We start from the raw sequence: 115,343 nt of genomic DNA on the forward strand, positions 1-115,343 counted from the left end.
CATCAGCAGTTGCTGAGTTCGCTCTCTGCCATCACCGTCAAGCTTGTCGTGATGGAGGCGACAGGCCGATATCACTCATTACTGGCCGCCACGCTTGAGTTGGCTGGGTTACCCGTGGCCGTGGTCAATCCACGCCAGGTAAAAAACTTCGCTCGTGCGCTAGGGACCCTGTACAAAACCGACCCGAATGATGCGCGTATCATCTGCGAGTTTGGCCGGAGAATGGAGCCCGAAGCCCGCCCCACACCGGATGAACAGACGCAGCGTCTGGCCGGGATGGTGACCCGCCGTCGCCAACTGGTCGATAACAGGACCATGGAGATAAACCGCTATAAAAGCTGCGATGACGTGGTGGTCTCAGCGGGCATCAAGCGGCATATCGACTGGCTGACCGCTGAAATCCGGGATGCAGATGACGATATCGACAGGCAAATAAAAGTGATGCCTCTGTGGCGGGAAAAGGCGACGTTGTTGGAGGAAGTCAAAGGTATCGGGCCGACAACGATGGCGGTGCTTCTTGCGATGTTGCCGGAGCTGGGGAGGCTGAATCGGCACAAAATAAGCGCGTTGGTTGGCGTGTGTCCCTATGCCCATGACAGTGGAAAAATGAAAGGGAAGCGAAGTATCTGGGGAGGGCGAAGCGCGGTGCGTTCAGCGCTATACATGGCGACCTTGTCAGCGGTGCGGTACAACCCGACAATCCGGGAGTTTTACGAGCGCCTGACAGGGCGTGGAAAACCGTTCAAGGTGGCGGTGACCGCCTGCGTGAGAAAGCTGCTAACCATCCTGAATGCGATGCTGCGGGATAATAAAAAATGGGTGACAAATTAATCATCACCCGTTGACTTTAAACACAGCTGCTCTCCCTGTGGGAGAGGGTTAGGGTGAGGGGCCGGTTTTCTCTGCGAATTCTTTATCTGGCACAATCGGGATTAGATACTCATATTCCAGGTACAGCTCTTCATCGCTATCGAGCGAGTAGCTATGCTGCGCGATATCGTATCCTTCACGGCGTACCAGATTAAACTGCGGCAGAAGTTTGGTATAAACGCTGGCGATATACTCATGAAGGGCTACCGGCTTGCCAACATAGCGAAAGCGGCAATAACCGCCGCTGATTTCCGGGAGTTCCAGCAACGATTTACCCTGGGCGATAGCTTTATCAACCGCAACAAAATAGTCGACCTTCACCCGCTCACCATCCGGCGTAAAATTGGTCAGCGCATAAAGTTTGTCTGGATTTAATCTAAACTCATCACAAAAACGATCCTTTATTTCATCACGAATTGCAGCGTGGGATTTGCCCAACTGTTCAATCTCGATGTGATAAGAATAATACTGGCCGACCAGCGAGTAGCTGTCTGGTTTAACCTCAACATAGTCAATAGAGATATCGCTAGGTTGATTTAGCGACAGCGATTGCACCAGATGGCTGAAGTCACAATTTTGGGCCTTACGGTAGGCGCTAGGTGTGACAGAGAAATGTTTTTTGAAACAGCGTGAGAATGTCTGTTGGGAATCGAACTGATACTCCAACGAAATATCCAGAATGCTTTTCTGCGTAAAGCGTAATGAGAAGGCCGCCAGATAGAGGCGACGGGCGCGGATATAAGCAGCAAGTGGCAGGTTGGTCTGTTTGCGAAACATGCGCTGCAGATACCATTTCGAGTAGCCGGATTTTTCGCAAACAATATCCAGTGATAGTGGATTGCGTAGGTTGTTTTCTATCCAGACCAGTAACTCTTTGATATGCGTTTCCTGCGTCACCATTACTTTTCCTAGCCAAAATTGTCCACGGCAATGGTATACAGATTTATTTAGAGCGTCCAAAGCGACGACACTATTTTACAAAGGCTGACGAATTCATAACAAACATCGCAGCTTGTTACTCACAGAAAAGCCGCCCACCAGGGGCGGCTATCAATCAGATTACTTCACACAGCGCGTACATTGAGATTCCTGGATCTTCTGGAAGAAATCATTCCCTTTGTCATCCACCAGAATAAAGGCCGGGAAATCTTCCACTTCAATTTTCCAGATCGCTTCCATACCCAGTTCAGGATATTCCACGCACTCCAGGCTCTTGATACTCTGCTGTGCCAGCACCGCAGCCGGGCCACCAATGCTGCCAAGATAGAATCCGCCGTGCTTATGGCAGGCATCCGTCACCTGCTGGCTGCGGTTACCTTTGGCCAGCATGATCATGCTGCCGCCGTGTGACTGCAGCAGATCGACATAGGAGTCCATGCGCCCTGCCGTGGTTGGCCCCAGAGAACCCGAAGCATAACCTTCTGGCGTTTTGGCCGGGCCCGCGTAATAGATCGGGTGATCTTTCACGTACTGCGGCAAACCTTCTCCACGATCCAGGCGCTCTTTCAGCTTGGCATGGGCAATATCACGCCCAACGATGATGGTGCCGCTCAGGGAAAGGCGGGTAGAGACCGGATACTGTGACAGCTGCTTGAGGATTTCGGCCATCGGGCGGTTCAGGTCCACCTTGATCGCTTCCCCTTCACCCGCGCGGCGCAGTTCCTGTGGGATAAATTTACCTGGGTTATGTTCCAGTTTCTCCAGCCAGATCCCCTCACGGTTGATCTTACCTTTGATATTACGGTCGGCGGAGCAGGAAACCCCCATCCCCACCGGGCAAGAAGCGCCATGGCGTGGCAAACGCACTACGCGCACATCGTGGGCAAAGTATTTGCCGCCAAACTGTGCACCCAGCCCCAAATTCTGGGCTTCTTTCAGCAGTTCCTCTTCCAGCGCCACATCGCGGAACGCCTGGCCGTGTTCGTTGCCTTCGGTTGGCAGCTCATCATAATATTTGGTTGAAGCCAGCTTCACGGTCTTCAGCGTAGCTTCCGCCGAAGTGCCGCCAATCACAAAGGCCACGTGGTATGGTGGACAGGCCGCGGTGCCCAGAGTACGCATCTTGTCGACCAGATAGTCTTTCAACTTACCTGGGGACAGCAGCGCTTTGGTTTCCTGATACAGATAGGTTTTGTTAGCCGAACCACCGCCCTTGGCGATGCACAGGAATTTATACTCGTCACCATCCACGCTGTAGAGATCGATCTGCGCAGGTAAGTTGCTGCCGGTATTGACCTCCCGATACATATCCAGCGCGGCGTTTTGCGAATAGCGCAGGTTGTCTTCGATAAAGGTGTTGTATACCCCACGCGACAAGGCTTCTTCGTCCCCGCCTCCGGTCCAGACGCGCTGGCCTTTTTTACCCATGATGATCGCCGTGCCGGTATCCTGGCAGGTTGGCAAAATACCCTTGGCGGCGATTTCTGAGTTACGCAAAAATTGCAGCGCAACGTACTTGTCGTTCTCACTGGCATCGGGGTCATTGAGGATATCCGCCACCTGCTGCTGATGCGCAGGGCGCAACATGAACGAGGCGTCGTGGAAGGCGTGCTGGGCGAGCAGAGTCAGGGCTTGCGGGTCAACTTTGAGGACTTCCTGGCCGGCAAATTCGCCGACGGAAACGTGGTCACGGCTTAGCAGATAGTATTCGGTATCGTCTTTCTTCAGCGGGAACGGATCTTGATAATGGAACGGTTTATTCGACATTGATCTCTCACTTGCAACATCAGCTGCGTTAAATTCACACTTACCCAGCGTGCTCGGGGCGCGCTGCGTCAAAAAAACTCCCCACACCTTACGTATTTTTAGGTAGTCAGTTATTGCGCCAAATCGCAAAATAACCTCTATTAACGTAGGGACTTAACGCTGGCGTTGTTTTTCTGACCTCATCCGGTGAGAACTGCGGGTACAGACTCATCATGCACGGATTATTATCCCGCAGTTAACACAATGATTACAATCAATGTGAGTCGATCGGCTTATCATTGTAGGAAAATAACATTGCAACGATTTCCTTACGGCCCCGTTTCCACACCAAGCCGTTTTCATTCATCACCTAGGCTATTTTTTCTTCCCTGGTAACGTCGCCATTAGCTCCTCTACCGAGATCCCCCCTGCCACACTCCCCGGCACCGGCATCCGCAAAATATGATTTTTGATCTTCCCAATCACATGCATCTCACACGGCTTGCAGTCAAACTTCAACGTCAACGCCTCACCCTGATGCACCAACTGCATCGGCGATGCCCGCCCCTTCACACCCTGTACACCCTTGGCCTGTTTAGGGCAGAGGTTGAAGGCGAAGCGCAGGCAGTGCTTAGTGATCATCACCGGCACATCCCCTTTTTCTTGGTGTGCCTCGTAGGCGGCATCAATCAACGTGACACCATAACGCTGGTAAAACTCACGCGCCTTGTGGTTATAAACATTGGCAAGAAACGTCAGGTGCATTTCCGGATAAACCGGCGGCGGCACGGAAACCGGTTTGCGGCCACCGCGTTCGTTTTGCGCCAGGCGTGCTGCGTCCAGTGCGTCCACCGCATCGCGGCGCAGTTGGTTGACCTGGCTGTTGGGTATGAAGCAAACCACCGGCAGATCAAGATGAACGTCACGCGGGTAATAAAGGGTTTGCCCCAGTTTGCTCAATCCGTCACGCAGTGTGACAAGCGCTTTTTCCGGCTGGTTGGCGGCGCCGAATTCGCCCTGCAGCGTATGGCTGACGCTGATGCCCTCTTCGCTGATCAGGGTCAGCGTCACTCCGTCGCTGCTTTGTGTCAGCAGAATATCGACGGCGATGCGGCGTTCCGCCGAGGTTTTTAGCAACGCCTGTTGCCAGTTGTGATCGAGGTTGCGATTAAGCGGATGCTGTGGACGCAGCTTATGCAGATCTGCCGGCATTTCGTTAGGCCAAACCCGGTAGCGCCCTTCGGCAATTTTCTCTGTCTTATTGGCACGGAAGCCGACGATATCGCGCTTGATCAGCACGTTAAGTCCATCGCCATTGGTCAGCGATTCTTTTACTTCCACGTCCAGATGATCTTTACCCACCTTTAGCACTTCTCCTATAGGCAGGCCAATGAACTTGGGTGAGTCAAAGGCACCAATATCCATCTGGCGTTGGTTAACGAAGTAATCGGTACTGCCACGGTGGAAGGTTTTATCCGGCGACGGAATAAAGAAGTGTTCCGTGCGGCCTGACGATGCCGGCGTCAGATCGGAACGCTCGTTGAGAATGGCATCCAGATGCTGACGATAGTACGCGGTGATGTTTTTCACATAGCTCATGTCCTTATAACGCCCTTCAATCTTGAATGAGCGAACACCGGCGTCGATCAGCGCCGTCAGGTTGCGGCTTTGATCGTTATCTTTCATCGACAGCAGATGCTTTTCATACGCTACTACTCGCCCCTGATCATCTTTCAGGGTGTAGGGAAGCCGGCACGCCTGCGAACAATCGCCACGGTTGGCACTGCGTCCGGTCTGAGCATGGGAAATGTAACACTGGCCGGAGAAGGCCACGCACAACGCACCATGGATGAAAAATTCGACGGCAGCGTCGACGTTGTCACTGATAGCTTTTATCTGACTGAGATTCAGCTCACGCGCCAATACCAACTGGGAGAAACCGGCATCGGAGAGGAAACGAGCCTTCTCTACGCTACGAATGTCGGTCTGGGTGCTGGCATGCAGCTCAATTGGCGGAATATCCAGTTCCAGGATCCCCATATCTTGCACGATAAGCGCATCAACTCCGGCGTCATACAGTTGATGGATCAGGCGGCGTGCCGGCTCCAGCTCGTCGTCATGCAAAATGGTGTTGAGGGCGATGAACACTTTGGCCCGGTAACGGCGGGCAAATTCAACCAGCCCGGCGATATCGCTCAAGCTGTTGCCAGCATTGTGACGGGCGCCGAAGCCTGGGCCACCGATATAGACCGCATCAGCCCCGTGCAAAATAGCCTCACGGGCAATACCTGCATCGCGGGCGGGACTGAGTAATTCAATCTGGTTAGATAAAAGCATGAGTATCGCCGTTAGGGTAAGTGTGAAATCGCCGCTATTTTAGACACAAACATCGTACATACAAGCTTTGCATAACGGTAGACCATATACTTTTCCCTACTGCCCCCGTTGCCAGCCGACACGCCATTGCTTAAGCTAGCGCCACTATGAACAGAGTAAGAATCCCCATTGCGCTGCAACAGGCGGTAATGCGCTGCCTGCGAGACAAATTGCAGCTGGCGCGGCAGCATTTTGCCGTCGAGTTCCCAGAGCCCAAGATCCTTTATCAGCAACGCGGCACCAGCGCGGGCACCGCCTGGCTGCAAGCCTGGGAAATCCGCCTCAACCCGGTGCTGCTGATGGAAAACCAACAGCCGTTCATCGACGAAGTGGTCCCCCATGAGTTGGCTCATCTGCTGGTCTTCCGCCAGTTTGGCCGCGTGCCGCCGCATGGCCGGGAATGGCGCTGGATGATGGAAAACGTATTGCAGGTTCCTGCCAGCCGTACCCACCAGTTTGAGACCCGCTCGGTACAGAGCAAAACCTTTCCCTACCGCTGCGATTGCCAGCAGCATCAGCTGACCCTGCGCCGCCATAATCGGGTGATGCGCGGTGAGAGCGAATACCGCTGCCGCCAGTGTGGTGAAAAGCTGACATTTTCCGGTTAATCAATGCGGTTATTAATTATATTTATAAGTTAAAACAATCCATTATCTCTATTTGCACCTGTCGGTGACTTCCGCTACCCTGCCTGCCTTTCCAATTTTGAGCTGTTTTGGAATATGCATCGCAAAATTTTATTTTTAGTCGTATTAACGGTCTCTAGCGGCACGCTAGCCAAGGGGATTAATAACTTTACCCAAGCCAAGGCTGCCGCCGCCAAAATCAACCAGGATGCCCCAGGCAGCTTTTATTGTGGCTGCAAGATCGACTGGCAAGGTAAGAAAGGTGTTCCCGATCTTGATAGCTGCGGCTATCAGGTGCGTAAAAATGCCCAACGCGCCGAGCGTATCGAGTGGGAACATGTGGTTCCGGCCTGGCAGTTCGGCCATCAGTTGCAGTGCTGGCAACAGGGTGGGCGTAAAAACTGCAACAAGGATCCGGTTTATCGCCAGATAGAGATCGACTTGCACAACCTGCAACCCGCCATCGGTGAAGTAAATGGTGACCGCAATAACTTTATGTACAGCCAGTGGCGGGGTGGCGAAGGGCAATACGGACAGTGTCAAATGAAGGTAGACTTCAAGAACAAGCAGGCCGAGCCACCTGCCCGTGCGCGAGGTGCCATTGCCCGCACCTACTTCTACATGCGCGATCGCTACCAGTTGCCGCTTTCACGCCAGCAAACCCAGCTGTTTGAAGCCTGGAACCGCCTGTATCCGGTCAGCGCCTGGGAATGTCGACGTGAAGCACGCATCGCCATGGTACAAGGGAATCACAACCCTTATATTCAACAGGCTTGTCAGCAGCAAAAAGGCTGACCTACTATAGTGCTTTCGCGCTGCCCTCCGGCAGCGCCGTATCATTGAGCCAGGATCTGACAATCATTATGCGTAAACCCCGCATTTACCATCCAGAGCCCTTGAGCGCCAGTGCAGAAATTGCATTGAGCGAGGATGCCGCCAATCATGTCGGCCGCGTGCTGCGGATGAGCGCCGGGCAGGCACTGCAACTGTTCGATGGCAGCAACCAGGTGTTTGAGGCAGAAATCACCCGGGTGGATAAAAAGAACGTGCTGGTTCAGATCAACGCCGGGCAACGGGAAGATCGCGAATCACCGCTCAACTTACATCTTGGCCAGGTGATCTCCCGAGGCGAAAAGATGGAATTCACCATCCAGAAATCCATTGAGTTGGGGGTGAACGTGATCACTCCGCTATTTTCCGAGCGCTGCGGCGTTAAACTCGACGGTGAGCGCCTGGAGAAAAAACTCCAGCAGTGGCAAAAAATCGCCATCGCGGCCTGCGAACAATGCGGCCGCAACCGCATTCCGGAAATCCGCCCAGCGATGTCTCTGGAACACTGGTGCGCCGAGCAGGACGATAGCCTCAAGCTGAACCTGCATCCACGCGCCAGCCAAAGTATCAATACCCTGCCGTTGCCGGTAGTGAGCGTACGTCTGCTCATTGGGCCGGAGGGCGGATTATCCGCCGAAGAAATTGCCATGACCACAGACTATGGATTTACTGATATCCTGCTGGGGCCACGCGTTTTGCGTACAGAAACCACCGCGCTCACCGCAATTACCGCTTTGCAGGTCCGTTTCGGCGACCTGGGTTAAGAACCTGTCTCACAGGTTCGTAAGGAGAAGAGATGATCAAGCTCGGCATCGTGATGGACCCTATCGCATCCATCAATATCAAAAAAGACACCAGCTTTGCCATGCTGCTCGAAGCGCAGCGCCGCGGCTGGGAACTGCATTATATGGAGATGAACGATCTCTATCTGCATGCCGGTGATGGCCGTGCCCGCACGCGCCTGCTGAACGTGAAAGAAGACAAAGAGAGCTGGTTCAGCTTTGGCAGCGAGCAGGATCTGGCGTTGCAGGATCTGGACGTGATCCTGATGCGTAAAGATCCGCCGTTCGACACTGAATACATCTATGCGACCTACATCCTGGAACGTGCCGAAGTGAAAGGCACGCTGGTGGTCAACAAGCCACAGAGCCTGCGTGACTGTAACGAAAAGCTGTTCACCGCCTGGTTCCCGGAGCTGACGCCAGACACCTTGGTCAGCCGCAGCGCTGCCCATATCCGCAAATTCCACCAGCAGCATGGCGATATCATCCTCAAGCCGCTGGACGGCATGGGCGGGGCCTCGATCTTCCGCGTGAAGCAGGACGACCCCAACCTGTCGGTGATTATCGAAACCCTGACCGAGCACGGCAGCCGCTTCTGCATGGCGCAAAACTTCCTGCCAGCCATCAAGGATGGGGACAAACGCATCCTGGTGGTGGATGGCGAACCGGTGCCTTACTGCTTGGCGCGTATCCCTGCCCAAGGCGAAACCCGTGGTAACCTGGCCGCAGGTGGCCGTGGTGAAGCGCGCCCTCTGAGCGAAAGCGACTGGAAAATTGCCCGCGCGGTTGCCCCAACGCTAAAAGAGAAAGGGCTGATCTTTGTTGGCCTGGACGTGATTGGCGATCGCCTCACCGAGATCAACGTCACCAGCCCAACCTGCGCCCGTGAGATCGAAGCCGCATTCCCGGTTTCCGTCACCGGCATGCTGATGGACGCCATTGAAAAACGTCTGGCCGCGAAGTAGGCCGACGACGCGCCCTCTCTCATTGGGAGAGGGCATGCATTTTACTTCCGAATTGAATTAACGCCATGAATTTACAGCACCATTTCCTGATTGCCATGCCCGCAATGCAAGATCCGCGCTTCAAACGTTCGGTGATATACGTTTGCGAACATAATGACGACGGAGCCATGGGATTAGTGATCAACAAGCCCGTGGAACATTTCACCGTGGAGACGGTGCTGGAAAAACTCGATATCAAGCCTTCACCACGCGATCTGGCGATCAGCCTGGACAAACCAGTGTTCGCTGGCGGCCCGCTGGCTGACGATCGCGGCTTTATTCTGCATACCCCACGCAAAGGCTTTGGCTCCAGCATTCAGATCTCACCGGCCACCATGATCACCACCTCGAAAGACGTGCTGGAAACGCTTGGCACGCCAGATCAGCCCACCGATGTGCTGGTGGCGCTTGGCTATGCGGGCTGGGAAAAGGGCCAGTTGGAACAGGAACTGCTGGAAAATGCCTGGCTGACCGCCGAGGCCGATACCGACATTCTGTTCCACACGCCGATCGCCAACCGCTGGCGCGAAGCCGCCAACCGCCTTGGCATCGATATTCGCAGCATTGCCAGCCACGCAGGACACGCCTGATGACTAACCGCACCATTATCGCCTTCGACTTCGGGACCAAAAGCATCGGCGCAGCGATCGGCCAGGAAATTACTGGCACCGCTCGAGCGCTGGCGGCCTTTAAAGCCCAGGACGGCGTACCTGACTGGCAGAAGATCGAGCGCCTGCTGAAAGAGTGGCAGCCAGACCTGGTGGTGGTTGGCTTACCGTTGAATATGGATGGCACCGAACAGCCGCTGACCGAACGAGCGCGTAAATTTGCCAACCGGCTGCATGGCCGCTTTGGTGTGCAGATTGCCCTGCATGATGAGCGCCTGAGCACCGTGGAGGCACGGGCCAATCTGTTTGACCATGGGGGATTCCGCGCATTGGATAAAGGCAGCGTCGATTCTGCCTCCGCCGTGGTTATTCTGGAGAGCTGGTTTGAGCAGCATCCGGGCTGATTTTCCGTGCTGGAGCAAAGCGGCTGAACATGATCGCACCAGCGGTAGGCACCACTTCCTGATCAGATTCAGGCAATTCAAGCGTATCCGGTAGTTCAAGGCTGTCCAGCGTCAGACTGTTGATACGGTACGGCGTCAGATTGCCTATCAGCGCATAGCCCCGCCAGTCGGTGGTGACGCCATACTGATTATCGATGCCAATCCCCGGCGTCCCAGGCACACTGACGATGGCCACGGTTTCGCCTAACGTCTGCCCAAGCGTGAGTCCTTCCTGATGCGCCATCAGGCTGCCAGCAAGCTCCAGATTCTGCTGGCGATAGCCTGCCCCTTGCGAATGACCTACCCGCAGGTCACCTGCGTTATATTGATAATTGGCGCTCAGATCCTGGCTACTGCCATTGCGTTGACTTTGGCTAGTGCTGGCGTTGTAGCTCAGGCTATAGTCGTCAAGCAGTGTACCACTGACGCCTATCCGCCGGCTGTCGGTCCGATCGTTAGCCAACGTATGATCATAATTCAGCTTCATACGTGGTGCGCCGATCGCGTTCAACGGCAGCGAGACAGAGAGCCCCAACTGTGCCTGCTCTTTGCCATACGAAGGGCGGTTATATTCCGCATACAGCGCAACGTCTACCTTACCCAGGCTGGCGCTGAAGCCCATCTCGACGCTGGTTTCACCTCTTTGATTACCCCGCGTGGCCTCTCGAGCCAACGTCAGGTAAAGGCTGTCTGAATCGGACAGATACTGGTTATAGCGCGCTTCCAGGCGATACTTTTTTTCCTCGTCAAAGTCACCGACAAAAATGCCGTCTTCCCAGTCCCACCAATAGGTGCTCTGCTGCTCTATCGCCGTGCCAAACGTACGATAGCGCTGCCGCGGATAATATTGCGCCATCAGGCTGAGGGAAGACTCCCAGGCCGGGAAAGCCTTGGCGTAACGCATACGCGCCATGCCGCCGGTGTCCGGCGCTGAACGTCTTGGCTGACGGGCAGATGAAAACGTGTAATCCGCCGAAATCGCTCCCCAGTGGTTAAGACTCTTGCCAATCCCGACCGCCACGCTGCGATAAATATCTGCCCCCTGGAAACCACCATACAGCGTAACCTTCCTCGGGAGCCCATAACTGAGCGAGGCCTGAGCAAAGCCTGGCTGCTCCTCTTCCATACCGTAATAGGGTTGGTATTTACCCACCGAGGCGTCATAGCGCCACTGGCCGGCGTAAACCAGGTTGGGCATGGAGGAGTAGGGGATCTTTCGTTCGGTTTCGGTACTGTCGCTTTCGCGTATCGTGACGGTAAGATCCCCCTCAAGCGCGGGCGGATAGACATCTTTCAACACGAATGCTCCCGGGGAAACAAATGTCTGATAGATAACTTCACCGTTCTGGCGCACCCTCACTTCCGCATTACTCCGTGCGAAGCCACGTATCCAGGGGGAAAACTGCCGCAGGCCATCCGGTAGCATTCGGCTATCCGATACCAGGCTGATGCCACGGAATCGGACGTTATCGAATAAAACTGATGGCGTCACGCTGTCGCCCAAAGTCAGCGTGGCGCGCCAGGCTTTGAGATCCCGATAGGCTAGCGCCCTTTCGGTGTGCCAGGTCGGGTTGCCCCAGATCTCTTTCTGATAGACGGGCTGATAACGCAGCCGCCAAGGGCCCACGTTTACCCCGGTGGTAATATCGGCATACAGGCTTTCGTGCCGCTGCGTATCGTGATAGTTTTCGCCCGCATAATGGCCGTAATTGAACTGATAGTTAACAAATGCCGCATTAATACCGTCATTCCAGCGGCCTGCCAGCTTGCTGTCACCCAGCATGCCTGCCGGGATATCTACCGTCAGTAATTGTGCTATCGGCTCATAGAACACCCCAATTTTTCGGGCACTCAATGCGTCGGGCAGAATACAGCCCTCAGGGGTCGTTTCCATCACTATCGCGGCATCACGTATCCCCCACTCACGTAGCAAGGGGGCATTAATACACGGCTGCTCATCCAGCCCCAGGTTAACGGCCACCTCGCCCTTAAAGTTATCGTTAATAATGAGATAGACGTTATTTATTTCAGCCCTGGCACCGTTAACCAACAGGCCTAACGACATAATGGCAATATGAAAAGTGGGTTTCATTCGTTCCCTGAGTGCAAACCACAATATTTATCCGACACAAAAAGAGGCGCATCTGCGCCCCTTAATTACCAAATCATGACTGTTTATTTCTGTGCAGCGGCCAGTTCAGCACGAGCCTGCTTCAGCTCTTGCTTGATTTCTTTTACGTCAGCCTGCTTTTCTTGCAGTTTTTTCTGGTACTTGGCCACTTTCTTGGCGTCACCTTTAGCCTGAGCTTCGCGCAGGTCGGCTTTGATTTCCTGGACGTCTTGCTGCTTGTCGGCCAGTTTCTGTTCCAGCTTGGTAACTTTCTTCTGCGCATCCTGCAGCACGCTACCGTTGGTGCAATGGGCATTAACTTCGCTCAGAGCACGCTTCAGACCCGCTACGCGGTTGTAGTTACCGTACTTCTCTGCCTGCTGGATCTGATATTCGATCGCAGCACGCTTGGCGTTACAGTCGTAAGCCGCATTAGCCATGGTAGAGAAGCTGGCGCCCAGAACCAGAACCAGTGGCAGAATCGCTAATTTAGTGGTGTTTTTCATCATTTTATCCTTAAACGTTATTACACATGAGGAGCCCAAAAGCCCCCCTTCCTGTGCAACAAAGAATAAAATGATCGCCCTTACCTTAATATCTGCAGAAGGCTTAATCACTCTGTAGGAAGGGACTATTCTCCTGTAGTCCGTTGTACCTTCTTTAAGCTACTGAGCAGCCGTTGCGCTTCCCCCAGCACCGCCGTTGCGGTGGCCTGAACGGGGTTGTCATGCAATGACTGACAAGCTTGATTCAGTTTTTCAGCATTCACCAACCGCGCCGCACCAGCCAATTTATGGGCCAACGCCCGTATGCTTATCAGGTCCATCGGTTGTTGCTTCATGTCCATGGCAAGTTGCGTACAGTCCTCATGCAAGCAATCCAGCAGGGTTTGGATGAACTCTTGCAATACCTTTGGCTGGCGCAATTCCGCTGGTAAATCTTCCACGACAAACGCAGGCTCCTCTTCACTGTTCCCCACATCAGCCAGTGGCAACGTAGACAATTTCGCTTTTAATATGCTCAGGTTAACCGGCTTAAACAGGCAGTCATCCATTCCCGCCTGCAGACAGGCCTCCCGTGCACTTTCTTGCGCATTGGCCGTCAGCCCCCAGATCACCGTAGGAACGGACTGCTGTTCACGCTCGAGGTGCCTGATTTGGCGGCTCAGGCTGTAACCATCGCGTTCAGGCATCTGGCAGTCGGTGATAATCAGGTTGAAGCTGTCCTGCTCCAACAGCTGCAGCGCCTGCTCCCCATCCCCCACCGCACTGGGCTGATGGCCAAGAAACTGCAACTGTTGGGTCAACAACATTCTGCCCGCCGGATGATCTTCAACGATCAGTACCCGCAGCTGGGATGATGCCATCGGGGCGGGTTCCTCCAGAGGTGTTTGAGGGGGGAATTTCAGCAATCTCGGCACCGAAAGCAGCACGGTGACCTCGCTGCCAATACCCACCTCACTGTTCAATGCGATGGTCCCTCCCATCATCTCTACCAGCTTGCGGCAAATATACAGCCCTAGCCCCGTCCCGCCAGCCTCCCCATTGCCCTGAGTAAAGGGTTGGAAAAGACGCGCTTGAGTAACAGCATCAATTCCCTTGCCAGTATCAGAGACACGTAGCCGCAGATCCGCTCGTTCTTCGCTAATCTGATCGACCACGACGCTGAGTGTGACCTGCCCTTGCTCGGTAAACTTGATGGCGTTACTCACCAGATTGGATAGCACCTGCTTGAAACGCATAGGATCTACTAACACATCGCCAGTGATCCCCGCGTCAATATCCAACCTGAACGCTAACCCTTTTTGGCGTGCCACACCGTCAAATAACATCGCCACGGCTTCAATCAGGCGACGGATATCGGCACGCTGTGGATGCAGGATCAAACGGTCCGCCTCAATGCGTGAGATATCAAGAATGTCACCAATCAAGGCCAGCAGAGAATGGGCGGACTCATGTGCAACACTCAGCAGTTCTCGATCTAAAGCTTCCTCCCGTTGCGGGCGGTTCAGCAACAGTTCCAACATGCCGATAATGGCATTGAGCGGGGTACGGATCTCATGGCTCATGGTGGCCAGGAAGGTGGTTTTAGCCCGGTTGGCACTGTCTGCGCGCTCTTTCGCCTGCTGTAACTGCGCAATCAGGCGATCGCGTTCGGTCACGTCAAACCACCCGCCGATTTTTCCTTCAGCACGCTGATCCTCAGTAATTAACAATTGGCCCCACTGCTGCAAAGTACGCGACTGGCCCCCCAACTGCATAACTGATAAAACCTGTTCCTGCTCACCACCCCGGCCAATATCCAGCGTAACAGGCAGTTGCAGTGGGTAATTTTCCAGTGAGCTACCGACGACTTTCTCTGCGGGAGCATTGATGGCATTAAAAAACGGCGTGTTCGCCATCACTATCTGGTCTTTCAGATTGGTGATGTAAATCGGCAAGGGCACGCTATCGATGATCGCCTGGCAACGCTGCACCAGGCGGCGCTTACTGCGCAACCGGCTGATAACCAAGACTATCACCAGCATTGCCAGCAACAGAACGATCAGTAACCACGCTGTGGAATAACAGTGGGCAAGCAATTCTCCATCACCCGGGGTACCTTCAAGCAGATAGGTGTTGTTATACCAATTGCTGGTCATCGCATGGATATCCTCTGGGGGGATATTCAGCAATGCCTTGTCGAGGATCGTTGCCAGGGGATATTCATTACCAGAGACACCAATCACAAAACGCGCCGGTTCAATATCCAGAGCACTCAGAATACTAAGCCCCGATGTGGGCTCCCGAGCCAGGAAATAATCGGCGCTAATCATCGGCAACACGAGTGCTTCAGCCTTTCCTGCTTTTAACGCCTCAATACCGGCTTGGGGTGAAGGCACGGTAATGATCCGGCTCTCGGGGTACTGTTCCCGCAAGATAACCTGCAGAGGGTGCCCTGCGACCAGGGCAATCAACTGCGGAGGATCTTGGCTAATCTGCTCCTGGATCCCCAGCAATACCCAAGAGTTGAATAAATAAGAACGAGTGGTCAGCAACCCGTTAGGCCAGATTGCATCTAGCGTCACGCCAGCGACAATGTCAGCCCTGCCGGTTTTCACTGCATCCAGGGAGTCTTGCAGTGATTGCGCGCGGATAATGTCAAACTTGAGCCCTATACGGCTAGAGATAGCCTCCATCACATCGGCTGTCAGACCACGGAACTCCCCCTGAACGTCGAAGAAGCCCAGAGGGGCAAAATCGCCATTAACGGCCAAGCGCACCCTGGGATGTTCTTCCACCCACTTTCTTTCCAGTGAGGTCAGCAGCAGGTGTTCATCGCTTTGTGACATGGGGATCCCGCCATTCCAGCGGCTTTGGATCTCTGCATGGGTGCTTTCCGGAATGCTCGCTAAAACAGCGTTCAATATTCGCTGTAAACGCACATTCCCCTTGGCCATGCCAAAGGAGAAGCCTTTGATGTCCTGTTGTGGCAGCAATTGCAAACGCAGATTGTTCAGGTTGCCCTGATTGATTAAATAGCGAGCCACCGTGGCATCACCAATAAAAGCGTCCAGCTTCTTGAACGACAACGCCTCCAGCGCACGGCGCGGTATGTCAAAGACCTGATAATCTGCCGGAAAGCGTGCTATCAAGCTCTGATTACCGCTGTATAGGCGTTCGATAGCAATGCGCTTGGGGGGATTCTGTTGCAGCAGGCTATCGGTGCGCACCACCAATGCCGGTGAGGCAGAGACATAAGGTGTAGAAAGCAGCATGTCGGGATCGGCTACGCTTTTTGCAGCGACATTGCCGATCAGATCGACTTCTCCCTTATCCAGACTCCTCCGTAAGGCTGAGGCATCTTCGTAGTAACGCACCTTTATCTGTACGTTAAGGTTATAGCCGACGATCCCCAGGTAATCAGCATTGATACCACCATAATCCCGGGTGCCACTGATGATATCAAAAGGAGAATAATTGGGGGCCGCAATGCCGAAAACCAGCACACGTTTACGGCGCAACCATTGCCAATCATCACTGGTCAGCTCGGGCTCGGATAATTGAACCTGGCTACGGCTAAGCAAATTAGTTTCACGAAACGCGGGAACTTCCCCAGCGGAAACACCACAGCAAAAAAACAAAAGTATCAAGAGCAATTTATTCATCGTCAGGTCGTTCGCTCTGATGATGAAAAAAAGCCACCAAATCTTCTGTACTGCTAACTTTTAGTTTTTCCATCAGACGTGTCTTATAAGTGCTGATGGTTTTATTGCTCAAAATCAGACGATCGGCTATTTCCTTATTGCTAAGACCCTCTGACAAATACCGCAACACGGTCAATTCACGATCGGAAAGGCGAGTAAGATCATTCTCACTTTTTTGCGGTGAATTTAGCAAAGGCATCAGAGTAATCTGTGGAAAACAGGCATAGCCTTGCAGCACCAGTTGGCACAATGGTGCCAATTGACTGATATCCTGATCCTTGTTGAAAAACCCGCTAGCCCCGGCACGCAACGCTCTTTCTGCATAGCTCCCCGTGGGCAGGCTAGTATAGACCACCACTTTAATAGCGCTGTCCACCTGGCGAATATGCTGTAGGATCTGCAGCCCATCCATTTTGTTCAGCATGATATCAAGTATCACCAGCTGCGGCGTATTTTCCCTTATTCGCGCCATGGCATCCAGACCGTTAGTTGCGGTCTGGATCGAGTTATTACCTAATGAAGATAAAATTGCTTTCACAGCGAAACAAATTGCGGGATGATCGTCAACAATCAACCAGGAACCCATAAGAATATCCTTATCCTAATACTAGTCCTAAAAATAAAAACCCATAGAGAGTTGCTTATACTGCAACACAATTCGCTCTTGAGTTACCAATATACTTCGCTCTTGCACGCAACCTCTGTGCTATTGATTGCAATTAAATATAAGGTATAAGGGGGAAATAGCTAATCGATTGTGGCATTATAATATTCCCTGCGCAACACGCTGTTGCAAACCCTGTTCAAAAGTTTGCATGCCTGACTGCGCACCGGTTTGCAATACGCTGACCAACTGATGGGTTTTACCTTCGCGGATCATGCTGCTCACCGCTGCCGTGGCCGTGAGGATCTCGTAAATGGCAACACGCCCTCCCCCGGGCTTGCTCAGCAGCTTTTGCGCGATCACCGCCTGCAGGCTACTGGCCAACTGGGCCCGAACATAGGTTTTCTCTTCCGCCGGGAAGACATCCACCAGCCTTTCCACCGCCTGTGGTGCGCTGCGGGTATGCAAAGTAGCTAGAACTAGATGGCCAGTTTCTGCCGCGGTCAACGCCAGCCGAACGGTGGTGGTATCACGCAGCTCCCCCAGCAGGATCACGTCTGGATCTTCACGCAGTGCGGCCCGCAGAGCATCGTCAAAACTGTGGGTATCCCGCCCTAACTCGCGCTGCTGGATTAGGGAACGCTGGCTACGATGGATAAACTCGATCGGATCTTCCAGCGTGAGGATATGGCGGCGCTGATGCCGATTAATAAAGTCGATCATCGCCGCCAAGGTGGTCGACTTGCCGCTGCCGGTAGCACCGGTGACAAGTATCAAGCCATCTTCGCGTTGCAGCAGCGCCGGAATAATTTCCGGAGTAGTCAGTTCGGCCAACGTTGGGCACTGGCTGGCGATCCGGCGTAACGCCACGGAGACCCCGGCATTTTGCAAAAAGAAATTGGCACGTAGCCGGGTACCATCAGCCAGAGCTAGCGCCAGATCGAGCTGCCCCACCTGCTGGAGTTGCTGCCACATCGTTTGCGATAACTGCGTTTGGCACCATGCCGACATCTGCTGTTGGGTGAGGATTTCCCCACGTTCCACGGCCTGGAGCTCGCCATCGATACGTAACATTGGCAGATGGCCGGTACAAAGGTGCAGATCGGAGGCATTATGCTTTACACTAAGAGCCACAAATTCATCGATATCCATATCAATCTCCCGGGTTAATCATGAGCACTATCCAACAGAATCTGCAGGATGTCAGGAGCCGTATTGCAGCGGCCGCTCAAGACTGCGCACGCATTCCAGAAGAAGTGACATTGCTTGCAGTCAGCAAAACCAAACCTGCGGAGGCGATCGCACAAGCCATCGCCGCAGGCCAGCACGCGTTTGGCGAGAATTACGTGCAGGAAGGGGTAGACAAGATCCAGTATTTTGCCCAGTTGCCGGAAGGGGCAGGATTGGAATGGCACTTTATCGGCCCGCTGCAATCCAATAAAAGCAGGCTGGTGGCAGAGCACTTTGCCTGGTGCCACACCGTTGACCGCTTGCGTATTGCCCTGCGCCTGAGCGATCAGCGCCCCGCAGAAATGCCGCCGTTAAACGTGTTGATCCAGATAAATATCAGTGACGAGCAGAGTAAATCTGGCATTGTATTGAGTGAGCTGCCAGCGCTGGCCGAGGCGGTCGCCGCATTGCCTAACCTGTGCTTGCGTGGGCTGATGGCCATCCCGGCCCCGGAACACGACTATCAGCGCCAGTTGGCGACATTCGGCCAGATGAACGACGCTTTCCAGGAGCTCAAGCAGCGCTATCCGCAGGTGGATACGTTGTCGATGGGCATGACAGATGATATGCAGGCAGCGATCGCCGCTGGCAGCACGATGGTTCGTATCGGCACCGCCATTTTTGGTGCCCGCGACTACTCGCACACCACCGTATAACGAGGATTGGATGCAACATCGCAAAATTACCTTTATTGGTGCCGGTAATATGGCTCGCGCTATCATTGCTGGCCTGGTCGCCGGTGGCTATCCGGCAGCCGCCATCAGCGTTTGTGCGCCGTCAGCAAAAAACCGTGACGCCCTGGCCGCCGAATATGGCATCCACAGCAGCGCAGACAACATCACCTGTGCACAACAGGCCGACGTCGTGGTCCTGGCGGTGAAACCGCAAATGATGGCGCAGGTTTGCTTACCTTTACAGGAACAGGTCGATTTCTCCGGTAAACTGGTGCTGTCGATCGCCGCCGGTATTCTGGTGAGCCGTTTCTATCAAATGCTCGGCGAAGGCTTGAATATCGTGCGCATCATGCCCAATACCCCTTCACTGGTCGGTAAAGGAATGAGCGGGCTGTATGCTCCCGAGCAGGTTAGCCAACAGGATCGTGATTACACCAGCGATCTGATGAGCTCGGTGGGTAAAGTCTGCTGGGTCGATGACGAAAACGGCATCAATGGCGTGATCGCCGCCGCAGGCAGCGCACCAGCCTATTTCTTCCTGTTTATGGATGCCATGCAGCAGGAAGCCGAACGTATGGGATTCAGCAGCCAGGCCGCTCGCGATCTGGTGCAGCAGGCCGCTATCGGTGCTGCGGCATTGGCCGCCGCCAACCCGGAAATTTCACTGGCTACGCTGCGTGAGCAGGTGACCTCCAAAGGGGGCACCACCGCCGAGGCAATACGGGTGTTCAACGAACATCAGTTGCCAGAGACCGTTGCCAAAGCCATGCAGGCCGCCGTTTCCCGTGCGCAGGAAATGGAAAAATCATTTTAACTATGCCCGATGAGTTTCAGGCCGCCACGGTGGTCTGAAAACCAAGGGGATAACCCAGAAGTTAAGGAGAAGGGTAACTTACATGCTAACGCTGACTTTTCTGGTCAAAACCGTCGTTGATATTTACGTGATGGTGCTGCTGTTGCGCATCTGGATGCAACTGACGCGCACTGACTTTTATAACCCGTTTTCGCAGTTTGTGGTGAAAATCACCCAGCCGATCGTCGGCCCACTGCGCCGCATCGTTCCTTCGATGGGGCCGGTAGATAGCGCGTCATTGCTGTTGGCGTTCCTGCTGATGACCATTAAATATCCGCTACTGCTGCTGATCCAGAGCGGTACCCTGTCACTCAGCCTGTACAATTTGCTGTTTGGTCTGATTTCTCTGATCAAATCCGTCGGCTACCTGATCTTCTGGGTGATGATCATTCGCGCCTTGATGAGTTGGATCAGCCAGGGCCGCAGCCCGATTGATTATGTAATGTTCCAGCTTACCGAGCCATTGATGGCCCCTATCCGCCGCGTGATCCCGGCAATGGGCGGCATTGATTTCTCCGCGATGGTGGTGATCCTGATCCTGTATCTGATCAACTACCTGGGGATGGATCTGTTCGGCGAGCTCTGGTTCCTGCTGTGAGTGCAGTTACCCCGCTGCTGGACGGGCTGGTAGTCAGGCTATATATTCAGCCCAAAGCCAGCCGCGATCAGATTATTGGCCTGCATGGCGACGAGATAAAAGTCGCCATCACCGCACCGCCGGTTGATGGCCAGGCCAATGCCCATCTCATCAAGTTTATCGCCAAGCAGTTCAAGGTGGCGAAAAGCAACGTGATCATCGAGAAAGGCGAGCTGGGGCGGCACAAGCAATTGCGCATCCTCAACCCGCAACAGATCCCTGAGGCCATCGCGGCGCTCATCGAATAATTTCAAGGTATCTATTATGCAAAAAATCGTTCTTGCCACCGGCAACCCCGGCAAAGTGCGTGAACTCGCCGAACTGCTGGCCGATTTCGGCTTTGACGTGGTAGCGCAAACCGAGCTTGGCGTAGATTCCGCCGAAGAAACCGGCCTGACGTTTATTGAAAACGCCATTCTCAAGGCCCGCCATGCCGCGCAGATCACCGGTCTGCCAGCGATTGCCGACGACTCAGGCCTGGCAGTCGATGCCTTGGGCGGCGCTCCGGGTATTTATTCTGCCCGCTACGCCGGTTTAGAGGCCAGCGACCAGCAGAATCTGGACAAGCTGCTGGTGACGCTGAAAGACGTGCCTGCGGGCAAGCGCGGTGCTCAATTCCATTGCGTGCTGGTGTATATGCGCCATGCAGAAGATCCAACTCCGCTGGTATTCCACGGTTGCTGGAACGGTGAAATCACTTTTGAAGCGGCCGGCGTTGGCGGCTTCGGTTACGATCCGATCTTCTATGTGCCAGAGTTGGGCTGCACCGCAGCAGAGCTGACGCGGGAAGAGAAAATTGCCATTTCCCACCGTGGCAAGGCGTTGAAGTTGATGTTGGAAGCGATGCGTAATGCCAGCTAACAGCGTACAACTGCCACCGCTCAGCCTGTACATCCATATTCCCTGGTGCGTACAAAAGTGCCCATACTGTGATTTCAACTCGCATGCCTTGAAAGGCGAAGTGCCGCACCAGGAATATGTCGATCATCTACTGGCGGATCTGGATGCTGATTTGCCGCTCGCCAGCGGTCGTGCAATCAGCACTATCTTTATCGGTGGCGGTACGCCGAGCCTATTGAGTGCCGAAGCCATGCAGGCACTGCTGGATGGCGTGCGGGCGCGCATTCATGTCGCGGATGACGCCGAGATCACCATGGAAGCCAACCCAGGCACCGTGGAGGCCGATCGCTTCAGTGGCTACCAGCGCGCCGGGGTGAACCGCATCTCGATTGGCGTACAAAGCTTCAGCGCCGAGAAGCTAACCCGTCTGGGGCGCATTCATGGCCCGGATGAGGCCAAACGCGCGGCGCATCTGGCAACCGGCCTGGGCCTGCGCAGTTTCAATCTGGATTTGATGCATGGCCTGCCGGATCAGTCACTGGAAGAAGCGCTGGACGATCTACGCCAGGCTATCGCCCTCAATCCGCCGCATCTGTCGTGGTATCAACTCACCATCGAGCCAAATACCCTCTTCAGCTCACGCCCGCCGGTATTGCCGGACGATGACGCACTGTGGAATATCTTTGAACAAGGTCATGAGCTGTTGAGCGCCGCCGGATATCAGCAGTACGAAACCTCGGCCTACGCCAAACCGGGTTATCAGTGTCAGCACAACCTCAACTACTGGCGCTTTGGCGACTATCTGGGGATTGGTTGTGGCGCACACGGCAAGCTGACCTTTGCCGATGGCCGCATTCTGCGCACCGCCAAAACCAAGCATCCACGCGGCTTTATGCGGGGTGACTATCGGGACAAGCTGCATGAAGTCGAGGCGCACGATCGGCCATTCGAGTTCTTTATGAACCGTTTCCGCCTGCTGGAAGCTGCGCCACGCGCCGAGTTCGCCCAATATACCGGGCTGGATGAGAGTGTGATCCGCGCGCCATTGGACGAAGCACTGGCTAAAGGCTATCTGCTAGAGACGCCAGAGTATTGGCAGATCACCGAGCATGGCAAACTGTTCCTTAATTCGCTGTTGGAACTGTTCTTGCCGGAAGAATAACTTAGGTAGAATTGCAGGCTCACCTGTATGGGCGCAGCATGTGAGCTGCGCCCATTGAGATCATCAATGCGGTTCAAGCCCTAAAAACTCAGCAACACTGCCCTGGCAACAAAAAAGGTTCCGTCGAGTTAAGAGTGCAATTCTTAAAACAACGGAACCTGTTAACGTAAAACCTTAGTTCAACGCCTTAACCAGATCCTTACGCTGGGTTTCCAGTGCCGTTACGCGCTTACACACGTCGCGACCGAAGTTCTGGAAGTCCTGCTCCTGATTGTTCCATTCGTTCTTGATGGCCTGCTGTAGCCCACCCAGATTGCCCATGATCGCCTGCAACGGGTTGCCATTGCTGTTGGCAACCTGCTTGACACCCATTTCGTTCAGGCTGTCCTGCAATACGCCGCCCATGCTCTGCTGCACGATATTGCGGCCATCCTGCTCCACCTGAGCGATCGCCTTGTGGTGGAACGTGAGGCCGTCGCTGCGGTGTTCAATGATGCGGTTCATCTGCTGCTTCAACTGATCGTTGAGCGTGGTCAGGCGGTTGCGTACGTTACTGTCTGTGCCCAACTGCTGAACTATGACTTTATCCAGCGCTACCCGCGCCTTCTCCAGATGCTGCTGCGCACCCTGATCGATCCAGGGTAAATCTTTACGCAATGCGCTCTGGTAGCTGAACGCCTTCTGGCGCTGGTTATCGTTCAGGTTCAATGCTTTGCCATCACGAGTGACATCGCCGTCGGCGGTAATTTGCAGGTTACCGCTGGCACCTACCACCTGCACGGTCTGCGGGCTGATAATCACGTCGTCCTGTGGCCTGACGCTGCACTGATACTCGGCATGCGCCTGTGAAGCCGTTAATAACAGCAAGGCCAATCCGGTTCTCTTTAACATAGTTTCTCCTGACTCCCTTCCAACCGCATGTGCGATGGAGTTAAAAAATCGAACGGCTAATGCGTTGAGACAACAGTTCTAGTGCCGCAGTTCCCGCCAATGAGTTACCGGATGCATCCAGCTCCGGCGACCAGACGACAATCGACAGTTCATCAGGGACGATGGCGATGATACCGCCGCCCACGCCAGACTTGCCCGGCATGCCAACCCGATAGGCGAATTCACCTGCGCCGTCATACATACCGCTGGTCATCATCAAGGCGTTAATCTGCCGGGCCTGCAACGGGCTGATCACTTCTTCGCCATCAAGCGTCCGGCCCTGGTTAGCCAGGTAGACAAAGCTGCGTGCCAACTCAACGCAGCTCATCCGTAACGCGCAGTAGTGAAAATAGGTTTGCAGCACGGTCAGTACGTCATTGTCGAAGTTACCGAACGACTTCATCAGATAGGCGATGGCGGCATTGCGGTCGGAATGCTCAAATTCGGAGCGCGCCACGCGGATGTCATAGGATAGGTCATCAACACCTGCCAGTTGGCGCACCACTTCCAACATCCGCTGCTTGGGAGCACTAAGCCGGGTTTGCAGCATATCGCATACCACCAGCGCTCCTGGGTTGATAAACGGGTTGCGCGGTTTGCCCTGTTCCATCTCCAACTGCAGCAACGAATTAAACGGCAGGCCAGAGGGCTCTTTCCCCACCCGCTGCCAGATTTCACCTTCCTGATAACGCGTTAGCGCCAGCGTCAGGCTCAATACCTTGGAGATCGACTGGATCGAAAAGCGCTCCGCCGCGTCGCCGGCCTGAAACAGCTCACCGTCAACAGTACAGACGGCGATCGCCAGCCGATCGGCGGCGACTTCTGCCAACGCAGGAATATAGTCTGCAACCTTGCCTTGCCCAATCAACGGGCGAACCTGTTGCAGGATCTCTTCCAGCAACGCGTTATCTAATGTTGTTACCACCGCGCTCACTACTCCAGAAAGGACACCAGATAAAACAAAGGTGCCATTAAGGCACCTTCGGCAATGCTAATCGGACGGGATCAATCCCACCAGATGTCGAACAGATCGCTGGTTTTCACATCGTTCAGCTTGCGTGCTTCCAGCCAGTTTTTGATCAGCTCACGGTGTTCGTCGGTGCAATGACCAATCGTCTGCAGGCAGATCAAACCTTCCCACTGCAGATAGCCACTGCCGTCAAACGCCAGGCCGTTCGGCTCGATCACTTCCTCGATAAACGCGTCCAGGGTGCTGTCGATATCTTCAACGGCGGTCCCTTCAGCAAAACGCCAGGCTACAGAGAAGCCTAGTTCCTGAAACTCTTCGATATGCAACTTTTTACGTAAACGACGACTACGGTTCTTAGCCATTATTCCATCCTCTCAAACATCAAATCCCAAACGCCATGTCCCAGACGCTGGCCACGTAATTCAAATTTTGTCAGCGGACGCGAGTCCGGGCGCGGTACGTAATCATTACTCTCGGAGAGATTACGGTAGCCTGCGCTGCTGCTCATGACTTCCAGCATGTGTTCCGCATAGGGTTGCCAGTCGGTGGCCATATGGAATACGCCACCGACTTTTAATTTGCGCTGCACCAGCTCAACAAACGGCGTCTGTACGATGCGGCGTTTGTTGTGGCGCGCCTTGTGCCATGGATCCGGGAAGAACAGCTGCACCATATCCAGTGAAGCGTCCGGGATCATATTCTGCAAGACTTCTACCGCATCGTGGCACATCACCCGCAGGTTGGCCAACTCCGCCTCATGGGCATCGGCCAGGCAGGCACCCACGCCCGGCGAGTGAACCTCGATCCCCAGGAAGTTCTGCTGCGGGTTGTTGCCCGCCATGGTGACCAGGGATGCCCCCATGCCAAAACCAATCTCCAGCACGGTTGGCGCTTCACGGCCAAACAGCGCGGCGATATCGACAGGTTCAGCCTGATATTCCACGCCCATCACCGGCCAATAGTTGTCCAGCGCCTGCTGCTGGCCTTTGGTCAACCGCCCCTGGCGGCGAACAAAACTGCGGATACGGCGCATCGCGCGGCCGTTCTCATCAAATTCTGGGGAGATGACGTCATTAATCATAGTGCTTTCTGTCTATTTGGCTGCCAATTAGGGGAACGCGCATTATGCAAAGATACCTTGCTTTAGCAAGCGTTCATCATCATACCGGATGTGCTACTGCGGAAAGTTCCGGTTTACAGCACCATCACTCTATGCTGCAATCGCGCATCATTATTTATCTGCCGGATAGCGAACTCGCTCATGATGCAAGCACAACAGTTCTCGCACGTAGTGCTTGACTGGTACCAACGCTATGGCCGCAAAACGCTGCCGTGGCAACTCGATAAAACGCCTTATCAAGTATGGCTCTCTGAGGTGATGCTGCAACAAACTCAGGTTGCCACCGTTATTCCTTATTTTCAGCGCTTTATGGCACGCTTTCCGAACGTGCGTGCCCTGGCCGAAGCGCCGCAGGATGAAGTCCTGCATCTGTGGACCGGGCTTGGTTATTATGCCCGCGCCAGAAACCTGCATAAAGCGGCGCAGACCATTGTCGCACAGCACGGCGGTGAGTTCCCGACAACCTTTGAAGAAATTGTCGCGCTGCCTGGTGTAGGCCGTTCAACCGCCGGTGCCATTCTCTCTCTGTCCCAGGGGCAGCACTACCCGATCCTCGACGGCAACGTCAAGCGTGTACTGGCCCGTTGCTATGCCATAGCTGGCTGGCCGGGTAAGAAAGAGGTGGAAAATCGCCTGTGGGAAATCAGCGAAGAGGTCACACCGGCAAAAGGGGTTGGCCAGTTCAATCAGGCGATGATGGATCTGGGAGCGATGGTCTGCACCCGTAGCAAACCAAAATGTGAGCTATGCCCACTCAATGTCGGCTGCATCGCCAACGGCAACAGCAGCTGGGCCAACTACCCAGGCAAAAAGCCCAAGCAAACCCTGCCGGAAAAAACCGCCTACTTCCTGATGCTGCAACAGGGCGATGGCGTCTGGCTGGAACAGCGCCCAGGAACTGGCCTGTGGGGCGGGCTATTCTGCTTCCCACAGTTTAGCGCGCGGATCGATCTTGAACTCTGGCTGCAACAACACGGCCTGCAAGGTAGCCGTTTAGAGCAAATGACCGCCTTCCGCCACACCTTCAGCCATTTCCATCTGGATATTGTGCCTATGTGGCTGAACATCGACAAAGCGGGTAGCGCCATGGATGAGGGTGCCGGTCTCTGGTATAACTTAACGCAGCCCCCTTCGGTCGGGCTGGCCGCGCCGGTTGAGCGCCTGCTACAGCAGTTGGCCAAACAGTCCCCGACCCAACCCGGTTTATTTGGCAACAGCGCCATTGACGAGGAATTAGCATGAGCAGAACCATTTTTTGTACCTTCCTGCAGCGTGACGCCGATGGGCAAGACTTCCAGCTCTATCCAGGGGAAGTCGGCAAGCGCATCTACAACGAAATCTCCAAGGAAGCCTGGGGAGAATGGATGAAGAAGCAGACCATGCTGATCAACGAGAAAAAGCTCAACATGATGAACGTGGATGACCGCAAACTGCTGGAACAAGAGATGATCCGCTTCCTGTTCGAAGGGCATGAGGTCCACATCGAAGGCTATACGCCACCGAGCGAATAAGATTTTCCGGGCCAGCTCTGGCCCTTTCCCCCTGTTTAATTCTTCGCGTATACGGCTTTAACAAGATGAAGAAAATGTTAGCTTTGCTAGTGATAGCGCCTTTGCTGATCTCCTGTTCCGGCAAAAAAAACGACGTGGTCAGTGAAGCCTATGTCAAAGACACCAACGCCTTTGATATTTTGATGGGCCAATTTGCCCACAATATCGAGAACATCTGGGGGCTGAGCGAAGTTCTGATCGCCGGGCCAAAAGACTACGTCAAATATACCGACCAATATCAGACCCGTAGCCACATCAACTTTGATTCGGGCACCATCACTATCGAAACCATCGCCACCACCGATCCGGCGGCTCATCTGCGCCAGGCGGTGATCAGCACCCTATTGATGGGTGATGATCCGGGCTCGATCGACCTCTATTCCGACGCCAATGATATCCAGATCAGCAAAGAGCCGTTCCTGTACGGCCAGGTGCTGGATAACAAGGGCCAACCCATCCGCTGGGAATGGCGGGCGGCGCACTTCGCCGACTACCTGCTGCAAAACAAGCTAAAGAGGCGTACCTCAGGCCTGCACGTGATCTACTCGGTGACTATGCAACTGGTGCCTAACCACCTGGATAAACGTGCACACAAATATCTGCCGATGGTTCGTCAAGCGTCTGAGAAATACGGCGTCGAAGAGTCGCTGATCCTGGCGATTATGCAGACCGAATCCAGCTTTAACCCGTATGCGGTAAGCGGTTCCGACGCGCTGGGCCTGATGCAGGTGGTGCAGCATACCGCCGGTAAAGACGTGTTCCAGAGCAAAGGTAAATGGGGCACGCCAAGCCGCAGCTACCTGTTTGATCCGGAGAACAACATCGATACCGGTACCGCCTATCTGGCCATCTTGCAGAATAACTACCTGGGCGGCATTCAGAACCCGACCTCACGCCGTTATGCGGTGATCACCGCATACAACGGAGGAGCTGGCAGCGTGCTGCGGGTGTTCAATAGTGACAAGGCCAAAGCGGTAACCATCATCAACAGCATGCAGCCTGGTGATATTTATCAGACTCTGACCACCAAGCATCCTGCGGGTGAATCACGCCGTTATCTGGTGAAAGTGAATAACGCACAGAAAAACTATCGGCGGAAGTAATCGCTGATAAGAAAGGCAGGACAGGGGGAAAGCCATTCCCCCTGCCTCCTACTCAGCCAACGTATAGCCGTTGCGCCCATTAGCCTTGGTTTGATACAGAGCCTTATCGGCTATCTCGACCAATTGCTCACGCCCCACTCCGGCGCGCCATAATGCAATCCCCTGACTCACCGTGACCCATTGCCCAACATCGGAACCTTCGTGAGGGATCGCGATCGCCGCAACCAAGGTCTTGATCCTTTCGGCCACCGCTATCGCCTCGGCACGATCGGATTTTGGCAGTAGAATAATGAATTCCTCACCACCGTAACGTGCCACCAGATCCTGTGAACGACGCACGCTATTTTCAAAGCACTCGGCCAGACGGATCAGACACTCATCCCCCATTTGATGGCCATAATGGTCGTTATATTTTTTAAACAAATCCACGTCCAGCAGGATGATGGCGAAAGGCTCCCGACTCTCCACCTCCCGAGAAAACACCTCGTCAAAGTAGTTGCTGAAATAACGCCGATTGGCCAGCCCAGTCAGCGGATCGCGGTTGGCCTGTTTACCCAGACGCTCGATCAGCTGCTTGTTCTCCCTTTCCCGCTCGATAGCCAACATAAACCATTTCTCCAACATACGTTTGGCCGAGTAGATCAAAAACAGCATCAGTAAATAAGAGAACACGTTCGCCAGTGAGGCTGCACCGCGCAGGAAAATATTCTCGCTGATGGACATCGCCAGTATCGGTACCGTAAACAGGCACAGCAGCAAGGGAGAGAGGTAAAAGGGGATCAGTGAGGCAAACACCAAGCCAATCAGCAAGGGGTAGACTATGGTCACATTGCCCATGACGATCAGGTGATGAAAGGTAGCACACCAGCATAGCGACAAAACCGTCACACTGACTATCAGCCCCCACCAGCGAGCTTTCTCACCGTATGGCCGTAACACCCTCAACACCATATAGGTGACGAAGGCGACCAGCATCACGCCGGTGATCGCCGGAGCTGAACGTAGCAAATGGCTTAACGACTCGTAAAGCCCTGACCCCAGACGCTGTAGGAACAAGTAGAAAGAGAACAAGGCGTTAACCAGCAAAAACCAGTCAAAACTGTGAAACGTGGACTTTCTTTTTTCTTTAGCGACCCAGGCGGCGTATTTTCGATCTTTCATTATTGGACTCATTGTCATACCACTCTACTCAATGTAGTGGTGACATCCGCCTTTGTCATGCAAGATAGACGGGCGCAGCATGCCGCACCCATACAATGCGGCTAGTACGATGAGGTTTTACGGCTTGATCATATAGCCAAAAATCCGTTTCCAGCCGTGATCTTTCTTCTCGATATACACGCCCTGCAGCTCCGGTGAGAAGCCTGGCAAGCGGTTGATGCCCTCCTCCAGCGCCAGGAAGTAACGCTGTACCGCGCCGCCCCACACTTCGCCTGGCACCACGCACAGCACGCCCGGTGGATAAGGTAAGGCCCCCTCTGCCGCGATGCGCCCGGCAGCCTGAGCGATCGGCACCAGCTCAACGTTGTCGCGGATAAACTCGACGTTGGCATCCTGCGGATTCATCATCACCGGCGGGAAATGATCCTGACGGAACATCTCTTTTTGTAACTGCTTCACGTCGAAGCTGACGTACAGATCGTGCATCTCCTGGCACAGCTGACGAATGGTGTAGCCTGCATAACGCTGCTGATTCTTGCGATAGACCGTCGGCAAGACCTCACTCAGTGGCGCATCTGCCTCGACGTAACGCTCGAACTGCACCAGCATATCCACCAGATGCTCCATTTTCGCCGGGTTCTCCGCCGGGGTGAGCAGGAACAGGATCGAGTTGAGATCGCACTTCTCTGGCACGATGCCGTTCTCACGCAGGAAGTTGGCCAGAATGGTCGCCGGGATACCGAACTCGGTGTATTGACCGGTGGCCGCATCAATCCCCGGCGTGGTCAGCAGCAACTTGCAGGGATCGACCAGATACTGCCCCTGAGCATAGCCTGCAAAACCGTGCCATTGCTCGCCCGGTACAAAGTTGAAGAAGCGTGCATCGTTGGCGATCAGGTCGGTATCGTAGTCCTGCCAGTCCTTGCCTGCCACCTGCGGCGGAATAAAGGGCCGCAGCTGCGAACAGCGTGCCAGCAGTTGTTTACGCGTGTCGATCCCCAGCTTGACGCACTCCATCCACATGCGGCGGCCAGCGGCACCGGCATGCATCTTGGCGTTGACGTCCAGCGCGGCAAACAGCGGATAAAACGGGCTGGTTGAAGCATGCAGCATAAACGCATTGTTGAGATGCTTATGGTTGCAGTGGCGTTTCTGGCCTTTGATGTGATCGTCTTTCTTATGGATCTGCGAAGTCTGCGAGAACCCGGCCTGCTGCTTATGCACCGATTGCGTGACGAAAATACCCGGATCGTGCTCATCCAGTTCCAACAGCAGCGGCGAGCACTCTTTCAGCATCGGGATAAAACCTTCATACCCCACCCAGGCCGAATCAAACAGGATGTAATCGCACAGATGGCCGATGGTATCGATCACCTGACGGGCGTTGTAAATGGTGCCGTCATAGGTGCCGAGCTGAATGATCGCCAGGCGGAAAGGCCGTGCCGCAGCGGCTTTTTCCGGGGCAACATGGCGGATCTGCTCGCGCAGGTAAGCCTCATCAAAGCATTTAGAATCGATGCCTCCGATAAAACCAAACGGGTTACGCGCGGTTTCCAGATACACCGGAGTCGCTCCGGCCTGGATCAACGCGCCGTGGTGATTGGATTTATGGTTATTGCGATCGAACAGCACCAGATCGCCACGCGTCAGCAGCGCGTTGGTCACCACTTTATTGGAGGCCGAAGTGCCGTTCAGCACGAAGTAGGTTTTATCGGCGTTGAACACTTTCGCCGCGTGTTTTTGCGCATCCTTGGCCGAGCCTTCGTGGATCAGCAAATCGCCCAGCTTCACATCGGCGTTGCACATGTCCGAACGGAAAATGGTTTCACCGTAAAACTCGAAAAACTTGCGCCCTGCCGGGTGCTTGCGGAAAAACTCGCCGCCCTGATGGCCCGGGCAGGCAAAGGTTGAGTTATCCATCTCCACGTAGGTTTTCAGCGTTTTGAAGAACGGCGGTAACAGCGCCTGCTCGTAGGCATCGGCGGCGGCCTCCAACTGCGCCATGTAAAACGCTTTGGTCGCGGCAGCCAAGGCAAATACCCCAGTAATCAACGGCAGGTGATCCGGGGAAAGCTGTTCATCCCCCTCAACGGCAACAAACGTCGGGATCTCAAAGCCGGTCGCTTTAAGCGTTGCCAGAATACCGGCATCCACATCGCTAACAGAGACCACGGCCGCCGCCACATCGGTATAGTCAGTCTGCCCCACACGCACAATTTCGCGCAGGGTTTCAATGCTGGCTACCAGGCTGGCGCTGGTTGCTATCTTCAATTCTTTCATCATGCTGAGTCTCAAACGGTTAAGGATGAGGGTGTGCCACTGGGCACATAATGAGATAACCCTGGTTATCCCGGCAAAGTGATGAGCCAAGGCGCAACCATGACCGGCCGATGCGGGTAGGCATCAGACAACTATCGGGGACTGGGATCGGCAGCGTCCGATAGACATCAGTAAAATCAGAGCCGCAGCTCTATTTTTAATCATGCCTAACAGCGAGCATTGGCTAGCTTTACCGCATAAGGGGCAGCGGTGTTCGCATAAATGGCGTTAAGGAAACACGGAGTGAGGGCGTCATCAGACTTCTGGAGCGCAGCTGCGCCGAGGTGGTTAAAGCCGTCATGCCTGTACTCCTCTGTGATGAAGTGGGAAATTCGCGCAATGATTACACGTTTTTTTCGAGGGTTCAAGCCGGTTAATAGTTACTATTAATGCATAATTATTTATTGATGCCGTGTGGAAAACCACACGGCCAGGCAGGCTTAAACTAGAACAGGTTGAACTTGTAATCCACCTGCAGTTCGATAGAGTGGTTCTGAGCGCGCATCGGCTTGCCATCCGAGGTCAGCTTCGGCTGGTTGCTCTGGCTCTGGTAGTTCCAGGATGGGCCACCGGACAGCTGCACTGCCAGATTTTTCAATGCCGGCTGTGACGGCGTCCAGCGGGAGTAAACCAGGGTTTCACCACGCTCGATGCTATGGCCACGGTACTTCATCCCCCAGCCATAGTTGGTGACCATCCCCAGCTCAACCTCTGGCGTAACGGCATAGCCGAAGGTCCAGGCCAGCATCTTTTCCTTATCGCCCACATAGTCATTACCCCAACTGTCGGCCATTGAGTTAAAGGTACCGCGGCTGTGTTTGGCCAGATGCCACTCAAAGCGCCCTAGCCCGTTGCCATTGTCGAGTGAGGCCCGGGTGTATGAAGCCCCAACCTTATGCTTCCAACGTTCGGCGCGCCATTCGGCGTACATCGCATAATGGTAGGCATCATCATCGAACGTCTTGTGACGGGTGGACATGCGAGTCCAGTCTTGCAAACCATGGTTGTAATACACCTGGCTGGCAAACTTGAGGCGATTTTCCGCCCAGGACGCCGGTTGCCAACCCAGTTCTACCCCGTGGCGTTGCATATAGTTATGGCTTTCCCCCAGGAAATAGAGCGCACTATAGCCGTGATCGCTATAGCTCAATTCACCGGTCGCAATGCTGCTGATCTCCTTTTTATCCGCAGTGAGGAAATGGATCTTATCCGGAGAGTCCCTGTCGCTATAGCGAGTTACGTAGGCACCGCGTACCCGCACTGGCCCGGTTGCCGCTTCGCCACGCAAGCCCAGATAGGTACTTGGAATGGCACGTGTGGAGTTATTGAGTGCGCCCCATTTTTTAATCTGCTGCCAACCGGAATAAAGGTGAAGATAGGTATCATCATCACCCAAACGCCCTTTCAGATAGAGCTGCCCAATCTTGTTGAAACCTTTGGCCTGACCATTGTCGTTATACAACACGCTACGGCCCCAGAAATCATCGCTGGCGGCCAGTTTAATCACGCCATAATAAGAAGCGTCTACTCCCAACATATCCGCAAAATAACCGGACTGATAATCAAGAGTGATCCCCTGCCCCCAGGCCGTTTGAATGGAGCGCTCCCCATAATCCTCGGAGCTTAAGTTTTTAAACACGTTACGGAAAGAAAGGTCTGCGTGGCTATCATTAATAAAACGTGAGAAGAGACGATCGCTAACCTTGATTTCCTCTGCGCAGAGGGGTAAAGAGAACATCAGTGCAAACAGTGCCAGTGGTTTTTTTATTTTAAATTTATTACTTTGATACATAGAAAAATTCCGTTTTCTATTTGCTCACCCAGAATTATTTTAATTCGATCAAATTATTTCTAGATAATGAAAAAAAATGTGTCACCCTGCAACCAGGATGACACACGGCTAATAGTATTATTCTGTAATAATGGTATGGATCAGTTTTGGCGCTTGCGCCTTATCGGCAAGGGTGATGCTGTCATAGATTTTCGCCATGACGTTCTCCACATCCGGGCGGTTGGCATGGATCGTCACCAGTGAGTCACCGATGGCGACCCGATCGCCGACTTTTTTATGCATCATCAGGCCCACGGCCAGATCGATGTCATCTTCCTTGGTGGCACGACCGGCACCGAGCAACATGGCTGCCACACCGATTTCGTCGGCCACAATGTTGGCGACCACACCCGCCTGCTTGGCCGGTACCTCAATCAGGTATTTAGCCTGCGGCAGCTTCTCTGGATGATCCACCATTGAAGCATCGCCGCCCTGGTTGGCCAGGAAGTCACGGAACTTGGCCAGCGCCTTGCCGTTATCGATCACCTCTTGCAGCATGGCGCGCGCAGCCGGTAACGTGTCGGCCTTTTTCGCCAGCACTACCATTTGGCTACCCAACTGCATGACCAACTCGGTCAGATCTTCCGGTCCTTCACCACGCAGCGTATCGATGGCTTCCTTCACTTCCAACGCATTACCGATGGCGTAGCCCAAGGGCTGCGACATATCGGAGATCACCGCCATGGTATTACGGCCCACGTGATTACCAATGCGCACCATCGCCGTGGCCAGCTCAACGGCATCTTCGGTGGTTTTCATAAATGCACCGGCACCGGTTTTCACGTCCAGTACGATGGCGTCTGCACCCGCAGCGATCTTTTTGCTCATGATCGAACCGGCAATCAGCGGAATAGAGTTCACCGTACCGGTCACATCACGCAGCGCATACAGCTTCTTATCCGCAGGGGTCAGGTTACCGGTCTGGCCAATCACCGCCACCTTGTCGCGGTTCACCAGCTCGATAAACTGTTGGCTGGAGATTTCCACGTGGAAACCGGCCACCGCTTCCAGCTTATCGATAGTGCCACCGGTGTGCCCCAGGCCACGGCCCGACATCTTCGCCACCGGGATATCCAGCGCCGCTACCAACGGTGCCAGCACCAACGTAGTGGTATCACCCACGCCGCCGGTGGAGTGTTTGTCTACCTTGACGCCTTCGATCGCCGAAAGATCGATCACGTCACCGGAGTTCACCATCGACATGGTCAGATCGGCACGCTCACGGTCGTTCATATCCTGGAAGAAGATCGCCATAGCCAGCGCACTGGCCTGGTAATCAGGAATATCTCCCCGGGTGTAGCCGTTAACAAAAAACTCAATCTCTTGCGTAGTCAGCTCTTTTCCATCGCGCTTTTTGGCGATGATATCAACCATTCTCATTGTCATTCCCCGGATCTTTATTTCTGTAAATCGATCTTGTAAACGGCAAAGCCGATATCGTCTTTTCCTACCAGCGTCATTGGATGCTGTGCGGACTGTTTAATGTAATCAGCCGCATTCTGGCTTGGTGAAGTCTCGATGCGGATATCCAACGGCTTATCCGCAGTAATTTGCGCGATCCGCCAGTTGTTTTTTACCTCTGGCTTATATGCGCCATGCTGTTTGGTCTGCTCGGAGATGTAATTAGCCACGATAGTGCGCACTTCATCTGGCGAGGAGATAACGATATTTTTTTCACCCGTACCGGCGAACTTGCCGGTAAATGCCCGGTAATTGTTCACGGCAACCAGGAATGGCGCATCTGCCACCACCGGCTTACCTTTATAGGTCAGCGACTTGATACGCTGGGCCTGAGGATTGATCACGTTGCAATCCACGTCATAACGCGCAGGCTGGGTCACGTCGATCTGATAGCTCAGATCGTCAAACATATCGAAGTTGTAGGCCCGGAAGCCGTTCCAGTTAAGCAGTGACTGTGGCTTATCGCTTTTCACGTCGATCTGGTTGTACATGCCCGCAGAGCACTCCAGCCACTCTTTCAGATCGCTGCCTTTCACTTTCACTGCCGCCAGCGTGTTGGAATACTGGTAAAGATCGGCCGCGTTACGGAAACTCAGAGGCCCTTTACGCATATCAACGAAGGCCGCCGGGTCGTTCTTCCTGCCACCCGCCTTGAACGGTGCCGCAGCAGACAGTACCGGGATATCAGCCAGATCTGGATCGCCCTGAATAAAGTGCTCAACGTAGGCTTTCTGCGCCGCACGGATGATCTGGATGGCCGAGGAGTCCTGCACTAACGACAGATAGGTATTGGTATCTTCGGCAATGGTGCCAATCGGCTTGTTAACGAACTCACGGGTGTCGTTATGTGCCTGCTCAAGCGTTTTCACCAACGAGGCCTTGGCATCCACCAGCGATTTGTCATTCTTCTTATCAAAGATTGGGCGAGCCTCTGCACGGCTGGAGACCACCTTCCACTTATTGGTTTCCCCTTCCAGCACCAGATCGATCACCCCCAGGTTATCCGCCCAGTGGCCCGGCATCACGGCAGGTACGCCGTTGACCGTCCCCTTTTCAAGATCTACCCCAGGAATAGCGGCGAAATCCTTGCTTGGGAAAATACCGTGAGAGTGGCCAAAGGTAATGGCATCGATGCCTGGAACCTGCGTGAGGTAGTAGACCGAATTTTCTGCCAGCGCCTTGTAAGGATCGGCAGAGATGCCAGAGTGGGCGATAGCAATCACGATATCCGCCCCTTCCTTACGCATCTGTGGCACCAGCTCCTTGGCGGTTTCGGTAATATCTTTGGCAATCACCTTACCCGACAGCTTGTCCTTGTCCCACAGCACTACCTGTGGTGGTACAAAGCCGATATAACCGATGCGCAGCTTATGCTCTTTACCCTCGGTATCTTTTACCGGCGTTTCTACGATCAGGTACTGTTTGAAATAAGGCTTGTTGGTCTTGGCGTCATAGACGTTGGCGTTGATGTACGGGAATTTGGCCCCGCTAATCGCCATTTTCAGGTAATCCAGCCCGTAGTTGAACTCGTGGTTGCCCAAGCTGCCGACCGCATAATCCAGAGTGTTCATCGCCTGATAAACCGGATGTACATCGCCCTTTTTCAGGTTGGCTGCAGCATAGTCCGCCATCGGGCTGCCCTGGATGATATCGCCGTTATCGACCAGCACGCTGTTGGTCGCTTCCGCACGGGCAGCATCAATCAACGTGGCCGCTCTCACCAAGCCGTACTGAGCGGTGGCTTTATCTTTGTAATAGTCATAATCCATCATGTTGCCGTGAACGTCGGTGGTTTCCATGATACGGAGATCCACCGTTGCGGCATGCGCAGCGCCTGCAACCAACAGGGCCAATAACGATAGCTTGAGGGGAGAAGTCATTTTCATCACATATTCCTTATTGTTATAGCGGTAGCAGACCACAACCTCTCGATGTGGCCTTGAGCTAATTAAAAGAAGAAACCTACGACGGCGGCGTTCAGGAAGCTGACCAGCGTGGAGCCGTAAAGCAGCTTCAGGCCAAAGCGGGCTGCGGCGTTACCTTGCTTGGAATCCAACGCCTTGATGGCACCGACGATAATGCCGATAGAGGAGAAGTTGGCGAACGACACCAGGAACACCGAGATAATCGCCATGGTACGTTCAGAGAAGTTATAGTCACCCTGCGACAGGTTGAGCATGGCAACAAATTCGTTGCTGACGATCTTGGTTGCCATCAGGCCACCGGCCTGCACCGCTTCGTGCCACGGTACGCCCACCAGGAAAGCCAGTGGAGAGAACACGTAACCCAATACGCCTTGGAAGGAAATGCCAAATGCAGCGGTGAATAACGCGTTAGCCATGGTGATCAGCGCAATAAAGCCGATCAGCATCGCGCCAACGATAATCGCCACCTTGAAACCATCGAGGATGTATTCACTCAAGACTTCGAAGAAACTCTGCTTCTCCCCTTCAATGACATCCAGAATGTCTTCCTCAGGCTTGACCTGATAAGGGTTGATCAGCGACGCCATGATAAAGCCACCAAACAGGTTCAGCACCAAGGCAGTCACCACGTAGCGCGGATCAAGCATCACCATGTAAGCGCCCACAATCGCCATTGATACCGTCGACATGGCCGAGGTACACAGCGTATACAGGCGGTGCTCCGGCAGCAGGCCGAGCTGTTTTTTTACCGAGATGAACACTTCAGACTGGCCGAGGATCGCCGAAGCCACCGCGTTATAGGACTCCAAGCGTCCCATGCCGTTGACCTTGCTCAGCGCCAGGCCGATGTACTTGATGATAAAGCCCAGAATGCGCCAGTGTTGCAGGATGCCGATCAGCGCGGAGATAAACACGATAGGCAGCAAAACGGACAGAAAGAAAGAGATCTCGCCATGGTTCACCAAACCACCAAAGACGAAGTTCACCCCTTCGTTGGCGTAGGAGAGTAAATTGCCAAATACCTCGGCAATCACGCCAATCACTTTATTACCTACGTCGGTCTTCAGCAGCAGTGCGGTCATCAAAAACTGGCAGGCCAGCATGACGAAAATCGGACGATAGCGGATGTTTTTGCGATCGTTGCTCACTAAAAGTGCCAAAATACAGATAGTAACGACACACACTATCCCTATGATATATTTCATCTTTTCCCCAAAATTATCTGCGAACCTTTACGTTCTGTTGACCAGCCTTGTACCCTGGCACATGCCGGGAACTGATGATGTTATTATCGAAACATAACACAGACAATATGTTATTAAAGTTACACAGATCACATTTGAAAATCACAATAGCCTTAAAATACATATATGTAACATGTTGTACTTATCACTAACATTGAATCGGTTATGGAATAGACAGAGATGAACATTGCTGGGGGGAGTTTTTTGATCGCTGGCTTCGGCGCTTGGGGGGAGAAGGGAGAATGCTGGCGCAGGAAGGTAACCCTGCCCTTGCTTGAAATTAGAGCAATCGCTCGGCTTTGTGACAGAAACCCATTGACGACACAGGGCCAAATACGGTTTAATGCGCCCCGTTGCCCGGATAGCTCAGTCGGTAGAGCAGGGGATTGAAAATCCCCGTGTCCTTGGTTCGATTCCGAGTCCGGGCACCAAATTCATATCAACGGACCTCCACGGAGGTCCGTTTTTGTTTATATACCCCGCCAGAATCAGTACTTCCTTCATACTTTCATTCAACCAGACTCCACCTAACTTACCCGGTATCAAGTCCCTTGTGCGGGTACAATCGAGGGTATAGTCTGATTCGATAATGTTTATACCCTTCCCCCTCCATCAGGAGACCTGTCTATGGCACTCACTGACGCAAAAATCCGCGCAGCTAAACCGCAAGATAAGCCCTATAAGCTTGCTGACAGCGGTAATATGTTTTTGCTCGTTCACCCCAACGGCTCCAGATACTGGCGGCTACGTTATCGATTTCTGGCTAAAGAAAAAACGCTGGCACTTGGCGTCTACCCTAACGTGTCATTATCTGAGGCACGAGATAGACGTGATGTGGCCAAAAAATTGATAGCGGATGGCATTGATCCCTGCGAACAAAAGCGGGTTAAGAAATCAGTACCTGATACTGCATCAACCTTCGAAGCGGTGACGCTACAATGGCACAAGAGCAACAAAAAATGGTCTGAGTCGCACAGCGCTAAAATTCTGAAGAGTTTCGAGTCCCATGTGTTCCCCTATATTGGATCACGGGATATTACCACGCTTAAAACGCCAGACCTGCTGATCCCGGTCAAAGCCGCTGAAGCGAAAGAGATCTACGAAATCGCCGCCCGATTGCAACAACGTATTTCTGCCGTTATGCGATATGCAGCACAATCCGGGATAATTGATTACAACCCTGCAGTAGATATGGCTGGCGCACTGACCACGGTTAAACGTCAGCACCGCCCTGCCCTGGCACTTAACCGTACACCTGAGTTATTGGCTCGTCTGGATGCGTACAAAGGACAGCCTCTGACACGGCTGGCAACAACGCTCACTCTTCTGATCTTTATACGCTCCAGCGAATTGCGTTTTGCTCGCTGGTCAGAGATCGACTTTGAAAAATCTATGTGGACAATCCCACCAGAGCGCAAACCGATTGCAGGTGTCAAATTTTCGCACCGTGGCTCAAAAATGGGTACCGAGCACCTTGTGCCATTGTCAAAACAGGCGCTGGAGCTTCTGCGTCAGATACACGATATCAGCAGGGGATACGAGTTGATCTTTACTGGCGATCACAATCCCTGGAAGCCCATGAGTGAAAATACCGTGAATAATGCACTACGACTTATGGGGTACGATACGAAAGTGGATGTTTGCGGTCACGGCTTCAGAACCATGGCGTGTAGTTCACTGATTGAGTCTGGCTTATGGTCGAGGGATGCAGTAGAGCGCCAAATGAGTCACCAGGAACGTAACGGCGTTCGTGCAGCCTACATCCACAAAGCTGAACATCTGGATGAACGCAAACTGATGTTGCAATGGTGGGCAGATTATCTGGATGCTAACAGAGAGAAGGGAGTGAGTCCGTTTGATTTTGCTAAGCTTGGGCAGTGATTGGTCATGATTTCGTCTGCGTGAGGAGTACTATCAGACTCTAACTCGGCCTGGATTGAGACACAGCTAGGGAAGATGCAAACAAGTGGGCCATGCCTTCCCATAAGTAACATGTGTGATTCATAGACATAGTTTCACTATAATGCCTCACTATGAACAGGGAAATTCAACAGCGACTGCAGTGGGTAAAACTCTATGAAACGTCCGGTGATGCGGGGTTCGTATGCCGTCGCTGTGGCATTTCTCGGCCCACATTGCGTAAATGGTGGCGCAGATATCTTGCTCAGGGCATCGCAGGTCTGGAAAGCCATAGCTGTCGCCCTAAGCGCTCACCATCAACGAAAACTGGCGCAAGCGAAGTTGCTCTGATCCTGGAGTTACGTTCTCTGCGAAATCTGGGGGCAAGGCGGATTCAGAGCGAGTTAAAACGACTTCATTCAATCTCACTGGCAATGGCAACGATTCACAAAGTTCTTTGCCAGAATCAGGTTACACCTGTTGTTAAATTTCGGCGTAAAGCTGATTTTATTCGCTACGAACGCCCTGTTCCCGGTGACAGGGTCCAGATGGATACCTGTAAAATTGGCCCCGGCTTATATCAGTACACATCCGTTGATGATTGCACTCGCTACAGAGTCCTTAGGCTCTACTCTCATCGCACAGCTGCAAACACACTGGATTTTATTGAATGTGTTATTGAAGAAATGCCTTTCCCGATACAGTGCTTTCAGACCGACCGGGGAAGAGAGTTTTTTGCCGTTAAGGTGCAAGAAAAATTGAAAGAATACGGCATCAAATTTCGTCCAAATAAACCAGCTTCGCCTCATCTTAATGGCAAAGTTGAACGTTCCCAAAAGACAGACAAAGCTGAGTTTTACGCCGTAGATCTCTCCGTAGATGACCAGAAGGAGCAACTGGCAGAATGGCAGCATTACTATAACTGGGAACGTCCTCATAGCGCTCACAACGGTAAAACTCCGATGGAGCATTACTTCGAACTTGCTGAGCAAACGCCATTTTGCACGTGAAACGTTGGCCGCATGAATTAACTGAGGCGACAACTACCTTGACACGCGCCGGCCTCTACAACGCTTTTACGCCAAACACCCGAGGTAAGAGCCGGATGCGTTAGCAGCGCACGTCCGGATCTGTGCGGGGGGCGAGGGGTAACCTTCGTCCTACCGCGACCGTTACAGAGGCATACGGGTGAGGACAAGGTGTTGTTGTCCCAACGAGATAAGGTCTATCAAGCAGCAATAGCAACGAACCCGACACGTTGGTCAGGGTCGACGCGGAACTGGGAATGGCAAGGGAGTATCACCCTCAATCCAGAGCGGGAAAAACAGGCTGCATAAATCAACCTGGGGTGACAACTTCATTGACACTTACCGGGGTCGCGCCACCCATGAACCCACCAACACCCCATGTGACTTCCTGAAAGTTTTAATTGTGGCTCAGTCAATTTTTTATTGATTGACGTTATTAAGCGAAAAACTATAATCAAGATGTTTCTCTGGATAGGAAGATGCATACGTTCAACTATATTCCTAAGAAATACATCCAGTTTTGAAAGTATAGGTAAAATCATGTCAGTTTATGAAAATTTAAAACCTAAAGTTTCTTTGATAACTCTTTTTTAGGGGGGCTAGAACTCCAGAGTTCTTTATCTTCTCAGATGTAGCCATGAGGGCACCTTTAAAGCTCACATTGGAGTTCTCAAAAGTTTTGTCACTTCAGATTTTTGGGCTCTCTTGTAACCGTTTTTCGAGCTCTGTGGACTCCTCATTGATAGTATTAATTAACAATTTATTGCTGCTCTGTTTGGCCTAGGCCTAGAATAAGCAGAGATCTAATCCCCCATCGTTAACACTGCTGATGATGGGAGCACTGTAATGACAAAGGAAAATCATCTTGAATATTAAATATTTATTTACGGCTGTAACTTTTCTCTTGATTGCTTGCGAAAGTATGGCTTCTGAAAAAAACTTAACGCTTACCCATTTCAAAGGTCCGCTCTATATTGTAGAAGATAAGGAGTATGTACAGGAAAACTCAATGGTTTACATCGGCACCGATGGTATAACCATCATTGGTGCGACATGGACTCCTGAGACTGCTGAAACTCTTTATAAAGAAATACGGAAGGTCAGCCCCCTCCCCATAAACGAAGTCATTAATACCAATTACCATACTGATCGAGCTGGTGGAAATGCTTATTGGAAAACGCTTGGGGCAAAGATCGTGGCCACACAGATGACCTACGACCTGCAGAAAAGCCAGTGGGGAAGTATTGTAAACTTCACTCGACAAGGTAATAATAAATACCCAAATCTGGAGAAAAGTCTGCCGGATACTGTTTTTCCTGGAGACTTTAACTTGCAAAATGGCAGCATCCGCGCCATGTATTTAGGCGAAGCACATACTAAGGATGGTATCTTTGTGTACTTCCCAGCAGAGCGCGTTTTGTATGGGAACTGCATTCTCAAAGAAAATCTGGGTAATATGAGTTTTGCCAACAGAACTGAGTACCCAAAAACCTTGGAAAAACTTAAAGGACTTATCGAGCAGGGGGAGCTTAAAGTCGACTCGATCATTGCAGGGCATGATACTCCGATACATGACGTAGGCCTGATCGATCACTACCTTACACTGCTTGAGAAGGCGCCTAAGTAAACGAAGAGGTTCATGGTCAGGAGTTTGGATCGTTTCTTTTGAGAGCGACTGACCATGAACGGTAGCGCGCCGTATCCCCTGATGGTGCAGCATCGCGAAGGGTTATACGTAAAAATTCCGGTTTTGCTGTGTTTTTAATCTAAAATGTGTGATTCATAGACATCATTTCACTATAATGACTCACTATGAACAGGGAAATTCAGCAGCGGCTACAATGGGTAAAACTCGGTAGTGCATCCAATTAGTAGAACATGTATTTTTCGATAAACGCTCCGATCACTTTTTCGTGGATCTCAACTGAGCGTGAGAAGCAGATTGTTTTACGGGCCAATCGCTTAATGCGGGTGCGGAGCGTCAGGTTATTACGCTCAATGCGTTGGGTGAATATTTTGCCGGTCAGATGCTTATCCTTCGGCACCTCCAGGCCATAGCTGCCCCAGTCGTCGCTGGTGATCATGCCGATGTTGAATGGTGTAAGCAGTGCCAGTAGCTCCCGGCAGGTTTCATCGGTTCGAGGACCGAAAGTGTAGGCCAGTACACCGCCTGTTTTGGTGTTGTACGCGTACCAGAGCCAGTGCGGCCGGGCTTTACTGCCAACGAAGCTCCATTGCTCATCAAGTTCGCAGATAAGCGCCACATCGGCATGGGCAACAGGCGAAGACGTTATTCGCTTTGGCGCGAGTTTTTTAAAGTCCGGATGACGGTGTTAATGCCAATTTTCAACGTCCTAGTGGTATCGTGAACGCCGGTACCGTTGAAGGCCATGTCAGTGATCTACTCTTTAACGCTCGGCTTACTGGCTTCATAAATGTAAGTGAGCTGAAACGCGCGGTGGCAGTCACGACAGCGAAATCTGTCATAGCCTTTAGGGTTCTGACCATGGCGGTAAACCTGAGTGAACTGACAATGGGGACAATGAACCTTAACGCTGGCCATGAGAGAATCTCAAAAGCCCGCATTATACATCAGATTCAACTAATTAGAGGCATTACCAACTAAATTAATAGCAAGGCTCTGTCGCTTTAATGCGACAGAGCCCGATGGAATACCGGCGCCTGCGGGCATCGTTAACTTAAGATACAAAAGCTGTCTGGAGATGGCGGGTGAACGTAGCGCACCTTCGGTGCGAGCACGGCAGCGTTGCTGCCTCAACCGTTTTTAAGACCTAGCCTCACATCAACGTCAGTGTCGGCAGATCGCCCCCCGCGCTGATACCCGCATAAAATGAGCACGTCTGCCCTCTATACTCTGCACAATGTATATTCCGCGACCCGCAAAGCTGCTGTTCAGCATGACCACGGCTGGAGCAAGTACCTGGATAAACATGGCGACACCCTCAGCGACTGGACCAAACTCGCCGTCGAGCGCATGCTCGCCTGCGGTACCTGCCTCATGGGCGTTCGTCGTTACTGTTGCGCCTCATCCGACTGTACCCATGCCCGCTTCTTCTGCAAGAGCTGCAAGAGCTGCAAGTCCAAGGCCTGCAGCAGTTGCGCCCTCAAAGGCACCGAGCAGTGGATTGCTGAGCAGCAACATGTTCTCCCCGACTGCGACTGGCAACATATCACCTTCACCATGCCGCACTTGCTGTGGCCGTTCTTCAATAACAACTGGCCGCTGCTCAACGACCTTTTTCGCTGCGCCACCCGCGCCATGCTCAGACACGCGCGCAAGCTGGGCGTCGAAGTCGGCATCTTCTGTGCGCTACACACCTACGGACGCCAGCTCAATCAGCATCCGCATATCCACGTCTCAATTACCCGTGGCGGCCTCGATGTCAACCACGGGGTCTGGCGTGACCTGTTCTTCAAAAAACAGCAGGTCGAAGAAATCTGGCGCGGCGCCGTCATCCGTTTGCTGCGCGCCAGCCATGACCGCGTTAGCCCCGCCGCGCTGCCAGGTCTCGGCCATATCCGCGATGAGAAACAGTGGCAGCGCTACCTGCAGGCGCAATATCAGCGCCACTGGAAGGTTCACTTCGCCAAAAAGACCCGCGGTGCCTGGCGCAGCGTGAAATACCTGGGCCGCTATCTGAAACGCCCGCCGGTGGCGGCGTCGCAGCTCCGTCATTACCGTGGCGGCTCGGTCGTTCACCAGTACTACGACCACAACACGCAGCAGCACAAACGCCAGAAACTGAGCCAGGAGGAGATGCTGTGGCGTTATGTCAGCCACATCCCGTCCCGACACTTTAAAATGGTGCGTTACTACGGCTTTCTGGCCAACCGTAAACGCGGCACGCTGTTGCCAAAGGTTTACGACGCGTTGGAGATGACGCCGCGCGAGAAACCACAGAAGCCAGGGTTCGCGGTGCTGATGAAAGCCTTTCTGGGTACCGACCCGTACCAGTGCATCCTGTGCAAGGGCCGACTGCGTTTTGCCGGCGCCGTGGCGGGCGATCACGCCACCAAAATACTCTCTGACAGGCTGCAGAAGATGGCAAAAAAACGCTGGCTTCAGACCACGGTGTTGGATAAGTGCGCCTGAAAAATGGTTTTTAGATTAAAACACATCAAAACCGGTATTTTTATCAATAACATCTTGTTATGCCACGCTAAACGGGCATGTATCACGCTGCAATTTATGGTCAGGAAGTTTTTAAAACGCCTTTCCAAATTCCTAACCATGAACCAATGCCATTATTATTTATTTTTACACATTTTTTTATGTTTAATGTTACAACAATGAGTGATATCTTATACTAAAATTTAGTCTTACCCCTCAGGTTACGCATTAATTAAATTAATGTTTTTAGGGCTAAAAAAATTGGACAAAGTTCTGTTCGGGGCCTACTACCAAAGCGAGGTTGGTTGACAATCCATTATGAATAACTAAACTCAGAGAGAAGGTATTAACATGCGGTTTATACAGCCCAGTTTGTTATCTACTATTTTATTGTCACTTTTTTTCGTGTCCAACGGAGTAAGTGCTGCAAGCCAGACTTATCCTGTCACCCTAAATAGCTCCCGAGTGATATATAAAGAAACCCAGAGTAGTGGAACAACAATTACTGTAAAGAATGAGCATGATTTTCCAGTCCTGATACAACCATCGGTAGTCACAGAAGACAAGCAGATGTCGGCACCATTTATCATCACTCCGCCATTGTTCCGACTTGATGGCAAACAGGATAATACTCTGCGGATTGTCTATACAGGAAAGGCACATGCAGCAGATCGAGAACATTTATATTGGTTATGTGTCAAAGCAATCCCACCTGTTGCGGAGGACGATAGTGGCACAGGCAATAATAATGCCGTAGGCTCCAATATTCAGATCTCTGTCAATAATTGTATTAAATTGTTGTATCGACCCAAAGCCTTAGGAACTCAAGACCAAGGGAACTTAGCTAAAGGGCTTAATTGGGAATGGCGACAGGGAAAATTGCAGCTTAAAAATACCTCACCCTACTATATTAACTTATCGTCAATTATTATTGACGGGTTTGCTGTGCCTGATGTGAGCTACGTCTCTCCTTTTGCCTCTGCGCAATTTTCCGTACCAAAGGGCGTAAAAGTTGGCGGGAAAGTCACATGGCAATCGATAAATGATTTCGGCGGCCAAAGCGCCCCTGTACAAGCGTTAATACCTAGCGATAACAGATAGAATATGCTACGGAACTCTCTGGAGAGTCCTGGGTACTATCGATAATGATAAATCAACCTCCTTTAACTAAAAATATGCACAGATAATTTATCATGAGGAAAGAGAAATGTTCAAAATGAGCCGAATAATGGAAGTGCACAGAAAACAAAAAACTTTCAGAGTCATTAAACCAAACATAAATACCTGCAAATACGGCATGCCATTTATTAAACATACGCATCTTTTTGGTTGGGCACCTACTGGACCACCTTAATCTTTTCTAAGGTACGTCCACGAATGTTATTTCTACTGCTTTTAAAACCCACTCACCCATTATAGTGGTAAGACAGGTGGTAAATGCTAGCTAGAACTTCACCATGGTAAAGTTAAATATATCTATAGATTTATATTTACCATCAATTTTTTATTTCAGAATATCAAAGGAAAGCTAATGTTTAAATCAAAAGTTGCATTATTTATTGCTGGTCTTTCATTTTCTATTGCTTCAATGGCTAACCAGATTGGCACGAGCAACTCGTTGACTATCGAAGTTCCTGTGGCCTCTCCATCGACACTGACCTCTACATTTGAACCAGTCAGTGGTTTGGTTTCTGGTGATGTTGCTTTTGGTACTATTATAGGTAACATCCAGTTGTTGACCACCGGTGCAGGTAATATCAACTCGGTGACCATCAGTCCGAACACCCCGGATTCTACCTTCACCTTGACTGGCGCAGTAACCAAAACTCCTTTACCTATCAATATCGGTTCAATGGCAGATGAAGTTACGGCGGCTATTGGTAATGGTAACACGACAACAACGTTACTCAAGCCATCACAAGAGCAGTTTTTAACGGTTTATGCAACTGGAACTCCAGTGGCAGATGTGTTTAGTGGAAACTTTACCGTTTCAGTATACAGCTTGTAATTTTTTATTAAACTAAATAAAGGGTGGATTGCTATTGCAATCCACCTGACCCGCTCCCCGTATGTGATCCATTCATAATCAGGAATAACCGGCTTCATTCTGGCTGCATATTCTGGCAACCGGCAGATTTCTCGGCAAATTCAGAAGGTGTCATCCAGCCCAGGGCAGAATGGGGACGGCTCTGGTTATAGTGTATGCGCCAGCCCTCGATTTTGCACCGTGCATCCTCCACAGACATGAACCAGTTCTCGTTCAAACATTCCTGCCGCAATCTGCCATTAAAGGACACCACCGTAGCGTTGTCCGTCGGTGTTCCCGGGCGTGAGAAGTCGATCCTGATCCCTCTTTCATACACCCACTTGTCCAGCATTTTCCCTGCAAATTCAGAACCATTATCGGTTTTCAGCAACTGCGGTAAAGGACGCCTGAGCGCTATGCTGTTCAGCATCTCTGCCACTTCTGTCGAACGCAGATTCTGTCCCACACAGATCCCCAGGCATTCGCGGGTGTAAAGGTCGATAACCGTCAACAGGCGCAGTCGTCGCCCGTCAAACAACGCATCAGAAACAAAATCCATGCCCCAGAAGTGGTTTGGATATAAGCCCTGAAGCTGCGGCTGCCGCAGCTGGGCAGATTTATTGCGACGTGGTCGTTTGAGGCGTAGCGACAGCCCTTGCTCACAGTAGAGGCGGTAGATTGCAAAATGGCGTCTGAATCGATCACGGTTTGGCATCCTGCCGGTCACTCCGGGAATTAACTCTTTCTTACACGGTCTCCATGGCTGATTTTTACGCCAATGGAGGCATCGATGTCCAAAAATCTATGGTCACCCCCCGTTTTTGCAACACAGATTTTGATTTATGACGGGCTTGCTGTAAATCTATTCGGCGTCTAGTGAGTATTCATGCTCGCGCCACGATGAGTTTCGCGCCTGCCGAACCTTAAAAGAGAGTCGGCTTCATAGAGCCACTTTTTGGATCAGGTTCATCAGCAGGCCGATATGCCGTTCATGTCATCAATTATCTGTCGTCGCAAAACCAGAAAGTAACGTGTTAACTCACTGAGTTGACGAGTTTTTCGTTGGCTCTTTTATTTTATTTGCTGAACGCCGCCTGATGTGCCGTAACCGACCAGGCTATACGTGCCAGTTTGTTTGCCAGCGCGCACGCCACCACGTTAGAGTGATGGCTGGCAAGCTGCTTTTTAACCCACTCTGCAAGACGCCCTGGGTTGTTCTCCAGCCGCAGCATAAACACGCGTGCACACTGCACCAGCAGCCGTCGCAGATTCTTATCACCTCGCTTGCTGATGCCCATCAGTGTCGTTTTTCCACCTGTACTGTACTGGCGTGGAACCAGCCCGGTTGACGCCGCAAAGTCACGGCTGCTGGCATAGTTTTTCCCGTCACCCAGTCGTGCGGCTAACAGGCTTGCTGTTACCGGCCCGACGCCGGGAATGGTCAGCAGCCGCTGTGCGGTTTCATCCTCCGCAAGGTGGGTTTTCAGTTCCATATCGATTTCATCAATTTCCCCGCAAAGGTAAATATACTGGCTGTGGAGCCTGTTCAGAACCCTTACCAGGTAAGGCGGGAAGTCATTTTCTTCCAGCACGGCGGCCAGACGCCGAATTACGGCAATACCGCGCGGCATGCTGATGCCGAACTCCAGCAAAAATGCGTGCATCTGATTGGTGGTTTTAACGCGTTGGCGTATCAGTGAATCTCTGACCCGATGCAGTGCAGACATTGCCTGCTGGTCTTCAGTTCTGGGTGAAACAAAGCGCATTGAGGGGCGGGAAGCCGCCTCGCAGATAGCCTCAGCATCGACAAAATCGTTTTTGTTGCTCTTAACGAAAGGGCGGACGAATTGTGGAGAAATCAGCTTTGCCTCATGACCTAAATCAGCAATCCGACGCGCCATAAAATGGGCTCCCGCACAGGCTTCCATCACAACAGTCGCTGATTGGCAACTGGCTAAAAACTCCATCAGTCTGGTTCGGGTAAACTTTTTGCGCAGAAGGGCATTACCCATTTCGTCCTGACAGTGTACGTGGAAGGAGTGTTTACCGAGATCGATACCAATAAGCGTAACGTTTTTCATGTTGGTTTCCTCTGAAATAAAACACCCAGCCAGCGTACCGCACACAAGGAGGGGGTGACCATCTCATTAGAGAAAAGCCAGGAGTTCCATGGAAACCTGTTTCAAGATCCTTCAGCTCAAGTTCGACCAGAAGCTGACCAACCGTTGTATCGGGCTGACGATGAAAATCAGTGCCTCGACGGTTTTTGAGGTTCTCGCCCGCTTTAAAGCCACGTCTCTGCCATGGCCTCTTCCTGAAGCGATATCCCACGATGGCCTTGAAAAACTCATCTTCCCGGCCAAAGGCATACCTGCATCAGAGCGGGTCATGCCGGATCTGCTTCACTTCGATACCGAGATGAGAAAATCCGGCGTGACGCGGCAACTGCTATGGATGGAGTACAAGGCTCAGGCCGGGGAACTGGCGATGGGGTACTCCCACTTCTGCCGCTGCTATCGGGAGTGGAAAAAAACACGCCGCCTCTCAATGCGCCAGGAGCACCGTGCCGGTGAAAAACTCTTTATCGACTTCTGCGGCCCGACGGTTCCCGTCATCAACCCGGATACCGGCGAGGTTCGCCGTGTGGCCATCTTCGTGGCCGTCTTGGGGACGTCTAACTACACCTACGTGGAGGCCTGTGAAGGTCAAGATATGATGTCCTGGCTGAACGCCAACAGCCGCTGTCTGACCTTCCTGGGCGGTGTACCGAAGCTGCTGGTCCCCGATAACCTCAAAAGCGCGGTGAAAAAGGCCGATCGCTATGAACCCGTCATCAATGACAGTTACCAGGCGTTGGCGGAGCACTACGGCACCGTTATCATCCCGGCTCGCCCCTATAAGCCGAAAGATAAATCGAAAGCAGAAAACGGCGTTCTCATCGTCGAAAGATGGCTGCTTGCCCGCATCCGCAATGAAACCTTCTACACGCTCAGGGCGCTGAATACCCGCCTTCGGGAGCTGCTGACGTACATGAATAACCGGCCAATGAAAGGGTACGGCAACCAGAGCCGCGCAGAGCGCTTCCGCGAACTGGATACGCCAGTGCTCTCGTCGCGGCCTCTGGCAGCGTACGAGTACACCGAATACAAAGCGGTGAAGGTCGCCCCAGACTACCACGTTGAGTATGCGCATCACTGGTACTCGGTCCCGCATGAGCTGGTTGGTCAGCGCCTGTCGCTCAAGGCGGGTCAGTCGGTGGTCCAGGTCAGTCGGTGGTCCAGGTCAGGCACAAGGGACAGTGCGTGGCGCAGCATCCGCGCAGCCTCCATGAATATAAGCACTCTACCAATCCGCTGCACATGCCGGCTCGGCACCTGGGGCACGGGACATGGACGCCAGAACGTCTGGTCGAGATGGGATGTCGCATCGGCCCGTTCACCGGCAGAGTGGTTGACGCCATGCTGAAAGCCAAAGCCTATCCGGAACTGGCCTACCGTGCGGTACTCGGTCTGACCGCACTGCAGAAAAAATACGGAAAAGAGCGGCTGGAAAAAGCCAGTTGCGTCGCCTGGCATTACAAAACACCGGACAGGCGCTTCATCGACAACCTGCTGCGTCACAATCGCGAGAACCAAGATCTCCCGTTATCGAGTCAGAGCGAACAACACTCTCCGGCCTCGCTGGAGCATGAAAACCTGCGCGGTCCAGGCTACTACCACTAACTGACAAACAGAGGAACAAACGGCATGAGCGATAACCTGTTAAACAAACTGACCCAACTGAAGCTCCCGGCCATGGCAGGGAGCCTGATCCGCCAGCGAGAAACACCGCAGACCTACGGCGAGTTGTCGTTCGAGGAACGGCTGATCCTGCTGGCAGATAACGAACTGCTGAACAGGGAAAACGGTCGGGTGGCCCGTCTGAGGAAGAGTGCGAACCTGAAATACCAGGCAGCGCCGGAGGGGCTGCACTACCCCGTCTCAAGTGGGTTGAGAGCCGAACAGATGCGGGAGCTGCTGAACGGTCATTACATCACGCATCGGAAAAACATCATGATCACCGGCCCGACGGGGTGTGGGAAAAGCTGGATCGCCAATGCCCTGGGTGAGCAGGCCTGTCGCCAGAAACACAGCGTTCAGTACTGGCGTACCGGTCGGTTACTGGAAATGCTGGCGCAGGGGCGGGTAGACGGTAGCTGGCTGAAGCACCTGAAACAACTGCAAAAAACGCAGGTGCTCATCCTGGACGATCTGGGTCTGGAACCCCTGAGCAACGCGCAATGTAACGACCTGCTGGAAATAGTGGAAGACCGGTACGGACAAAGCAGTACCCTGGTGGTGAGCCAGTTCCCAGTAGATAAGTGGCACGGGCTGATGGAGAGCCCGACAACGGCAGATGCGATCCTGGACAGACTGGTGCATAACGGCCACAGACTGGTACTACAAGGAGAATCGATGAGGAAAAGCAAAACGGCAGTGGAAAGCGAGGAAAAAACAGGTTAAAAAGCAGTAGAAAAAGTTAACTCATCCCGGTTGACCGAACGGAGACGAAATCCTGCTCGAACTGCGGTGCCAATATGTGATCGAACTTCGGTGCCAATATGTGATCGAACTTCGATGCCAATCCGTGATCGAACAGAGCGGAATACGCAGTAGTCTCGCCCCTGTTGGCTAATCTGTTTCTGCACTATGCGTTTGACCAATGGATGGGGAGAGAATATCGAGGTGTACCGTTTGAAAGGTATGCTGATGATATTGTGGTCCATTTTTCAAGGATGAGCGAAGCTATGAGTCTGAAAGACAGACTAGCGAAACGGTTTGCCGAAGTGGGGCTGACGATCAATGAAGAGAAATCGAATATCGCCTATATTGATACGTTTGAAAGGCAAAATGTCGCGAAGAGTTTTACCTTTCTGGGGTATGACTTCAAAGTGCGGACACTGAAGAACTATAAAGGTGAGCTGTACCGGAAGTGCATGCCGGGCGCGTCAATGAAAGCGATGCAAAAGATCACGAAGACAATCAAAGAGTGGCGAATACACCGCTCGACAGCAGAAAGTCTGACGGATTTTGCGAAACGATACAATGTGGTGATCAGAGGCTGGATTGAGTACTACGGTAAGTTCTGGTACAGCAATTTTAGCTACCGTCTGTGGAGTGCCTTACAATCACGGCTACTTAAGTTGTGTGATTCATAGACATCGTTTCAATTTTCTCAGCTCAAGTTCAAGCCTGTAATTCTGCTCTTGTATGTGTTCGTCGCTGTGCTGATAGTTTGCTTGAACGGCATCAGAGTATGGTGTTTGCTCAGCAAGTTCGAAGTAATGCTCCATCGGAGTTTTACCGTTGTGAGCGCTATGAGGACGTTCCCAGTTATAGTAATGCTGCCATTCTGCCAGTTGCTCCTTCTGGTCATCTACGGAGAGATCTACGGTAGCGTAAAACTCAGCTTTGTCTGTCTTTTGGGAACGTTCAACTTTGCCATTAAGATGAGGCGAAGCTGGTTTATTTGGACGAAATTTGATGCCGTATTCTTTCAATTTTTCTTGCACCTTAACGGCAAAAAACTCTCTTCCCCGGTCGGTCTGAAAGCGCTGTATCGGGAAAGGCATTTCTTCAATAACACATTCAATAAAATCCAGTGTGTTTGCAGCTGTGCGATGAGAGTAGAGCCTAAGGACTCTGTAGCGAGTGCAATCATCAACGGATGTGTACTGATATAAGCCGGGGCCAATTTTACAGGTATCCATCTGGACCCTGTCACCGGGAACAGGGCGTTCGTAGCGAATAAAATCAGCTTTACGCCGAAATTTAACAACAGGTGTAACCTGATTCTGGCAAAGAACTTTGTGAATCGTTGCCATTGCCAGTGAGATTGAATGAAGTCGTTTTAACTCGCTCTGAATCCGCCTTGCCCCCAGATTTCGCAGAGAACGTAACTCCAGGATCAGAGCAACTTCGCTTGCGCCAGTTTTCGTTGATGGTGAGCGCTTAGGGCGACAGCTATGGCTTTCCAGACCTGCGATGCCCTGAGCAAGATATCTGCGCCACCATTTACGCAATGTGGGCCGAGAAATGCCACAGCGACGGCATACGAACCCCGCATCACCGGACGTTTCATAGAGTTTTACCCACTGCAGTCGCTGTTGAATTTCCCTGTTCATAGTGAGGCATTATAGTGAAACTATGTCTATGAATCACACACTTAAGTGGATGTAGTCGAAGTTCAGGCTCTCGAACCGTAGAGCACAGCACAAGTTGGCTTTGGTAAGAAAGCAGCATCCCAAGCTGTTTGCCCACTGGTATTTACTTCGTGCAACGAATGAGTGATCAGGAGCCGTATGACGGGAGACTGTCACGTCCGGTTCTGTGAGCAACTGAGGGGGGAAATTCCCCTCGGTTGACTCGACTCGCAGGCTCAGACGAAGGTGGAGAGCGTGCAGCGATACTGTACTCGCTGATCTGCACCTGCCGGCTGAAAGGTGTGGATCCAGAGGTATGGCTGCGTTACGTCCCCGGCCATATCCAGGACTGGCCAGCTAATCGGGTTCGTGATCTGCTGCCATGGAAAGTCGAGCTTACTGCTGAATAAACGTCAATACGGCTCAGGTGAGCCGCTTACTTTTTTCTAACCATAAATAGCTTGCGGCGATCGATAATGCAAAATCAATTGCCACCACCTATGGGGTAAATCAATCAAGACTGATTGATATGTTAAACCGATCAATGTATAATGCATTTCAAGATAAGTGCGGGCCAATGGCAGTCCAATGCCGTCATCGAGCATCACAGGCTATTTGGTCGTCAAATCATAATGGGCGGCTTCCATGGTGTGGCCATGACAATTGTAAGGTCTTGCCACCAGAGCAGAAAAACAGACAGCGTGGTGTTATTAGCTTTGGCGCGAGTTTTTTAAAGTCCGGATGACGGTGTTAATGCCAATTTTCAACGTCCTAGTGGTATCGTGAACGCCGGTACTGTTGAAGGCCATGTCAGTGATCTACTCTTTAACGCTCGGCTTACTGGCTTCATAAATGTAAGTGAGCTGAAACGCGCGGTGGCAGTCACGACAGCGAAATCTGTCATAGCCTTTAGGGTTCTGACCATGGCGGTAAACCTGAGTGAACTGACAATGGGGACAATGAACCTTAACGCTGGCCATGAGAGAATCTCAAAAGCCCGCATTATACATCAGACTCAACCAATTGGAGGCGTCACCCATCTTTCCTGCGGCATTATTGTCTGGAACAAAATTCTATTGGGATATGCTCTAAGAATGCACATATTTTCAGGAGGTGTTCTTTGAAATGGTATGAATAACACATGACAATAAAAATTAATTATTTTTATTGCTAGGTATTTATTTTTTAATTTAAAAGTCACAAAACAACGCACTCGGACTCTATTGTAAAATATCATATTGGTTATCCTAAAGTGGTATGAGTATTAAGAGTGTTGAAGTGTGTAATAGACATATAAACTATGGTATTTTAATATGAAAGCTTATTTGTTACTCGCTATTGCAATAGGTGCAGAAGTCGTTGCAACAACGTCAATGAAAGCAATGTCAGGCCTCAGTAAACCCATACCATTAATGTTGGTTATTGTTGGCTATTCGATAGCTTTTTGGATGTTGAGCATTGTAGTGCAAACTATCCCTGTTGGTATTGCTTATGCGACGTGGGCAGGTTTGGGTATTGTCTTTGTCAGTATTGCATCATTCTATATTTATGGCCAGCGCCTTGATTTTTCGGCTCTAATAGGAATGGGTTTAATAATTCTTGGTGTCATCGTTGTGCAGGTTTTTTCTAAAACTGCAGGCCATTAATGTCATTGAGTGCATAATTATATTTAAAAGAGAAATATCTCCATGGTTAGGGATATCAATCGACTGATCTTGATGGTTAGGAATCTGGATCACGTTTTTTGAGGATCCCTGACCATGAACCGTAGCGCGCAGCTCCCGTGATGGTGCGGTATCACAAAGGGTTATGCGTAAAAATGCCTGTTTTGCTGTATCTTTAATCCCAAACCTGTTTTTTAGGCGCACTTATCCAGGGCCGGTGCCTGAAGCCATCGTTTTTTCTCCATCCGCTGCAGCCTGGCCGACAGTAATTCTGTCGCATGCCTGCCAGCCTCGGCGCCGGCAAATCGCATCCGATCGCCGCACAGGATGCATTGGTACGGATCTGTGCCCAGGAAGCCTTTCATCAGCACTGCGAACCCGGGCCGTTTGGGCTTATCCCGCACCGTCATCGACAGCGCTTCGTAAACCTTCGGCAGCAGTTGGCCCCGTTTGCGGTTGGCCAAAAAGCCGTAGTACCGCACCATCTTAAAATGCCGTGCCGGAATATGGCTGATATAGCGCTGCAGCATTTCTTCCTGGCTGATTTTTTGGCGTTTATATTGCTGCGTACGGTGATCGTAATACTGATAGACCACGCTGCCGCCGCGGTAATGTCGGAGCTGGGAAGCCGCCACCTGCGTATTCCGGTGAAAGTGAACGCTGATTCCCCCCCTGTGTCAGCATAGTTGTCGCTTACTTTCTGAAGGAGAATGACTATGCCTGCGCATGCAGTACCGATTGATGTGAAAGAAAAGGGAGTGATGTGGCTCCAGCCTCCTTATAGCTGGTCAGTCAGACACATTGCACAAAAACTGGCTCTGAGTTCTTCCGTTGTTGCAAAATGGCGACTTGAACTGGTGGCACAAGGCTTATTGCCAAAAAATGAAAGGATTTCCTCTGTGGATGGTGATGAATGGACTCCTGAGCGTCGCTTTTCGGTTGTTCTTGAAACAGCTTCATTGTCTGAAATGGAACTTGCCGATTATTGTCGCCGTCAGGGGCTTTTTGTTGAGCAGGTAAAAGAGTGGCGGGTTATTTCGATCAAAGCTCATGAAATGAAACTGACGGAAAATCGCCGCGCAGATAAAGAGTTACGCGATATCAGAAGCCGGTTGCGTGAACTTGAGAAGGAGCTGACCCGCAAAGATAAAGCGCTGGCAGAAGCGGCTGCGCTCCTGATGCTGCGGGAAAAGTTCAATGCCCTCTGGGACAACAGCGAGGAAGGCTGACACCTCTTCCGGAGCGGCAGAAAATTATTTCTCTTGTCCGTGAAGCTGTCGATCACGGCGCCCGTAAGATCCAGGCCTGTCAGTGTATCGGGATTTCGATCCGAACGCTGCAGCGCTGGATTGATGGTGATGGTGGAGTGATCAGTGCAGACAGAAGGCCCGGTGTAACAGACCGTGTCCCCCGAAATAAATTATCGGAAACAGAAAGGTTGCAAATTCTGGAGTTATGCAACTCTCCGGAATTTGCCTCTTTGCCTCCAAATGTGATCGTACCGATGCTGGCGGATAAAGGTGTTTATATTGCTTCTGAATCAACCTTTTATCGCGTATTAAAATCAGCCAGTCAACTGACGAGGAGGTCCCGGGAATGCCAGTATAAACGGCCTGATGTGCTTAAGGCGGTTGCACCGAACCAGGTCTGGAGTTGGGATATCAGTCATTTACCGTCCTGGGTCAGAGGTCAGCACTTTTATCTCTATATGATCATGGATATTTATAGCCGTAAAATTATTGCCGCAGAGGTATTCAGCAGTGAAACCGGGGAACATGCAGCAGAACTGCTACAACGAGCGGTGTGGAATGAAAAATGTTCATCCCGTAACCTGGTGCTGCATTCCGACAACGGAAGCCCAATGCGCAGCTTTACGTTGCTGGCAAAAATGTATGCCCTTGGCGTACTGAGTTCTTACTCTCGCCCCCGGGTCAGCAATGATAATCCGTATTCAGAATCATTGTTCCGCACACTCAAATATTGCCCCTGGTGGCCAGAGAACGGCTTTCACACAATAGATGACGCACGGGCCTGGGTAAGTCGTTTCGTAAACTGGTACAACCTTGAGCATAAGCACAGCGGGATCAAATACGTTACGCCGGATGAACGCCATCGGGGTCTCGATATGAAAATACTGGCAGCCAGAAAGTCTGTTTACCGGCTAGCCCACCAACAACATCCAGAACGCTGGAGTAAGCAGCTACGCAACTGGGACTATATTCCGGAAGTTTACCTTAACCCGGAAAAAGAGACGGCATAACGTAATTTTATTACATTAAGCGACAACTACCTTGAAAAACGCCGCTATCGATAAAAGTGGGGCCAACACAGCGGCTTTGGCCACGCTCAACGCCGACAAACCCGATGAGGAAACGATTACAGTGAGGCAAAGTAAGTACCTAAACAATCTGGTTGAGCAAGATCACCGCAATATCAAACGCCGGATAAGACCGATGCTGGGATTCAAATCGTTTCGACGGGCACAGGGGCTTTTGGCGGGCATCGAATTGATCCACATGATACGCAAAGGACAATATCAGCATCCGGAAAGTGAGGTATTGTCACCTGCGGAACAATTTTATCTGTTGGCTGCCTAAATAATCGGCAACACCCACTTTGGCTGGCCTGTGCCCGTTAATGCGACAGAACCCTTGTTACAGCTATAAGTAACAGAGCCGATGGGCTCATTATAAACAGGTTTCTTTTCATGACATTTCCTTAATTAACTTAAGTGCACTAGAGTTATTTATTCAATCCATAACCGGGTGCAAAAAATAATATCCAACAACAAAATTGATAGGTATATTCATAAAAAACATCTTTTTACCTTGTGAAAAATATTGTATTAAAGCTATTTTTAAACTACTTTTCAGACTCAAAAAAAATATGATTGCAAAAACTAAAATTATATCCAGCACGCATCAAAACTCAGTTACCAGCAATAATAAAAACGAAAATTAATTATATGTTATGCTAAATTTCGCATTACCAACAACTGTTCCAGTTGTTGGGTTACCCAGTGAGTAATAACTCGCATAATAGTTAGCATTATAAACTGAAGCTGAGGTCAACGTTGCAATAACACTTTTTCCACCGTTAGTAATGGGGGTTTGTGTGGAATCTAAAATTTGCACACCAACATTATTTGCGGCTCCCGTATTGGCTATCACGTTTGGGTATCCTGTAACCGTATTAAACACCCAGCTTGCGTTTGCCACCGCACCACTTGTTGTCGCAGAACAACCTGTTAAGGTTATCGCAAAAGGTGTTAGCGTTGATGACAGACCCGGTGTAGTCTAAGATGAAAGTGATGTACTAGGCAGTGCAACAGCAATATTTGATGTGGTCAATGTGCAAGTGTATGGCGTTACATTATATGTAGCAGAGGGTGATATACCTATTTTGTTTGTGTCTGTATTGTAATAGACCCAGCCAGTGGGTTGTCCACTAACCAAGGTACTCGAAAGAGTGCCACTGTTTCCGCTAGTGGATGTCATAGTAAAAGCAACTGAGAATGTGACTGAAACGTTACATGCAGCGCCCCGAGTAATTAATATATTGACAACCATTTTATTTGCACTGCCTTCGTCAGCTTGTCGTGAACAGATATTTCCTGTACTTGTTGCCGTCACTGTTGGAGGGCCCGTTACACTAACAGAGACTCCACTTAACCCATTTAAAGAGCAGGTATTCAGAGTTGCTTGATGATATGTGTTCCCCCCCTGTAGTCGCGGTACATAATTCCGCGAACGTGATAAAGCCTGACCAAATAATACATTTAATACCGGTTGATAGACGAGCTTGGCGGGTAGAGAGGTTGTCAATTGAGTATTAGTACAATTGTAGCTATAAAAAGTATTAGCAAAAGCTTGGTTAGAAACCATAGCACATAACAATGCAATAAAAAGGTAAGCGAAGTTAATAATTCTCACGCCATAACCCTTAGATCCTATCCCAATAGGATTTTATTCCATACAATAATGCTGCATGCAAAATGCAGCATCGCTTCGTAGTTCTCGACCTTCTTCTCCCAGCGTGTCAAGACGCGACGGAAGCGATTCATCCAGCTATGTGTTCTTTCAACTACCCAGCGATGAGCCTTGAAGTCCGTGTTTTTAAGCGCCTCTGATTCCTCTTTCCTCGACTGGATGTGAGGTTCATAACGACTCGCTTTCATACAATTTACCAGCCATTCGGCTTCATAGCCTTTGTCCATGCACAGAGGGAGCCTGTGCCCCGGTCTGCCCGTCTGTAACGCGTCAAGCGTATCTTCAACCAGCTTTATGTCGTGGGTATTTGCCCCTGAGACAACCAGTGAGAGAGGTAACCCGTTCGCATCGGTCATCAGACTCCGTTTTACGCCCTGTGTTCCCCTGTCTGTGGGGTTGCGACCTGTTTTTTTGAGCCTGCAAGTGGCGATTTTGTCATGCAGCCATCCATCGACAACCAAGACCAGTCAATGGCATCTAGTTTCTCGCAGGCAAGTAATCCGTTCTGCCAGAACCGCTCGAAAACTCCGGCATCGCGCCACTCCTGGAAGCGACTATGGGCTGAGCTTGACGAGCAAATCCCTGTCGCATTCAGCGCATTTCACTGACAACCTGTTCTGAGCACAAAGAAAATGGCGTTCATTGCGGCACGATTATCGACGCGCTTGCGATGCGTCCCCTGCGGATGGCTGGTTTTGTCCTCCGGGAGCAGTGGAGCCATCTTTTCCCAGAGTTCATCGCTAATCTGCCACTTGTTACCTGCCATACTTCGCCCTCAGAAATTATCGTAACGCATTATACGATAATTCCTTTTGGGATAGGCTCAAAAGGCATTCATTTTGACTTGAAAACATCAAAATATCTATTTTGAAAAATACACATTCTCAATACACTGCGATATTTACCATTGGCGAAATACTCATCAATTAATTTACCTTCGACCTCAAAACCTAGCTTAGTATAAATATGAATAGCTTTCTGGTTTTCACTGTCCACGATCAGATGTAATTTATTCAAATTAAGCACAGAAAAGCCATAGTCCATTGCCAAAATAGCTGCATTCTTAGCATAGCCATTACCTTGATGAACAGGATCTATGATAATCTGAAATTCTGCTCTGCGATGAATATGATTAATCTCAACCAGTTCAACAAGCCCCACTTTTACGCTGTCGTTTTCAATAATAAAACGGCGCTCAGTTTGGTCATGAATATGCTTATCATACAAATCTGAAAGCTCAACAAACGCCTCGTAAGGCTCCTCAAACCAATAGCGCATCACACTTGCGTTGTTGTCCATCTGGTGCACAAAAATCAAGTCCTCACGTTCGAGCGGTCGCAACTTTATTGTGGTTATATTAGTCATCAAATAATCCTTAGTACTGATGAAACATTTTTTGGTTCAAAACATCATTTAGTAGAAAACGACTAAATTATAATTCATTGTAATAATATCGTGCTAATCACTTAGTGCCCGACTATAAAAGTTCATTGTTAAATTAGTCCTGTACATAGTTATTAGTTCTTATAAGCCTTATTAACTCTGCCATATAAGAGCATCAATGCTATTTAGTAATGATAGTATATTTGCCCTTCTAATGCTTCCATGATCAACTTGACGAGTTGGCCACCTTCTTGGGTGCTCCAACTGCCAGCGAGCTCTGCGATTAACTGATTAGTTGTTGTCAAGGTAACGCCATTTTTCTCCATCCTACGTAGAGCGATATCATCTGCTGATTTTGTTGGTGAAGCACCAGCATCAGCAACTACCTGTACGTCGAAGCCATTTCTAACTAGGCTAATGGCCGGGTAGACAGTACAAACATCGTTGGTAACCCCAGCAATAATGATCTTCTTACGTCCAGTGGCCTTAACTGCCGCAGCGAAGCTAGCTTCTTCCATAGCGTTAACGACACCTAATCTTTTGATCCTGTTTTCAAATTCGATAGGCAAAATGCTTTCCAATTCTTTAAGCAATCGGCCTTGTGCATGTTCCTCCATACTTGAAGTGAGCACTACCGGCAGCTTCAATATATGAGCAGTTTTAGCCAGCATCAACGCGTTACGCTTCAGAATTTCAAAAGGCATCGATTTGGCCCAACCCATAGTGCCAATCTGGTGATCGATGAGCAGAAGAGCAGAGTTTTCAGCATCAAACCTTTCAATATTCATCATATATCTCAATCCATTATAATTTTTTAGGCGCGTTTACCATACAATATTTAGGTATAAACACTCCCCCAAGAATGAATACTACAATCTTTAAAGCATTTACATTTAAAAAGCGTAACGTGAATCCCCACAGCCATAACAGGCTTGTATGTAACTCATGCTCACCCACTCTAAAGCAACAGTCATAATTAGTCAATCACGACTGATTAAAAAATAAAATCGAGATGCATGCCTCACTATCACGAAATGAGTCCAACAACTTGATGCTCTTAGCAGCCTTGCGAAAACTGCCAGATGAAGCTTCGTACCATAGCAGGCATGATATGGCGTAAAAGATAATCATAGTCAGACCACACATCCGCAAGAAGTTACACACTCGATGGACCCTTTTCCCTTGACATGGTAAGAAAAGCTCTACTTGCCAACTGCTACAGCAGTTCAAAATTCCGTGCTTCATGTAGCCAGAGTCGTTTACTGACAAATATTCATATTTTTGTTAAAATGAAACATGTTGTTAACAACATAGAGATGGCCTTGAGTATCTACAGCTAAATCATTATCATATTGGTGATTAGCTGCACCTAACAGCATAATATTAAACTCTATACGAGGAAATGATATTGGCCAGAAAAACCCCAGAAGAATCCCAAAAAACCAGAGATGCAATTTTAAACTCTGCAGAACGTGTTTTTATTACGTTTGGTGTAGGTGAGAGTACGATAAATCATATTTCCTTAGATTCCGGATTTTCACGAGGAGCTATTTATGGGCACTATACAAACAAAGTTGAAATATGTCTATCTGTTATAAAAAGAGCAATTAAAGATGAACAACCATTAAAACATGACATAAAATCAGATGTACTGGAATACTTATTATCCTCAGCAGTGATTTACCTAAAAAAAATAACACAACCTGGTTCCATTAAAAATATCATTGAAATAATATATTTTAAAACTGAAAATACAGATGAAAACGCACCGATATTACGCTGGAAAAAGTTTATCGACAGATTTATTTTAAACAAAATAAAAATAAGTTTAAAGAGAGCAGTAGCATCGGGAGAACTACCAGAAGATCTTGACTTGGTTCTATGTAGTTTTTATCTCAGTGCTCTTTTTGAAGGAATTTATGATACTTGTAAGTGGTCGTATGAAGATGTAAGTGATGAAATTATTAATAGTCTAGAAAGAATTTTACGATTTGCAATTTTTAATTTAAAGGAATCAAATTGTAATGGTATTCTTAAGAAATAAAGCCAGTTAACCTTAACAATATAATATTGAATGTCAATCGAGGATGAAATATAAGCACAATCGAGAAAATGGCTTTCTGAAAACGCATCACGACGATCGGTGCTGCAAACGCAATCCTGTTGATATATGACAAAGGCGTTTATTGTGCTACAGTGAAGGATGAGGTGTTGGCATTATAGATTGCTTCACCTCATTCTAAAGTCTTTATCCAATCATTAGGAGCCTATTGAATTAACAAAAATACAAGCCCATGATAGAAATCATGGTTTTCCATTTTTTCAAATGCATCTCAGAGTATTACTCCCAAAAAACTCTATTACCAGGATAGTTTTGAGATAAAGTCTTTGAATTTTTTACTTCTATCAATACCAAGCTTTTTACATATCGAATACTTCATAGAACTGATCGTTTTAGCATTTCTCCGTGTAACCATAGAAATATCATTCGTGCTGAAACCATTGCAGTAAAGTTGCATTATTGAAACCTCTCGCCACGTTAATTTATTACTATAAAAAATTGCGTTATGCTTATCTTCAGGATCATTTACCCCCGAATAATATCTATCACTAATAATAATGAAGCTCCCTAGAACTGGAATTAAATTAATAATATTCTTAAATTTATCATTATATAAAACGGTAGTTATGCCACAACGCATGCTCTTTAAATAAGTTAATTGTTCTACAGAGGTGACGTGTAAAATCAAGTTAGATAAATCTTTAGTATTAGACTCATTAAGTTTGTAATTTTGGAAGCTTACATGTTTCAAATTCTTCATGTTACGTTTCTTTTTAAAGCCATATGCGTAATAATAATCGTCACTAACCAATAAAGTATACACCTTCCACTCCTTAATATAGTAAGGTTGATAAATTTACATTTGAAATAAAAATCAGAAATAACAACCAAATTGAAAAAGAATATAGCAACGCATGACTTAATGTGTATTTAGTGAATAATAGTATTATAAAACCTCGCATGATAGATAATTACATTTCCGAAAAAACAGATTATATTTCAATTTATATAAAATAAGGAAGTGTTATATGCTGTAAAAACAAGGTCACTTCCCTTATTAAAATTAAAGAATGGGGTTTACCATAGCTTAATTGTTGTGTAATTAACTTATGCTTCAATACCCTGCTGTTGCATTGCCATAATGATCTTTCTGTCCGAGCACATCATATTATAGTGTCTCTCGATACTAGAGTATGTTTTAAATTTTTCTGGCATTCCATGCTTAGCCCATCGAAGCATTGGCGTTGCATAAGCATCTATGATACTCAGGTGCCCACCTACGATAAACTCATGATTTTCCAGATGTGTATTCAGGATCTGAAATGTACGTTCGACTAAAAGCACTGAGGCTGATATAACTTTTTCATATGCATCATCATCACTATCCATGATATAACGCTGGGGTGAAAAAAATGGATAGAAACTGGGGTGCACATCTCCTGTAAAAAAACACTCCCAACGATCGAACTCATAGATATCTGCAGGATCATTAGGATTGGCGGCAAAAACCTGGCCCTCTGGAAAGCTTGCCAAGTAGCGTAAAATAGCTCCGCATTGATTTAAAGTCCCGATGGAAGTTTCTGCCAAAGTAGGTACCGCAAGCATCGGGTTAGCAGCTTTAAAGGCAGGATCATTTTTATTAGCCAAAATAAGCTCGTAAGGCTTATTCATCCACTCGAGCATAATATGAACAGCAAGTGAACAAGCTCCAGGAGAGTAATATAACTTCATTATTTCATCCTTCTATAATCAGTGATGACTAAATACTAAAGAGTCAGACTATGATGACTTACTTTCTACCGTTCCTTTCCAACCAGTTCGTTGTGCGCTGACGAGGCCAGCGTGATCCTGTTCTAGCGCTGCAGAAAGTAAGTCCTTTGTTCTTTTAAACGTTGTTATTCGCAGTTCATTATCTTCATAGTTATCAAGTGTTTCTTCTAACATTTTAAGATTATAACGACGGAATATATCTGCCCTCTCTCGGGCTTCATAAGGATCTAGGCCCATGAGCTCTAGCGCTTTTCTACCAAGAAGCATCGAACTTTCAAAAGTTTCACGCTCTGGATTTTCTACCCCCAACTTGCGTAACTGATACCAATGGTCAGCATCACGTGCCCGAGCGATAACTTTCATATGTGGGTAATTATCTTTAACCAACTCTGTCAATTGTAAGTTCGCACCGACATCATCAATCGCATTGATCAATATTTTGGCTTGTACAGCACCTGCTGCTTCTAACAGTTCAAGACGTGTTGTGTCACCATAAAAGACTTTAATATCAAACTTACGCAAGGTTTCAATGTGGTCAGGATCGTGATCCAGTATGATTGCACGTACACCATTAGCTAACAAAAAACGCCCCGCGATCTGACCAAAGCGGCCAAATCCTGCAATAATCACACTGGCATTTTCTTCATCGATCACATCATCAGGTCGATCGTCTTTTTTGACGCGACTCTCTAGCCGTGTATATAGAATTAATAATAGTGGAGTGATAACCATAGATAGAGCAATCACGAGAGTCAATGATTTTCCCCATTCTAGAGATAATACCCCCGCCAATTGCGCTGTACCAAATATCACAAACGCAAATTCACTCCCCTGTCCCAGTAAAATGGTAAAGAGTCCGCGCTGACGCTTAGCCACCTTAAGCACAGGCGATATCAGCAAAAGCATCATCGCTTTCAACAGCATAAAGCCAATAAGCAACAAAGCGATCAATGAAGGATCTTGAAACAAAATCCCAAAATCGATCGACATCCCGACACCGATAAAGAAAAGCCCCAACAAAAGACCTTTGAACGGCTGGATATCACTTTCAAGTGCATGGCGATATTCTGAGCTAGCCAACAGCACACCAGCCAGGAATGCTCCCATTGCCATCGACAAGCCGGACATTTCCAGAAGAATGCCAAAACCGAAAACCAAAAACAGTGCGACGGCGCTGAAAACCTCACGCATACCTGAACGTGCGACAAATCGCAGCAACGGACGAGTGACATAACGCCCAAGTAACAATGCAAGAGTCAGAGCCCCGAACACCTTTGCCGCAGACAAAATAAAAGCACTCAGCGTTGTTTCCCCAGGACTACTCACCAAAAGAGGGATCATGGCAACCAGTGGAATAGCTGCGATATCCTGGAATAAAAGTACCGAAAAAGCACTACGACCAACCGGCAAAGGTGTCAAATTACGTTCCCCCATTGCTTGCATCGCAATAGCTGTAGAAGACAGGCCTAAGGTAAGACCGATCAGAAGCGCAACATTCCAGTCAAGACCAAGCAAATAACAGAAAACACTAAGTGAAGCACCACAGCAAAGCATCTGCAGGCTACCACCACCAAAAACGGATGCTCGTAATTTCCATAAACGCTGTGGGTCTAATTCCAGACCGATAATAAACAGCATAAGCACAACGCCAATTTCGGCGAAGGTAAGGATGGACTCAGCATGCGAAACAAACCCGAACCCCCATGGGCCAATAATACATCCTGCTATCAGATAGCCCAAAACAGAACCTAATCCGAAACGAACCGCAATAGGCACAAAAAGTACCGCAGCCCCCAAGTAGATCAAGCCCTCGGTCATCATCGTGTGATTATCCATAATTTTCTTCCCGATGAGCATCCCCAGTATAAGATGACTGGTAATTCAACAATAAATTCCTGTAGGCTTCGCTATTCTTAGCAAGGGCATTATCATCAGAACAATATGTATTATGTACTGAAAAAGGTGGAAGCCATTTCATGCCGCAATAAATAGCCGTAGCCTGAAGCGGTTGTGCCAACGCATCAAAATGTGGATATTCGCCGATGGCGAAATGCTCTCGAGCACCACCACTAGTGACAGCCCAAAGCAACCACTTATTTAACAGTGCGTTGCCACCATGGCCATAAGCCCAACCGTACTCTAATACTTTATCGATCCAAAGCTTAAGCAGCGGTGGTAAACTATACCACTGCATAGGATGTTGTAATACGATAATATCGGCTGACGCCAAAGCATGCTGCTCAGCTTTGATATCAATATTGAAGTCTGGATAAATGTCATATAAACTACGAATTTCCACATCATCAATATCTTTGACAGCCTCTAGAAGATTCTCATTGGCTCGAGAATACCGAGGGTAAGGATGCGCATAAATAATTAGTATCACTTTTACTCCCTCTCACAACAGCAGGATATTTCACCCATGTGTCCACTATATAGATTTATATTCCCAAAAAAATAAACAAGCCTCAATCGCGTGAATATTCAATTATAATATAAAATAAATAATGAAATCAAATCAGGCTGAGTAGTAAAGCACCACTATTCAAAACCCTAAATCAATCAATCAATCAATCAATCAATCAATCAATCAATCAATCAATCAATCAATCAATCAATCAATCAATCAATCAATCAATCAATCAATCAATCAATCAATCAATCAATCAATCAATCAAGACTGATTATAAACTATAATAATACTAAATGTCAACATACTTTTGCAAATCATAACCACTTCTCATTCTTCAAGAACATCAAAAAAAGCACTTTTAATACAATAAAAACAATGAATTAAATACAATCAACGCAACCGGTAACGCCAGCAAACCTACGTACGAACTGAAGCCTGAAATGAGATTGTCCGATTAAAATTCCCAGCATCGCTTACATCCTGAAATTGCGTTGCAAATACAATACCCCTTCCAATAATCAGCTATTAAAATTAGGATTTCAAACTACAACTCTTTGTTTTCATCACCTTAAATAAAAACAACATGACCCTTAGTAGAGCTTTTCAACCAATGCTTGCAGTTTTACAGCAGCAAAAAATCAATCAATCACCCTTGACTGATTGATTTTTGTAGGTGATAATAGATTTACATTTTTTTGAGTACAAATTGCGGGCAGGCTTGGAAAATGTTATCAAAAAACTTGGCGATGGTTTTCCAAAAACTCTTAGTGAATGAGCTCCATATAATTCAGGGTAAAATACCCACTCATTATATTAGAGATGGAAAGAAAAGTGCAATACTGCTCTTAAGCGGTAGCGTCCTTTTGAAAAGAATGACTGATGACATAATCATCAGTGAGATAAAAGCCCCTTTTGTTTTTGGTATTCATGAGGCTATCTTTAACAAAACAAACTTGTATATAAAGCCACTATCTGAAAGTGTATTAAAAACTGTTGATTTCGATCTTTTTTACCAAAACGTTCCACCGGAAGTTATGACAAATATTTGTGCAAAATTAATTGACATATACCAAATTAGAGATGAAAGCGTTATATGTAGTTCAGTTTACGATTGCATAAAAAAATGTCTAGAGGACATTAACTCTCTTGAGGGAAATGAAAAATACAATATTTCTATATTCGGTTATATAAAAGAAAGGAATAAAATATCCAGAAGCTCGATATCTAAAGTTATTAGAGAGCTAGAAAGAGGTGGGTATATAAAGACTAAAAGAGGAAAACTATTAAGTTTGAATAAACTGCCAAAAAAATTCTAATGATACGCACTCTTTTAAGGAATATGAAAACCATGAGATATAACGAGATTGATGAGCTTTTGATTGAAATAAGAAGGCTTAGAATGGTTGAGAATGCATTGCTTCATCATTCCTTCGGTATACATTACCAGATAAAAACATGCGGAAAGTTAATTAACTCCACAAATGACCCATCAGTATTACATGACCTTCTAAACCTAGAGAGATTTTTAATCAGTGTTAAAGACACCGGAAAACTCATAGATTATTACGATTGCGGCAACTTCAGGAACCATGAAAATTAAGTATGTCAAAATAAATTTAGCCTGGAAAAGCGTATTAAGTAAATCAGATTTCAGCGCACATGTATTCACCTAATTATTCTAACTCTATTTTAATTGCCTTGTTACCGAAGAAACCTTAATGCGACAGAAACACATTAACTCCATAATAAAAAATGAAATTACTCTGAATATGCTAAAAAATCTAAGCCAGCAGTCTACACCAGATGAACCAAAGCGCTTGCAGTCTCTGATTGACTATACACGGAAATTAGACCTGCATGTGCAGCAATTTGCTCGTTCAGACCAAATAATGCTACCCGAACTAAATTTTGCCCCCAATGCACTCATCAATCTTGGTCCAAAGTACCCCGCACGACCCTTCTCTTATTTTGATGTACTCGCGCATGAAGAAAATGAGGTCCCTCTTGACGACGCCAAATTACTTAACGAAGTAGCACGCTACTTTCGAGGTGCTATCCGCCCGCAGTCAAAACACGCTTTATTTAACATGCTTCCAGCCCCCAGTGTGGAAGCTACCGCAGCTGCTTGGCTCGCTACAGCCTACAATACAAACAGCCTGATGGACGCATTTTGTGGCGAAGCATTATTGATCGAACAACAAATAGCGCGGCGTATAGGACGCTGGGCTGGCTGGACACAGGCTATGGGAATAGCCTGCAACGGTGGTAAATTCACTATTATGTACGCAATTAAGTCAGCACTGAGTCGTATTGCGCCAGAATCGCTACTTAGTGGTTTGCCACATGACCTGATTATTCTATGCAGTGAAGGAGCACATTACTGTGTAGAGCATGCTGCCAGCCTACTCGGGCTAGGTTCAAACAACTGCCTGCGTATCCCCAGTAACGCTAATGGACGCATGTGCGGCCATGCCTTACAACACCTACTTCACGAGCAGCATGCTAACGGGCGCAGGGTCGCAGCGATCGTGTGTTCTGGTGGAACCACAATCAACTTCAACTGTGAAGACACTCGTGAAGTACACGAAATCGTCGAGGCGTTCGCACGAAAACATAATTTGCAGGAACGTCCCTATCTGCATCTGGACAGTGTTATTGGCTGGCTATATCTGAGCCTCCTTGATGCCAATCATGAGCTATTGTGTAAATTAGTTCCTGATATACGAACCAGAGCACGTATTACCGAAGTGCTACAACGTATGCACAGTCTAAGTAATTTTGATTCACTCGGTGTGGATTTCCACAAGAATGGCCTGTGTCCCTACGCGAGTAGCTTCTTTGTGGCCCGAGACCACCGCTTCATGGACGAGCTCGGCGACGGAAACTATCACTATAGCAACAAAGATTTTCATTATGGTCAGTTTCGAGCCTACCGCTACACCTTTGAAAATTCGCGGCCAAACCAAGGTATTCTGGCAGCATGGGTCAATCTTAATCAGCTTGGCCGTCATGGCTACGCCACTTATCTTGCCAGTCTGCACGAGGCTCGTAACTCACTGGCAGATGCTCTCGAACGCCACGGTCTGTTCCGTGTACTTAACCATTCGAGCCTAGGATGGGAAGTAGTTTTTGAGGCTCCATTTGATTCAGAGCTAATCGCTTTGGCTTCTTCCTACCAAGATCTTGCAATGCTTTTTATGCAGGAATGCTGGGATCGTGTCAATGCGGGTTACGACCTACCGCACTTTAGTATCGTACCGGGTTATCCCGTTAACAATGATCCTAAAACTATTATCTGCGGCTTTCTTCTTTATCCGATGCAACAACATAGTGATCAAGTATGGGACGAAACCGTGGCATTGATTGCCGCGCAATTCCATGACTTCCAGACTCGTTTACGCGCACAGCCTCGCAACGTTGCCAGAACATCGTTCGAAAAACCGATCCGCTGATATGAGAACAGTAACCATGCCTCCCTTGAACAATACTATGCCCCCCGACGCTTTCACCCTACTCAAAGCCATGGTAGAAGGCTACCGTTCGAAACAGAATGCATCTGACTTCGTCGGAGTTCCACTATTGGACCTGTCGATTGGCAACCCCGACATTGCACCGGAATTACAATGGCGCGAGCGCCTGCAACACTTTGTCAGCCGTAACGATCTGCACGGCTATGGCGAGTTCCGTTACGATATATGCCGCTATTTGCGCGAGCGCTTCACAGCCTACTACCAGCGTAGGTTTTTACCAACTGATGCACCAGTTTTACTCGATCCAGACCGCAATGTAGTCAATCTTCTCGGTTCAAAAGAAGGGATATTTTACAGCCTGCTTGCCTGTTTAAAGCCAGGAGAGACTGTGCTTATGCCAGAGCCGTCATATACCGTCTATCAAAGTTGTGCCCGCCTGATAGGCGCACACGTGGAATTATTTACCTGCGACGAATTAGGCCAACCAGCGCTGGAGTCGATTCGTTCAGAGCAGTTACAGGATGCACGTGTGATAGTGATCTGTTCGCCGAACAATCCCACTGGAGTGGAATTATCATCGAGCAAACTGAAAAGCGTCTTGGATTTCGCTGAGCGCCATGGACTTTGGGTTGTCATCGATCGAGCCTATGCGGAGATTAGATTCGATCAAACACCTAACAGCTTACTCAGTGGTGCGGCATTACCGGCTTCAGGAGCGCTGTCGCGCGTGCTGGAGCTTCATAGCCTGAGTAAATCCTGTGGCCTTGCGGGTTGGCGCATCGGTTTCGCCGCCGGGGCACCAAAATTGATAGAAAAAATCCGTACAGCCAAATTTAACATCGACTTTGGCACCTTCTTGCCACTGCAATGCGTAGCGGCAGAGATGCTTGATGAATTGGAAAATATCGCTGCACGTAACAGCGCCATCTATGCATCACGCATGCGTAGATTTGTAGATACTGCAGCATCACTAGGTTGGCAGATACCACCGTCGCAAAGCACTTTCTTTCTTTGGGCTCCATTACCACCAGGTTTCGTAGGAAATGACATGGAATTTGTAGAGGCCTTACTGAATGCCACTGGTGTGCTGGTCGCTCCCGGTAGTGGCTTCGGGCCTGGAGGTTCAGGCCAAGTACGTATTGCGTTGGTACAGTCCGAAGAGGTGCTTGACGAAGCACTCCAGCGGTTGAGCAAGTGGCATATTCTGTGTGTGTGCAGCCGCTGATATAAAATAACGCGTTGTCTTTATTGTCAGTTAAGATCCTGCTTAAAATCACATTAAGCGCAGTGAAAAAATTATCTATGTGTAAAATAATTCAGGCTACATAACATACATACAGAAAGTCGTTAGGAGGATAGCTAACTATGTAGATCCGCAGGCCGACACTCAGAATGTGCTGATTAATTCAGCACAGCCAACACATTATATTAAATATGATGTGTTTAAGGACACCTATATTCAAAGGTGATAATTGAAATCTTTTTTAATTAAGGACATTACAAATGACTATACTTGCTTTTGCTGCCAGCACTAGTTCCAAGTCTATCAATAGAAAACTTGTGATTTATGCAGCAACTTTTCTTGAGCAAGACGTTGAGATTGTGGATCTGAACGATTTCGCTTTACCTCTATTTAGCGAGGATATTGAGAGAGAGCTGGGCCAACCGGCAATCGCCAGAGCATTTATTGACAAAATAAAATCCTCAACCGGGGTAATAATTTCTTTTGCAGAACATAATGGTTCATATAGTGCAGCATATAAGAATTTATTTGATTGGTGTTCTCGCATTGAAACCAAGGTATTCCAACAAAAGCCGGTTGTTTTTCTTTCGACATCACCTGGCACACGTGGTGGAGCTAGTGTATTAGAAATCGCTTCCCGCTCAGCACCTTTTTTTGGCGCTGAGCTTGTAGGTTCCCTGGCCATTCCGAGCTTTCATCAAAACTTCGATCAGGCAAGACAGTCATTAAGTGATCGTGAACTAAATGGAAAGTTAATAATACTCATTAATGAGTTTAATAATGTAACAGCTCGCTAAGTAGAGATACCAGCTTGCTCGATATATTTTTGAGCATTTGTGATCATAAGTAGATTGGATGCTCTCATTTAACCGTTACCAACGTAAGGAATGGGAGTATCCGTCATTGCGACAAGGAATAATAATCATCCAACACACTTTCAATTTAAGTTCTATCTTCTAGGGTAAAGCGGATTTTTAAACCCAGGAATGTTAGATGATTGATTACCACTGGGAAGCATCATCTATAAATAATATCAACATTTGCTGTCCCTTGTACAGCCCCACTCGTTGCCTGTGCACCGGATGAATAATAGCCAGCATTGAAAGAGATATTATTTGAACTGGAATTTTGCAGAGGGAAAACCAGGCCATTATTTATCTGGACATTCGTGTTTGTGGTTAATATTATACCCACACCTCCTGCCGGGCTAGTGGTAGCAGTATTGGGTATAATATTAGTCCCTCCTGCCCAAGATAATTTAAGGGAAAGTTTTCCTACTACGTTCGAGCAATCAATAGGGAGATTGACAGATACAGGCGTTCCAAAGGCCCCAACACTCTGACTTATCATCGCAGTAGGCAATGTCACCGTTGTTACTACAGGCACAGAGCATGTATTTAGGTTCAAGTTTACCGAATTCCCTGCTACTGCATTAATAGTAAAAACTGATGTACCTCCCCCAGAATTTGTCACCCCAAAATTAAATTGGCCTAGTGATTGTCCTGATGCAATATTTAATGACTTCCCTTGCGTCATATATAGGCCAAAATATAAAGGAATTCCTTGCGCACTAGTATTATATGTATAAACAGGTGTATTCATACCCAGTGCTCCTGTGACAGTAACAGGAGAACCACTACTACCAATCACCCACCCACTGATGCCACAGCTTGCTGGGCTCCCTGTGCAAGTACTACCAACCATACTCCCGACACCAACGAGAGTCAAAGCATCGGTCCCTGAGCTTGCCTTGCAGGAAATAACATTATTAAAATTTGATAGATTCAATAAATTATTACCACTTGTATTATAAGCTTGCGGGCTATTAACATTTACAGACAGATTAAACGAATATCTATTTGGAACAGTATTATACTGCCCGCCATTCCAAGAACACTGTATGGCATAAGAAAAGCAGGGCATTGCCAACAGAGACAATAAAGAGATGAGTCTGAAAAATGTAATCACCATATCACCTTATATCTTAAAATAATTAATGTGACAATAGCCAGATGTTAACTTCGACATTCTGATGATAGGAAATAAATTCCAGCATTGAGGTGATCTTCAGAGAGTAAATAATCAACATAGCAGATTTTTTTCACCTCAGCGCCCCACTTCACCTGCAACTTACCAGACTCATCAAGACCGGCCAGATATACCTGCCCCTGCTCCCCAACCGTGTCTATTATCGGTGTACTTTCCACTACCCGAGAAACTTGTGCACCAAACGGTACAAACCCATCTTTAGTCGAAAGAGTGAAAAGCGCCCGTTGTCCCCCTTGTACTTTGTAATTGGCTTTTACAACTGCAGCACGAGCTGGAATCACCTTTTTTACGGAGTCAATAAAATCATATTGATTAGCAGAAAGGACATCAAGGTAGATATCATTCTCACGATAGGGTGTTACATAGGGAACAATAGCATAACCATTTAGGTCCGTTTTAATTGCCGTGAAGTTACTCACTCTTATACCACTGACTCCATTGGTATCAACAAGTGCTACCGTTTCCCCCAAAACCTTGCCTGCTGTTATACCGCCAGCATGGGCCACTACACCACCGGACATGGAATAATTCACACGCCTTTGATAATCATTATCAGAAAAACCCAAATTCATCATGGCATAAGGGCCATCGTAATTTGCGCTGGTCGTATAGGCGCGACGCAGATCGTGCTGTATGCTCCAGTTAAGATTCCTCTCCTCTAATGTTGTACCATTTAATGCAACGCTTTGAGCAAGCGTTTTACCGTTGCGGATCATATTATACCCGATAGATCCTGAAGTAAGTTTTAGCGGTATAAAAATGTTAAACGATAATGAGTCATCCTTAGCTCGGTGTTGATTTAATGTACGGCTGTAATTCAGAGAAAAATTAGCCGTCTTAAAGCTATTATAATACCCGACCTGAAAACCACGAAACACATCATTACTGTTCCAGTAATCTTCATTCACAACACTCAGATTTAAGGATCCGGCATTTTTCCACAGTTGCTGACTCAGCGTCAGGTCTGTCCGGTTGCGGCGTTTTTGACGACTGACCCAATCCATGTCATTTGTATAAGTATCAAAAAGCTCTGACATATTATAGTAATCGCTACTTGAGTAGCGATAGCTAGCCGCAGAAAACGATGTCCCGCTCTCTGGTATACTTTTACTGTACCTCAGCCTCAATGACTGGCCATTTACTGTGTCGCCATAGCCTGTTTTTGATCTTGCTATAGTCACATCTGCCGAAACAGCGCCAGCGCCCCCCAGATTGCTGCCAACTCCTGCTGAGATTGCAGTGTAAGGGGAAGAGGTCTGAATACCACCATAAACAGTCAGACCGCCGGGCGCACCATAACTACCTGATACTTCGCTAAAATAAAAGTTTTCAGCGGAAGAATCATAGGAACGGAATCGGCCGGAGGTCAGGTTGTATTTAAACATGCCTTCACGCATCAGCACCGGTAATGAGGCAAAGGGGACAATGAAATGCTGTTCACTACCATCACTTTCTTTAACGGTGACATTAAGATCACCACCGGATCCTGTTGAATGAAGATCGTTGATCTCGAAAGCACCTGGCGGGACGACGTCCTGATAAATAATAAAACCGTTTTGACGGATCACTACTTCGGCATTGCTTCGTGCTATTCCGCGCACAACGGGGGCATACCCTTGCAACCCTGCTGGCTGCATCCCCTCATCAGAGCTCATCTGCACGCCTCGAAACGAAATACCATCAAAAACGTCTGATCCTGACACCCCATCCCCAAACAACAGGCGTGATTTAAGCGGTATAATGTCGCGCTGAACATAGTTATAGACAGTATTCCATTCGTCACCCTTATCATCCTGACGCCATGTCGTGTAGTTTCGCAGCCGCCAGGGACCTGCATTAATACCGGGACGGAGATTGGCAAATAAAGTATTCCCTCCGGCATTGTTCAACTGATGAGAAATATTTTCTACCCCACTGATGTTATAATTTAACAGCAGGGCGTTGACTCCCTGATTGTAAGACGCAGGTGAAACATCTCTGCCGGTGCGAGAAAGGTATTTCTGAGGGAGAGAGACCATCAGCTGTAACCTGTTCTGATCAAACGTTACCCCAGCCCCTTGAAGGGAACGAATATCAATGCAGGATTGATTCAACATTGTTACCGTATTAATCCCTTTCTCTTTAATACCAAAATTAACAAGATGCCGTTTGGTTATGCACGGAGTTAATTTTTTTTCATTCAGAACAAAATTGAATATCTCTTTGCCTAAGTAATTACCATTAACGTACAAGTCCACTTTGTACTCACCGGGTAAAAGAATGTTATCACTGAATAAGGAAAGATCTATATTGGCTGCATTGTTCACGTTGCCCAGCATTGAAGGTTTGAACGAATATCCAGCATAACAAACAGGAACAAAATAAAGCACAAGAGAAACACTACAGGTTAATCTTTTCATTATTCAGCACGCTATGCAACCTAAGGGAGTTGAATTATTTTTTGAGTATAAGTAGCACTCTCGCCACCATAATCATTTACAGTTGAAAAAGTAAGCATATTAGGCCTTTTATTTTTTCTCAGTTTTATTCTTGAGGATGAAAAAGGCAGGATATAGCTAATGTCATCCACCTCCTGTCCATCAACAGCAATCTTATTGAAGCTCACAACAAAAGGCGTAGGGTTTTTAACCTCTATAAACTCATTTTTATAAATCCATTCTAGCTTTTCAGGATTCCGTTCTGTATCTTTCCCCCAAAGCGATGCCGGTCGATATATTACCTTAAGAACATTCTTCACTATAAATATCAATTGGTCTGGTTCTTCCCCCCCAGAAGAAGGCAGCGACGGAATAGCTTTGATATTCAACCAGAACAATGACTCCTTACTATCAGGGAGCGACTTTTCAGTGAGAATAATACGCAATGTATTTATTTTACCAGGGTCAATGCGTGAAAGCGGTGGTGTTACAAAGAAAGGCGTCTTCTGAGTATCACCGGGTTTTTTTTCAACCCATGATTGCACTAGATATACCGCCTCATCAGGGTTATGAACGGTAATCACTGCCTCATTTTTGTTACCATCCATAACAACCCGTGTTCCATTGATAATCACTGTTGCTTCAGCCTCACTTGGCAATGCAAGTGAGGCTAAAAAAGCAAGACCCAAAAATGCCAAAGGAATATGTGAGTGCATATCCATTTCTCAATAGGTCATTGTTAACTGTACAGTTCCTGTATAGCTACCGGGAGTAACAGGGATAGCTGTTGAAACATATTGTGCAACTAAACTGAGGGGCACGGTAGGGGTTAGCGGCAACAAATCACCGGATTTGACAAACGTTGTACCATCACTACGGGTAATCGCAATACCGGCATTTGTTGCTGATGCTGCCGCTGTTGTATTAGGTACAGTGTTTGCGGTTGATGGAGCAGCACCACCAGCGGCGGTCAGATAAATCACCTCAAGGTTATTAGGTTTAGTAGTACCGCAAGAACTGACTGTGAACGTCAATACTTTTGAATCTCCAGCTAACGTTCCTGCAGTTGAGAAGGACTCGGTACCTATCGGGTCAAACGATATTGTCGTTGCGTTTGTATTTGACATACCAGCGCCATTTAAAGCTAATTGGCAAGTACTTTGTACTACAGAACCGGTGAACTGTATTGTACCATCAACCGCAAAAGCGGCCTGGCCAGATGATAATAGAATACATAACAAGCCTGATACTTTTAATTTTTTCATTTTCTCACCTTTCAAATACTCATTTGAATTTGTCTATCACCCTTCAATTAAAGCCAACGCCTGCCTAAATGTCAATGATGCCAAATGATTAAAAAAGAACAATCCATTAGCTTCCATTTCTTTACATTATTACTTAAAGTATGCCGAGTATGAATACACACAAAAGTGGTAAAGCACATCATGTCATAAAAAATTTTACTAGATATGCAATGGCATATACTTTCTTTTTTTCATTTTTATTCTGGATATTACTAGTATTTTCAATTTTTTTACTAAAAAAATGTGCAGTCTGATAAAAACTATCATTCATGAGCCAACGAGGGAACTCAAGTTTATTAACATCTTTCAACAGAGAAAAAATATATTGTCTCGGCATTACCCTTCCCTACTTGCAAATGCCTTGTATCTCATACATACCTGCCAGGTTCTTTTCCATAGATAACTCATAATCCACCAAACAACGCTGGTGATCACCTTTCCCCCACTGCACACGCAGGCTACCTTGCTCTGGGATACCAGTAAGATACACCTGTCCTTCAGCCCCAACCATGCCGGCGTTTCCCTCAGCCTTATCCGAGTCCAAGCTAGCAATCGCTCCCAAAGGGATTGCTTTGCCATTTGGGCGCTTTAGTGTCAGTAACGCGCGAGCACCGCTTCGGGTAGCGAATTTGGCCCGTACCACAGCACCTTCGGTTGGCACCACCCGCATATCGAACGACTCCAATGCCGCGTCGTCAGACACCGTCGTCGGATCCAGTGCGATCCGGTTTTCACTATACGGCTGCAAGGAAGGAAAAACAGTGTATCCGCGAAAGTCAGTCCTCACCCCGGCTCTGGATTGGGCAGCAACCCCAGCTGCGCCTGGCGCTTCTACCAATGCTACTGTCGTCCCCAGACGCTGTGCCAATGTCACTCCAGCGCCATGTGCCAATACACTCCCCGCTACACCATAATCCAAGCTTCTGTTGTCGGAACTGTAACCATAACGTCCGTTCACCTCGCCATATCCTCCCCGGTATCGCAGATTTGCACTACTGTTGTTACTCTGTTGACGGTTTTCAGTGATATTTTGTTGTACCCCCCAATTCAGTTGTCGATCAAGGGCTAAACCACTGAGACTCATATAATGATTAGCAGGGCCGAATGATGAGTGATTCAGACTGTAACTGAGTGAGGCATTACTCAACCAACGCGATAATGAAATACTTATATTCAGGCTGACCAAACGCTCTGTCTTATCCTTGATGCTATCGTTTGGGTAGCGATTCAATGTACCACTTACCCCCCAGGATATATCCTGCCATGATGAACCATAATAAAGACCGAACGACTCCCGGTTCAGCTCCTGCTGCCAATATCCCTCTCTAAGCCAGGTGAGCGAGACGCTCCCCCACCTAGCCAGTTGCTGACTAGCCTGAATACTGAATTGATCCCGTTGGCGTTCATTCACTTTGACACTATCGCTATCCCCAACGCTCACTACTTCAGCCAATGACCAAAAACCCATAGAGTCGTACTGTAGCCGGCTGAGTGAAAAAGTGGTTCCCGTAGCTGCCAGCGAATTACTGTAGCGTAACCGCCAGTATTTCCCCCGTTCATTCTCCCCGTCCTGCCAATTCACCTGAGACTCGGTCATATCCACAGATAGGGCTCCCAAATGCCACAACAGTGAACCAACGCCAAAAGTTGTTGCCAAATAATCTCGGCTACTTTGTACTCCTCCATAAGCGGTTATGTTCCATGGCAAACCATAGATCGCAGTCACTTGCCCAAATCCTGGAGTTTCATCATCATTAGTGGGCATGGGCCAGTATCGTCCTGCGGTAATTGCGTATTGAAATGCACTCTGGCGTAAGAATATCGGTAACGAGGCGAAAGGCACTACTATGTTTTGTACACTGCCGTCTTCTTCATACACGGTGACATTGAGAACACCACCACTACTTACTGCGGTCAGGTCATTCAAAGCGAAAGCCCCTGGCGATACAGTGCCGGTATATATGATAGTTCCATTCTGTTCTACCTGAACCCGCGCATTAGTGCGAGCTATCCCACGAATAACCGGGGCATATCCTCGCTCACTGTAGGGCCGCATATTATCATCCGATATGATCTGCCCCCCCAAAATGGGAACGCTGTCAAACAGGTTAGGCGAAGTATAGAATTCCCCCAGCGCGAGTTGGCTATCGAGATGATACAGCCCCTTCTTGGCGTTGGTTTGACCAATTTTCCATGCACCTGATTGATTACTGCTTTGTTGCCAAGTGGAAAAATTGTGTACTCGCCAGCCTCCTAAATTCAGCACGGACTGTAAATTAGCGTAGTGATTTGTGCTTTGCGGCCTATCACGCGGCATCATGCGCCGACCATTAAGCAAGTAATTCATTCGAAAGGCAGTAATCCCCTCATCCCAGAGCTCTTTAGGCACCTGACCTGAGGTCGATTTCCGTAATGCTACTTGAGGGATGCTGAGTTTCAATTGCTGGCGTGCAAAATCAAACTGAGTGGTTACACCTGTAATGGCACTGAGGTCTATGCACTGAGAAGTTTCGTCTTCTTTTGTCAACATTTCTGGGTAGTCGTCAACCAGCACACCGTACCTTAGCAATATTTCCCTGCTAAAGCAGGGGGATAGTTCTTTCTTTCCTTTCTTGGCTACAAACACTATTTCACGTGAGTCCACCCGTTTGCGGTTAAGAAAGATATCAACCCGATAGGGGCCGGGTAACTGGGCGCCATCCTCACTGAATAACGCAATGTCTACGCTATCAGCTTGATGATTACCAAGCAAAGCAGGGTCGAAACGGTAGGTTTTTTCGGACAACACCGGCCCACTGTAGATACCGGTGAGTAACACTAATAGGGTAAGATTGGACGAGGGACAGAGTTGATCCAACCGGCGTTTACTCACATCTCCTCCAATCCATAGAAAAAACAATGTTCATGATTATGGACATTTAGCATAAGACCTTTTCAAAATGCTATTATTGAGTAATATACCTAGAACAATTTCATTTAAATATCATCGACCTATTTTTTAATTAGCACATCAACAATTATGTGAAAGTGAACAGAGAGAACACATAAAACTGGCCAGGTAAGTAATTGTATACACTTAATTCCCTGATGTAATATACCTCAATAAATACTAAGAGGATTAATGCGTCCTAAGCTGATACAGAGCGTTAATCGCCATATATGGAAATAACAAATGTACCTTTATATACTCCTGGCGGTGCAGTCATATTTTGAGCAACTTTCAATGGGAGATCTAATTCACTAACAGAAGAAACATTCGCTGACGTCACTAAACCAGTGAGTAAGTGGTTAAGTGATGGTGTAGCTCCTATTGTGAACAGCAGCTTTTTATTTGGACTGGTCGGGTTTTTAAGGTAATAGTTACTGCGATTACCAGGTTGTGTAATGGTAATCTTCTGTATTGGTGTACTCACACTTGTAGAAACTTGCAACGTACCTAACACATCCCCAATTGACAACGTCGTACTCGAATGCGCAGGGCCAGGAATATATTGAGCAACCATATACGTTGCCATTGCAACAGGAACTTCGATTTTTAATGGTGATGCTCCAATAGGCTCAGCAAAACTGAACTGTGGGAACGCCAAAATCGCGAGTAGCGAGGCGCAGTTTTTTTTCATACAATTTACCTCAAGAGCGGACTGCAATAGCAGTCCGCTCTTAATTTACTTAAAAATTAAGCGCTAAATACAGACACAGTAAAGGTACCGCTAAACACATCTGCAACTGGCGTACCATGGGCATAAACCGTTAGATACTGCTCTTGTGCCGGGCTCACGACTGTCGACGTAGTGTTACCATCGGCAATGCTCGATGTAACTTCAGTCATGGCGCCAATAGTGATAGGTAAAGATGTACCGGAAGTTGAACCACTCAACGAGAAAGTCGCAGCGGGATTGTTCGGGACAATTTTAACCGTGTTGATATTCCCTGCGCCAGTAGTCACTAAGTGGATGTTACCAAGCACAGTACCAGGAGATACAGCCCCTGCAATCAAGTCAGCTGCTGGTTCAAATACAGAAGTCAGCGTAGAAGGAGCAGCAATTGGCACCTCGATATTCAGGGTGCTGTTCGTGCCAATCTGGGTAGCAGCCATTGAAGCAACAGAAAATGAAAGACCAGCAATAAGTAATGCAACTTTTGATTTAAACATTAGATGTCCTTTGATATAATATCAAGCTCAGATTACAGCGAATAGAGTCAATAGACTTGATTTCGCCAAAACATCCATTCAACTGCTAATTTTCTTCCTTGGTTCACCACTGCAATGGTGAACCAGGTTCTAAATCAGCTTGTAGAATGACAGTTAGAACAGGAGTTCCTTTTAAGGTGGCCCCGTGGATAAATGATTTTGCAGACGGTTAGAGCGCGTAAGTTTGCAACACAGGTAACCCTTTACTCTCAGTTCTAGGCCAGTATTCATTTGAAGTGTTTTTTCACAGTGCCTACCCATTATTTTAGCCATATATATCTTTCCTCTTAACTCGCTCTGTTAACGTATTACAGCATCAGCAGGAACACTCTGCCCGCCAAAATCATTTATCGATTGCCATGTTACTTTTCCACCTACCTTTGCGCCTTCTGGTAATGAAAATTGTGCTGAAGCAAAAGGAGCAACGTAACTCACATCTGGCACAATTACACCATCAATCTTTATTGACGAAAAATTAACATAGTATGGCGAAGTGTTTTTAAGCTGAAGTTTTCCTTCTCGCCACTCCCAATCAAGCCCTTTAGCCAAACTATCTTGGTTTTGGCCACCTAAGTTTTTAGGTCTATACAGTAATTTAATACAATTATTAACTGAAATCTGAATATTGGAACTCACAGCATCATTCTTAGCTGCATTGTCATCATCTTCTTCTACAGGAGGAATCGCTTTAACACACAACCAGTATAAATGCTCGCGTTCGGCAGCTTGTGTTTTACCGATGTAGACTATCCTGAGAGTATTATCCTGTTTGCCATTTAACCGGAATAATGGCGGAGTGACCGCAAACGGTGCCGAAGCCTTTTTATCTTCCGCTATCACAGTCGGTTGGATCAATATAGGGAAATCATGCTCATTCTTTACAGTGATGGTCGAACCACCTTTCTGACTTTCTTTATATATCACTCTTGAACTATTTAGCGTCACTGAATACGTCTGGCTTGCGGAAATTGCCACATTTGAAATGGCAAATAATGATAGTAAAGTCGTAGAGAACAAACTAGGTTGTGTAAATCTCACGTGACGAACCTCTCGCTAAGTGTCTTTACTTAATAATGAATTGTTAACCAAGTTTAAGGTTAAAATAAGCCCGGAGCAGGAAAGTTTCTCGCCATCCTTTAGAAGCTCTTACTAGTATTGGATTCTCTGATTGATTACTTGGTGTTCCTTAATTTTTTCTCCAGGTTACACTAGATAGCTGCTCAGTTACTGATAGATACATTAGCACTCTACTTTGTAACACTAAAGTAAAAATAATGTGTAAAAATGACCAAATCACGCTCATTTGTGATCTGGTGGGTTACTGGGCTAACTCAGAAGCCTTTAAGCAAGCAACATCACACCACGGTAGCAACGCGCAAGATTACAAGCAATTTGTGATAAATCATTGGTTATTCTCCCTTATAACGCATATTGACCCACCTCAATGAACGATCCGTTTTAGATTAGGGGCTCAGTTGCCACCGGTCCGCATCTTGAAGTAGCTTTAGTAAGCTAGGCTTCTCATTGATTGAATGAGCGTTACACTCGGATACAGAAACAATTTTTGGAATCAGTATCAACGTAACCAAACGGCGAATTCATATTGTTAACAAAATTCTGCTACTACATGCTGTCCTTCTTCAAAGCAACAAGCTTGGATGCCTGCAATCATTCATTGTTCATATTAAAATTTAACGGTCTTAATTCCCCCTTATAAACAAGTCATCGGCAAATTGCCGCATTATCTGGAAGTAGGGAGAGTTTGCCCAAGAAGGCATCCCCAGATTTTTGTCTCTGAACCTGTTCGCTAACTTTCTGTTTTTGCTGCATCAGCTCGTCAATCAAATGTTCTATCTCCAGCCACTGTTTCCATGATTGCTGCAAGGGTTGCTGCTCAGAAAGCTTGAAACGGACCAACACATGTTTGATACCCTGTTCAGCCAGCATATGAGCGTTTTTATCAAAATCCTGAGTAGCAAACAGGACTTCCCCCTGTTTAAATTGTTCAAGAAAATCAGGCCAGGCACTAGCACCATCATAACGATATTGCACGCCAAAATCCGGGAATCGGACATCTAGATCGACCCTGTTGCATTGACCTGGCTGCCAGGTAAACTGCATCTGCTCAGCAAAGTTCATGCTGTCAAACCTGGTTGCCCCCTCTTTGCACCACAGAGTTAGCCGTGTGCCTGTTGGAAACACCCTGGTTCCCTCGGGTACGGTTACAGGTTCACTCACAATATCAATACTATGTACTTCATTCTCTAACGCGGCTTGCTGTTGTTTGAGCTGCATAATCTCTTCGGTGAGCGTAGCCAAACGGTCATCATTGTGCGTGCTCTGGCGATCTTGACGGTTCAGTATGTCGTCAGTGCTGAGTATATGACGCACCAAATTCAAGAATTCAGGCGTAACACTCAGTGTTTGCCCCTTAAACTCACCCAGTTGAGGCCCTTTGTCTGTAACAATGAACACCCCTTTTGCCGGCCCTTGCATAAAGTCGGTGATATATTGCCAAGCAAGTTTGCGTCGAGAAGCGTAGTCTTGCGAACTGGCGATCTTTCGCATCGGCCAGACAACGTTGCTTTGCCATGCAGTATTTAACCAACAACTGGAACGGGCTACCGCGTTAGCGAGCAGCATGCTGGCATCGCTTTTATACAGCGCCCAGACCGCATCGATACCAAGCTGTTGACGTTGCGGATTCAAAGTTTGGCGTAAGCTTTCGTAGTTTGTGAAGAGCGTAATCAATGGATTGCTGTTTTTAAACTCAGACTCAGGCGTAAACAGGCCGTTGGTGAGATCTGAACTCAACGAGGCGGTGCCAAGAGCCTTATGAGCCGCCGCACTCAGCGCCACCTGCCACATCTCCCAAGCATGGGCCTGCTCGTTCAAGGAGGGGGCTGGTATAAGGTTTTTTGTGCCATGAAACCACCTCGCCAAAGCATTTCTCATCCTTGTATCCGTCTCTTGTAGTTTCAGAAGAGACTCTCCCCCAGATGTCATGGATTGTAGCCTCCCCAACCGACGCAGCTCGTTCAGCCATTGTAGCCTCCCCAACCGACGCAGCTCGTTCAGCCAAGGTTGAGCCTCTTCTGTCGGAATATCGGCCAATTCATCGCGAATACGCTGTGCAAACCGCATAGCAGGACTCTCCCCTTGGCTAAAGGCGATAAGTTGACTCTGAGATTGATAGTGGGGTTTGATGTTTTGCAACGTCTGTGAGGCGCCTAACAACAGTTGCCTCCAAGCATCCTGACGCTTGGCCGGAAGCGTTTCAACAAAACGCAGTAAAAGGGGATCGGGCTGTTTTAAATGGCTCGCACGATCGAGCAGTGCTACCCACTGCCTGATACGCACGTCGCCTTCACGAGTCCAGACCCCGGACAGTGACGAGAGCATAGTATTTTGTTGCCAAATATCCTTGAGCTGGAGAGCAGGTAATGATGCTTCGGGTGCCAATAGGCGTGGCGTATGCTTGATGCGTACACCATCTTCTGGTGTCCAGTTCCCGGATGGAATATGTAGCGGCCAAAAATCTGTGGTCTGAACAGCCGGTAACGAGGTTTCCGGTGCTAGTAGCCAATTCAAGGTGGGTTCATGGCTGAGCAATGTCGACAGCAAGCGCCGTAGCATGGCGATATGTTCTGCACCCGAAGGCTGCTGTATCATCCAGCGCTGGAGTGCCCATTTTTCCTGCTGCGATAAAGAGTGATCCGTTGAGACTAACTGCAATTCACTTATTGTGGTGTTCCTTTTCCCTAACTCCTCAAGCGTTGCGCCCTCTGCCATACTTTGCAAGGTGATGATAGTTTGTGCCAGCTCCAAAGCCATCTGGCGCTGGGTCACAGCTGAAGCTGTCATGAACCTCTGATGATAACGGGCCATCATTTGCGGTATGTTTGACAGGCGGGGCGATACTTTTGTCACCCATTGTTGTTCAACCTGTTGATGCTGCTCATTAAGCACCAGAGAGAATGGCCAATAGATTAACGGTGAATCATGGCGGCTTTCATTGCGCAGCAGCAGTTCCATCAGGGTGGGTGGTGCGAGTAACGAGCTATCATGGTGCATAAGCGCAGCACTTTTAATCGCACTGTAGCACAATGCGCCTGCACATCCCGACAGCAGCAGGCAGGTGAATGCCATTCTGCGCATTTTACTTTGCTGCCAGACAACTTCGCGAGAAAGGCTAAAAGCGGCGAAATGATGGGTAATCAGTTCCTGAACGAAATACGACGGGCGCTGACGTTGATTCTGAGTCTGCTCTTCGCTGATGGTGAACCACACTCCTGCGAGCGTTGCCTGGGTAAAGTAGGCGTCAGGCTCACAGAGGGATGTCAGAAATCCCCATAATGGAGCCTGTAATTGAGCAAAATTTTCAGGGAACTCAAGCAGTGCACACGGATTATCTACCGTCATCTGTGCACCTCCCATACTAATACGGGCAAGATCAAGCCCTTCTTTCAGTGCAGTAAACAAGGGGTGTAAGGTAGTGAGATCTTTACTGTCTATGTCAGGTGGCAAAGGCCAGTAATACCCGAGAGCCTGCTGTTGCTGGCTCTTGGAAAGAAGCCCGGCCCAGTGGCTGAAGGCGGGATACTTATCGCACTGGTTGATCGTGATATAGAGTGGAAGCTGATACTTGAACCTGCTGATTAGCGGCTCAAGTTGAATACGGATTTGGCGTGCTTTAAACTGTAACGCGTTAGCGTCGTTATTCATCAGGTCGCTGATAGAAATACCGATCACCACCCCTGCCGGCGGAGAAAACCTGGAGATCCAGCGGACCAACTGGAGCCAGCTCCGGTCAAGTTCGCCCTTGCCGCTTAAAAAACGACTGGAAAGGTCAAGAAAACAGACGCGTTGGAAAAACCACCACCGAAAAGTCTGTGTGGGGGCCACACCATGATCCTCCATGCGACTTGAAAGCATCGGCAGGCTGGCTCCTGTCAAGAGTGACGATTTACCACACCGATCGCCCATCATGATATACCAAGGGATCGACCGGTTTTTACGCTGAAGGAGCCTGACCGTCCTCGCACCGGACCGCCAGTTTTTGAACAGGACCTTTTCTCTGTGCGTCAGGCGGAACGCCTGGAAGTAACGGTGAATTTTTTTCTCTTTAATCACTAACGATACCCACAGTAGAGACGACCATGAGATCAATGCAACCAAGAGAACACTGAGCCAGACGATAAAAATCGTCGTGGTTTTCCAATTGAACGCTATTCCCGCAATGAAACAAAATAGCAGGATCAAGCATAAAAGCAGCAGCCAGCCTGCGAAAGCAAATAATTTTTTAAACATGTGATCTTATAAAAAATAAAGGGTCTGAACGAGTAAAAGGAAGCCATAAAACAACGTAATAGTCAGTAACGCCCACGCCATGCGATGTCTTTCCAATAGGGGGGATCGACGTTGGGGGATAGTGATTGGTGTGATCGCTTCATTGTTAGGCCATGCCTGCCAGCTTTTGGGCAGACAACGTTGTCTTTGCTGTTCAATCACGGTAGCAAGTTCGTCTGCATCCTGTGTACCATATTTCCCGTGAAAACCTCGTTGCAGACAAAACAGATAGACATTCCTTACCTGTTGGTGCACGTCTTCCAATTTATTCAATCGGTTGAAGAATTCATTGCCGCCGACGGTAGTCTGGAAGTATCGGAGTTGCATTAAGCTGGTACGCCAACGTGAGCTTTCGGGGTGTGCAGAACATAAAATACGTTCATCGAGCCAAACCACCACAGCAAACAGCGCGTCATCCCTTTCTCTGCCCGAAAGTTTCAACTGCCCTGCATCTTGTACGGCCTGCTCGAGTACCCTGATGCATTGCTGATGGAAATCGTCATAATCAGAGAAGTCTTCTGTCTGATGTTCAAACCGTGTAACCAAGGTGAAAACGGGGAGATAACAATCCAGTACTCTCATGATGACGGTGCCATAAACACGAGTTGTACCTGCAAATCATCCGGTGCCTCAGCCCAGTAAAAGGCAATATTCTGATATTGCTCGACGCTGTTCCACAGCAATTCATTCTGATTAAGCTGAAAATAAATCACATTTTTTGGGTTCGGAACGCCACGAGGTGGCGTAGTCATCATAGTGACCGTGATCCCTGGCAACGCATGCTGGATCAATCCGCCGATATTATGGCGGGGAGCAATTTTGAAGGCCGAGGTATCAGTGATCCATGAAGAAGAGGTTCCCTGCGTGTTTGAATTCAACAGCAGTAGCACCGACTGAGAAGGACGGGTAAGCAGCGCTGTAATATCGGCATGAAAAATACCTTGAACATCGGGGTGTAAGGAAATGTAAGTATTATTTTCCAGTACCAAACCGTTCAACTGGGTGATCAACGTCTTCTTCGCACTGTTGAAACAGTCCATTAAGCGGGAGTGATCATAAGGCAGCAATGTCGGCTCCCCCGTAAAAGAACAGATATCATTAAAAGAAGAAAGCTCACCGACTAATTGCGTCAACAAACCATACATGTGCCATGGATGTAAGGCTGGTGTTTTACAATAGTGGTTGTACAGGGGGAGTACCCGGTTTAATGAATGCATCACCAACAACGGCACCAGATTGTCCGAACGTCCCCCTGCACTTCGTCTTTCCGCCTGTTTGTACTCCTCGAGCCGGTGTGCTCTGCTGGCCAACTCCGCGAACAGTCCCTCAAGCATTCTTTTGAGTGTTGGGAAGCCACCCAGCGTGACAACCGGCGGACTGAATGCAGGATCCAGTATCACGCGGTCATTGTCTTGGCATAAGCGCAACAGAGGTAGAAACTCACAATCCCCCGCATTAGTTTTTTCATCTTCGCAGAGAATGCGAACATGGTAAACAAGCCGCGATATCTTGCTGTCAGGCCCGTGGTGATAAACATCTTTCATCACCTCATCGTTATTACTGATTATCCAACGGCTGTGGGCATGAGAGGCCATATCATTAGCTACATTAGCTTGCGTGGGATCAAAACGGCGCAGAGCTAGCCATAGCATGAAAGGTTTTTCACGCACCTTCCAGGTATCACGAAACGAGTAGGGTTCAACCCGGCAGTTACCTGGGTATTCCAGGTAATGCCCCGAGGGCAGAATGGCACGTAGATTATCGATTTTCAGTACAAAATCTGCCAGAGTTTCATGGTGGATATCCACACTGACAATCCCTGTGTTCCATGGCTGAGAAAGCTGTCGCTGCCGCGCCAGCATATGGCTGTGGTGTAAATCGATAGACTGGAAATGCTGAGGCTGAAGGTAAAGCCCTGAATACCAATAAACCTGTTGCTCTTCAGAATACATGTTACCTCTGTTACTTTGCTGACTCAGTGAGAGCTGCAGCGTGGTTCAATTTGTACAGGTCAGCCACCGATGTCAGAACTGCAGGGCTATATTCAGCGCCGTTGAGGCGGGTGATACTGTGGCTACCCAGCGTGATGCCTATTGTCAGCGGTGCAAGCGTTGGCTCTCTCGCTGGCATCCACCATCCCTGACGGGCTGCGGTGATAGGAATTGCCAACAATGCCGTGTGTTGTTTTCTGGGGAAGGGGTAATAACCCGCCACGATCGCAACTTGGCGGGTATTCGCACTGCGGTCAATATGCAACGTCGTCTGCTGGCCTGGCATCGCGACATAGCGGTCAACCTTTAACAGATCGTCCATAGCAACAGCACCACCAAATAGGTTTTTAAGCTGTGTCGGGTTTGAGAGCAACGAGTTGAGTGAACTTGCGTTCTGAGCCTGGATCACTAGTAATGTGCAACTGTTGGCCATCCAGTTCCAGGTATTAAGCCCAGGTTCAGCTGTCACATTCAGTGTGATTGCTCCTGCCGAAAAAGGTGCTGCAGCTTGCGTTATCGTTTGAGGCTCCGTCGGTCCTGAACGCGGATCAGCACAAGCGCTCAGGAAAAAAACCAGAGTAACCATCAATAAAGAAGTTAGGACAGTCATGAATTCTCTTGTCCTTTTAATACATAGTTAATATCACGCAGGCTGTTACTGTCGGTGAGCATTTCATCCAACCATTCCGTCAGTGTCATATTTGCCCAACGGGCAGCACGCTCCATCAGGAAGGGGACAGGGCTTGAGGGTTCGGTTTGTCGGAAGAAGTTTGCAATATCCAACATCTGGCTGATGGCAATATTCCGCGACATTCCTTGCTTGTCAGTGGGCAACCTATATTGGGTAATGACATCAATGCTCGGGCTTTCGCTCGGCGCTATAGCATCCACGTGGCTCACATCGCTGCCGACAGGCATGTACTGTTGCATCATACGATGCAGAAAATTCAGCATATCGATTAAGGTCTGACGGGTTTGACTAAAGAGGGTATGGTTTTCCTCTTGGGTGAGTGATACATAGCACTCATCCAATTCGTTGAGTTGTCCAAGTATCCCTGTCAATCGCTCTGTCTGCGGCCTGAGGTTGCTCACTGAAAATGAGCCACTTTGCAGTTCAAAGCTCGCGAGCGTGAAATCCCCTTCCGCCATGATCAACTCATCTTGCGAGTGTGGCTTGAAAGACACCTTTTGTTCAAATGCCAGCACTTTGCGCCAGTGTGCCAGCGAAGATGACTCATGCTGCAGAAGCGGAAAGGTATACAGAAACTGACTAATGTCGCGGTCAAGCCTGCTGAGCTTTGCGTAACGGATGGATGCGCCCTCCTCATCGAGTTCTGGCCAACAGTGCAACCAGAAACGTGTCATAAACTCGCTAAGAAAACGCAGTCCGACCGCAATACCCTCAATGCCTTGTAAATGGGTCTGCGCTTCAACCAACCAGCAGCCCAGTTGGAGATCTTTGCTCTCACGCACCAGAGCCAGTGAACAAAGCTTATGCACCTTTTCCCAGTCAGCACGGCGTGGCACTGAAGCCGTCCATTCGCCGTCGTATAAATAGTCTGGGTCACTTTCCCGCGCTTGACGGATGTCGTCATAGATCGGTTCATATTCAAGGCAGTTACCCTTAGGGTTTTCCGGGGTGATTGGCAAGAGTAACGCGGTCATGTCGAGTTCAATTGATAACATCGTTTATCCCAGTAGCACATGAGTTGAACCGGTGGTAATTATGCCGCCATGGGCACAAGCATCTCCCAGACGAGCTGCTGGCTTGTTACCAATGAGCACCTTTGTGCTCCCCGCCACGATGCTGTCTTGAGGGCCGGTACAAACAGCCAGGCTACCGACTGTCGCAGCAGGCTGTCCCTCAATCAGTACCGTTGATACACCAGGTGCGATGATGGGCCCACCAATGTGTGGGATCGGAGGCAAACCGGGGGATACCTTGGGACATACATGCATATCTGAAATACGGGCTGCGGGCTGTGCCATTATTTATTTTCCTGATTAATCCATTGTGTTAACAAATTACGTGCACCTTCATCTGGGTTATCTATGCTTTGAATAACCCACATAAGTAACATGCAATGGCACATCTGCCGACTAAGCTGAGGGACGGGAAAAATCGGCTCAAGTCCTTCCGGACTCATACTCCCCTCGCTCCAAAACAACGAAAGACCAAGTGCACCTGCCGGTGTATCAAAACCCTGAGCCTCCGCCAGATGAAAGATCCGCCATCGCAGCGCATCACTTTTCTGGACAGGCCAACGGCGTATTTGATCAAGCAACTGGCCATCACTCGCTTGTTCTAGCGCAACTATCTCGGCTAACCAGACACATAACCTGGCTGGGGCAACCTGCTCTGTCCACAGTTGAAGGGCCTGTTCCCACCGCCCAGTGTTGACAAGCTGTAACGCTTCAGAGCCCCAGGCAGAGGGGTAAATAAGATGTTCTGACATTGTCATTCTTTAACCAATGTTGATGATCCCACCTTGGATCCGCACCATACCTTTGCCCATAATCTGGGCCATCGCACCTTTTAGCTCCGTTATTGCAGCCCCGTCGATTTTGATGATATTGCCACTGAGAGTGATGCCTACTGGCGTCAGGGCGATCTGGGAAGAACCCACTTTCAGCGTAATCGATTGATTTGATTCGATAACACAGGCTTTTTTGGTGTTGATGCTGCAGCCCGTGGTTGTGAGGGCGTAATTACCGTACACCTGCTGCTGCAAATGACCTTTTTTCAGTATTAAAGTCTCATTACCTTCCACAATCTCGGTGTCACGATCGGCGCCGATTTTGCAAATCACTTTACGGCTCACCAGGCTAGTCCAGTCATTTTTTACCGTCAGCTGTAAGTCTTTTTGGGCAGTCATAGTCAGTTTCTCTTCGCCTTTCGTATCGTTAAAGCTCAGACGATGCCCTTCCTCCATACCGCCCTTGCTGGAGCTTCGCGATACGAACCCAGACTCATTTTTTTCTCCCGGAAGGGGGAAGGGGGGGTTATTCTCACCGTTGTAAACGGTGCCAATGACCAGTGGAAAATCAGGATTACCCTGAATAAAGCTGACGAGTACCTCACTGCCAATGCGCGGTAAAAATTGCCCACCAAATCGATTACCTGTCCAAGGCTGGGAGACGCGGACCCAACAAGAGCTGGTGTGGTTATGCTGGTTTTCGTTATCCCATGGGAATTGGATTTTGATACGGCCATATTCGTCGGTGTGTATCTCTTCGGAGGTAGGGCCCACCACTCTGGCTGTCAAAACGCCTGCAATCTCTCTTGACTGATGGGTGCAAATCGGCCGCCAAACGACACTGTCATGCAATGCGTGGATCGTGCTGTTGCAGTGACTGGTCTTTTGCTCAAAATTATTGGTAGCATCGATAGTCAGTTCGTGAATACGAAAACGGCCATTATCCGTCGGGTGCTCCGTAAATTCGAAGACTTCTCCGCAACTGAGCCAATGTGCATTTACCTGTGCCTCGAAAAAACGGGTGTTGGTTTCATAGGCCTCGATAATTTTTTTTGTCATGCCAATAACCTGGTCGCGTTCACCCTGCGGCGTAATGTCTGTGCGGGTCACGTGATGAGCGCGAGGGTATTCGCTCCTGGATGTTAACTTGTGTGAAATACGGGCGGCTTGTTGCGCGTTATACCCCGTCAGCATTACGGCATCGGGAATAAGTGAGGAACACGAGGACCAGCGGTCAATATTCCCCGCTGTCAGTATTTTGCCATGGTGATGCCAACACAGCGTGGAGGAGCTTGTGGGGTGCCCAGACGGATGGTCAGCTAGAACCAATTGATGTTGTGCTTCACTATGTGTGAAAAAGTAATAAATACCCTCCTCTTCCAAAAGGCGGCAGATAAAATCGAAGTCGGATTCCCGATACTGCATACAGTATTCGCGCTTCGAGTACATGCTCCGCAATTGTATATCTACTGCGGTGATGTGATGCTCGCTGAGCAGTGAGCTGACGATATCCGGCACTGAAATATTCTGCCAGATACGCATCGACCTGCCCAGGCGCAACAGCGCGAAAGCAGGTTCCAACGTTAACGTACACAGCCTCTGATTATCTCTGTCTCGATGACAATTGATCTGCGTGATAACACCGTGCACATGTCGTCGAGGCCATTGATTTCCCTCTGTGCCAATTTGGCAGGACACGGATTTCCCGTGCAGAGCCGCTATTTCTTTTTCATCCAGTTCGGTCAAAGAGCGCAACTGGTAGTGAAAAGGGGCAGAAATTGACTCCTTACCCGTTAAAGAGAGCAGGAGCAAGTCATCAGCAACGGCACCTTTCCAGTGCAGAAAGTGGCAGTGTTGCATTTCTCTAAATTGTGTTTTTACACTCATCTTTCAGTTTCCTATTAAAGAGTGACAAACCGGCAGACAAACCTGACGTACCGACATTGCCTCACTCTGGCTAATGGAGGCACTGAATCCGAGTTGACCTGTGCCAAGAGGAACCGCTTTGCTATGACTTATTTCGAGATAAATAGAGAAGTCCAGCACCGGGCCAACGTATTCACGGATACGTTGCCAGATTTCCTGATAGTATTTTCCTTGTGGAACGAAATGTTGCGCCGCAGTCTGCTCTATTGGCCCTAATATCACGTTGAAATGAGACTGGATATCCCAACGCACAGAACCAATCATTGGAGCGTTTTCCAGTTTCTGATCCACGTGGCCTAAACGACAGCGCTCTATTTCACTGAGCGGTAACCATTTGCCGGCAAATGGGCGAATTTGCACAGGGACGTTGAAGTAATGACCGAGCCAAGCCTCCAGGTTAACGACGGTCCTTACCGGTGAGGAAAAAAGGTGCGTGTATCGTTCTGATGCTGTCGTCAGTGGCCCCGTACAAGCCTGTGCAATCTGTTGCACAAGGGGCCTGGCCTCAAATTCGGCCTGCGCATAGAAATGGTTCTTTTGCCATGCCAGGTAATCGAGACAATAAAGTCTATGATCAAACATATTCAGAAAGGCTTTGGCACTGTCGTCACCATAGCGGTAATGGCGCTCTATCATCCACTCAGTGTAGGCCGTTGGTAACGCCCCCTGCCCCCCCGTCAGTCCATGTTGCCACAAGGTGACGCAGAGTCGCTCCTCCGATAATTGACGTGCGATACTCGCCACCTGGCCGTCGGTTTTTTTCAGTGAAAGCGTCGATGTCAGCGACAACTTCCTGTCCAGAATCTCAAGCATGGGCGTTTTGCCATCACGCAGTTTGCGCAGCAACACTCTGATCTGCTGATAGAAACTGAATTTGCTGGTGATGCGCGTTAAATCCACGATAGTCTCCCTACCCGGATCGGATAAGTGTGGCGAGTATACGGCTCATTTTCGATGATAGTGGTCACGCGACTGAAGCTGTTGACGGGCGCGTAGAGGCCGAGGAAATGGTCTAGAAAACAGCACAGTAGATAATATTCCGGCTCGTGGAGCATGTCCTGATGGAAAACAAGTGTCAGTTCGATGCCCCTAGCCAGCGAATGCGGATCATTGCCATTCAGGCGCGCAGTCACCGGCTGTACCTCAATGCGCAGCAGCATGTCAATCATACGGGTGATCTGCGGAAGCTCCTGGACGTTATAGAGCATTAAAGTTTCGCGTAAAATATTCGCCCCATCCGTGCTGCCAAGTGACATATGATTGATTGAGAGTTGTGAAATCAGGCGCCACTGCACCGCATTGCTAGCAGGCGGCATAATGGGACGGGTTGGCCGGTTCAACGCGAGGATTTTTATCCCGGCAAGTGGCATATCTGCGTCAAAATCGCCTTCTGGGTGGCCATTTTTCATCTGGCTAGGGAGTGAGTGATTGGTGCATGAAAGGCTGATCGTAACGATATCTGCATCTGATGTAACAACTTCGGCGGTGGTATTGGCAAAAGCAATAAACACCTTGTTATCCGTTCCGTTCGCTGTCACGGTTTGACGCTGAAAACTTTGCCAGTAAATACCGGAGCCCTCCGCCTGGCGCGTATGCTGGATACCAAACAACGGAAGTATTGGGCGCATGACGATATTGTCATGCTGCTTAGTTTGAGCAATCACATCGTTGATGGCCCAGATATCAATCTGATCCTGCCTGCGAATATCCGGGATCACCGGGTATTCTGCCGTACCTTCATTAAGCATGATAGGCTCAGCACATTGTGCAAACAGGTTCACCGCTGGCGTACAGTGCAGTCTGAAGAAGTTCTCATCAATGAGTCCAGCCAGCTTTTCCAGATGAGGCGCCAGATGAGTGCGGTTGAACACGACGTCCAGTTCAAACGTCGTATTGGCCGAAGCCCTGAACTGTTTGGGTAGCTGTAAATCCAAAAAATGAAACTTTTGTGGGAAACAGAAATACTCCTGTAGCAAGGCGTAAATAGATGCTATTCGTGGGTCTTTGGCCAACACGCCTTCTTGAGCCTGAAATCCCACCGGATTCACCGAATTGGGTTTGAGAGAATAATGCTGCTCACCATAATGCAGGCTCAGCGTTTTTATGGCTGAACAGAGCAGGGTATAGATCATATTCACGGCATTACTGGGGCCATGTAGAAATACGCGTAGATTGTCCCCATTGACAGTGGCTCCAGACCAAACATCAAATCGCAGATGCAGACACCAATTCAAGCTGTTTTTATCGAAAAAAAACCGTGCATTGTTGATCGCAAGAGGTTGTAGCGTTACGGCGTAAACGGTTTGAAACTGGCAGACTGCCTCGCTAATGTGACGTGAAAACAGCGACGTTCCAGCGGGAATCGTCGTCTTTTCAGTTATGCCACTTTTCAACCGATCTGGCTCAACAGCCACAATACACGTAGACGGGATAGGCCTGAGAAACTGAGGAGCCAGTGTAGTGAGAAGCGCTTGAGCCACTTCAGGCATATCGTCATCTAATCGTTGGTGGATCCGCGCGGTTAATAAGGCAAAAGATTCGATGAGCCTTTCAACATGAGGATCTTCCGATCCTCCGTCAACCATGCCTAACCGTCTGGCAATTTTAGGGAAACGCTGGGCAAAGACTTTGCCATGCTGCTTCAAAAAAACCAGCTCCTTCTGGTAGTACAAGAGCAGCTTATTCATACGAGTGAAATCCTACTGGCACACTCATCCCATACCAGTTGAAACAACATGGGTTCTTCCCGATACTGCGCCTGTATGTCAAACATAACCTTGGCCGTCTGACGAGAACCTGCCTTGACCGCAACATGAGTAAGCCTGGGTTCAAAGCGATGTAATGCATTTTTTATTCTCTGCTCAATAACCCGTTTCTGTTGTTCAAATTCAGTCAACTGCGTCACAGAGGCGTTAATGCCATAATTTAAGACAGAACAGTTAACCAAAGAAATATCCTCAAGAAACGCTAAGCGTGAGCATGAAGAAAAAAGCATCCCCAGTTCATTTAACAACCAATTGTTATTTTCCTCAAGGAACGAGTCCTCCTCCCTATCCGGGTTGTTATCGCTCAGGCGCAGCAATAGTGACGGCATTTTACACTCTCAAAAAAAATGGATCTGCACTGCATTCACGTTATTATTTAAGGGATTTTTCTGGAATGTCATATTTAATTGGGCCGATTTTATCCAGACTGGTATCCATCGCATTAGGCACGTTAAAGGTCACCTCAACCATCCCCTCAAAATCGAAAGCAATGTTCATAAAGAGTTTTTCACGCATTTCAAAGCGTATGTAATTAATATTACAGTCATTATAAACTGTACGTTGTATTTCATAATCCTGATCAAAATGATCTGAACCACGATGAACAATGGTTATTGTGATTTTTTTATAGCCACGTTGTAAGTATTTTTCATACAAGTTGCTGCTATCCTTTGTCACCAGAATAGAAGCATGGACAGATTCAAAGTGGGCACCATCTTTACCCGAATAGGTGGAAAGCCCCTCCGGAGAATAAGCCTCCATCCAGTTTTTGTATTTCTTTTCTTCAGAAGAACCAGAGACCACTTTATTGTCAATTTTAATTTCAATAAACTGACAGTCTTTCAACTTTGCCATTATGAATATCCAATACATTAATGATGTTAAATACTGACTGTTGCAGGTAAGTTTGCGACTAATCGCAAAGACATACTTAAACCTTCAAGCTGGAAGTGGGGTTTTAGATAAGCAATGGCACGGTAAGTACCAGGAAACCCCGGTACTTCAACAACTTCAACACTGGCCTCGCGTAACGGATGTCGGGCTTTGGTTTCCGGCCCTGCATTATCTGAAGCGACAACGTACTGCATGAGCCATTTCTGCAAATACTCCTCACATTCATTACGCGACATAAAACTGCCTACTTTGTCCCGCACGATAGATTTCAGGTAATGAGCAAAACGCGATGTCGCCAGAATATATTGTAGCTGTGTAGAAAGATGGGCGTTGATATTTGCCTGTTCAGAATTATATTCACGCGGTTTGTTGACCGATTGCACCGCAAAGAACGCGGCATAATCCGTCCCTTTACAATGCACCAAAGGAATGAAACCAAGGTCAGATAACTCTTTCTCTCTGCGGTCAGAGATGGCGATTTGTGTTGGGCACTGCATCAAACGCTCGCCGTTTTCCGCGATGTAATGGTACGCCGGCAGCGCGTCAACCAGCCCTCCCCCCTCCACGCCTCGGATCGAGGCACACCAGCCGTACTCTTCAAAGGATTGTACGATACGCCCCGCCAATTCATAGGCAGAGTTAACCCACAGGTAGTCAGAACCCACCGCATCTTCACGCAGGTACTCAGTAAAATTGAAGGTGTCGACACTCACTGTTCTTGCCCCGTAAGGCATCCGCCCGAGGACTTGGGGAAGTGTCAAGCCGATGTAACGGCTATCCTCTTTTTGCCGAAAAGAACGCCAGCGGGCGTAATCACTGGTTTCGAAAAGCTTTGCCAGATTGCGTGGTGCCTGCATTTCAGAAAAATTGTTCATCGACAGCATTCCGGGCGCAATAGCGCTCAGAAAAGGGGCATGCGCCGCAGCAGCAACATGGGAAATGTGCTCCAGCAGCTCAATATCCTGGGGGGTATTATCGAATTGAAAATCGCCGATAAATGCAGCAAAAGGCACGCCACCAAATGTGCCATATTCACTTTCATACACACATTTAAACAAGGTCGATTGGTCAAAGTCAGAAGCGGACTTAAAATCTTTGCTTAAATCACGCTTGGTACATTGCAACAATCGAATCTGAGTATTCTCGGTAGCGCTTGCCTGTACGAGTTTATGCAGCCCGCGCCAGGATGACTCTTTACGCTGAAATTCCGGTGCATGAATGATGAGACTGATTTGTCTGGACAGAAGTTCATCAATTGCAGCAATGCGACCTTCAATACTCCCAATAAGATCACTTGAAACCACAATTGCACCAGAAACGACTTCCGTCAGGAAATGACGGAGCTGCGTTTGCATACGATGCCGATCAGATTCTCGCCGGATCGCCTGAGTGTTATCAATGACTTGGTTCAAATAACCCTCGTTAACCACAGCAGGCATGCTCCGTAACAATTCGGATTCGATAGTCATCACTCACCATCCTTTGTTTGACTTGATACTGATGAGATAAGCTTGGGTTGCTGTAGCAACGTGAGCAGATGTTCTTTCAACATTTCATTACCGGCAGCACGGTTACGTAGATCGCACAAAATCTCCCGCAGCTCGACAAGTTTTCGTAGTGGCTCAATTTGCCCAGCAATATGATCTGGCGAGAAATCGTCAATATGGTTAAAGACCAGGGAAACCGACAGTTTCCCCTCTTTGCCCGGCAACACGCTATCGACAAGAAACTCACCCTCTGGCCTCATTGACGACATGATCTCGCTGAAATTATCCTTATTGATATTAAGGAACTTACGTTCACGCAACGTATTGTCAGGCTGTGTAAAATCACCAAGTACACCGATCACCAAAGGTAACTCTTTAATCTTTTGTTCATCGCCTATTTCTACGTCGTATGTAATCTGTACCCTAGGGGACTTATCTTTATTTAATTTGTGCTGTGTGCTGCTCATATGTGGTTCTACAAATAAGTGACAGGTTGAAATGTCGACACTATTGCCAATGACTTCATCAAACCTCAACGGCTGACGACCTCTATGTTTACAATTAGCGATTAAAGATCAAAAGGTTGAGTTGATTAAAATACTCACGAGAAGATCAATTTTTCAGTACTTGGGTCACCACAGACTGTCAAGCGATGTAAATATGGGGGAATGGCTGTAAATTTAGTTGACAAAAAACACCTCATGCAAATCTTGTCGATTGTAATGGTACGAAACACTGAATATGTCAGCCACTTTACAACAACACAAAAAAACAATCAAGCGTGGTTGATTGTTTTTTTGTGTTGTTGTACTATCTCCCAGAGCTAATAGTATTGCTGCCTATACATTTGTTTAATAATTATGGATAAAAATTTGATATTAATAAGTGTTTCAATTAAGAAATGGTGAATCCGTTCTCCTTTCACATCTAATTTATTGTGCAAAAAAACCGACAGAGACGTACTGGCAGAGTAACTTCCTGCCAGATAAATGAGTAATGAATTGAGAATAAATGATGCTGGCGCAGGAAAAACATATTTCGGAGTTACTGGTATGGATCGACAAAAACCTTTGTAACCCACTTTCTTTGGATATCATTTCTGAAAGATCCGGCTATTCAAAGTGGCATTTACAACGCATGTTCCGCCAACAAACCCATCGCTCTATAGCCGCATACATCCGAGCTCGCCGTCTCTATCTTGCGGCCCTCTCCTTACGCTACACACAGAAAAGCATCCTGAAAATTGCGTTAGAATACCAGTTTGATACACAACAAACATTCGCACGTTGCTTCAAAAAACACTTTGGTGAAACTCCCGGTGCTTATCGTAAGGCGCGGCAACATCACTTCAATCACCTAGAACCCCTTCTGTCATTGGTTCCTGCTAAAGACATTTCGATTGATTATGTTAATATCGCTCCAAAAGAGTACTCACTATCGGGACAATATTATTCTTACCATTTACCTGTTGAGAAACTAGATAGCTCACATGCTAAGATTCGTGATGAAATAAAAGAACGATTTTATAACCAATTTAAACTGCGCCCTGAAAAAACTTATGCATTGACTCGTTTTATACCTGCCGGTGAACAAGTCAAGGTTGACTATATTGTCGCTGTCGATAGAAAGTACGCAAATGGGCGTATTCTACGTGAGCTCCCCAAAATAAGTGGGAAGTTTTGCCGATTCCGTTATTCCGGCAAACCCGTCGATTTGCATGAACAAATCGTCAGTATTTATACTAAACTCTTCCCCCTATTTAACTTGGTGCGCCGTGAAGGATACGATCTAACGCAGTTTCATTATTCATTCGACAGCGATAAAATATTACATTTGGAATACGAGTATCTGATTCCGATCATTCATAACCAGCACATTTCAAAGTCATCGTTGCCTGTATAAACGGTTCTGTCGCATTAACGGGCACAGGCCAGCCAAAGTGGGTGTTGCCGATTATTTAGGCAGCCAACAGATAAAATTGTTCCGCAGGTGACAATACCTCACTTTCCGGATGCTGATATTGTCCTTTGCGTATCATGTGGATCAATTCGATGCCCGCCAAAAGCCCCTGTGCCCGTCGAAACGATTTGAATCCCAGCATCGGTCTTATCCGGCGTTTGATATTGCGGTGATCTTGCTCAACCAGATTGTTTAGGTACTTACTTTGCCTCACTGTAATCGTTTCCTCATCGGGTTTGTCGGCGTTGAGCGTGGCCAAAGCCGCTGTGTTGGCCCCACTTTTATCGATAGTGACCCCCTCGGGTTCGCCGTGATGACGTATGGCCTTGCGGAAGAAGCGCAATGCGGCGGCGGCATCACGTTTGGCAGTGAGCAGAAAGTCGATTGTCTGGCCTGATGTGTCAACAGCCCGGTACAGATACTTCCACTGCCCGTTCATTTTGATGTAAGTTTCATCCATTCGCCATCGACGACCCACCGAACGTTTATGCCGGCGGAATGCCTTGTCCAACAACGGCACCAGACGGATAACCCAGCGATGCAGTGTGGAATGGTCAACAGCAATGCCGCGTTCAGCCATCATTTCCTCGAGATTGCGCAAGCTAAGGGCATAAGCCAGATACCAACGCACACATTGCGCGATGATATCGATGGGATAATGCAAGCGTTTAAAGGCATCATTTCTGATCAGAGACATTAATAGGCAACATTACAAAAAAACAGCATATTACCTGACGCCGCCTTAACGCGACAGAGCCCAAAGGCGTCAGGTTTGGCCGCAGGCGCACCATCGACCGTAACGCAGTGCTTGCGCTTCGTCAGGAAGGTAATGGTGCTACAGCTATAGCCAGGGAGCTAAGCATCGCCCGCTCTACGATATATAAAATTCTGGAAGACGATAATCTTACACAATAGAGCCTGTTTTTTAAAGTTAAGATAATGATAAAAATAACTTTTTAGACGTTAGGTGGCACTTTTCGGGGAAATGTGCACGGAACCCCGACCTTTGTGCTTTCCTCATGTGATTTGTTGGAAGTATAAACATATCTTTACAATTTGAAGACAAAAAAATACCTGTCTTGGGGTATAAAAACGATGCCTGACATGCCCATATGACCAGGTACCCCAACTATTTTGAGATTTGGAAAATCTCCTCACGCAGGTAATGCATACCTGCGTTTTTTTTACTATTTTTTGATGAAGGCCCTTTAGCTCAGTCGGTTAGAGCGCGCGACTCATAATCGCTCGGTCGCTGGTTCGAGTCCAGCAAGGGCCACCAATTACGATTATCGCATATTGGCTATTCGCTCTGTGTCCAGGCTGATGGTGTGGCGAAGACGGTAGATGGCTTGATACACAGGCAAAGGGGACATTCTGGTTTAGGGATCTCCACTCTCTGAATTTGCGGACAGCTGAATGTCCCCTTTGCTGTGATGAGTGTCTCTCCCCGACTATGATGCCTGCCAGCGGTATGTTTCTGTCGTTACGCGCTTTAACGATAACATCATCAACCTAAAAAATGGCGGTTGTTGAGACAAGGGGCTACGTTTACAAGCTGTAATCGTGTTAGGCGGGCCACCCATTGGCTCAATGTGTATTTACCGGGATTGATAAAATCATGGCAGATATTGCTGATGAAGCACAGAATGAACATGAAAAGATGATCGAACGTGGCTTGATGGCCATACGGTCACAGTTTACAGCAAGCAGTGCGCTTGTCTGCCAAGATTGCGGTGAGCCGATACCGGAACGACGTCGTCACCTGTTACCTGGTGTCAAGACCTGTGTCCTGTGCCAGGAGCGAAAAGAGTTCCAGCATAAGGTTGGGGTTTATCCTTTGTTGACTCGCCATGCTGTCAATCAGGACGAAGAGTGATTGGTGGATCTATAGGGGGATGAAGCCCAACTGATTAGAAAAGTACGTTAGCGTGTCAACATTTTTATTTCCAGACAACCTATATATATCTATGAAGCTAATCTGGTAAAACTTTCAAAAAAAATTGCCGTGTTTTTCCCTGCGGTTGTGATCCCAATCCCTATAGGCGACAGCTGACGTTTATTTGTTTATCCCGTTATTTTTAAACTATTTTGGTGTGGTTCTTATGAAGCTAAGTACAAAACTACGTTCATTTACTTTTTTAGTTGTCGGCGGGTTATCGATATTAACATCTAACGCTGTCGCATCAACTCCGGATGTATGGGACGAACATAATAAAATGGTTATAGCTAGCTGTATTAAAGCAAGCAACTTTAAGGAAATAACGCCAGTTGTAAGCAGGTTGATGGGGTTTTCAGATGAAGTTGGTTATACGGCACTATTATTACAGGGTTTTTATCCTCAACAACATATGGAAAATCAAAAGGGGCGGGAACTTTGCCTTTTCAATAAAAAAACGCAAAAAGCCTATATCAGCGAAGTTGACGGTTATCAATAATAGATAGGGGGTGTTGGTACCAGCGTCCATACTGAGCAATGGGCGGTTTTTTGCTTACCATTCTGATGTTCATTTATGGGATCTTTGCCGCGATGACGCTACCAATACTGCAGATCAGGAAGAAACATCTTGATGATTAGGTGGTTGGTCTTAGCGAGGCAGAAACAAAAAAACCACCAAAAAAGGTGGTTTTTTTGTGCTGTTCAGGTTAGCGGCCTTCCCAGCAGGGCTGTGTTACCAACGTAACGCAAGCGCATCCAAGTGCCTATATTTTGGGCTGCTTTACATGCACTGTCAAGTGCCTGTTCGCGAAAGGTTAGTGTACAATATGGTGGGGCCTTCCCGCTGTGTAGCAACGGGCATCGGATTCAGGGAGGGATTTCCAACGGCCGTAAACGCAAGCGCATCCAAGTGCTTGTATTCGCGGTTTCATCTCCGGTGGTGGCATCGTGAAGCGGTCTTCGCAAAGGACCGCACAATGAAACGGTACATTTGTATTGTCATCGTTGTATCTGGTGCATTGTTGTCATCTGGGAATGGGGGTTGGAGTATTTCCAACAACTCAATTTCGGTGATCATCAACGCAGCAGACAAGTAAGCCAGGTGACCGCCCCTATATTGGGGCGGTTTCCTTACGCTCAGTATGACGACTGCCAGTCTGTACCGTCATCCCAGCGTGACTGCCAGTGTGCCAGGTACGACTGAGCCAGTGCAGGCATCTCGCGTATGACCAAGACACTTTCTGAGTTGGCCCGGGCCGCAGCTCTCGTGTAGTTAAAACTTCCTACTTCAACAGTATGATTATCCTGAATAATTACCTTATCGTGCATAATGGCGTAGTGACCGTTCGTCCGTAACTGAATTCCTGCGTTCACCACGATGTTTATTGCGGCCTGATTAGCCTTATTCCGGTTTCCTTTATCATCAAGCACGATTTTTACGTCCACTCCGCGCTGATGTGCATTGACCAGTGCTTTTACGACCTCCGGTGAGGTGAAAGAGTAGCCCATCATGCGGATGCTCTGTTTTGCTGAATCTAAGGTGTTCAGAACCAACTGCAGTGCGCTGCCTTCCGGAGAGAATCCTGCTTCAATAGTCGGTGTCGCAATGACAGGGCTCTGTCGCGTTAAGGCGGCGTCAGGTAATATGCTGTTTTTTTGTAATGTTGCCTATTAATGTCTCTGATCAGAAATGATGCCTTTAAACGCTTGCATTATCCCATCGATATCATCGCGCAATGTGTGCGTTGGTATCTGGCTTATGCCCTTAGCTTGCGCAATCTCGAGGAAATGATGGCTGAACGCGGCATTGCTGTTGACCATTCCACACTGCATCGCTGGGTTATCCGTCTGGTGCCGTTGTTGGACAAGGCATTCCGCCGGCATAAACGTTCGGTGGGTCGTCGATGGCGAATGGATGAAACTTACATCAAAATGAACGGGCAGTGGAAGTATCTGTACCGGGCTGTTGACACATCAGGCCAGACAATCGACTTTCTGCTCACTGCCAAACGTGATGCCGCCGCCGCATTGCGCTTCTTCCGCAAGGCCATACGTCATCACGGCGAACCCGAGGGGGTCACTATCGATAAAAGTGGGGCCAACACAGCGGCTTTGGCCACGCTCAACGCCGACAAACCCGATGAGGAAACGATTACAGTGAGGCAAAGTAAGTACCTAAACAATCTGGTTGAGCAAGATCACCGCAATATCAAACGCCGGATAAGACCGATGCTGGGATTCAAATCGTTTCGACGGGCACAGGGGCTTTTGGCGGGCATCGAATTGATCCACATGATACGCAAAGGACAATATCAGCATCCGGAAAGTGAGGTATTGTCACCTGCGGAACAATTTTATCTGTTGGCTGCCTAAATAATCGGCAACACCCACTTTGGCTGGCCTGTGCCCGTTAATGCGACAGAACCGTTTGCCAGCCGGGCCGTGTTTGCGGCCACGTTCGAGTAACCACTGGATGTCAATCGCGACGCTCCTGGGGAAGCGTTTTTGCTTTTGGGCGGTGGCCAGCCAGCGGATCAGAAACAGGTTTTCGGCATAGGGCGTGCCGGCGATGCCGTCCTGGCGCGCCAGCCCCAACGCCACCAGGGCGCAGAACGCCAGATGGCTGAGTGCTGAGGTAGTGTTCTCTGTGGTCACGGATTCGGTTTTATCTAACAATGGCTACCCTGCCCGTTGACGCAAAGGATTAGTGGCGGATCTGCGCCAGGTCGTCAGCGGTCAGACCGGTCATTTTCATTACCGAATCGCGATCGAGACCGCTGGCCAGCATGGCACGGGCAATTTTCAGTGATGCTTCACGCTCACCTTCTTGGCGCCCTTTTTCCATACCGCGCTGTTCACCCAATTGGATACCTTTCTCGATACCCTTCTCTATGCCTTTTTGTTCAAGCTGTTGTGCGATGGTCATCAGTTCCTCCTCATGTTGCGGTACCCGCAGGGCCAGTGCGCGAACAAATGCTTGTGCATCCGCCGATTCACCTGCCTGGATAATATAGTGTATCAGCGAAATGACCTGTGGCGAAGACAGATAGCCCGCCAGCAGAATGGCGGACAGTCTGTCCGTCAGTTCAGCCAGGTCGCGCTGGCGAATATGTTTCTGCAGCAGGGTCAGGGCGGCCATGCTGCGGTGGTTCATGATGTCTTCGTCGGGGATGACCGTTACATCAACCAGCGGAAAATCGCCGCTATACAGTTTCCCGGCCAGTGTGGGGTCATCAAACTCCTGCAGCCAGTTGGTGGAATACGGATACGGGCTGCGTTTGCCGGTATAGAACAGGACGGGGATGACCAATGGCAGCTTTTTGTGACCTGCTTCAAGATGACGCTGCATGGCGGCCACTGCGTATCTGAGCAGCCTGAAAGCCATGTGTTTATCCGGTGTTGATTGGTGCTCGATCAGCACCATCACGTAACCGTCAGCGCCGGTGGTGGTTTTCAGGCTGTAGAGCACATCACTGAAATACTGGCGTAGGTCATCCTCGACAAAGGAGCCGGACTCCAGTTTCAGCGTGCTGAGGTCGCAGAGGGCGCGCAGTTCAGCCGGCAGATGGATGTCCATGAAGTCGCGCGCAATCTCGGGGTGCGTCAGAAATTGGCGGAATGTGGCATCATGGGGGGTAGGATTTTTTTTCATGGGGCTATCGTAGCACGTTCAGTGATTGGCGCACTATGGCTGAGCGGGGCTTCCCCCTTAGGCAAGATGGTACCTGGAAGGGGGCTACGCCGGAAACACCGGACGCCAAACGGCTCTGTGATTCGCCAGGAAGTCATCGCTAGGCCAGCCGAGCTGGAGTGATAGGGGTTTGAGGGCCAATGATGTAAAAAACCACGCTAAGGAGATAATTTATTGTTTATGTTGAATGTGATGGCCCTGGCAACTCTCAGGGCCGACTGCCATTGTCTCAGACTGCGTCAGAACTTCACGTTAACTTTTGCCCACAAGGTGCGGCCCGGTTCATTAACAGACGTATTCGCGGAATAGCCGAAACTGCTGTTTCCAGCAAGGTTCAGGTGTTCGCTGTAATCCTTGTTGAACAGGTTATCGACACCCGTGCTGACTTTGACGTACTTATTGGACTCTGTCGCGTTAACAACGGTAAGAAAGCTGCATAAAAAAGAAGAAATGACAGTGTCCGCTATTGCCAGTACACCTCACGTCTACTCCTCAGGTGACTCGGCTTTCCATTCGTCGACATGACCAACGACTTTCTCGTCATCCAGAGAGGCTTTCTCCTTGAGGCCCGCCTCATACGCTGCCTCGTGGATCCGTTTCATCGCTGCAGACCGATCCGGGCGAGTAATGCGACTCATGCTCTCTGCCGAGAAGCGTGATGCATCCACTTCAAAATGAACAATACCCACCTTTTTCAGATAGCCCACCAGGGTTTCCAGTTTTTTAAACTGCCTAACCTGCTGGCTGCGTGATATCAGCGTGCGCTCAACGACGCCGTATCTGACCCTCAGTATCCAGCATACAACACTCGCGTGGCGCTGACGGCACCAGCACCAACCAGACTGCGCAGGAGGGTATGGTCGAGGTTTTCTGTTGCCATGACATTGTTCTCCGATAAGCGTGTGGCCTGTTAGATAGCCAAAAAACAACACCTGGGCGACCATGGCGTGAAAATACCGCCCGTTGGCCGCTATGGTGCACTCTCCCTGTAGCGCTCTGTTTACCAGGCTCCGCAACAGAGAGAGGAAGTGCGCCACTGCAAGCCATGCTCACACTACGTCGTTGACTCACCCACGGCGACATCACCGGCATCCCCTGTCATCGGCAACTTGGCCCTTTCCCTGACGCGACAATGGTCGCTACGAAGCTCCGCCCATCGGCCATTGTCGCTGTTTTTAGCCCCCCCTGCTGCCTGGCCCCATAGACTGGCAGCCTCTTGCCAGGACATCGCCCTCTCGGCCTTTGCCGCCATCGTGGCTATATGCACAAAACCTTGTCTTTTCACTGCCTTTTACCTGCTGGCTCATTGGCCGCTCTGCCGTAGTGAGGAAAGACACCCTCACTACGTTGATACTATGGATGAAACCGCTCGCTCAGGCCTGACATTAATCAGGGCAGTCCGATTTGCAGGACTGCCGTACCTGCAAAACCGCCTGCCGCGGGCAACGCTGATGGGTTTCTCACCAGATTGAAGGTGATTGCATCAGTACCGTCACCATTCACCATCTGGGCGGTGTACCTGCCGTTCACGCCGACAACACTGCTGCCCTTGACCAGGGAGACACCCAGGCCAGAGTTGCTGGTACCGATTAAACGGTTATCGAACGATGCAGTCTGTGGTGCCTGCAGGGTAATACCAATGCCCTGTGTCACCGTTTTATCCGAGCAGCTATAGGAAAGATTTTTGGTTACAGAGTAGCTACCGGGGTTCGTCGGAACGGTGGATATTTTAGAGTCAACCACGTTACCGAAATCAACATCCAGAGAAGCACCTCCATTGATGGTGCAGGTGTTCGGCCAAAGGGTTATCGAACTTCTTGCAATAAGGTTTAGAGTCATGGGAGCGGGGCTTAATAAAGCTCCACCAATGACGTTATATGTCGTTGTTCTGAATGTACCAATAATATCCCCATTATTAACCTGAAGCGAAACAGGCCTCGCAGACCTCTCGATGTAGAAAGTCATATTGGGGGTCACTGCCGGACCTGTTGTAGCTCCCCCGGACACGGAGCCACCGACGGATGCATAACAAGGAGCACTTAAAATCTTGGTGGTCGATGGTATTGGAATAGGTATTTTTGTACCATTCAGCAACAATCCCCCTGTGAGACCCGAAACGGAATTCACTAAAGGAATCGTTAGTCCATTAGGATCCACATACATATCGTTGTCACTGTTATTGGAGCAACGCCTTGATGAAATCGGGAGATCCTCTCCATACCTGCAAGAAAGTTCGATAGGCCCGTATGTTACCGAGTTGCCATCACTACCAGGAACAATATCCACAAGAAGATCAATGGTCCCACCACTGTTAAGAAACAGCCAATTTGGCATGGAAGGTGTTTTACAAATGAACGCTTGTGCTGGATAAGCGCAGCCAAGGATGGCAAAAGCACTCAGGGTTTTTACGAGAATTGGTATACGCATAATTTTTTTCAACCATGTAATATTGTGAGTGCGCTAGTGTGTTTGCATTTAGGTCGGCCATCCGTAACGGGTATTTCATGTTGTTTATACTGGATATCGACATTTTACCTTCAACGGGAATAAACCAACATGTTGCTTACTTAAGCTCAGCCCTACTCATACTCAAGCACAAAGGTCGCCGTCGCACTGAATGCCCCACGGGTTATCGTCTTGTTCGCCAGTGCAAACGGCTCTCCCTGCACATAGGCCTTAAAGCTCAGCGTCGTCGTCGTGCTCGTTGTCGACAGCAGGTTCTGAGGACCCTGCTCATTGAGGGGCAACTGCACCGCACTCGCCCCCGCCGTCTCTATCCCCACACCAATCCCGCTCACCCCCGTCACCGCCAGCAAACCCGGCAAATTCAGGTTCTCCATCCCGTTGAACGTCAGCTTGACCCAGCTCGATGCCGCCGTATCACAGTCCACCAGGTTCAGCGAGAACGTCTTGCCCAACGTCCGCGTGTTCGTGTACAGGTACTTGTCCACCACCGCACCAAAATCCACACTCAGGTTTTCATCACCCGCCTGGATTTTGCACGGTGCATACACCAGCGTCCCTCTGAATCCCATGACCGTCGCCTGAGCCGGTGCCATCCACAACGCACTCAACAACGGCAGCGCCCCCAGACCGACACACAGCAGACTGTGTTTTCTCTCTCTCACCGGCTTCTCCTAGTCATAACTCGCCAGCAGCGTCGCCGTGGCAGTGAACGGCCCGTCGGTAGGCTCCTGGCCCGCTCCGCCATTGACAACCGGCACGGCAGACAACACTGGCAGCGCCGCTGGGTTGATGACCGTACCTGCCGTGCTGTTTATCGCCAGGACACGCCCCCCCAACAGCAGGCGAATACCCAGCCCCGCCCTGCTTGTCTCCACAGCCGTCGCGTCAAAGGCCGCCGCTCTCCCCTGGAAGCTGAGCCTGACGTTGCCGGTGGTGTCAGCACAGGCAACGTTATACGAGATTGTCACACTGTAAGCCGTCCCATCAATCTTGTTGATGATGAGGTCATCGCCGAAATCCACATCGATAGGGTCATCGTTATTGATTTTACAGGGGAGGGACTCCACCAGGTTGCCGGTAATACTCACGTCAACCGCACCGGCCACGCCGGTGAAGAGGGTGCCCGCCAACCAGGTGGCGACGGCAAGCGGTCTTTTCATGCTATTGGCCCTCATTGAAAATCCACCTTCAAGGTCAACGTGGCCCTAAAGGCACCACCGGAGAGCGTAGTCCCGCTGTTCTTTACCGGCACCACGGTTAGTTTGGGCGTTGCCGCTGCAGACGTCAGGTTAAACCATTGGTTCGGACTGACCCTGGTGCCATTTTGGCGTAATTCCAGCCCCAGATTGGTGTTGCTAGTCATTAATACCCCGTTGTCAAAACCGGCTGACGTCCCGTACAACTGCATCCTCACCTGCTGGCCTGCCCCTGCCGCGACAGTGCAATCCAGGGTGTAGGGGATTTCCGTTTCATAGGTGTTCCCGGTTGAGATGCTGTTGCTGGCCGGAATTCGGGTGGTCAGCAGGTCATTGCCCAGATTGACGCTGATATCGGTATTATTGTTAATCTGACACGGCACACTCACGACCACACCCCGGATATTCACGTCCAGTGGGGCGGCCATGGCGGACGGCATCGCGACCGCAAGGACCAGCGCCCCCATCAGCAGGCTGCGCCGCGCTTCCTGCCCCTGTTTGTGTCCATGCCGTGCTCTACTCATAACTCAACCTGAAATTGACGTTGGCAAAATAGGCTCCCGATTGCAACGGGGCTCCGGTACGCTCAGGCGTGATGTAATACGTCAGCACGTCACTACCCGGGGTCAGAAACACCGGCTTCGCCAGTTGACCCAATAGCATGTCGCGCTGTGCACTGTCGCTGAGGCGCAGCCCCATCCCGTTGACCCCTTTCGCGCGCACCAGTTGCGGGTTGGCGCCATCCTGCTCACTGACAAAGGTCAGGGACATGGCGGGCTGGTTGGGACTCCAACTGACATTGCCCTGCGTATCCTGGTTGTTTGCAGCACCGCGAATGCAGTCACGCAAGCGCAGTTGGACCGCTACCGGAGTTCCCCGGTCACCGGCCTGTTGCAGGTCACCGGTCGCGATATTACCCATGTCCACCGTCTGGTCGGCCGACGGCATCTCCAGCCGACAGGCGCTTTCGGTCATAACACCGAACACATGCAGTACCCCGTGGTCCCCCTCAACCAATCCATCCGTGAGGCCGGCCTGCGCCACGGGAGCCAGTAGGGCAATCAGTACCAGTCCAGACAGGCCACACATCACGCCTCCCGTTGTGCGCGACAAGGCCTGGTTCTTCATTCTGTTCATTTTTTCTCCTTCCCTTCCCCTGCGACAGGCCACCCGATGGCTATTTCTTGTCTCGACGACTTTCATCAACCTTGCACTGAGTGCCATCACAGCGGAAGGTCAGCGTAGGCTGGCCGCCGTAGTCATTCACATACACCAGTGCCGGGCTGTTCCCCAGGTCTGAAGCCTTTCCCCCCAACGGTGCTGAGCCTTTTGGTGGCACCATCATGGCCTCAAACCCCTTGAGCAGGTCACCGCCTGCCTTGGCACTGGCACCAATCAGGGTGATGTAGTAGGGCGTCGGATTGTTCACCGTATAGGTGTCCCCGCTTTTACTCAGCGTCAATTTATTCTGGAACGGCGAGGTCTGTTGTTCAGCTGCCGCCTGCGCCAACGCTGCCGGGCGGTAGAACAGCTTGATGCGCGTTTGCAGCGCAATCTGCAATGTGTTCGGCTTGTTGCTCTTTGGCGGAATTTCACGCAGGTTCAAATAAAACAGCGTTTCCTTATCCTGTGGCAACAGACTCAGCCCCGGCATGGCCTGGATTTTTATCTGTCCCTTACCTTTCGGTTCAATGCGCTGTACCGGCGGCAACAGCGTCAGCGGTCCGCCCCCCTCCAGCTTGTTGCCATTCGCATCCTCAATCCAGCCCTGAGCCAGATAAGGGAGTGACGGATTTTGGTTGCTCACGTTCAGACTCACTGACTTTTCGCTCCCCGGAAACACCACGCGGGTCCTGTCCAGCGAAATCGCGGCATGGACCGACGGCATCAGCACCAGCATCAGCGCACCCGCAAGGGAGGCTCTTAGTAAATTGTGTTTCATTTTCATCTTGCTCATCAAAAATAGTAAGGGATACCCCCGGGACCCATGTATCCCGGGCTCAATCATTCAGTAATGCAGCCTCTTTTACGCAAGGTAGCATCAGATTCGTCGTCATACCTGTCGGTATCACCGCCGGCAGGGTCACGTGACATTGGACACTGCCGTTCCAATTCACCGCCATCTTCTCATTCGGACGTATCCCGCTGAGGTAAACGTGACCACTGTCGCTCACGATACCGGCGTCCTGTTTTTTCTGGTTCAGCACGCTAGCCCCAAACGGAGGGACGCTGCCATCAGCCAGCAGTATCACTGCCATGGCTTTCTCGCCGGAAATCACCTCAAACTTGCGATAGCCAATCGCCCCTTCCGTCAGGGTGCTTTGTACCACCGAGCGCGGCACCTCCGCATTGTCCGCCAACTTGTCAATATCAATACGCACGCTGTTGCGATAATAGCTGGTTACATCCGCGACCACGGCCTTGCCGAACCGGTTACTGTAGACCGGATTGCCATTGGCACCGACCGGTACACCGGCCACTCCGTCGGTGTCAATCAGCATGCGGGTTCCGCCCATCAGACCGCTGCGATGCAATGCCCCGCCTTCCCGTGTCAGCGTTGCCCCGCCATTGGCGGACAAGCCCACGGCACTGTATTGCCCCTCACGGTAGCTGGCAGAAGCATTAATATCCACCTGAGAGCCGCGACGCGCGTAATAACCGCTGAGGTCGGCCCCGGTTCTCGCCGTCCCCGCACTCACCTGGTACGTATCGCCGTTTTTCAGACGGTCGTAATAACCGACAGAATTACGCGTATCCCCTGAGGAATACGAGCCGTTATAACTGACACGGCCAGACCCACCGAACGGCAGGGACAGCGACATGTACATCCCGTCGTCGTCGGTTTTATTGAACCGGTTGCGGTAGGCCGTCAGCGACAGACTGACATTCCTGAACCGACCCACATCAAAGTTCCGTGATGCCGTCAGGTCATAGCGTTCCGTCGTCGATTTATCCCAATAGGACTGATGACTGTAGTTCAGGTACGTGCTCAACCCCAGAGACTCAAAGGACTGGTTGAAGGAAACGGTGTACATTTCCTTGTTGCGGCCCTGTCTAATGCCTGTGTCACGCGCCTGCAGGTACTCGCTCATCGACATGAACGTACTGTCTGAGAAGCGATAACCGGCAAAGGTCACCTGACTGCCGATCTCGACAAAGCGCTTGGAGTAACTCAGACGATAAGAGCCCCCTGTCTGATTGCCTTCCCCCGGCAGGCGCGCACGTGACTGCGTCACATCGGCAGACAGCGCCCCCAGCGCCAGGAGGTCACGCCCGATACCCAGTGACGCGGCCGCGTAATCCCCGCCGGCGAGCCCCCCGCCGTACAGTGACCACCCGTTACTGACGCCCCAGGAGAACTCGCCGCTGGCAAACGTCGGCCCATTGACACGGTGGTTCCAGTCGGAAGCCCGGCCCGCCGTGGTCTTGAAGCGCACCTGTCCAGGCCGTGTCAGGTAAGGAATGGTGGCTGTATCCACCTGGAAGCGCTGTACACTGCCATCCTGCTCCTCAACCCGCACATCCAGTCGCCCTGATACGGCACTGTCCAGGTCCTGGATACGGAATGGCCCGGCTGCCACCTGGACTTCCTTGATGATGCGGCCCTGCTGACTGATGACGACCTTGGCATTGCGACGTGCCACACCACTCACCTCCGGTGCGTACCCCCGCAGATTCGGCGGCAGCATGTTGTCATCAGAGACAAGGCTCGCGCCGGTAAAGCGGAAGCTGTCAAAAATGGACGAATTGAGATAATCCTCCCCCAAGGTCAGTTTTGCGCCCCACGCCGGCAAGGCGCGATAGGCGTAATAACGACTCCAGTCCAGGTTGACACCATTCCCCCCCGAACGGCTTTCACCCCGGCCCTGCGAACGACTGTCATAGCGTGCCTGCCAGTCGGCCCGTAAACGCCATACCCCCAGGTTGGCCCCGGTGGTCCCGTTACCGCTAACGCGGGTGCCGCTGCCACCCCCCCCGCGGGTCTGTTGCTGATTTTGCATGTTCACGTTGTAGTCGAGCAGTATCCCCGGGATCCCCTCTTCCCAGCGTGCTGGCGGGTCCCAGTCCGGGCTGCTGTACTCCAGGTAGGCGTGCGGCATACTCAGATACAGGGTGGAGGTGCCCAGGTCAGTACGCACTTCCATTCCCTTGAGACTTTCCACATTCAGGCACTGCTCCTGGTGCCACCACGTCAGTTCGGACAACGCCTTGTCGGTCAGCCCCATCTGGGCAACCAGTGCAGGAGTCAGGCAAACCTGACTGCCTTTGGGGTCATTCTCTGGTGCAATGAAATCCACGGACTGCTCGGGCCACACCTGGGTATTGAGACTCACCGCCAGACTGTAACTTCCGGGCAGGATAAAGCCTTTTTGCGCGAACTGGCTCAGGTCAATATTGCTGCGGTCCTTCAAATCCAGGATGTCGCTGTTGAACTGAATATCATCGGCATGGGCGAACACCACCGACCCCAGCAACAGGGTGGAGCCGAGCCCCGCTTGACAGAGCATGGCAGAAAGGGTACGGGGGAAAAAATGCACCATAGAGAAACTCTTAGTAATAATCCATTCTGAAACGTATTGCCGAGTGGTAGTCCCCAGCACGTAACGTTTCCCGATTGCCAACCAGATTCACGGTATAACGCAAGAGCATCTCGCTGGGGATGATAGCGGCCGGGGGCATCATCCGCCCCGGCTGGGCCTGGTTGCCCACCTCGTCGGCTATTGCCACCGCAACCCCCTTCGCCTCACCGGACACCGCAAAATGCCCCCGGTCACCTTCCCCGTCAAAGGTCACGGTAAAGCCCTGCCAGTCGGGTTTATGTGGGTCAAGCCGTGACAGCACACAATCCACCAGACGAATGGAAAAGGCCTTCTGAGGGCCTCGCCCGTCACGCACAATCTGGCTAACAGGAATTGTGTCCATTACCAGCGTCTGGTCACGATCCCCCACATCAATGGCGCAGGGGCGCTCGACGATAGCCCCTTTCATGCTGACACGCCCATGGCCGGCATCACGGGCGAAGGCCTCACTCGCGAAACCGACGGTCAAACTTATCAACAGGAAAGGCGCCACCCGATTCTGTCCCCACTGAATCCACGTCATCGGCTGACTCCAATTGGTGAAATAGCCCGTGGCGGCAGGCCACGGGACGGGTCAAACAAATATTGAGATTTACTGGTAGGCAAGTTGAAATTGGACGGGGACGCTAAAACTACCCGGCGTAATGACTGCAGTACCACCATTGCCTTTCAGGCTCGCCGTAAAGGTCAGAGCCGGAGATGCGCCGTCAGTAAACTGCTGCAAGGTGGTCGGCGTACCAACCGTTACTTTTTTTCCGTCGGCCTGCTTAAGGAGGATGTAAGCGCCAGCCGCATTACCACCGACCAGTGCCAGGCTATCTGCGTCATAGCTGGATGTGGTCCCCAGGAACTTAACCTGAACCTTGCTGGCACTGGCTGGGGTAGTGCCAGTTGTAACGATGCAGTTCTCCAGCTGAATGGTAAACGGCATCGGCTTTGATTCACCGGTGTTAGTGTTAGCGCTCAACGCAGCATTGGAAATAGCCCCTAGCTCAACAGTCTGGTCGATGGAGTCCGCTGCTATCGAGCAAGGCGCATCAACAATGGAGCCAGTGAACAGGATGTCACCTTGCCCCTGGTTGGCATGGGCGACAGAAACGGCAGACAGACTCAGTACAGCTGCCATCATGATTTTGTTCAGTTGCATTTTTTTCGTCCTAATGTTGAATAGTATTAATTCACTCGTTGTAAAAAATCCTGTCACAAAAATAAAAAAACCTTGCACACAGGGATATGTCACCACTTGCATTTATGGGTATGTATACGCCA

Annotated in this window: 98 protein-coding genes, 2 tRNA genes and 12 pseudogenes (1 of these 112 only partly in view); 43 read left to right on the top strand and 69 right to left on the bottom strand. The window is 49.4% G+C overall.

Annotated elements, in window-relative coordinates; all coding sequences use genetic code 11:
• A protein-coding gene (locus tag KGP21_RS23470; RefSeq protein ID WP_059199132.1) for an IS110 family transposase crosses the window boundary here: on the top strand, positions 1 to 831 show its 3' portion. 105 nt of this gene lie to the left of the window's left edge; only the last 831 of its 936 coding nucleotides appear in the window; its start codon lies off the left edge, out of view; its stop codon occupies positions 829 to 831.
• Positions 832 to 879: 48 nt separating this feature from the next.
• Here KGP21_RS23470 and KGP21_RS23475 read toward each other — a convergent pair whose 3' ends face one another.
• From KGP21_RS23475 to KGP21_RS23485, 3 genes are all read right to left on the bottom strand, one after another.
• Positions 880 to 1,770, bottom strand: a complete 891-nt coding sequence (locus tag KGP21_RS23475) for a helix-turn-helix domain-containing protein (RefSeq protein WP_223536368.1) — start codon at positions 1,768 to 1,770, stop codon at positions 880 to 882.
• A gap of 159 nt (positions 1,771 to 1,929) precedes the next feature.
• A complete protein-coding gene (fumA, locus tag KGP21_RS23480) occupies positions 1,930 to 3,576 on the bottom strand; it encodes a class I fumarate hydratase FumA (protein WP_021806280.1) in 1,647 nt (548 codons plus the stop codon).
• 354 nt (positions 3,577 to 3,930) lie between these two features.
• Entirely contained in the window at positions 3,931 to 5,892 is a 1,962-nt protein-coding gene (locus KGP21_RS23485; protein WP_223500333.1) for a U32 family peptidase, read from the bottom strand.
• Positions 5,893 to 6,038: 146 nt separating this feature from the next.
• Between KGP21_RS23485 and KGP21_RS23490 the strand changes: the two genes are divergently transcribed.
• The 6 genes from KGP21_RS23490 (at position 6,039) to ruvX (ending at position 10,186) form a co-directional block, all read left to right on the top strand.
• Positions 6,039 to 6,539 carry a SprT family zinc-dependent metalloprotease gene (locus KGP21_RS23490; protein WP_021806282.1) on the top strand — a complete coding sequence of 167 codons (501 nt, stop codon included), beginning with the start codon at positions 6,039 to 6,041 and terminating at the stop codon, positions 6,537 to 6,539.
• 114 nt (positions 6,540 to 6,653) lie between these two features.
• The gene (gene endA, locus KGP21_RS23495) at positions 6,654 to 7,352 is read left to right on the top strand and encodes a deoxyribonuclease I (protein WP_223500334.1); all 699 of its coding nucleotides are present in this window, start codon (positions 6,654 to 6,656) and stop codon (positions 7,350 to 7,352) included.
• Between the two features lie 68 nt (positions 7,353 to 7,420).
• Entirely contained in the window at positions 7,421 to 8,152 is a 732-nt protein-coding gene (rsmE, locus tag KGP21_RS23500; protein ID WP_059201752.1) for a 16S rRNA (uracil(1498)-N(3))-methyltransferase, read from the top strand.
• Positions 8,153 to 8,184: 32 nt separating this feature from the next.
• Complete coding sequence (gene gshB / locus KGP21_RS23505; RefSeq protein ID WP_024484034.1) at positions 8,185 to 9,135, top strand: glutathione synthase; 951 nt, start codon at positions 8,185 to 8,187, stop codon at positions 9,133 to 9,135.
• A 65-nt stretch (positions 9,136 to 9,200) separates the two neighbouring features.
• Positions 9,201 to 9,764 (top strand): YqgE/AlgH family protein, encoded by a 564-nt coding sequence (locus KGP21_RS23510; RefSeq protein WP_021806286.1) that lies wholly within the window; start codon positions 9,201 to 9,203, stop codon positions 9,762 to 9,764.
• Entirely contained in the window at positions 9,764 to 10,186 is a 423-nt protein-coding gene (ruvX, locus tag KGP21_RS23515; RefSeq protein ID WP_021179674.1) for a Holliday junction resolvase RuvX, read from the top strand. The genes KGP21_RS23510 and ruvX overlap by 1 nt, the downstream gene beginning before the upstream one ends.
• On the opposite strand, the gene KGP21_RS23520 is transcribed toward ruvX, so the two are convergent.
• The 5 genes from KGP21_RS23520 to KGP21_RS23540 all read right to left on the bottom strand — a co-directional run bounded on the left by KGP21_RS23520 (position 10,149) and on the right by KGP21_RS23540 (position 18,277).
• The gene (locus KGP21_RS23520) at positions 10,149 to 12,317 is read right to left on the bottom strand and encodes a fimbria/pilus outer membrane usher protein (RefSeq protein ID WP_223500335.1); all 2,169 of its coding nucleotides are present in this window, start codon (positions 12,315 to 12,317) and stop codon (positions 10,149 to 10,151) included. The two genes, ruvX and KGP21_RS23520, sit on opposite strands and share 38 nt — an antisense overlap.
• An 83-nt stretch (positions 12,318 to 12,400) precedes the next feature.
• The gene (locus KGP21_RS23525) at positions 12,401 to 12,841 is read right to left on the bottom strand and encodes a DUF1090 domain-containing protein (protein ID WP_021179672.1); all 441 of its coding nucleotides are present in this window, start codon (positions 12,839 to 12,841) and stop codon (positions 12,401 to 12,403) included.
• Between the two features lie 125 nt (positions 12,842 to 12,966).
• Positions 12,967 to 16,401 (bottom strand): ATP-binding protein, encoded by a 3,435-nt coding sequence (locus tag KGP21_RS23530; RefSeq protein ID WP_223500336.1) that lies wholly within the window; start codon positions 16,399 to 16,401, stop codon positions 12,967 to 12,969.
• A 73-nt stretch (positions 16,402 to 16,474) separates the two neighbouring features.
• Positions 16,475 to 17,107, bottom strand: coding sequence for a response regulator transcription factor (locus tag KGP21_RS23535; RefSeq protein ID WP_021806290.1), 633 nt, complete (start codon positions 17,105 to 17,107; stop codon positions 16,475 to 16,477).
• A 177-nt stretch (positions 17,108 to 17,284) separates the two neighbouring features.
• On the bottom strand, positions 17,285 to 18,277 hold the full coding sequence (locus KGP21_RS23540) for a type IV pilus twitching motility protein PilT (RefSeq protein WP_223500337.1): 993 nt from the start codon (positions 18,275 to 18,277) through the stop codon (positions 17,285 to 17,287).
• A 20-nt stretch (positions 18,278 to 18,297) separates the two neighbouring features.
• Here KGP21_RS23540 and KGP21_RS23545 point away from each other — a divergent pair, with 20 nt between their 5' ends.
• From KGP21_RS23545 to hemW, 6 genes are all read left to right on the top strand, one after another.
• Entirely contained in the window at positions 18,298 to 19,011 is a 714-nt protein-coding gene (locus KGP21_RS23545) for a YggS family pyridoxal phosphate-dependent enzyme (protein ID WP_059201772.1), read from the top strand.
• A 10-nt stretch (positions 19,012 to 19,021) separates the two neighbouring features.
• Entirely contained in the window at positions 19,022 to 19,843 is an 822-nt protein-coding gene (proC, locus tag KGP21_RS23550) for a pyrroline-5-carboxylate reductase (protein ID WP_021806293.1), read from the top strand.
• Positions 19,844 to 19,925: 82 nt separating this feature from the next.
• On the top strand, positions 19,926 to 20,480 hold the full coding sequence (locus tag KGP21_RS23555) for a YggT family protein (RefSeq protein WP_021179666.1): 555 nt from the start codon (positions 19,926 to 19,928) through the stop codon (positions 20,478 to 20,480).
• A complete protein-coding gene (gene yggU, locus KGP21_RS23560) occupies positions 20,477 to 20,767 on the top strand; it encodes a DUF167 family protein YggU (RefSeq protein WP_021179665.1) in 291 nt (96 codons plus the stop codon). The genes KGP21_RS23555 and yggU overlap by 4 nt, the downstream gene beginning before the upstream one ends.
• A gap of 16 nt (positions 20,768 to 20,783) precedes the next feature.
• Positions 20,784 to 21,380 (top strand): RdgB/HAM1 family non-canonical purine NTP pyrophosphatase, encoded by a 597-nt coding sequence (gene rdgB / locus KGP21_RS23565; protein ID WP_021806294.1) that lies wholly within the window; start codon positions 20,784 to 20,786, stop codon positions 21,378 to 21,380.
• Positions 21,370 to 22,521, top strand: coding sequence for a radical SAM family heme chaperone HemW (gene hemW / locus KGP21_RS23570; protein WP_021806295.1), 1,152 nt, complete (start codon positions 21,370 to 21,372; stop codon positions 22,519 to 22,521). The genes rdgB and hemW overlap by 11 nt, the downstream gene beginning before the upstream one ends.
• 174 nt (positions 22,522 to 22,695) lie before the next feature.
• On the opposite strand, the gene KGP21_RS23575 is transcribed toward hemW, so the two are convergent.
• The 4 genes from KGP21_RS23575 to trmB form a co-directional block, all read right to left on the bottom strand.
• Entirely contained in the window at positions 22,696 to 23,412 is a 717-nt protein-coding gene (locus tag KGP21_RS23575; protein WP_059201775.1) for a DUF2884 domain-containing protein, read from the bottom strand.
• A gap of 40 nt (positions 23,413 to 23,452) precedes the next feature.
• Positions 23,453 to 24,376: a glutaminase B gene (gene glsB, locus KGP21_RS23580; protein ID WP_094981501.1), complete on the bottom strand. Its 924-nt coding sequence runs from the start codon at positions 24,374 to 24,376 to the stop codon at positions 23,453 to 23,455.
• 80 nt (positions 24,377 to 24,456) lie between these two features.
• Positions 24,457 to 24,783, bottom strand: coding sequence for a YggL family protein (locus KGP21_RS23585; protein WP_021806298.1), 327 nt, complete (start codon positions 24,781 to 24,783; stop codon positions 24,457 to 24,459).
• The gene (trmB, locus tag KGP21_RS23590; protein WP_021806299.1) at positions 24,783 to 25,502 is read right to left on the bottom strand and encodes a tRNA (guanosine(46)-N7)-methyltransferase TrmB; all 720 of its coding nucleotides are present in this window, start codon (positions 25,500 to 25,502) and stop codon (positions 24,783 to 24,785) included. The genes KGP21_RS23585 and trmB overlap by 1 nt, the downstream gene beginning before the upstream one ends.
• 180 nt (positions 25,503 to 25,682) lie before the next feature.
• Between trmB and mutY the strand changes: the two genes are divergently transcribed.
• The 3 genes from mutY to mltC all read left to right on the top strand — a co-directional run bounded on the left by mutY (position 25,683) and on the right by mltC (position 28,194).
• A complete protein-coding gene (gene mutY, locus KGP21_RS23595) occupies positions 25,683 to 26,783 on the top strand; it encodes an A/G-specific adenine glycosylase (protein ID WP_021806300.1) in 1,101 nt (366 codons plus the stop codon).
• Positions 26,780 to 27,052: an oxidative damage protection protein gene (locus KGP21_RS23600; RefSeq protein ID WP_021179657.1), complete on the top strand. Its 273-nt coding sequence runs from the start codon at positions 26,780 to 26,782 to the stop codon at positions 27,050 to 27,052. The genes mutY and KGP21_RS23600 overlap by 4 nt, the downstream gene beginning before the upstream one ends.
• A gap of 65 nt (positions 27,053 to 27,117) precedes the next feature.
• Positions 27,118 to 28,194, top strand: a complete 1,077-nt coding sequence (gene mltC, locus KGP21_RS23605) for a membrane-bound lytic murein transglycosylase MltC (protein ID WP_021806301.1) — start codon at positions 27,118 to 27,120, stop codon at positions 28,192 to 28,194.
• 48 nt (positions 28,195 to 28,242) lie between these two features.
• On the opposite strand, the gene KGP21_RS23610 is transcribed toward mltC, so the two are convergent.
• The 6 genes from KGP21_RS23610 to KGP21_RS23635 form a co-directional block, all read right to left on the bottom strand.
• Positions 28,243 to 29,355 carry a GGDEF domain-containing protein gene (locus KGP21_RS23610; RefSeq protein WP_021806302.1) on the bottom strand — a complete coding sequence of 371 codons (1,113 nt, stop codon included), beginning with the start codon at positions 29,353 to 29,355 and terminating at the stop codon, positions 28,243 to 28,245.
• A 117-nt stretch (positions 29,356 to 29,472) separates the two neighbouring features.
• A complete protein-coding gene (speF, locus tag KGP21_RS23615; protein WP_059202092.1) occupies positions 29,473 to 31,635 on the bottom strand; it encodes an ornithine decarboxylase SpeF in 2,163 nt (720 codons plus the stop codon).
• Between the two features lie 484 nt (positions 31,636 to 32,119).
• Entirely contained in the window at positions 32,120 to 33,466 is a 1,347-nt protein-coding gene (locus KGP21_RS23620) for an OprD family outer membrane porin (RefSeq protein WP_223500338.1), read from the bottom strand.
• A 117-nt stretch (positions 33,467 to 33,583) separates the two neighbouring features.
• The gene (locus KGP21_RS23625) at positions 33,584 to 34,885 is read right to left on the bottom strand and encodes a pyrimidine-nucleoside phosphorylase (RefSeq protein WP_037375733.1); all 1,302 of its coding nucleotides are present in this window, start codon (positions 34,883 to 34,885) and stop codon (positions 33,584 to 33,586) included.
• 17 nt (positions 34,886 to 34,902) lie between these two features.
• Positions 34,903 to 36,846: a bifunctional 2',3'-cyclic-nucleotide 2'-phosphodiesterase/3'-nucleotidase gene (locus tag KGP21_RS23630; protein WP_371822719.1), complete on the bottom strand. Its 1,944-nt coding sequence runs from the start codon at positions 36,844 to 36,846 to the stop codon at positions 34,903 to 34,905.
• A gap of 68 nt (positions 36,847 to 36,914) precedes the next feature.
• Positions 36,915 to 38,096 (bottom strand): NupC/NupG family nucleoside CNT transporter, encoded by a 1,182-nt coding sequence (locus tag KGP21_RS23635; protein WP_223500344.1) that lies wholly within the window; start codon positions 38,094 to 38,096, stop codon positions 36,915 to 36,917.
• A 394-nt stretch (positions 38,097 to 38,490) separates the two neighbouring features.
• Here KGP21_RS23635 and KGP21_RS23640 point away from each other — a divergent pair.
• From KGP21_RS23640 to KGP21_RS23660, 4 genes and pseudogenes are all read left to right on the top strand, one after another.
• Positions 38,491 to 38,566: transfer RNA gene (locus KGP21_RS23640), tRNA-Phe, on the top strand.
• Positions 38,567 to 38,762: 196 nt separating this feature from the next.
• Positions 38,763 to 40,016 (top strand): integrase arm-type DNA-binding domain-containing protein, encoded by a 1,254-nt coding sequence (locus tag KGP21_RS23645; protein ID WP_024531366.1) that lies wholly within the window; start codon positions 38,763 to 38,765, stop codon positions 40,014 to 40,016.
• A 152-nt stretch (positions 40,017 to 40,168) separates the two neighbouring features.
• Positions 40,169 to 41,035, top strand: a pseudogene (locus tag KGP21_RS23650) (IS481 family transposase); the annotation flags it as partial.
• An 892-nt stretch (positions 41,036 to 41,927) separates the two neighbouring features.
• Entirely contained in the window at positions 41,928 to 42,689 is a 762-nt protein-coding gene (locus tag KGP21_RS23660) for a subclass B2 metallo-beta-lactamase SFH-1 (protein WP_071766619.1), read from the top strand.
• A 241-nt stretch (positions 42,690 to 42,930) separates the two neighbouring features.
• Here the strand turns inward: KGP21_RS23660 and KGP21_RS23665 are convergent.
• Positions 42,931 to 43,625, bottom strand: a pseudogene (locus tag KGP21_RS23665) (IS1 family transposase).
• A 319-nt stretch (positions 43,626 to 43,944) separates the two neighbouring features.
• Here KGP21_RS23665 and KGP21_RS23670 point away from each other — a divergent pair.
• From KGP21_RS23670 to KGP21_RS23680, 3 genes and pseudogenes are all read left to right on the top strand, one after another.
• Positions 43,945 to 45,176, top strand: a pseudogene (locus KGP21_RS23670) (IS91 family transposase).
• A gap of 369 nt (positions 45,177 to 45,545) precedes the next feature.
• Complete coding sequence (locus KGP21_RS23675) at positions 45,546 to 46,295, top strand: molecular chaperone (RefSeq protein ID WP_024531408.1); 750 nt, start codon at positions 45,546 to 45,548, stop codon at positions 46,293 to 46,295.
• 430 nt (positions 46,296 to 46,725) lie between these two features.
• Positions 46,726 to 47,202 carry a hypothetical protein gene (locus KGP21_RS23680; RefSeq protein ID WP_223498353.1) on the top strand — a complete coding sequence of 159 codons (477 nt, stop codon included), beginning with the start codon at positions 46,726 to 46,728 and terminating at the stop codon, positions 47,200 to 47,202.
• Positions 47,203 to 47,296: 94 nt separating this feature from the next.
• Here KGP21_RS23680 and KGP21_RS23685 read toward each other — a convergent pair.
• Positions 47,297 to 47,935: pseudogene (locus KGP21_RS23685) on the bottom strand (IS3 family transposase); the annotation flags it as partial.
• A gap of 361 nt (positions 47,936 to 48,296) precedes the next feature.
• Positions 48,297 to 49,301: an IS110 family transposase gene (locus KGP21_RS23690; protein WP_223498354.1), complete on the bottom strand. Its 1,005-nt coding sequence runs from the start codon at positions 49,299 to 49,301 to the stop codon at positions 48,297 to 48,299.
• An 88-nt stretch (positions 49,302 to 49,389) separates the two neighbouring features.
• On the opposite strand from KGP21_RS23690, the pseudogene istA reads away from it, so the two are divergent.
• The 3 genes and pseudogenes from istA to KGP21_RS23705 all read left to right on the top strand — a co-directional run.
• Positions 49,390 to 50,942: pseudogene (gene istA / locus KGP21_RS23695) on the top strand (IS21 family transposase).
• A 24-nt stretch (positions 50,943 to 50,966) separates the two neighbouring features.
• On the top strand, positions 50,967 to 51,722 hold the full coding sequence (istB, locus tag KGP21_RS23700; protein WP_223498355.1) for an IS21-like element helper ATPase IstB: 756 nt from the start codon (positions 50,967 to 50,969) through the stop codon (positions 51,720 to 51,722).
• Positions 51,723 to 51,871: 149 nt separating this feature from the next.
• Positions 51,872 to 52,417, top strand: a pseudogene (locus KGP21_RS23705) (reverse transcriptase domain-containing protein); the annotation flags it as partial.
• On the opposite strand, the gene KGP21_RS23710 reads toward KGP21_RS23705, so the two are convergent.
• A complete protein-coding gene (locus tag KGP21_RS23710; protein WP_223498356.1) occupies positions 52,412 to 53,383 on the bottom strand; it encodes an IS481 family transposase in 972 nt (323 codons plus the stop codon). The pseudogene KGP21_RS23705 and the gene KGP21_RS23710 sit on opposite strands and share 6 nt — an antisense overlap.
• Positions 53,384 to 53,423: 40 nt before the next feature.
• Here KGP21_RS23710 and KGP21_RS29810 point away from each other — a divergent pair.
• A pseudogene (locus KGP21_RS29810) lies at positions 53,424 to 53,549 on the top strand (reverse transcriptase); the annotation flags it as partial.
• 82 nt (positions 53,550 to 53,631) lie between these two features.
• Positions 53,632 to 53,811, top strand: a pseudogene (locus KGP21_RS23715) (transposase domain-containing protein); the annotation flags it as partial.
• A gap of 226 nt (positions 53,812 to 54,037) precedes the next feature.
• Here the strand turns inward: KGP21_RS23715 and KGP21_RS23720 are convergent.
• A pseudogene (locus KGP21_RS23720) lies at positions 54,038 to 54,381 on the bottom strand (IS1-like element transposase); the annotation flags it as partial.
• Positions 54,382 to 54,714: 333 nt separating this feature from the next.
• Here KGP21_RS23720 and KGP21_RS23725 point away from each other — a divergent pair.
• Positions 54,715 to 55,047 (top strand): multidrug efflux SMR transporter, encoded by a 333-nt coding sequence (locus KGP21_RS23725; RefSeq protein WP_024530863.1) that lies wholly within the window; start codon positions 54,715 to 54,717, stop codon positions 55,045 to 55,047.
• Between the two features lie 212 nt (positions 55,048 to 55,259).
• Here the strand turns inward: KGP21_RS23725 and KGP21_RS23730 are convergent, their stop codons facing one another.
• A complete protein-coding gene (locus tag KGP21_RS23730; RefSeq protein WP_223498357.1) occupies positions 55,260 to 55,700 on the bottom strand; it encodes a transposase in 441 nt (146 codons plus the stop codon).
• Positions 55,701 to 55,826: 126 nt separating this feature from the next.
• On the opposite strand from KGP21_RS23730, the gene KGP21_RS23735 reads away from it, so the two are divergent.
• Together KGP21_RS23735 and KGP21_RS23740 are read left to right on the top strand one after the other, a co-directional pair.
• Positions 55,827 to 57,325 (top strand): IS3 family transposase gene (locus tag KGP21_RS23735; protein ID WP_371822214.1). Its coding sequence is split into 2 segments (ribosomal slippage): positions 55,827 to 56,259 and positions 56,259 to 57,325, totalling 1,500 coding nucleotides; the frame shifts between segments, so codons are not numbered across the junction.
• A gap of 46 nt (positions 57,326 to 57,371) precedes the next feature.
• Positions 57,372 to 57,662: pseudogene (locus KGP21_RS23740) on the top strand (DDE-type integrase/transposase/recombinase); the annotation flags it as partial.
• A 360-nt stretch (positions 57,663 to 58,022) separates the two neighbouring features.
• Here the strand turns inward: KGP21_RS23740 and KGP21_RS23745 are convergent.
• The 4 genes and pseudogenes from KGP21_RS23745 to KGP21_RS23760 form a co-directional block, all read right to left on the bottom strand.
• Complete coding sequence (locus KGP21_RS23745; protein ID WP_071784475.1) at positions 58,023 to 58,283, bottom strand: fimbrial protein; 261 nt, start codon at positions 58,281 to 58,283, stop codon at positions 58,023 to 58,025.
• A gap of 731 nt (positions 58,284 to 59,014) precedes the next feature.
• A pseudogene (locus KGP21_RS23750) lies at positions 59,015 to 59,820 on the bottom strand (IS5 family transposase).
• 68 nt (positions 59,821 to 59,888) lie between these two features.
• Positions 59,889 to 60,419, bottom strand: coding sequence for a spermidine N1-acetyltransferase (speG, locus tag KGP21_RS23755; RefSeq protein WP_223498359.1), 531 nt, complete (start codon positions 60,417 to 60,419; stop codon positions 59,889 to 59,891).
• A gap of 203 nt (positions 60,420 to 60,622) precedes the next feature.
• Positions 60,623 to 61,228: an isochorismatase family protein gene (locus tag KGP21_RS23760; protein WP_223498360.1), complete on the bottom strand. Its 606-nt coding sequence runs from the start codon at positions 61,226 to 61,228 to the stop codon at positions 60,623 to 60,625.
• Positions 61,229 to 61,845: 617 nt separating this feature from the next.
• On the opposite strand from KGP21_RS23760, the gene KGP21_RS23765 reads away from it, so the two are divergent.
• Complete coding sequence (locus KGP21_RS23765) at positions 61,846 to 62,481, top strand: TetR family transcriptional regulator (RefSeq protein WP_024530856.1); 636 nt, start codon at positions 61,846 to 61,848, stop codon at positions 62,479 to 62,481.
• Positions 62,482 to 62,797: 316 nt separating this feature from the next.
• Here KGP21_RS23765 and KGP21_RS23770 read toward each other — a convergent pair whose 3' ends face one another.
• From KGP21_RS23770 to kefF, 4 genes are all read right to left on the bottom strand, one after another.
• A complete protein-coding gene (locus KGP21_RS23770) occupies positions 62,798 to 63,322 on the bottom strand; it encodes a LuxR C-terminal-related transcriptional regulator (protein WP_223498361.1) in 525 nt (174 codons plus the stop codon).
• 284 nt (positions 63,323 to 63,606) lie between these two features.
• A complete protein-coding gene (locus tag KGP21_RS23775; protein ID WP_024530854.1) occupies positions 63,607 to 64,230 on the bottom strand; it encodes a glutathione S-transferase family protein in 624 nt (207 codons plus the stop codon).
• A 48-nt stretch (positions 64,231 to 64,278) separates the two neighbouring features.
• The gene (kefC, locus tag KGP21_RS23780) at positions 64,279 to 66,105 is read right to left on the bottom strand and encodes a glutathione-regulated potassium-efflux system protein KefC (protein ID WP_223498362.1); all 1,827 of its coding nucleotides are present in this window, start codon (positions 66,103 to 66,105) and stop codon (positions 64,279 to 64,281) included.
• Complete coding sequence (gene kefF / locus KGP21_RS23785) at positions 66,098 to 66,655, bottom strand: glutathione-regulated potassium-efflux system oxidoreductase KefF (protein ID WP_024530853.1); 558 nt, start codon at positions 66,653 to 66,655, stop codon at positions 66,098 to 66,100. Before kefF ends, kefC begins: the two co-directional genes overlap by 8 nt.
• Before the next feature lie 752 nt (positions 66,656 to 67,407).
• On the opposite strand from kefF, the gene KGP21_RS23790 reads away from it, so the two are divergent.
• The 5 genes from KGP21_RS23790 (at position 67,408) to KGP21_RS23810 (ending at position 72,192) form a co-directional block, all read left to right on the top strand.
• Positions 67,408 to 67,998, top strand: a complete 591-nt coding sequence (locus tag KGP21_RS23790; RefSeq protein ID WP_223498363.1) for a helix-turn-helix domain-containing protein — start codon at positions 67,408 to 67,410, stop codon at positions 67,996 to 67,998.
• 32 nt (positions 67,999 to 68,030) lie between these two features.
• Positions 68,031 to 68,282, top strand: a complete 252-nt coding sequence (locus tag KGP21_RS23795) for a hypothetical protein (RefSeq protein ID WP_024530851.1) — start codon at positions 68,031 to 68,033, stop codon at positions 68,280 to 68,282.
• Positions 68,283 to 68,400: 118 nt separating this feature from the next.
• On the top strand, positions 68,401 to 70,134 hold the full coding sequence (locus KGP21_RS23800) for a pyridoxal-dependent decarboxylase (protein WP_223498364.1): 1,734 nt from the start codon (positions 68,401 to 68,403) through the stop codon (positions 70,132 to 70,134).
• A gap of 1 nt (position 70,135) precedes the next feature.
• The gene (locus KGP21_RS23805; RefSeq protein WP_223498365.1) at positions 70,136 to 71,377 is read left to right on the top strand and encodes a pyridoxal phosphate-dependent aminotransferase; all 1,242 of its coding nucleotides are present in this window, start codon (positions 70,136 to 70,138) and stop codon (positions 71,375 to 71,377) included.
• Positions 71,378 to 71,655: 278 nt separating this feature from the next.
• Entirely contained in the window at positions 71,656 to 72,192 is a 537-nt protein-coding gene (locus KGP21_RS23810) for an NADPH-dependent FMN reductase (protein ID WP_223498366.1), read from the top strand.
• 220 nt (positions 72,193 to 72,412) lie between these two features.
• Here the strand turns inward: KGP21_RS23810 and KGP21_RS23815 are convergent, their stop codons facing one another.
• The 22 genes from KGP21_RS23815 to tssB form a co-directional block, all read right to left on the bottom strand.
• Positions 72,413 to 73,363, bottom strand: a complete 951-nt coding sequence (locus tag KGP21_RS23815; protein WP_223536370.1) for a fimbrial protein — start codon at positions 73,361 to 73,363, stop codon at positions 72,413 to 72,415.
• Positions 73,364 to 73,410: 47 nt separating this feature from the next.
• The gene (locus KGP21_RS23820; RefSeq protein ID WP_223498368.1) at positions 73,411 to 75,843 is read right to left on the bottom strand and encodes a fimbria/pilus outer membrane usher protein; all 2,433 of its coding nucleotides are present in this window, start codon (positions 75,841 to 75,843) and stop codon (positions 73,411 to 73,413) included.
• A gap of 20 nt (positions 75,844 to 75,863) precedes the next feature.
• On the bottom strand, positions 75,864 to 76,577 hold the full coding sequence (locus KGP21_RS23825; RefSeq protein ID WP_223498369.1) for a molecular chaperone: 714 nt from the start codon (positions 76,575 to 76,577) through the stop codon (positions 75,864 to 75,866).
• Between the two features lie 9 nt (positions 76,578 to 76,586).
• Complete coding sequence (locus KGP21_RS23830; RefSeq protein WP_223498370.1) at positions 76,587 to 77,126, bottom strand: fimbrial protein; 540 nt, start codon at positions 77,124 to 77,126, stop codon at positions 76,587 to 76,589.
• A gap of 385 nt (positions 77,127 to 77,511) precedes the next feature.
• The gene (locus KGP21_RS23835; RefSeq protein ID WP_223498371.1) at positions 77,512 to 79,950 is read right to left on the bottom strand and encodes a fimbria/pilus outer membrane usher protein; all 2,439 of its coding nucleotides are present in this window, start codon (positions 79,948 to 79,950) and stop codon (positions 77,512 to 77,514) included.
• 361 nt (positions 79,951 to 80,311) lie between these two features.
• The gene (locus KGP21_RS23840; protein WP_223498372.1) at positions 80,312 to 80,785 is read right to left on the bottom strand and encodes a hypothetical protein; all 474 of its coding nucleotides are present in this window, start codon (positions 80,783 to 80,785) and stop codon (positions 80,312 to 80,314) included.
• Positions 80,786 to 80,841: 56 nt separating this feature from the next.
• Positions 80,842 to 81,318: a hypothetical protein gene (locus KGP21_RS23845; protein WP_223498373.1), complete on the bottom strand. Its 477-nt coding sequence runs from the start codon at positions 81,316 to 81,318 to the stop codon at positions 80,842 to 80,844.
• 339 nt (positions 81,319 to 81,657) lie between these two features.
• Positions 81,658 to 82,395 carry a molecular chaperone gene (locus KGP21_RS23850; protein WP_223536372.1) on the bottom strand — a complete coding sequence of 246 codons (738 nt, stop codon included), beginning with the start codon at positions 82,393 to 82,395 and terminating at the stop codon, positions 81,658 to 81,660.
• Between the two features lie 684 nt (positions 82,396 to 83,079).
• On the bottom strand, positions 83,080 to 86,667 hold the full coding sequence (locus KGP21_RS23855; protein ID WP_223498375.1) for a type VI secretion protein IcmF/TssM N-terminal domain-containing protein: 3,588 nt from the start codon (positions 86,665 to 86,667) through the stop codon (positions 83,080 to 83,082).
• Positions 86,668 to 86,673: 6 nt separating this feature from the next.
• The gene (locus tag KGP21_RS23860) at positions 86,674 to 87,288 is read right to left on the bottom strand and encodes a DotU family type IV/VI secretion system protein (protein ID WP_024530838.1); all 615 of its coding nucleotides are present in this window, start codon (positions 87,286 to 87,288) and stop codon (positions 86,674 to 86,676) included.
• Complete coding sequence (tssK, locus tag KGP21_RS23865; RefSeq protein ID WP_223498376.1) at positions 87,285 to 88,658, bottom strand: type VI secretion system baseplate subunit TssK; 1,374 nt, start codon at positions 88,656 to 88,658, stop codon at positions 87,285 to 87,287. Before tssK ends, KGP21_RS23860 begins: the two co-directional genes overlap by 4 nt.
• Before the next feature lie 10 nt (positions 88,659 to 88,668).
• Positions 88,669 to 89,307 (bottom strand): type VI secretion lipoprotein TssJ, encoded by a 639-nt coding sequence (locus tag KGP21_RS23870; protein WP_223498377.1) that lies wholly within the window; start codon positions 89,305 to 89,307, stop codon positions 88,669 to 88,671.
• A complete protein-coding gene (gene tssA, locus KGP21_RS23875; protein ID WP_223498378.1) occupies positions 89,304 to 90,383 on the bottom strand; it encodes a type VI secretion system protein TssA in 1,080 nt (359 codons plus the stop codon). The genes KGP21_RS23870 and tssA overlap by 4 nt, the downstream gene beginning before the upstream one ends.
• Before the next feature lie 3 nt (positions 90,384 to 90,386).
• Positions 90,387 to 90,686 (bottom strand): PAAR domain-containing protein, encoded by a 300-nt coding sequence (locus tag KGP21_RS23880; protein ID WP_200863884.1) that lies wholly within the window; start codon positions 90,684 to 90,686, stop codon positions 90,387 to 90,389.
• A complete protein-coding gene (locus KGP21_RS23885) occupies positions 90,686 to 91,153 on the bottom strand; it encodes a hypothetical protein (protein ID WP_223498379.1) in 468 nt (155 codons plus the stop codon). The genes KGP21_RS23880 and KGP21_RS23885 overlap by 1 nt, the downstream gene beginning before the upstream one ends.
• 9 nt (positions 91,154 to 91,162) lie before the next feature.
• Entirely contained in the window at positions 91,163 to 93,061 is a 1,899-nt protein-coding gene (locus tag KGP21_RS23890; RefSeq protein WP_223498380.1) for a type VI secretion system Vgr family protein, read from the bottom strand.
• 3 nt (positions 93,062 to 93,064) lie between these two features.
• The gene (gene tssG, locus KGP21_RS23895; protein WP_223498381.1) at positions 93,065 to 94,000 is read right to left on the bottom strand and encodes a type VI secretion system baseplate subunit TssG; all 936 of its coding nucleotides are present in this window, start codon (positions 93,998 to 94,000) and stop codon (positions 93,065 to 93,067) included.
• Positions 93,991 to 95,787: a type VI secretion system baseplate subunit TssF gene (tssF, locus tag KGP21_RS23900; RefSeq protein ID WP_223498382.1), complete on the bottom strand. Its 1,797-nt coding sequence runs from the start codon at positions 95,785 to 95,787 to the stop codon at positions 93,991 to 93,993. The genes tssG and tssF overlap by 10 nt, the downstream gene beginning before the upstream one ends.
• Positions 95,784 to 96,194, bottom strand: a complete 411-nt coding sequence (locus tag KGP21_RS23905) for a GPW/gp25 family protein (RefSeq protein ID WP_223498383.1) — start codon at positions 96,192 to 96,194, stop codon at positions 95,784 to 95,786. The genes tssF and KGP21_RS23905 overlap by 4 nt, the downstream gene beginning before the upstream one ends.
• Positions 96,195 to 96,237: 43 nt before the next feature.
• On the bottom strand, positions 96,238 to 96,720 hold the full coding sequence (locus KGP21_RS23910; protein WP_021806329.1) for a hypothetical protein: 483 nt from the start codon (positions 96,718 to 96,720) through the stop codon (positions 96,238 to 96,240).
• Between the two features lie 26 nt (positions 96,721 to 96,746).
• Positions 96,747 to 98,228, bottom strand: a complete 1,482-nt coding sequence (gene tssC / locus KGP21_RS23915) for a type VI secretion system contractile sheath large subunit (protein ID WP_021806330.1) — start codon at positions 98,226 to 98,228, stop codon at positions 96,747 to 96,749.
• Entirely contained in the window at positions 98,228 to 98,713 is a 486-nt protein-coding gene (tssB, locus tag KGP21_RS23920) for a type VI secretion system contractile sheath small subunit (RefSeq protein ID WP_021806331.1), read from the bottom strand. The genes tssC and tssB overlap by 1 nt, the downstream gene beginning before the upstream one ends.
• Before the next feature lie 544 nt (positions 98,714 to 99,257).
• Here tssB and KGP21_RS23925 point away from each other — a divergent pair.
• Complete coding sequence (locus KGP21_RS23925) at positions 99,258 to 100,148, top strand: helix-turn-helix domain-containing protein (RefSeq protein WP_223498384.1); 891 nt, start codon at positions 99,258 to 99,260, stop codon at positions 100,146 to 100,148.
• Positions 100,149 to 100,203: 55 nt separating this feature from the next.
• On the opposite strand, the gene KGP21_RS23930 is transcribed toward KGP21_RS23925, so the two are convergent.
• A complete protein-coding gene (locus KGP21_RS23930) occupies positions 100,204 to 100,902 on the bottom strand; it encodes an IS6 family transposase (RefSeq protein ID WP_223498385.1) in 699 nt (232 codons plus the stop codon).
• 62 nt (positions 100,903 to 100,964) lie between these two features.
• On the opposite strand from KGP21_RS23930, the pseudogene KGP21_RS23935 reads away from it, so the two are divergent.
• The 4 genes and pseudogenes from KGP21_RS23935 to KGP21_RS23950 all read left to right on the top strand — a co-directional run.
• A pseudogene (locus KGP21_RS23935) lies at positions 100,965 to 101,120 on the top strand (helix-turn-helix domain-containing protein); the annotation flags it as partial.
• A 287-nt stretch (positions 101,121 to 101,407) separates the two neighbouring features.
• Positions 101,408 to 101,484, top strand: a tRNA-Ile gene (locus KGP21_RS23940).
• A 339-nt stretch (positions 101,485 to 101,823) separates the two neighbouring features.
• The gene (locus KGP21_RS23945) at positions 101,824 to 102,081 is read left to right on the top strand and encodes a TraR/DksA family transcriptional regulator (protein WP_223498386.1); all 258 of its coding nucleotides are present in this window, start codon (positions 101,824 to 101,826) and stop codon (positions 102,079 to 102,081) included.
• A 226-nt stretch (positions 102,082 to 102,307) separates the two neighbouring features.
• Positions 102,308 to 102,640 (top strand): hypothetical protein, encoded by a 333-nt coding sequence (locus tag KGP21_RS23950; protein WP_223498387.1) that lies wholly within the window; start codon positions 102,308 to 102,310, stop codon positions 102,638 to 102,640.
• Between the two features lie 638 nt (positions 102,641 to 103,278).
• Here KGP21_RS23950 and KGP21_RS23955 read toward each other — a convergent pair.
• Positions 103,279 to 103,788 (bottom strand): phospholipase D family protein, encoded by a 510-nt coding sequence (locus KGP21_RS23955; RefSeq protein WP_223499710.1) that lies wholly within the window; start codon positions 103,786 to 103,788, stop codon positions 103,279 to 103,281.
• Positions 103,789 to 103,815: 27 nt separating this feature from the next.
• Here KGP21_RS23955 and KGP21_RS23960 point away from each other — a divergent pair, with 27 nt between their 5' ends.
• A complete protein-coding gene (locus tag KGP21_RS23960) occupies positions 103,816 to 104,514 on the top strand; it encodes an IS6 family transposase (protein WP_223498385.1) in 699 nt (232 codons plus the stop codon).
• Here the strand turns inward: KGP21_RS23960 and KGP21_RS23965 are convergent.
• From KGP21_RS23965 to KGP21_RS24030, 13 genes are all read right to left on the bottom strand, one after another.
• Positions 104,479 to 104,817: a DUF2913 family protein gene (locus KGP21_RS23965; RefSeq protein ID WP_371822219.1), complete on the bottom strand. Its 339-nt coding sequence runs from the start codon at positions 104,815 to 104,817 to the stop codon at positions 104,479 to 104,481. The genes KGP21_RS23960 and KGP21_RS23965 overlap by 36 nt on opposite strands.
• Positions 104,818 to 104,845: 28 nt before the next feature.
• Positions 104,846 to 105,793 carry an Rpn family recombination-promoting nuclease/putative transposase gene (locus KGP21_RS23970; RefSeq protein ID WP_223499796.1) on the bottom strand — a complete coding sequence of 316 codons (948 nt, stop codon included), beginning with the start codon at positions 105,791 to 105,793 and terminating at the stop codon, positions 104,846 to 104,848.
• Positions 105,794 to 106,317: 524 nt separating this feature from the next.
• A complete protein-coding gene (locus KGP21_RS23980; protein WP_223499795.1) occupies positions 106,318 to 106,539 on the bottom strand; it encodes a hypothetical protein in 222 nt (73 codons plus the stop codon).
• 347 nt (positions 106,540 to 106,886) lie between these two features.
• On the bottom strand, positions 106,887 to 107,117 hold the full coding sequence (locus KGP21_RS23985; protein WP_223499794.1) for an ANR family transcriptional regulator: 231 nt from the start codon (positions 107,115 to 107,117) through the stop codon (positions 106,887 to 106,889).
• A gap of 104 nt (positions 107,118 to 107,221) precedes the next feature.
• Entirely contained in the window at positions 107,222 to 108,259 is a 1,038-nt protein-coding gene (locus KGP21_RS23990) for a fimbrial protein (RefSeq protein ID WP_223499793.1), read from the bottom strand.
• A 152-nt stretch (positions 108,260 to 108,411) separates the two neighbouring features.
• Entirely contained in the window at positions 108,412 to 108,960 is a 549-nt protein-coding gene (locus KGP21_RS23995) for a fimbrial protein (RefSeq protein ID WP_223498426.1), read from the bottom strand.
• Between the two features lie 9 nt (positions 108,961 to 108,969).
• Positions 108,970 to 109,458 carry a fimbrial protein gene (locus KGP21_RS24000; RefSeq protein ID WP_223498427.1) on the bottom strand — a complete coding sequence of 163 codons (489 nt, stop codon included), beginning with the start codon at positions 109,456 to 109,458 and terminating at the stop codon, positions 108,970 to 108,972.
• A gap of 11 nt (positions 109,459 to 109,469) precedes the next feature.
• On the bottom strand, positions 109,470 to 110,018 hold the full coding sequence (locus tag KGP21_RS24005) for a fimbrial protein (protein WP_223498428.1): 549 nt from the start codon (positions 110,016 to 110,018) through the stop codon (positions 109,470 to 109,472).
• Positions 110,011 to 110,631, bottom strand: a complete 621-nt coding sequence (locus KGP21_RS24010) for a fimbrial protein (protein WP_223498429.1) — start codon at positions 110,629 to 110,631, stop codon at positions 110,011 to 110,013. Before KGP21_RS24010 ends, KGP21_RS24005 begins: the two co-directional genes overlap by 8 nt.
• A gap of 40 nt (positions 110,632 to 110,671) precedes the next feature.
• Positions 110,672 to 111,436 (bottom strand): fimbria/pilus periplasmic chaperone, encoded by a 765-nt coding sequence (locus KGP21_RS24015; RefSeq protein WP_223498430.1) that lies wholly within the window; start codon positions 111,434 to 111,436, stop codon positions 110,672 to 110,674.
• Positions 111,437 to 111,494: 58 nt separating this feature from the next.
• Positions 111,495 to 114,035, bottom strand: a complete 2,541-nt coding sequence (locus KGP21_RS24020; RefSeq protein ID WP_371822071.1) for an outer membrane usher protein — start codon at positions 114,033 to 114,035, stop codon at positions 111,495 to 111,497.
• 10 nt (positions 114,036 to 114,045) lie between these two features.
• Entirely contained in the window at positions 114,046 to 114,597 is a 552-nt protein-coding gene (locus KGP21_RS24025) for a fimbrial protein (protein ID WP_223498431.1), read from the bottom strand.
• Between the two features lie 69 nt (positions 114,598 to 114,666).
• On the bottom strand, positions 114,667 to 115,221 hold the full coding sequence (locus tag KGP21_RS24030) for a fimbrial protein (RefSeq protein WP_223498432.1): 555 nt from the start codon (positions 115,219 to 115,221) through the stop codon (positions 114,667 to 114,669).
• Between the last annotated feature and the right edge of the window lie 122 nt (positions 115,222 to 115,343).

It is taken from the genome of Serratia sp. JSRIV004 (genome assembly GCF_019968705.1).
In the GTDB taxonomy this organism is placed as follows: domain Bacteria; phylum Pseudomonadota; class Gammaproteobacteria; order Enterobacterales; family Enterobacteriaceae; genus Chania; species Chania fonticola_B.

Coding starts and splice junctions, on each gene's coding strand:
- KGP21_RS23575 (WP_059201775.1), bottom strand. CDS start 23,412: ATGTTAAAGAGAACCGGATTGGCCTTGCTGTTATTAACGGCTTCACAG.
- KGP21_RS23825 (WP_223498369.1), bottom strand. CDS start 76,577: ATGCACTCACATATTCCTTTGGCATTTTTGGGTCTTGCTTTTTTAGCC.
- gshB (WP_024484034.1), top strand. CDS start 8,185: ATGATCAAGCTCGGCATCGTGATGGACCCTATCGCATCCATCAATATC.
- KGP21_RS23475 (WP_223536368.1), bottom strand. CDS start 1,770: ATGGTGACGCAGGAAACGCATATCAAAGAGTTACTGGTCTGGATAGAA.
- tssF (WP_223498382.1), bottom strand. CDS start 95,787: ATGAATAAGCTGCTCTTGTACTACCAGAAGGAGCTGGTTTTTTTGAAG.
- KGP21_RS23680 (WP_223498353.1), top strand. CDS start 46,726: ATGTTTAAATCAAAAGTTGCATTATTTATTGCTGGTCTTTCATTTTCT.
- mltC (WP_021806301.1), top strand. CDS start 27,118: ATGAAGAAAATGTTAGCTTTGCTAGTGATAGCGCCTTTGCTGATCTCC.
- KGP21_RS24015 (WP_223498430.1), bottom strand. CDS start 111,436: ATGAAACACAATTTACTAAGAGCCTCCCTTGCGGGTGCGCTGATGCTG.
- KGP21_RS24030 (WP_223498432.1), bottom strand. CDS start 115,221: ATGCAACTGAACAAAATCATGATGGCAGCTGTACTGAGTCTGTCTGCC.
- KGP21_RS24010 (WP_223498429.1), bottom strand. CDS start 110,631: ATGAACAGAATGAAGAACCAGGCCTTGTCGCGCACAACGGGAGGCGTG.
- speF (WP_059202092.1), bottom strand. CDS start 31,635: ATGAAAGAATTGAAGATAGCAACCAGCGCCAGCCTGGTAGCCAGCATT.
- KGP21_RS23485 (WP_223500333.1), bottom strand. CDS start 5,892: ATGCTTTTATCTAACCAGATTGAATTACTCAGTCCCGCCCGCGATGCA.
- KGP21_RS23620 (WP_223500338.1), bottom strand. CDS start 33,466: ATGTATCAAAGTAATAAATTTAAAATAAAAAAACCACTGGCACTGTTT.
- KGP21_RS23525 (WP_021179672.1), bottom strand. CDS start 12,841: ATGAAAAACACCACTAAATTAGCGATTCTGCCACTGGTTCTGGTTCTG.
- KGP21_RS23795 (WP_024530851.1), top strand. CDS start 68,031: ATGAGATATAACGAGATTGATGAGCTTTTGATTGAAATAAGAAGGCTT.
- KGP21_RS23545 (WP_059201772.1), top strand. CDS start 18,298: ATGAGCACTATCCAACAGAATCTGCAGGATGTCAGGAGCCGTATTGCA.
- KGP21_RS23725 (WP_024530863.1), top strand. CDS start 54,715: ATGAAAGCTTATTTGTTACTCGCTATTGCAATAGGTGCAGAAGTCGTT.
- kefC (WP_223498362.1), bottom strand. CDS start 66,105: ATGGATAATCACACGATGATGACCGAGGGCTTGATCTACTTGGGGGCT.
- KGP21_RS23555 (WP_021179666.1), top strand. CDS start 19,926: ATGCTAACGCTGACTTTTCTGGTCAAAACCGTCGTTGATATTTACGTG.
- KGP21_RS23625 (WP_037375733.1), bottom strand. CDS start 34,885: ATGAGAATGGTTGATATCATCGCCAAAAAGCGCGATGGAAAAGAGCTG.
- KGP21_RS24025 (WP_223498431.1), bottom strand. CDS start 114,597: ATGACGTGGATTCAGTGGGGACAGAATCGGGTGGCGCCTTTCCTGTTG.
- KGP21_RS23790 (WP_223498363.1), top strand. CDS start 67,408: ATGTTATCAAAAAACTTGGCGATGGTTTTCCAAAAACTCTTAGTGAAT.
- KGP21_RS23600 (WP_021179657.1), top strand. CDS start 26,780: ATGAGCAGAACCATTTTTTGTACCTTCCTGCAGCGTGACGCCGATGGG.
- KGP21_RS23690 (WP_223498354.1), bottom strand. CDS start 49,301: ATGAAAAACGTTACGCTTATTGGTATCGATCTCGGTAAACACTCCTTC.
- KGP21_RS23860 (WP_024530838.1), bottom strand. CDS start 87,288: ATGAGAGTACTGGATTGTTATCTCCCCGTTTTCACCTTGGTTACACGG.
- KGP21_RS23805 (WP_223498365.1), top strand. CDS start 70,136: ATGAGAACAGTAACCATGCCTCCCTTGAACAATACTATGCCCCCCGAC.
- fumA (WP_021806280.1), bottom strand. CDS start 3,576: ATGTCGAATAAACCGTTCCATTATCAAGATCCGTTCCCGCTGAAGAAA.
- rdgB (WP_021806294.1), top strand. CDS start 20,784: ATGCAAAAAATCGTTCTTGCCACCGGCAACCCCGGCAAAGTGCGTGAA.
- tssA (WP_223498378.1), bottom strand. CDS start 90,383: ATGTTATCAATTGAACTCGACATGACCGCGTTACTCTTGCCAATCACC.
- KGP21_RS23960 (WP_223498385.1), top strand. CDS start 103,816: ATGTCTCTGATCAGAAATGATGCCTTTAAACGCTTGCATTATCCCATC.
- tssB (WP_021806331.1), bottom strand. CDS start 98,713: ATGAGCAGCACACAGCACAAATTAAATAAAGATAAGTCCCCTAGGGTA.
- tssK (WP_223498376.1), bottom strand. CDS start 88,658: ATGTATTCTGAAGAGCAACAGGTTTATTGGTATTCAGGGCTTTACCTT.
- KGP21_RS23990 (WP_223499793.1), bottom strand. CDS start 108,259: ATGCGTATACCAATTCTCGTAAAAACCCTGAGTGCTTTTGCCATCCTT.
- KGP21_RS23490 (WP_021806282.1), top strand. CDS start 6,039: ATGAACAGAGTAAGAATCCCCATTGCGCTGCAACAGGCGGTAATGCGC.
- KGP21_RS24005 (WP_223498428.1), bottom strand. CDS start 110,018: ATGAGTAGAGCACGGCATGGACACAAACAGGGGCAGGAAGCGCGGCGC.
- KGP21_RS23535 (WP_021806290.1), bottom strand. CDS start 17,107: ATGGGTTCCTGGTTGATTGTTGACGATCATCCCGCAATTTGTTTCGCT.
- rsmE (WP_059201752.1), top strand. CDS start 7,421: ATGCGTAAACCCCGCATTTACCATCCAGAGCCCTTGAGCGCCAGTGCA.
- KGP21_RS23845 (WP_223498373.1), bottom strand. CDS start 81,318: ATGTTTAAATCAAAAGTTGCATTACTTATTGCTGGTCTTTCATTTTCT.
- KGP21_RS23890 (WP_223498380.1), bottom strand. CDS start 93,061: ATGAGTGTAAAAACACAATTTAGAGAAATGCAACACTGCCACTTTCTG.
- KGP21_RS24020 (WP_371822071.1), bottom strand. CDS start 114,035: ATGGTGCATTTTTTCCCCCGTACCCTTTCTGCCATGCTCTGTCAAGCG.
- proC (WP_021806293.1), top strand. CDS start 19,022: ATGCAACATCGCAAAATTACCTTTATTGGTGCCGGTAATATGGCTCGC.
- KGP21_RS23775 (WP_024530854.1), bottom strand. CDS start 64,230: ATGAAGTTATATTACTCTCCTGGAGCTTGTTCACTTGCTGTTCATATT.
- KGP21_RS23675 (WP_024531408.1), top strand. CDS start 45,546: ATGCGGTTTATACAGCCCAGTTTGTTATCTACTATTTTATTGTCACTT.
- KGP21_RS23610 (WP_021806302.1), bottom strand. CDS start 29,355: ATGAAAGATCGAAAATACGCCGCCTGGGTCGCTAAAGAAAAAAGAAAG.
- KGP21_RS23880 (WP_200863884.1), bottom strand. CDS start 90,686: ATGGCACAGCCCGCAGCCCGTATTTCAGATATGCATGTATGTCCCAAG.
- endA (WP_223500334.1), top strand. CDS start 6,654: ATGCATCGCAAAATTTTATTTTTAGTCGTATTAACGGTCTCTAGCGGC.
- KGP21_RS23760 (WP_223498360.1), bottom strand. CDS start 61,228: ATGATGAATATTGAAAGGTTTGATGCTGAAAACTCTGCTCTTCTGCTC.
- mutY (WP_021806300.1), top strand. CDS start 25,683: ATGATGCAAGCACAACAGTTCTCGCACGTAGTGCTTGACTGGTACCAA.
- KGP21_RS23810 (WP_223498366.1), top strand. CDS start 71,656: ATGACTATACTTGCTTTTGCTGCCAGCACTAGTTCCAAGTCTATCAAT.
- KGP21_RS23710 (WP_223498356.1), bottom strand. CDS start 53,383: ATGAACAGGGAAATTCAACAGCGACTGCAGTGGGTAAAACTCTATGAA.
- KGP21_RS23520 (WP_223500335.1), bottom strand. CDS start 12,317: ATGAAACCCACTTTTCATATTGCCATTATGTCGTTAGGCCTGTTGGTT.
- KGP21_RS23885 (WP_223498379.1), bottom strand. CDS start 91,153: ATGTCAGAACATCTTATTTACCCCTCTGCCTGGGGCTCTGAAGCGTTA.
- KGP21_RS23510 (WP_021806286.1), top strand. CDS start 9,201: ATGAATTTACAGCACCATTTCCTGATTGCCATGCCCGCAATGCAAGAT.
- KGP21_RS23645 (WP_024531366.1), top strand. CDS start 38,763: ATGGCACTCACTGACGCAAAAATCCGCGCAGCTAAACCGCAAGATAAG.
- KGP21_RS23855 (WP_223498375.1), bottom strand. CDS start 86,667: ATGTTTAAAAAATTATTTGCTTTCGCAGGCTGGCTGCTGCTTTTATGC.
- KGP21_RS23905 (WP_223498383.1), bottom strand. CDS start 96,194: ATGCCGTCACTATTGCTGCGCCTGAGCGATAACAACCCGGATAGGGAG.
- istB (WP_223498355.1), top strand. CDS start 50,967: ATGAGCGATAACCTGTTAAACAAACTGACCCAACTGAAGCTCCCGGCC.
- trmB (WP_021806299.1), bottom strand. CDS start 25,502: ATGATTAATGACGTCATCTCCCCAGAATTTGATGAGAACGGCCGCGCG.
- KGP21_RS23970 (WP_223499796.1), bottom strand. CDS start 105,793: ATGAAAAAAAATCCTACCCCCCATGATGCCACATTCCGCCAATTTCTG.
- KGP21_RS24000 (WP_223498427.1), bottom strand. CDS start 109,458: ATGAAAAGACCGCTTGCCGTCGCCACCTGGTTGGCGGGCACCCTCTTC.
- KGP21_RS23830 (WP_223498370.1), bottom strand. CDS start 77,126: ATGAAAAAATTAAAAGTATCAGGCTTGTTATGTATTCTATTATCATCT.
- KGP21_RS23840 (WP_223498372.1), bottom strand. CDS start 80,785: ATGAAAAAAAACTGCGCCTCGCTACTCGCGATTTTGGCGTTCCCACAG.
- KGP21_RS23585 (WP_021806298.1), bottom strand. CDS start 24,783: ATGGCTAAGAACCGTAGTCGTCGTTTACGTAAAAAGTTGCATATCGAA.
- ruvX (WP_021179674.1), top strand. CDS start 9,764: ATGACTAACCGCACCATTATCGCCTTCGACTTCGGGACCAAAAGCATC.
- KGP21_RS23820 (WP_223498368.1), bottom strand. CDS start 75,843: ATGAAAAGATTAACCTGTAGTGTTTCTCTTGTGCTTTATTTTGTTCCT.
- KGP21_RS23910 (WP_021806329.1), bottom strand. CDS start 96,720: ATGGCAAAGTTGAAAGACTGTCAGTTTATTGAAATTAAAATTGACAAT.
- hemW (WP_021806295.1), top strand. CDS start 21,370: ATGCCAGCTAACAGCGTACAACTGCCACCGCTCAGCCTGTACATCCAT.
- KGP21_RS23800 (WP_223498364.1), top strand. CDS start 68,401: ATGCGACAGAAACACATTAACTCCATAATAAAAAATGAAATTACTCTG.
- tssC (WP_021806330.1), bottom strand. CDS start 98,228: ATGACTATCGAATCCGAATTGTTACGGAGCATGCCTGCTGTGGTTAAC.
- speG (WP_223498359.1), bottom strand. CDS start 60,419: ATGACTAATATAACCACAATAAAGTTGCGACCGCTCGAACGTGAGGAC.
- KGP21_RS23635 (WP_223500344.1), bottom strand. CDS start 38,096: ATGAAATATATCATAGGGATAGTGTGTGTCGTTACTATCTGTATTTTG.
- KGP21_RS23945 (WP_223498386.1), top strand. CDS start 101,824: ATGGCAGATATTGCTGATGAAGCACAGAATGAACATGAAAAGATGATC.
- KGP21_RS23930 (WP_223498385.1), bottom strand. CDS start 100,902: ATGTCTCTGATCAGAAATGATGCCTTTAAACGCTTGCATTATCCCATC.
- KGP21_RS23870 (WP_223498377.1), bottom strand. CDS start 89,307: ATGACTGTCCTAACTTCTTTATTGATGGTTACTCTGGTTTTTTTCCTG.
- KGP21_RS23630 (WP_371822719.1), bottom strand. CDS start 36,846: ATGACTTCTCCCCTCAAGCTATCGTTATTGGCCCTGTTGGTTGCAGGC.
- KGP21_RS23925 (WP_223498384.1), top strand. CDS start 99,258: ATGATGCTGGCGCAGGAAAAACATATTTCGGAGTTACTGGTATGGATC.
- KGP21_RS23540 (WP_223500337.1), bottom strand. CDS start 18,277: ATGGATATCGATGAATTTGTGGCTCTTAGTGTAAAGCATAATGCCTCC.
- KGP21_RS23950 (WP_223498387.1), top strand. CDS start 102,308: ATGAAGCTAAGTACAAAACTACGTTCATTTACTTTTTTAGTTGTCGGC.